This is a genomic window from Polynucleobacter sp. MWH-Svant-W18 (assembly GCF_018687495.1).
In the GTDB taxonomy this organism is placed as follows: domain Bacteria; phylum Pseudomonadota; class Gammaproteobacteria; order Burkholderiales; family Burkholderiaceae; genus Polynucleobacter.
Window position 1 is genome coordinate 1,380,413 of record NZ_CP061293.1, and the last position, 115,343, is coordinate 1,495,755.

At 46.3% G+C, this 115,343-nt stretch carries 99 protein-coding genes (2 of these 99 running past the window's edge); 56 read left to right on the top strand and 43 right to left on the bottom strand.

Annotation, left to right across the window (positions count from 1 at the left end):
- The 4 genes in view from folE2 to xseB are tightly spaced (at most 29 nt apart) and all read right to left on the bottom strand, a layout consistent with a single transcriptional unit that may run on beyond the window.
- On the bottom strand, window positions 1-672 hold the 5' portion of the coding sequence (folE2, locus tag C2757_RS06990) for a GTP cyclohydrolase FolE2 (RefSeq protein ID WP_215373798.1). The gene continues 156 nt to the left of window position 1, outside the view; 672 of the gene's 828 nt are visible here — the first part of the coding sequence; the start codon lies at window positions 670-672; its stop codon lies off the left edge, out of view.
- A gap of 25 nt (window positions 673-697) precedes the next feature.
- Window positions 698-2,599: a 1-deoxy-D-xylulose-5-phosphate synthase gene (gene dxs / locus C2757_RS06995; protein ID WP_215373800.1), complete on the bottom strand. Its 1,902-nt coding sequence runs from the start codon at window positions 2,597-2,599 to the stop codon at window positions 698-700.
- Between the two features lie 29 nt (window positions 2,600-2,628).
- The gene (locus C2757_RS07000; RefSeq protein WP_215373802.1) at window positions 2,629-3,519 is read right to left on the bottom strand and encodes a polyprenyl synthetase family protein; all 891 of its coding nucleotides are present in this window, start codon (window positions 3,517-3,519) and stop codon (window positions 2,629-2,631) included.
- Entirely contained in the window at window positions 3,516-3,752 is a 237-nt protein-coding gene (gene xseB / locus C2757_RS07005) for an exodeoxyribonuclease VII small subunit (protein WP_215373804.1), read from the bottom strand. Before xseB ends, C2757_RS07000 begins: the two co-directional genes overlap by 4 nt.
- Before the next feature lie 161 nt (window positions 3,753-3,913).
- Here xseB and C2757_RS07010 point away from each other — a divergent pair, with 161 nt between their 5' ends.
- Together C2757_RS07010 and C2757_RS07015 are read left to right on the top strand one after the other, a co-directional pair.
- Window positions 3,914-5,020: an SRPBCC family protein gene (locus tag C2757_RS07010; protein WP_215373805.1), complete on the top strand. Its 1,107-nt coding sequence runs from the start codon at window positions 3,914-3,916 to the stop codon at window positions 5,018-5,020.
- Window positions 5,021-5,065: 45 nt separating this feature from the next.
- Window positions 5,066-5,896: a sulfurtransferase gene (locus C2757_RS07015; protein ID WP_215373807.1), complete on the top strand. Its 831-nt coding sequence runs from the start codon at window positions 5,066-5,068 to the stop codon at window positions 5,894-5,896.
- Window positions 5,897-5,902: 6 nt separating this feature from the next.
- Here the strand turns inward: C2757_RS07015 and C2757_RS07020 are convergent, their stop codons facing one another.
- The 3 genes from C2757_RS07020 to polA are packed head-to-tail and all read right to left on the bottom strand — an operon-like array spanning window position 5,903 to window position 10,411.
- On the bottom strand, window positions 5,903-6,676 hold the full coding sequence (locus C2757_RS07020) for a ZIP family metal transporter (protein WP_215373809.1): 774 nt from the start codon (window positions 6,674-6,676) through the stop codon (window positions 5,903-5,905).
- A gap of 6 nt (window positions 6,677-6,682) precedes the next feature.
- Window positions 6,683-7,558 (bottom strand): dienelactone hydrolase family protein, encoded by an 876-nt coding sequence (locus tag C2757_RS07025; protein WP_215373811.1) that lies wholly within the window; start codon window positions 7,556-7,558, stop codon window positions 6,683-6,685.
- Window positions 7,559-7,576: 18 nt separating this feature from the next.
- Complete coding sequence (gene polA / locus C2757_RS07030; RefSeq protein WP_215373813.1) at window positions 7,577-10,411, bottom strand: DNA polymerase I; 2,835 nt, start codon at window positions 10,409-10,411, stop codon at window positions 7,577-7,579.
- 82 nt (window positions 10,412-10,493) lie between these two features.
- On the opposite strand from polA, the gene C2757_RS07035 reads away from it, so the two are divergent.
- The 3 genes from C2757_RS07035 to C2757_RS07045 are packed head-to-tail and all read left to right on the top strand — an operon-like array spanning window position 10,494 to window position 12,676.
- Window positions 10,494-10,907 carry a hypothetical protein gene (locus C2757_RS07035; RefSeq protein ID WP_215373815.1) on the top strand — a complete coding sequence of 138 codons (414 nt, stop codon included), beginning with the start codon at window positions 10,494-10,496 and terminating at the stop codon, window positions 10,905-10,907.
- 15 nt (window positions 10,908-10,922) lie between these two features.
- Window positions 10,923-11,900: a homoserine kinase gene (locus C2757_RS07040; protein ID WP_215373817.1), complete on the top strand. Its 978-nt coding sequence runs from the start codon at window positions 10,923-10,925 to the stop codon at window positions 11,898-11,900.
- Window positions 11,897-12,676, top strand: a complete 780-nt coding sequence (locus C2757_RS07045; RefSeq protein ID WP_215373819.1) for a BPSS1780 family membrane protein — start codon at window positions 11,897-11,899, stop codon at window positions 12,674-12,676. Before C2757_RS07040 ends, C2757_RS07045 begins: the two co-directional genes overlap by 4 nt.
- On the opposite strand, the gene C2757_RS07050 is transcribed toward C2757_RS07045, so the two are convergent.
- On the bottom strand, window positions 12,666-15,026 hold the full coding sequence (locus C2757_RS07050; RefSeq protein WP_215373820.1) for a UvrD-helicase domain-containing protein: 2,361 nt from the start codon (window positions 15,024-15,026) through the stop codon (window positions 12,666-12,668). The genes C2757_RS07045 and C2757_RS07050 overlap by 11 nt on opposite strands.
- Window positions 15,027-15,050: 24 nt before the next feature.
- On the opposite strand from C2757_RS07050, the gene C2757_RS07055 reads away from it, so the two are divergent.
- Complete coding sequence (locus C2757_RS07055; protein ID WP_215373822.1) at window positions 15,051-17,942, top strand: valine--tRNA ligase; 2,892 nt, start codon at window positions 15,051-15,053, stop codon at window positions 17,940-17,942.
- A 33-nt stretch (window positions 17,943-17,975) separates the two neighbouring features.
- Entirely contained in the window at window positions 17,976-18,860 is an 885-nt protein-coding gene (gene galU / locus C2757_RS07060) for a UTP--glucose-1-phosphate uridylyltransferase GalU (protein ID WP_215373824.1), read from the top strand.
- Window positions 18,861-18,863: 3 nt separating this feature from the next.
- Here the strand turns inward: galU and C2757_RS07065 are convergent, their stop codons facing one another.
- Both C2757_RS07065 and alaS read right to left on the bottom strand, forming a co-directional pair.
- Window positions 18,864-19,091, bottom strand: coding sequence for a sulfurtransferase TusA family protein (locus C2757_RS07065; RefSeq protein WP_215377008.1), 228 nt, complete (start codon window positions 19,089-19,091; stop codon window positions 18,864-18,866).
- A gap of 8 nt (window positions 19,092-19,099) precedes the next feature.
- Entirely contained in the window at window positions 19,100-21,724 is a 2,625-nt protein-coding gene (gene alaS, locus C2757_RS07070; RefSeq protein WP_215373826.1) for an alanine--tRNA ligase, read from the bottom strand.
- Window positions 21,725-21,845: 121 nt separating this feature from the next.
- Between alaS and C2757_RS07075 the strand changes: the two genes are divergently transcribed.
- From C2757_RS07075 to C2757_RS07085, 3 genes are all read left to right on the top strand, one after another.
- Window positions 21,846-22,307 carry a tripartite tricarboxylate transporter TctB family protein gene (locus C2757_RS07075; protein ID WP_215373827.1) on the top strand — a complete coding sequence of 154 codons (462 nt, stop codon included), beginning with the start codon at window positions 21,846-21,848 and terminating at the stop codon, window positions 22,305-22,307.
- An 18-nt stretch (window positions 22,308-22,325) separates the two neighbouring features.
- Window positions 22,326-23,828, top strand: a complete 1,503-nt coding sequence (locus C2757_RS07080) for a tripartite tricarboxylate transporter permease (protein ID WP_215373829.1) — start codon at window positions 22,326-22,328, stop codon at window positions 23,826-23,828.
- Window positions 23,829-23,910: 82 nt separating this feature from the next.
- Window positions 23,911-25,683 carry a glutamine--tRNA ligase/YqeY domain fusion protein gene (locus tag C2757_RS07085; RefSeq protein ID WP_215373831.1) on the top strand — a complete coding sequence of 591 codons (1,773 nt, stop codon included), beginning with the start codon at window positions 23,911-23,913 and terminating at the stop codon, window positions 25,681-25,683.
- Here the strand turns inward: C2757_RS07085 and C2757_RS07090 are convergent.
- Window positions 25,664-26,551 (bottom strand): SDR family oxidoreductase, encoded by an 888-nt coding sequence (locus C2757_RS07090; RefSeq protein ID WP_215373833.1) that lies wholly within the window; start codon window positions 26,549-26,551, stop codon window positions 25,664-25,666. The genes C2757_RS07085 and C2757_RS07090 overlap by 20 nt on opposite strands.
- A gap of 36 nt (window positions 26,552-26,587) precedes the next feature.
- On the opposite strand from C2757_RS07090, the gene C2757_RS07095 reads away from it, so the two are divergent.
- Window positions 26,588-27,628, top strand: a complete 1,041-nt coding sequence (locus C2757_RS07095; RefSeq protein ID WP_215373834.1) for a CDP-6-deoxy-delta-3,4-glucoseen reductase — start codon at window positions 26,588-26,590, stop codon at window positions 27,626-27,628.
- A gap of 57 nt (window positions 27,629-27,685) precedes the next feature.
- Window positions 27,686-28,879, top strand: coding sequence for an acetylornithine transaminase (locus C2757_RS07100; protein ID WP_215373836.1), 1,194 nt, complete (start codon window positions 27,686-27,688; stop codon window positions 28,877-28,879).
- Window positions 28,880-28,882: 3 nt separating this feature from the next.
- Here the strand turns inward: C2757_RS07100 and ispH are convergent, their stop codons facing one another.
- A complete protein-coding gene (ispH, locus tag C2757_RS07105; RefSeq protein WP_215373838.1) occupies window positions 28,883-29,824 on the bottom strand; it encodes a 4-hydroxy-3-methylbut-2-enyl diphosphate reductase in 942 nt (313 codons plus the stop codon).
- Window positions 29,825-29,827: 3 nt separating this feature from the next.
- A complete protein-coding gene (locus C2757_RS07110; RefSeq protein ID WP_215373839.1) occupies window positions 29,828-30,274 on the bottom strand; it encodes a peptidylprolyl isomerase in 447 nt (148 codons plus the stop codon).
- 30 nt (window positions 30,275-30,304) lie between these two features.
- Here C2757_RS07110 and radC point away from each other — a divergent pair, with 30 nt between their 5' ends.
- The 3 genes from radC to rpmG all read left to right on the top strand — a co-directional run bounded on the left by radC (window position 30,305) and on the right by rpmG (window position 31,557).
- A complete protein-coding gene (gene radC / locus C2757_RS07115; RefSeq protein ID WP_251366727.1) occupies window positions 30,305-30,997 on the top strand; it encodes a DNA repair protein RadC in 693 nt (230 codons plus the stop codon).
- A 147-nt stretch (window positions 30,998-31,144) separates the two neighbouring features.
- Entirely contained in the window at window positions 31,145-31,378 is a 234-nt protein-coding gene (rpmB, locus tag C2757_RS07120) for a 50S ribosomal protein L28 (RefSeq protein WP_011903570.1), read from the top strand.
- An 11-nt stretch (window positions 31,379-31,389) separates the two neighbouring features.
- Window positions 31,390-31,557 carry a 50S ribosomal protein L33 gene (rpmG, locus tag C2757_RS07125; RefSeq protein ID WP_015421876.1) on the top strand — a complete coding sequence of 56 codons (168 nt, stop codon included), beginning with the start codon at window positions 31,390-31,392 and terminating at the stop codon, window positions 31,555-31,557.
- 77 nt (window positions 31,558-31,634) lie between these two features.
- Here the strand turns inward: rpmG and C2757_RS07130 are convergent, their stop codons facing one another.
- Genes C2757_RS07130 through purN form a run of 3 tightly spaced genes read right to left on the bottom strand, consistent with a single transcriptional unit; the run spans window position 31,635 to window position 35,041 of the window.
- Window positions 31,635-32,828: an acyl-CoA desaturase gene (locus C2757_RS07130; RefSeq protein WP_215373842.1), complete on the bottom strand. Its 1,194-nt coding sequence runs from the start codon at window positions 32,826-32,828 to the stop codon at window positions 31,635-31,637.
- 42 nt (window positions 32,829-32,870) lie between these two features.
- The gene (locus tag C2757_RS07135) at window positions 32,871-34,415 is read right to left on the bottom strand and encodes an RsmB/NOP family class I SAM-dependent RNA methyltransferase (protein WP_215373844.1); all 1,545 of its coding nucleotides are present in this window, start codon (window positions 34,413-34,415) and stop codon (window positions 32,871-32,873) included.
- On the bottom strand, window positions 34,412-35,041 hold the full coding sequence (purN, locus tag C2757_RS07140) for a phosphoribosylglycinamide formyltransferase (protein ID WP_215373846.1): 630 nt from the start codon (window positions 35,039-35,041) through the stop codon (window positions 34,412-34,414). The genes C2757_RS07135 and purN overlap by 4 nt, the downstream gene beginning before the upstream one ends.
- Before the next feature lie 39 nt (window positions 35,042-35,080).
- Here purN and C2757_RS07145 point away from each other — a divergent pair, with 39 nt between their 5' ends.
- Genes C2757_RS07145 through dut form a run of 5 tightly spaced genes read left to right on the top strand, consistent with a single transcriptional unit; the run spans window position 35,081 to window position 41,100 of the window.
- Complete coding sequence (locus tag C2757_RS07145; protein ID WP_215373847.1) at window positions 35,081-36,031, top strand: bifunctional riboflavin kinase/FAD synthetase; 951 nt, start codon at window positions 35,081-35,083, stop codon at window positions 36,029-36,031.
- Entirely contained in the window at window positions 36,006-38,885 is a 2,880-nt protein-coding gene (ileS, locus tag C2757_RS07150; protein WP_371817041.1) for an isoleucine--tRNA ligase, read from the top strand. The genes C2757_RS07145 and ileS overlap by 26 nt, the downstream gene beginning before the upstream one ends.
- 13 nt (window positions 38,886-38,898) lie before the next feature.
- Complete coding sequence (lspA, locus tag C2757_RS07155) at window positions 38,899-39,387, top strand: signal peptidase II (RefSeq protein ID WP_215377011.1); 489 nt, start codon at window positions 38,899-38,901, stop codon at window positions 39,385-39,387.
- A 9-nt stretch (window positions 39,388-39,396) separates the two neighbouring features.
- Window positions 39,397-40,608, top strand: a complete 1,212-nt coding sequence (gene coaBC / locus C2757_RS07160) for a bifunctional phosphopantothenoylcysteine decarboxylase/phosphopantothenate--cysteine ligase CoaBC (RefSeq protein ID WP_215373850.1) — start codon at window positions 39,397-39,399, stop codon at window positions 40,606-40,608.
- 42 nt (window positions 40,609-40,650) lie between these two features.
- Window positions 40,651-41,100 carry a dUTP diphosphatase gene (gene dut / locus C2757_RS07165; protein WP_215373852.1) on the top strand — a complete coding sequence of 150 codons (450 nt, stop codon included), beginning with the start codon at window positions 40,651-40,653 and terminating at the stop codon, window positions 41,098-41,100.
- A gap of 19 nt (window positions 41,101-41,119) precedes the next feature.
- On the opposite strand, the gene C2757_RS07170 is transcribed toward dut, so the two are convergent.
- The 5 genes from C2757_RS07170 to clpS all read right to left on the bottom strand — a co-directional run bounded on the left by C2757_RS07170 (window position 41,120) and on the right by clpS (window position 50,045).
- Window positions 41,120-44,365, bottom strand: a complete 3,246-nt coding sequence (locus C2757_RS07170; RefSeq protein WP_215373854.1) for an EAL domain-containing protein — start codon at window positions 44,363-44,365, stop codon at window positions 41,120-41,122.
- Window positions 44,366-44,429: 64 nt separating this feature from the next.
- Complete coding sequence (locus C2757_RS07175) at window positions 44,430-46,931, bottom strand: GGDEF and EAL domain-containing protein (RefSeq protein WP_215373855.1); 2,502 nt, start codon at window positions 46,929-46,931, stop codon at window positions 44,430-44,432.
- A gap of 190 nt (window positions 46,932-47,121) precedes the next feature.
- Window positions 47,122-47,355, bottom strand: coding sequence for a hypothetical protein (locus C2757_RS07180; protein ID WP_215373857.1), 234 nt, complete (start codon window positions 47,353-47,355; stop codon window positions 47,122-47,124).
- A 30-nt stretch (window positions 47,356-47,385) separates the two neighbouring features.
- Window positions 47,386-49,692, bottom strand: a complete 2,307-nt coding sequence (gene clpA, locus C2757_RS07185) for an ATP-dependent Clp protease ATP-binding subunit ClpA (protein WP_215373858.1) — start codon at window positions 49,690-49,692, stop codon at window positions 47,386-47,388.
- A complete protein-coding gene (gene clpS, locus C2757_RS07190; protein ID WP_216863886.1) occupies window positions 49,689-50,045 on the bottom strand; it encodes an ATP-dependent Clp protease adapter ClpS in 357 nt (118 codons plus the stop codon). The genes clpA and clpS overlap by 4 nt, the downstream gene beginning before the upstream one ends.
- 276 nt (window positions 50,046-50,321) lie before the next feature.
- On the opposite strand from clpS, the gene C2757_RS07195 reads away from it, so the two are divergent.
- Both C2757_RS07195 and C2757_RS07200 read left to right on the top strand, forming a co-directional pair.
- Window positions 50,322-50,525: a cold-shock protein gene (locus C2757_RS07195; RefSeq protein ID WP_011903586.1), complete on the top strand. Its 204-nt coding sequence runs from the start codon at window positions 50,322-50,324 to the stop codon at window positions 50,523-50,525.
- 84 nt (window positions 50,526-50,609) lie between these two features.
- A complete protein-coding gene (locus C2757_RS07200) occupies window positions 50,610-51,062 on the top strand; it encodes a DUF192 domain-containing protein (RefSeq protein WP_215373860.1) in 453 nt (150 codons plus the stop codon).
- 10 nt (window positions 51,063-51,072) lie between these two features.
- On the opposite strand, the gene C2757_RS07205 is transcribed toward C2757_RS07200, so the two are convergent.
- From C2757_RS07205 to argF, 4 genes are all read right to left on the bottom strand, one after another.
- A complete protein-coding gene (locus tag C2757_RS07205) occupies window positions 51,073-51,813 on the bottom strand; it encodes an alpha/beta hydrolase (RefSeq protein ID WP_215373862.1) in 741 nt (246 codons plus the stop codon).
- A gap of 68 nt (window positions 51,814-51,881) precedes the next feature.
- A complete protein-coding gene (locus tag C2757_RS07210; protein WP_071466051.1) occupies window positions 51,882-52,187 on the bottom strand; it encodes a pyrimidine/purine nucleoside phosphorylase in 306 nt (101 codons plus the stop codon).
- Window positions 52,188-52,223: 36 nt separating this feature from the next.
- A complete protein-coding gene (locus C2757_RS07215; RefSeq protein WP_215373863.1) occupies window positions 52,224-53,456 on the bottom strand; it encodes an argininosuccinate synthase in 1,233 nt (410 codons plus the stop codon).
- A gap of 65 nt (window positions 53,457-53,521) precedes the next feature.
- Window positions 53,522-54,469, bottom strand: coding sequence for an ornithine carbamoyltransferase (argF, locus tag C2757_RS07220; RefSeq protein WP_215373864.1), 948 nt, complete (start codon window positions 54,467-54,469; stop codon window positions 53,522-53,524).
- Between the two features lie 152 nt (window positions 54,470-54,621).
- Here argF and C2757_RS07225 point away from each other — a divergent pair, with 152 nt between their 5' ends.
- Window positions 54,622-54,936: a DUF3579 domain-containing protein gene (locus C2757_RS07225; protein ID WP_215373865.1), complete on the top strand. Its 315-nt coding sequence runs from the start codon at window positions 54,622-54,624 to the stop codon at window positions 54,934-54,936.
- A 73-nt stretch (window positions 54,937-55,009) separates the two neighbouring features.
- On the opposite strand, the gene rpsT is transcribed toward C2757_RS07225, so the two are convergent.
- Window positions 55,010-55,276, bottom strand: coding sequence for a 30S ribosomal protein S20 (rpsT, locus tag C2757_RS07230; protein WP_215373866.1), 267 nt, complete (start codon window positions 55,274-55,276; stop codon window positions 55,010-55,012).
- Window positions 55,277-55,426: 150 nt separating this feature from the next.
- Between rpsT and murJ the strand changes: the two genes are divergently transcribed.
- Both murJ and C2757_RS07240 read left to right on the top strand, forming a co-directional pair.
- Entirely contained in the window at window positions 55,427-56,980 is a 1,554-nt protein-coding gene (gene murJ / locus C2757_RS07235; RefSeq protein ID WP_215373868.1) for a murein biosynthesis integral membrane protein MurJ, read from the top strand.
- A gap of 5 nt (window positions 56,981-56,985) precedes the next feature.
- Complete coding sequence (locus tag C2757_RS07240) at window positions 56,986-57,828, top strand: SirB1 family protein (RefSeq protein ID WP_215373870.1); 843 nt, start codon at window positions 56,986-56,988, stop codon at window positions 57,826-57,828.
- Between the two features lie 10 nt (window positions 57,829-57,838).
- Here the strand turns inward: C2757_RS07240 and C2757_RS07245 are convergent, their stop codons facing one another.
- Window positions 57,839-58,483: a VTT domain-containing protein gene (locus C2757_RS07245; protein ID WP_215373872.1), complete on the bottom strand. Its 645-nt coding sequence runs from the start codon at window positions 58,481-58,483 to the stop codon at window positions 57,839-57,841.
- 54 nt (window positions 58,484-58,537) lie between these two features.
- Between C2757_RS07245 and miaA the strand changes: the two genes are divergently transcribed.
- Window positions 58,538-59,542 (top strand): tRNA (adenosine(37)-N6)-dimethylallyltransferase MiaA, encoded by a 1,005-nt coding sequence (gene miaA / locus C2757_RS07250; RefSeq protein ID WP_215373874.1) that lies wholly within the window; start codon window positions 58,538-58,540, stop codon window positions 59,540-59,542.
- Window positions 59,543-59,557: 15 nt separating this feature from the next.
- Here the strand turns inward: miaA and purM are convergent, their stop codons facing one another.
- Window positions 59,558-60,610: a phosphoribosylformylglycinamidine cyclo-ligase gene (gene purM, locus C2757_RS07255; RefSeq protein WP_215373875.1), complete on the bottom strand. Its 1,053-nt coding sequence runs from the start codon at window positions 60,608-60,610 to the stop codon at window positions 59,558-59,560.
- 72 nt (window positions 60,611-60,682) lie between these two features.
- Here purM and C2757_RS07260 point away from each other — a divergent pair, with 72 nt between their 5' ends.
- The 6 genes from C2757_RS07260 to panB are packed head-to-tail and all read left to right on the top strand — an operon-like array spanning window position 60,683 to window position 65,954.
- Window positions 60,683-61,672 carry an AI-2E family transporter gene (locus C2757_RS07260; protein ID WP_215373877.1) on the top strand — a complete coding sequence of 330 codons (990 nt, stop codon included), beginning with the start codon at window positions 60,683-60,685 and terminating at the stop codon, window positions 61,670-61,672.
- 10 nt (window positions 61,673-61,682) lie between these two features.
- Window positions 61,683-62,438 carry a DnaA regulatory inactivator Hda gene (gene hda / locus C2757_RS07265; protein WP_215373879.1) on the top strand — a complete coding sequence of 252 codons (756 nt, stop codon included), beginning with the start codon at window positions 61,683-61,685 and terminating at the stop codon, window positions 62,436-62,438.
- Between the two features lie 19 nt (window positions 62,439-62,457).
- Window positions 62,458-63,138: an HAD family phosphatase gene (locus C2757_RS07270; protein WP_215373881.1), complete on the top strand. Its 681-nt coding sequence runs from the start codon at window positions 62,458-62,460 to the stop codon at window positions 63,136-63,138.
- The gene (pcnB, locus tag C2757_RS07275; RefSeq protein ID WP_215373883.1) at window positions 63,135-64,538 is read left to right on the top strand and encodes a polynucleotide adenylyltransferase PcnB; all 1,404 of its coding nucleotides are present in this window, start codon (window positions 63,135-63,137) and stop codon (window positions 64,536-64,538) included. The genes C2757_RS07270 and pcnB overlap by 4 nt, the downstream gene beginning before the upstream one ends.
- Window positions 64,539-64,590: 52 nt before the next feature.
- Entirely contained in the window at window positions 64,591-65,118 is a 528-nt protein-coding gene (folK, locus tag C2757_RS07280) for a 2-amino-4-hydroxy-6-hydroxymethyldihydropteridine diphosphokinase (RefSeq protein ID WP_215373885.1), read from the top strand.
- A gap of 17 nt (window positions 65,119-65,135) precedes the next feature.
- The gene (panB, locus tag C2757_RS07285) at window positions 65,136-65,954 is read left to right on the top strand and encodes a 3-methyl-2-oxobutanoate hydroxymethyltransferase (RefSeq protein WP_215373887.1); all 819 of its coding nucleotides are present in this window, start codon (window positions 65,136-65,138) and stop codon (window positions 65,952-65,954) included.
- On the opposite strand, the gene dnaJ is transcribed toward panB, so the two are convergent.
- From dnaJ to hrcA, 5 genes are all read right to left on the bottom strand, one after another.
- The gene (gene dnaJ / locus C2757_RS07290) at window positions 65,951-67,087 is read right to left on the bottom strand and encodes a molecular chaperone DnaJ (protein ID WP_215373889.1); all 1,137 of its coding nucleotides are present in this window, start codon (window positions 67,085-67,087) and stop codon (window positions 65,951-65,953) included. The genes panB and dnaJ overlap by 4 nt on opposite strands.
- 100 nt (window positions 67,088-67,187) lie before the next feature.
- Window positions 67,188-69,122, bottom strand: coding sequence for a molecular chaperone DnaK (dnaK, locus tag C2757_RS07295; protein WP_215373891.1), 1,935 nt, complete (start codon window positions 69,120-69,122; stop codon window positions 67,188-67,190).
- Window positions 69,123-69,312: 190 nt separating this feature from the next.
- Entirely contained in the window at window positions 69,313-69,870 is a 558-nt protein-coding gene (gene grpE, locus C2757_RS07300) for a nucleotide exchange factor GrpE (RefSeq protein ID WP_215373893.1), read from the bottom strand.
- Window positions 69,871-69,936: 66 nt separating this feature from the next.
- A complete protein-coding gene (gene hemH / locus C2757_RS07305; protein ID WP_215373894.1) occupies window positions 69,937-71,031 on the bottom strand; it encodes a ferrochelatase in 1,095 nt (364 codons plus the stop codon).
- Between the two features lie 21 nt (window positions 71,032-71,052).
- Window positions 71,053-72,063, bottom strand: coding sequence for a heat-inducible transcriptional repressor HrcA (gene hrcA / locus C2757_RS07310; RefSeq protein ID WP_215373895.1), 1,011 nt, complete (start codon window positions 72,061-72,063; stop codon window positions 71,053-71,055).
- A 37-nt stretch (window positions 72,064-72,100) separates the two neighbouring features.
- On the opposite strand from hrcA, the gene C2757_RS07315 reads away from it, so the two are divergent.
- Window positions 72,101-73,006, top strand: a complete 906-nt coding sequence (locus tag C2757_RS07315) for an NAD kinase (RefSeq protein ID WP_215373897.1) — start codon at window positions 72,101-72,103, stop codon at window positions 73,004-73,006.
- Between the two features lie 26 nt (window positions 73,007-73,032).
- On the top strand, window positions 73,033-74,703 hold the full coding sequence (gene recN / locus C2757_RS07320; protein ID WP_215373899.1) for a DNA repair protein RecN: 1,671 nt from the start codon (window positions 73,033-73,035) through the stop codon (window positions 74,701-74,703).
- A 5-nt stretch (window positions 74,704-74,708) separates the two neighbouring features.
- Here recN and glnE read toward each other — a convergent pair whose 3' ends face one another.
- Window positions 74,709-77,534 carry a bifunctional [glutamate--ammonia ligase]-adenylyl-L-tyrosine phosphorylase/[glutamate--ammonia-ligase] adenylyltransferase gene (gene glnE, locus C2757_RS07325; RefSeq protein WP_215373900.1) on the bottom strand — a complete coding sequence of 942 codons (2,826 nt, stop codon included), beginning with the start codon at window positions 77,532-77,534 and terminating at the stop codon, window positions 74,709-74,711.
- A gap of 65 nt (window positions 77,535-77,599) precedes the next feature.
- On the opposite strand from glnE, the gene C2757_RS07330 reads away from it, so the two are divergent.
- From C2757_RS07330 to C2757_RS07345, 4 genes are read left to right on the top strand one after another with little or no spacing between them, the layout of a single operon-like run.
- Window positions 77,600-81,712 (top strand): YhdP family protein, encoded by a 4,113-nt coding sequence (locus C2757_RS07330; protein WP_215373902.1) that lies wholly within the window; start codon window positions 77,600-77,602, stop codon window positions 81,710-81,712.
- Window positions 81,709-82,542, top strand: a complete 834-nt coding sequence (locus C2757_RS07335) for a carbon-nitrogen hydrolase family protein (RefSeq protein ID WP_215373904.1) — start codon at window positions 81,709-81,711, stop codon at window positions 82,540-82,542. Before C2757_RS07330 ends, C2757_RS07335 begins: the two co-directional genes overlap by 4 nt.
- A 20-nt stretch (window positions 82,543-82,562) precedes the next feature.
- On the top strand, window positions 82,563-84,053 hold the full coding sequence (tldD, locus tag C2757_RS07340; protein ID WP_251366728.1) for a metalloprotease TldD: 1,491 nt from the start codon (window positions 82,563-82,565) through the stop codon (window positions 84,051-84,053).
- A 30-nt stretch (window positions 84,054-84,083) separates the two neighbouring features.
- Window positions 84,084-85,208, top strand: a complete 1,125-nt coding sequence (locus tag C2757_RS07345; RefSeq protein WP_215373906.1) for a 3-deoxy-7-phosphoheptulonate synthase — start codon at window positions 84,084-84,086, stop codon at window positions 85,206-85,208.
- A 39-nt stretch (window positions 85,209-85,247) separates the two neighbouring features.
- Here the strand turns inward: C2757_RS07345 and C2757_RS07350 are convergent, their stop codons facing one another.
- On the bottom strand, window positions 85,248-85,817 hold the full coding sequence (locus C2757_RS07350) for a cob(I)yrinic acid a,c-diamide adenosyltransferase (protein ID WP_215373907.1): 570 nt from the start codon (window positions 85,815-85,817) through the stop codon (window positions 85,248-85,250).
- 27 nt (window positions 85,818-85,844) lie between these two features.
- Here C2757_RS07350 and C2757_RS07355 point away from each other — a divergent pair, with 27 nt between their 5' ends.
- Genes C2757_RS07355 through proC form a run of 5 tightly spaced genes read left to right on the top strand, consistent with a single transcriptional unit; the run spans window position 85,845 to window position 91,366 of the window.
- Window positions 85,845-87,350 carry an FAD-linked oxidase C-terminal domain-containing protein gene (locus C2757_RS07355; RefSeq protein ID WP_251366729.1) on the top strand — a complete coding sequence of 502 codons (1,506 nt, stop codon included), beginning with the start codon at window positions 85,845-85,847 and terminating at the stop codon, window positions 87,348-87,350.
- The gene (gene glcE, locus C2757_RS07360) at window positions 87,350-88,492 is read left to right on the top strand and encodes a glycolate oxidase subunit GlcE (protein ID WP_215373909.1); all 1,143 of its coding nucleotides are present in this window, start codon (window positions 87,350-87,352) and stop codon (window positions 88,490-88,492) included. Before C2757_RS07355 ends, glcE begins: the two co-directional genes overlap by 1 nt.
- Window positions 88,493-88,500: 8 nt before the next feature.
- Complete coding sequence (gene glcF / locus C2757_RS07365) at window positions 88,501-89,778, top strand: glycolate oxidase subunit GlcF (protein WP_215373911.1); 1,278 nt, start codon at window positions 88,501-88,503, stop codon at window positions 89,776-89,778.
- Window positions 89,775-90,500 (top strand): YggS family pyridoxal phosphate-dependent enzyme, encoded by a 726-nt coding sequence (locus C2757_RS07370; protein ID WP_215373913.1) that lies wholly within the window; start codon window positions 89,775-89,777, stop codon window positions 90,498-90,500. The genes glcF and C2757_RS07370 overlap by 4 nt, the downstream gene beginning before the upstream one ends.
- Entirely contained in the window at window positions 90,497-91,366 is an 870-nt protein-coding gene (proC, locus tag C2757_RS07375) for a pyrroline-5-carboxylate reductase (RefSeq protein WP_215373914.1), read from the top strand. Before C2757_RS07370 ends, proC begins: the two co-directional genes overlap by 4 nt.
- Here proC and ubiA read toward each other — a convergent pair.
- On the bottom strand, window positions 91,363-92,226 hold the full coding sequence (gene ubiA, locus C2757_RS07380; RefSeq protein WP_215373916.1) for a 4-hydroxybenzoate octaprenyltransferase: 864 nt from the start codon (window positions 92,224-92,226) through the stop codon (window positions 91,363-91,365). The two genes, proC and ubiA, sit on opposite strands and share 4 nt — an antisense overlap.
- 10 nt (window positions 92,227-92,236) lie before the next feature.
- Complete coding sequence (recG, locus tag C2757_RS07385; RefSeq protein WP_215373918.1) at window positions 92,237-94,303, bottom strand: ATP-dependent DNA helicase RecG; 2,067 nt, start codon at window positions 94,301-94,303, stop codon at window positions 92,237-92,239.
- A gap of 30 nt (window positions 94,304-94,333) precedes the next feature.
- Between recG and queA the strand changes: the two genes are divergently transcribed.
- The 5 genes from queA to secF all read left to right on the top strand — a co-directional run bounded on the left by queA (window position 94,334) and on the right by secF (window position 99,854).
- On the top strand, window positions 94,334-95,380 hold the full coding sequence (gene queA, locus C2757_RS07390; protein ID WP_215373919.1) for a tRNA preQ1(34) S-adenosylmethionine ribosyltransferase-isomerase QueA: 1,047 nt from the start codon (window positions 94,334-94,336) through the stop codon (window positions 95,378-95,380).
- Window positions 95,377-96,534, top strand: coding sequence for a tRNA guanosine(34) transglycosylase Tgt (gene tgt / locus C2757_RS07395; RefSeq protein WP_215373921.1), 1,158 nt, complete (start codon window positions 95,377-95,379; stop codon window positions 96,532-96,534). The genes queA and tgt overlap by 4 nt, the downstream gene beginning before the upstream one ends.
- Window positions 96,535-96,664: 130 nt before the next feature.
- Window positions 96,665-96,991 (top strand): preprotein translocase subunit YajC, encoded by a 327-nt coding sequence (yajC, locus tag C2757_RS07400; RefSeq protein ID WP_215373923.1) that lies wholly within the window; start codon window positions 96,665-96,667, stop codon window positions 96,989-96,991.
- Between the two features lie 25 nt (window positions 96,992-97,016).
- Window positions 97,017-98,876, top strand: coding sequence for a protein translocase subunit SecD (secD, locus tag C2757_RS07405; protein ID WP_215373924.1), 1,860 nt, complete (start codon window positions 97,017-97,019; stop codon window positions 98,874-98,876).
- A 3-nt stretch (window positions 98,877-98,879) separates the two neighbouring features.
- Window positions 98,880-99,854: a protein translocase subunit SecF gene (gene secF, locus C2757_RS07410; protein ID WP_215373926.1), complete on the top strand. Its 975-nt coding sequence runs from the start codon at window positions 98,880-98,882 to the stop codon at window positions 99,852-99,854.
- Between the two features lie 6 nt (window positions 99,855-99,860).
- Here secF and C2757_RS07415 read toward each other — a convergent pair whose 3' ends face one another.
- Together C2757_RS07415 and purB are read right to left on the bottom strand one after the other, a co-directional pair.
- Window positions 99,861-101,222: a 3-deoxy-D-manno-octulosonic acid transferase gene (locus C2757_RS07415; protein ID WP_215373928.1), complete on the bottom strand. Its 1,362-nt coding sequence runs from the start codon at window positions 101,220-101,222 to the stop codon at window positions 99,861-99,863.
- On the bottom strand, window positions 101,219-102,598 hold the full coding sequence (purB, locus tag C2757_RS07420) for an adenylosuccinate lyase (RefSeq protein ID WP_215373929.1): 1,380 nt from the start codon (window positions 102,596-102,598) through the stop codon (window positions 101,219-101,221). The genes C2757_RS07415 and purB overlap by 4 nt, the downstream gene beginning before the upstream one ends.
- Before the next feature lie 94 nt (window positions 102,599-102,692).
- On the opposite strand from purB, the gene C2757_RS07425 reads away from it, so the two are divergent.
- Window positions 102,693-103,307, top strand: coding sequence for a glutathione S-transferase (locus C2757_RS07425; protein ID WP_215373931.1), 615 nt, complete (start codon window positions 102,693-102,695; stop codon window positions 103,305-103,307).
- A gap of 25 nt (window positions 103,308-103,332) precedes the next feature.
- Here the strand turns inward: C2757_RS07425 and mnmA are convergent, their stop codons facing one another.
- On the bottom strand, window positions 103,333-104,403 hold the full coding sequence (gene mnmA / locus C2757_RS07430; RefSeq protein WP_251366730.1) for a tRNA 2-thiouridine(34) synthase MnmA: 1,071 nt from the start codon (window positions 104,401-104,403) through the stop codon (window positions 103,333-103,335).
- 219 nt (window positions 104,404-104,622) lie between these two features.
- Between mnmA and C2757_RS07435 the strand changes: the two genes are divergently transcribed.
- The 3 genes from C2757_RS07435 to C2757_RS07445 are packed head-to-tail and all read left to right on the top strand — an operon-like array spanning window position 104,623 to window position 107,517.
- On the top strand, window positions 104,623-105,753 hold the full coding sequence (locus tag C2757_RS07435; protein WP_215373935.1) for a Re/Si-specific NAD(P)(+) transhydrogenase subunit alpha: 1,131 nt from the start codon (window positions 104,623-104,625) through the stop codon (window positions 105,751-105,753).
- 26 nt (window positions 105,754-105,779) lie between these two features.
- The gene (locus C2757_RS07440) at window positions 105,780-106,121 is read left to right on the top strand and encodes a proton-translocating transhydrogenase family protein (RefSeq protein WP_215373937.1); all 342 of its coding nucleotides are present in this window, start codon (window positions 105,780-105,782) and stop codon (window positions 106,119-106,121) included.
- Window positions 106,122-106,149: 28 nt separating this feature from the next.
- Complete coding sequence (locus tag C2757_RS07445; protein ID WP_215373938.1) at window positions 106,150-107,517, top strand: NAD(P)(+) transhydrogenase (Re/Si-specific) subunit beta; 1,368 nt, start codon at window positions 106,150-106,152, stop codon at window positions 107,515-107,517.
- 69 nt (window positions 107,518-107,586) lie between these two features.
- Here C2757_RS07445 and C2757_RS07450 read toward each other — a convergent pair whose 3' ends face one another.
- The 3 genes from C2757_RS07450 to C2757_RS07460 form a co-directional block, all read right to left on the bottom strand.
- A complete protein-coding gene (locus C2757_RS07450; protein ID WP_215373940.1) occupies window positions 107,587-108,066 on the bottom strand; it encodes a hypothetical protein in 480 nt (159 codons plus the stop codon).
- A gap of 126 nt (window positions 108,067-108,192) precedes the next feature.
- On the bottom strand, window positions 108,193-109,845 hold the full coding sequence (groL, locus tag C2757_RS07455) for a chaperonin GroEL (RefSeq protein ID WP_215373942.1): 1,653 nt from the start codon (window positions 109,843-109,845) through the stop codon (window positions 108,193-108,195).
- A 28-nt stretch (window positions 109,846-109,873) separates the two neighbouring features.
- Window positions 109,874-110,164, bottom strand: coding sequence for a co-chaperone GroES (locus C2757_RS07460; RefSeq protein WP_087909492.1), 291 nt, complete (start codon window positions 110,162-110,164; stop codon window positions 109,874-109,876).
- Window positions 110,165-110,478: 314 nt separating this feature from the next.
- On the opposite strand from C2757_RS07460, the gene C2757_RS07465 reads away from it, so the two are divergent.
- The 4 genes in view from C2757_RS07465 to dacB are tightly spaced (at most 49 nt apart) and all read left to right on the top strand, a layout consistent with a single transcriptional unit that may run on beyond the window.
- Window positions 110,479-111,321, top strand: a complete 843-nt coding sequence (locus tag C2757_RS07465) for a diguanylate phosphodiesterase (protein WP_215373944.1) — start codon at window positions 110,479-110,481, stop codon at window positions 111,319-111,321.
- Complete coding sequence (locus C2757_RS07470) at window positions 111,321-111,944, top strand: response regulator transcription factor (RefSeq protein WP_215373945.1); 624 nt, start codon at window positions 111,321-111,323, stop codon at window positions 111,942-111,944. Before C2757_RS07465 ends, C2757_RS07470 begins: the two co-directional genes overlap by 1 nt.
- Window positions 111,945-111,951: 7 nt before the next feature.
- The gene (locus C2757_RS07475; protein WP_215373947.1) at window positions 111,952-114,387 is read left to right on the top strand and encodes an ATP-binding protein; all 2,436 of its coding nucleotides are present in this window, start codon (window positions 111,952-111,954) and stop codon (window positions 114,385-114,387) included.
- A 49-nt stretch (window positions 114,388-114,436) separates the two neighbouring features.
- Window positions 114,437-115,343, top strand: partial view of a D-alanyl-D-alanine carboxypeptidase/D-alanyl-D-alanine-endopeptidase gene (gene dacB, locus C2757_RS07480; protein WP_215373949.1) — the 5' portion only. 635 nt of this gene lie beyond the right edge of the window; the window shows 907 of its 1,542 coding nt (coding positions 1-907); it begins with the start codon at window positions 114,437-114,439; its stop codon lies beyond the right edge, outside the window.

A 115,343-nucleotide genomic window follows, 5' to 3' on the forward strand; every position in this document is an offset into this window, starting at 1 on the left:
GTGCTCCGTTACCCACTTCTCATCAGGGCGCTTGAGTAAACCCCACAACTCACTAGATGCTTCGCTTTCTGCAGCAGCAACCAAATCTTCAACCGTCATTTTGGTTTGTGAATCTAGGACTACCGTCATCGTGACATGTGAGCGTTGGTTGTGAGCACCAAACTCAGAGATCTCTTTAGAGCAAGGACATAAACTCATCACTGGTACTTGTGCACGTAAACCCAATTCAACATCGGTACTACCAGCTGTATTTTGTTTGGCAGTAGCCATCCAAGTCACTTCATAATCCATCAAGCTTTCAACACCAGATACTGGGGCAGCTTTTTTTACGAAGTGGGTATAAGTAAATTGCACATGACCTTCTTTAGCATCGAGCAAAGGCAACATTTCTTTTACAAGTGCTACAACGGTAGTGCTATCAACAGCATGGTCTTGCTTTTGTAGCAAGGCCATAAAACGCGACATGTGTGTACCTTTGACATGAGCTGGTAATGCCACATCCATCTCAAAAGTACCTACTGAGGGAAAGTTCCCTGTCGCATTCCGAATGGTTAGGGGATGACGTACACCACGAATGCCCACTTGCTCGATTGGCAAGGCGCGCTCATCCAAGGTGGATTGCACATCCGGCATGGCGCTGGCTTTTAAAAATGCGGGATTCATGTCATTCATGGCTCTATTTTCAAGCAAAACGGGCTTATTTGCCTGAAACCACCGAATTTAATGCTGCTATTGCAGGAAAACGACGCCCAATAGCATTCTGAATGCCCTCTGCATCCAAGCCACACTTGCTCATGAGCAAGGCGTAATCGCCATGCTCAATAAATTGATCGGGAAGACCTAATTGCAAAAGGGGTTTGTTAATACCGAGATTCGATAAAGCTTCAAGGCACGCACTACCGGCACCGCCTGCAATCGCCCCGTCTTCAATCGTCACAAAATAATCGTGATCAGCCGCTAAAACTTTAATCAGATCAACATCTAATGGTTTGACAAAACGCATATTGGCAACACTAGCATCAATACTCTCTGCAACTTCTAATGCGGGATACAACAAAGTACCAAACGCCAAGATGGCAACGCGCTGTCCTGCAGTTGCAGTTGATTTACGTCGAATCTCGCCTTTACCCAGTGGCAGGGTGCGCAACTCTTTAGAAGGCATAGCACCGATTCCAGCACCCCTTGGGTAACGAACCGCGCTGGGGTGTGGTTGATGAAATGCAGTGGTCAATAAATCTCGGCACTCTGCCTCATCCGCAGGCGTCATCACCAACATATTTGGAATACAGCGCAAGAAAGGAATGTCATACGCGCCAGCATGGGTTGCACCATCAGCGCCTACGAGACCAGCGCGGTCTAAAGCAAACAATACTGGTAGATCTTGCAATGCCACATCATGAATGAGTTGATCGTAAGCACGCTGCAAGAAGGTGGAATAGATTGCTACGACTGGCTTCATGCCTTCGCAAGCCATACCCGCAGCAAAGGTGACTGCATGCTGCTCAGCAATACCAACGTCGTAGTAACGTTTTGGAAACTTCTGCTCAAACTCTACCAAGCCAGAGCCTTCGCGCATGGCTGGTGTAATTCCGACAAGCAATGGATCGGCATGAGCCATATCGCATAACCACTCACCAAATACTTGCGTAAAGGTTTTCTTGGTGACAGCAGCTTTTTTCACACCTTCTTCAGGGTTAAATTTGCTTGGTCCGTGATACAAGACGGGATCCGCTTCTGCCAACTCATACCCTTGGCCTTTTTTGGTAACAACATGCAAGAACTGTGGGCCACGGCCCTCCAGCGCTAAACGCCGCACGTTTTGCAACATGGGCACCAAAGCATCCAAATCATGACCATCGATTGGACCAAAATAATTAAACCCAAACTCTTGGAAGATCGTCGACGGTGAAACCATGCCTTTGGCATGATCTTCAAGACGTTTTGCAAATTCTCGAAGAGGTGGAGCAATCGAGAGCACGCTATCGATGCCCTTTTTCGTTGCGGAGTAAATATTGCCACTGAGCAATCTGGCTAAGTGACGATTCAGCGCGCCCACGGCTGGCGAGATCGACATATCGTTGTCATTGAGAATCACAACGAGCGGTAAATCATCGTAGACACCTGCGTTGTTCATTGCCTCAAATGCCATGCCACCAGTCATCGCGCTATCGCCAATGACCGCAACGGCCACATGCCGTTCACCTTTGGTTTGGAAGGCCCTAGCCATTCCCATGGCGGCAGAGATACTAGTCGATGAATGGCCAGTACCAAATGCATCAAACTCACTTTCAGCACGATGCGGAAATCCTGATAAGCCTTTGAACTGACGCAGGGTATTCATGCGTTTCCGACGACCAGTCAGAATTTTGTGTGGATAACTTTGATGACCAACATCCCACACAATGCGATCGTCTGGCGTGTCAAAAACATAATGTAATGCAATCGATAACTCTACTGTGCCCAGATTGGAAGAAAGGTGCCCACCAGTCTTCGATACAGAATCCAACACAAACTGGCGCAACTCATCAGCCAGAGCTGGCAGTTCTTCGCGGCTGAGTTTTTTTAAGTCTTGCGGAGAGTTAATGGAATCTAAAGTCATTCGGGGTATTTCATCTATTTTGATTTCGCTCATTTGCCTCTATTGACCACCAGTAGAGCTAAATTTTTTAAGGCCTGTGCCTGATTGCCAAAATGATCTAAGCTCGCAAGCGCAGCGACCTGCAGCTCCTGTGCTTGCTTCTGTGCATAGTCTAAACCCATCAAGGTCACATAGGTGGGCTTTGCGTTAGCAGCGTCTTTACCCGCTGTTTTACCTAAGGTTTGACTATCCGCAGTTGCATCTAAGACATCATCAACAATCTGAAACGCTAAACCTAGCGCTGCTGAATAGTTTTGTAATTGAATCATTTGGGCCTGATTAAGTTGGGCTGCAATTCCACCCAACTCCACAGCACAAGAGAGAAGCGCACCGGTCTTTAATGCATGCATCTGCTTTAAGCCAGCAAGATCGAGTTTTTTACCAACGCTTTCTAAGTCGATGGCTTGACCGCCAGCCATACCACGTGAACCCGATGCAGCTGCTAGCGCAGTAATCATGCGTAATCGGGTACCAGCATCGCAGGGTGCTTGAGCAAGAATCTCAAAAGCACGTGTCTGCAATGCGTCGCCAACGAGTAGTGCTGTTGCTTCATCAAAAGCTTTGTGCACAGTAGGACGACCACGACGTAAATCATCATCGTCCATGCAAGGCAAATCATCATGCACCAATGAATAGGCATGAATACATTCAATGGCTGCTGCTGCAGCGTCCAATACTTCTGCTGGAGCATTCCCAAGCGAACCTGCTGCGTAAACTAATAAGGGTCGAATACGCTTACCACCCCCCTGCGCTGCATAACGCATTGCTTCATGCAAACGACTAGGCGTTGTTTGCGCAGAATCCAGCAGGCTATCTAATGCCGCCTCAGTTCGCGCAGAGTGCGATTGCACCCAATCCTGAAATTGATAATCCGGGCTCATTCAGCCTCAAAAACACGCACTTGTTGTTCAACTTGGGCCAGCACGCCTTGGCAGTGCTTTAGTAGTGCAGCTCCACGTTGATAGGCCAATAAAGTCTCCTCCAAGGAAAACTTACCTGACTCCATGTCCGAAATCAGCTTTTCAAGCTCCTTAACAGCCTGCTCATAGCGCAAATCCGGGTCAATTTGGACCTCAAGACCGGGTTTTTGAGTTTCTGACTTTTTGCTGGGCATAAGCGATTTCCTTGGTGTTTCCTGTACGGATAGCCCTACATATTAAAGCGTTATGCCACTCAGATGGGTATAATCCACCCCTTCCTTTCCAATATCGATCCGTCGATGGTTGGATTGGTTATTCCGCTTAGCTTCGGCTGACGTTTTCGGGGGTGGGGAGAATGACTAATCTGGCTACCGCGCAGAAGCTTGCGCCGTCCAACTTACAACTGCCGGTTTCGGCATATTTTGACGCTGATTTATATCAGCGGGAAATTGAACTGCTATTCAAGCAGGGTCCTGGCTATGTTGGCCACGAACTCATGGTGCCGGAAATTGGTTCCTATCAAACATTAAGCGCAGAGAATGAAGGTCGCATTCTGGTTCGTAATGAATCGGGCGTAGAACTGCTTTCTAATGTTTGCCGTCATCGTCAAGCACGCATGCTCAATGGCAAAGGCAAGGCAGACAATATTGTTTGCCCTCTGCATCGCTGGACTTACGATTTAAATGGCCAGTTATTAGGTGCGCCCCATTTTGAAGACAAGCCTTGTCTCAATTTAGGCAAATCTCCTCTGCAAAATTGGCAAGGACTTTTATTTGAAGGTCCCCGTGATGTACGAAACGATCTTGCCAAACTTGGTGTTGCTGATGACCTGAAATTTGATGGTTACATGCTCGACCATGTTGAGGTACATGACTGCAATTACAACTGGAAAACGTTTATCGAGGTTTACCTTGAGGACTACCATGTAGTGCCGTTTCATCCTGGTCTAGGTAAGTTTGTTTCTTGTGAAGACTTGCATTGGGAATTCGGGGATTGGCACAGCGTACAAACGGTTGGCATTCATAAGGACTTGCAAACCCCAGGCTCGCCAACTTATCGCAATTGGCATGAAGCAGTCTTGCGTCAATTTGATGGTAAAGCCCCGCGTCACGGCGCTATCTGGCTGACCTACTACCCCAATGTGATGGTGGAGTGGTATCCAGGCGTTCTCTGCGTCTCCACTTTGCACCCCATGGGCCCTAACAAGACTCGCAATATTGTTGAGTTCTACTATCCCGAAGAAATCGCGCTATTTGAGCGGGAGTTCGTGGAGTCAGAGCGGGCTGCCTATATGGAAACTTGTATTGAAGATGATGAAATTGGCGAGCGCATGGATCAAGGTCGTGCCGCCCTCTATGCCCGCGGTATTAACGAGGTTGGACCTTATCAAAGCCCAATGGAAGATGGCATGCAACATTTTCATGAATGGTACCGTCGCGTGATGAACTTTCAGGGCGCATAATTCAGTAAGATCTCCATAACGTCTCGCCCACCAATAGGAAGCCACATGACTCCTCTAATTACCGCAAACCAGTTAGAAGAAATCCTCAATAGTGGCGAGAATGTACTGCTCTGTGATTGCCGCTTTGATTTAGTCAATCCAGAAGCCGGCAGAAAAGCTTATGAAGAAAGTCATATTCCCGGGGCGATTTATGTCGATCTCGATCAAGACTTGTCTGGAATCAAATCTGGTAGTAATGGTCGGCACCCGCTACCCTCACCCGAAGCTTGGGCAAAAACCAAAACCCGCTTAGGTATGAGTTCAAACACCTTAGTAGTGGCATACGATAAACAAGGTTCCGTCTATGCAAGCCGCCTTTGGTGGATGCTTAAAGCAACTGGCCACGCCAATGTTCGCGTCTTAGACGGCGGCTTAGATGCCTGGAATGGTCCCATGGGCAGCATTCCTCGCAAAGCTACTCCAAGTCAGCAATCGATCGAGCCGATGCCTTACGTTGGCTTGGTCCTAGTCGATGAAGTTGTCAACAATTTAGAGCCTCAGAAAAATCTGGTGCTTGATGCAAGAGCCAGTGATCGCTTTCATGGTCAGAATGAAACTTTAGATCCGGTCGGTGGACATATTCCTGGCGCTATCAATTACTTCTTTAAAAACAATCTTTCTGCAACCGCATTCAAAGCACCAGAACAACTATTTAAAAACTTTGTAGAAGCACTTGGCACTAGAAAACCTTCTGAAGTGATTCATCAATGCGGCTCAGGCGTTACTGCTTGTCATAATTTGTTAGCAATGGAAATTGCTGGATTAAAAGGTTCTCGACTCTATGCTGGCAGCTGGAGTGAGTGGTGTGCCGATCCGAGTAGACCGGTTGAGCTATAAATAGCCTTAGCGCAGGACAGACAGTAGGATGACAAATCCTACACCGCATGCAATCAAAATAATCTGACGCAAGGACTCTACCCAATGAGGGCGCCGATGCATTTGCGGAATTAAATCGCTTACTGCAATATAGATAAAGCTACTAGAAGCAATCACGAGTAAATAGGGCATTGCTGCATGAGCCTTCTCCAAGAAGAAGTACGCCAACACCCCACCAAGCACCGCTGATAGACCGGAAATTAGGTTGTACAGCAAAGCCCGTGCCCTAGAAAAACCAGCATTTAGCAGCACTATAAAGTCGCCAATCTCTTGGGGAATCTCATGGGCGATGATGGCAATCGCAGTAAAGAAGCCAATATGAAAGTCAGCCATAAATGCCGCGGCAATCAAGATGCCATCAACAAAATTATGAATGCCATCACCTACCAAAATCATCCAGCCGCTACGCCCTGCATTCTCAGCATCATGTCCGTGATGATGATGATGGCCATCGCCTTCATGGTGGTGATCATGACGCAATAGAGCAATTTTTTCGAGCAAGAAAAAACCTAATAAGCCCGCTAGCAAGGTCGCAAATAGAGGCTGAGTTTTTGCACCCTCCATGGTGAACGCTTCTGGTAAGGAGTGGAGCAAAGCAGTGGCTAGCAAAATACCCACCGACAAACTCACCATGTTATTCACCATCTTCGATAACATGGATAAAGAGAAGCTAGCCGCCACTAATACACTAGCAGTGCCTGCTAGTGCGGTAACCAAGAGAATGCTTTGAAGAACAGACATGGTCAATTAAGCTACGCCATTTTTCTTGAACCAAGCCAGACATTTTTCCCAGCCATCTTTTGCCGGCCCCTCACGATAAGAGGCGCGATAGTCAGCATGGAAGGCATGTGGAGCGTCAGGGTAGATCTCGAACTGACAAGCTTTAGCAACTGGATTTTTCGGTGCAGCTTGGGCCAAAGCTGCTTTCATCTGCTCAATACTCTCTAAAGAAATACCAGTATCAGCAGCACCATACAAACCAAGCACTGGTGCCTTTAAATCGGCGGCAATATCCACGGGATGACGAGGATTACCCTCAGTCTTCTCTCCAATCAAGCGACCGTACCAAGCAACACCAGCCCGAACTTGAGGCAATGTTGCCGATAACCAGGTAATCCGACCGCCCCAACAAAATCCCGTTACGCCAACTCTTTTGAGGTCTCCGCCATTCTTTCCTGCCCACACTAAAGCAGCCTGAAGATCATTCAATACCTGTGAATCGGGGGTTTTAGAAATAATGTTGGTAAAGATTTCAGCAATCGTTCCATAAGTATTGGGGTCACCCGCACGAGCAAAAAACTCTGGGGCAATTGCAAGATATCCAAGCTTTGCAAAACGACGTGTGACGTCGGCAATATATTCGTGAACGCCAAAGATTTCACTCACCACAATAATGATGGGCAAAGATCCTTTTGCATTTTGAGGGCGCGATACATAGGCAGGCATCTGAAAGCTGCCCACTGGAATCATTTGCTCGCCCGCTTTAAGGCCATTGAAATCAGTCTCAATGGCAGCCGCTAATACCGGCTCAGATGCTGATACAAACCCAACACCCAGAGCAGTTGCCCCCAGTGCTGAAGTTTTAATGAAGCCTCTGCGACTCTTTTGTATATTTTCCGTCATTCTTGTCTCCTTGCTTTTCTAATGCGCTTCTTCCCAATTATCGCCAATCCCAATGCTCACTAGCAAAGGCACTTTCAGCTGGGCAACATTGCACATCAACCCAGGTAATTTTGATTTCACTAGATCAATTTCATCTACAGGAACATCTAATACCAATTCATCATGAACCTGCAGAAGCAATTTAGTTTTCAACTGTTCTTTTTCTAACCAATCCTCCACCGCAATCATCGCCAGCTTAATCAAATCTGCAGCAGTGCCTTGCATCGGCGCATTAATCGCAGCTCGCTCGGCACCTTGCCGACGTGGGCCGTTGGAACCCTTAATCTCTGGCAACCACAGGCGTCGCCCAAAGACCGTCTCTACGTAACCATTCTCACGAGCCTCTAGACGGGTTCGCTCCATGTATTGAGCTACTCCTGGATAACGATCAAAATATTTGGCAATATAGTTTTGTGCGGCAGAGCGCTCAATGCCTAAATTACCAGCCAAACCAAATGCACTCATGCCATAGATAAGGCCAAAGTTAATCACCTTGGCGTAACGCCGCTGCTCAGAACTGACTTCATCCAATGGAACACCAAAAATCTCTGCTGCAGTGGCTTGGTGAACATCCTTACCATCCCTAAAGGCTGCCAATAAATTTTCATCTTCAGCAATATGCGCCATGATGCGCAATTCAATTTGAGAGTAGTCAGCTGAAAGCAACTTACAACCATCAGCGGGTACAAATGCCTCACGAATACGACGACCCTCTTCAGTACGTACCGGAATGTTCTGTAAATTAGGATCGCTAGATGCGAGGCGCCCTGTAACCGCAGTGGCTTGAGAAAAATTGGTATGGACGCGCCCCGTCTTAGGATCGGCCATTCGCGGCAATTTCTCAATATAAGTAGACATCAACTTGGCTAAGCTGCGATAGTCCAAAATGCGTGCTGGCAATGGATAGTCTTCAGCCAACTTTTGCAGCACCTCTTCGTCAGTTGAAGGTGCGCCCGAAGGGGTTTTTTTAATCACCGGTAATTCGAGCTGACCAAATAGAATTTCGGCGATTTGCTTCGGCGATTGAATATTGAAGGGTTGTCCTGCTAGTTGATGAATCTCTCCCTCGAGCTCTAAAAGGCGTTTGCCCACTTGCTGACCCTGCTGAGCCAGTAAGGCCGAATCAATCCGAATACCATTGCGCTCCATGATGCCCAAGACGCGCATTGCAGGCATTTCAATCTTTTCATAGATGTATAGCAAACCAGGATTTTCCTGAATCTGCGGCCATAGTGCCAAATGTAAGCGCAATGTAATGTCAGCATCCTCAGCCGCATAGTCTGTCGCAATTTTCAGGTCTACTTGATCAAATCCAATTTGATGCACGCCCTTCCCGCAGACCTCTTCATAACGAATAGTCTTCATCCCCAAATGGCGCTCAGCCAAGCTATCCATATTGTGTGGCAGGTGAGACTCCAACACATAAGATTCCAGTAAGGTATCGAATGCAATGCCATTTAAGGTAATGCCATAGTTTGCGAAAATATGGCTGTCGTATTTTAAGTTTTGCCCTACCTTTAAATTCGATTTACTTTCTAACCAAGGCTTCATACGAGCAAGTACCTTAGCACGATCCAATTGCACTTCACCATTACGATGTGCCACGGGAATGTAACAAGCTTCACCGGGCTTCACTGATAAAGAAATTCCCACGAGTTCTGCTGCTAAAGCATCAAGACTGGTTGTTTCTGTATCTACCGCAGTAAGTTCTGCAGATGCAATTTTCTGCATCCACTTTTCTAAACCAGCTTCATCAACAATACATTCATAATGTTTTTCAACAGCGCCTTGTAAATCTCTCACTTCCTGGGAAATTTCTTTTGTTGGTGCACTTGCAATATCTGTAGATCTTTTAGCGGGAATCTTTCCCTCTGTGCCTGCAGCGGCAATCGGCGTGCCTGCTAAATCGAAACTAGGAGCCGGCCTAGAATCCCCATCAGCTGGTCCTGTGAGCTGCTTTTCTACATCGCGTAGCCAAGTTTTAAATGCATAACGCTCAAATAATTCACGCAGCAAAGTCGCATCTTCAGACTTTGCATGAAGATCATCTAGACCTGGTAAATACGGAGATAAATCACAATCCGTTTTCACGGTAATGAGTTGACGTGCTTGTGGTAACCACGTTAAAGAGGCGCGTAGATTTTCCCCCACTACACCTTTGACTTGATCTGCATTGGCCATTAAGTTATCAAGATCGCCAAACTCAGCTAACCACTTGTTTGCAGTCTTTGGTCCAGCCTTTGGAACGCCGGGTACGTTATCTACTGCATCACCAATAATGGAAAGGTAATCCACAATACGCTCAGGTGGGACGCCAAACTTCTCAATGACTCCATTGATGTCCAACTTCTCGTTCGTCATGGTATTAATGAGAGTCACTGATGGATTGACCAATTGCGCTAAGTCTTTATCACCAGTCGAGATGATGGTTTCCCAACCTGCTTCTGTGGCTTGACAGGCCAAAGTGCCAATGACGTCATCGGCCTCTACACCAGACACCATTAAAACTGGCCAACCCAAGGCCTTCACAATCGCATGAATAGGCTCGATTTGTTTGACCAGATCCTCAGGCATTGGAGAGCGATGGGCCTTGTACTCGGAATACATCTCATCCCTAAAAGTCTTGCCTTTGGCATCAAAAACACAGGCAATATGGTCTGCCTTCAGCTCTGATCTGGCGCGCCGCATCATATTGACCATGCCATAGATAGCCCCAGTAGGCTCCCCAGCCCCATTTCTCAGGTCTGGCATGGCGTGAAAGGCACGGTAGAGGTAGCTAGAACCGTCTACCAATAAGAGTCTATGTTTAGTCATACCGCAATCGTACAATCTAGTTGTGAATTGCCTACAGGACTGGTTAGGGAACCGCCCGAGAATAGGCTTAAAAAGGTGAAAAATGATGCATGCTCTTACTAACTTAATTGGCCACGCCCTCAATCAAAACCTTGCTCTGATGAGCTTTTTCATGGTTTTTGCACTTCTAGGAATGACGCCTGCACAAGCTCAGAATAACAGCCAGGCCTTGAGCACCTCGGAACTGAACCGTATCAATAATCAGCCACTGGCACCCACCGTGAGCCCGTCAGGCATTGTTGATGGTCCGCAAAGTCGCCAACCTAGCTATCAGTATAAGAATGACCGTGGCACCGAAGTCACCGAATATAAAGATGCCAACAGCCCAACCCAGGTTCAGGTAAAAACAAAATACACCACCTATGAGATGTCTCCACCTGACTCTGTCATGCCTGGACCGCCATCTGGTGAAGGCTCTCTTTTGAGTGTGCCAAGTATCAGCATTCCAATTCAATAAGAAATCTGTTGCTTCATGGCTGTATTTACTCCGATTGAACTTGCTGAGATCTCACCGTGGATCTCGCAAGAATTCAATATTGGGGAAGCAACAGGAATACGCGGCATCCATGGTGGAATTGAAAACTCCAACTTCTTCCTAGACACTCTCAAGGATGGTGAAAAACAAGAATATGTTCTCACCATTTTTGAAAGACTCACTGCCGAGCAACTCCCTTACTACCTTGAATTCATGCGCCATTTGGCTAACCAGGGCATTCCAGTCCCTAAGCCGATTGAGAACCATCAAGGTCAAATTTTATTTTCACTGAAAGGTAAACCGGCCGCAATTGTTAGCAAGCTGCCAGGATTATCAAGACTTGAGCCAGAAGCAAAACACTGCGCCATGGTTGGTGAGATGTTGGCCAAGATGCATTTAGCTGGAAAAGATTTTCCAAAAACCCAGGAGAATCTACGCAGTCTAGGCTGGTGGCAACAAACCATTCCTTTGGTATTGCCTCATTTAAATGGATCACAAAAAGATTTACTGACACACGAGCTCGCTGCACAAGAAGCATTTTTTAGCTCCGCAGCATATGATGTACTTCCGCAAGGGGCCAGCCACTGCGATCTTTTTCGTGACAACGTGTTATTCGATCCCAAAGGATCCTCAGATACCTCACAAGATCAATTGGGCGGCTTCTTTGATTTCTATTTTGCAGGTACAGACAAGTGGCTATTTGACTTAGCAGTAACCGTGAATGATTGGTGTCTCGCAGACAACAAACAAGATTTAGACCCTGTTCGCTTTGATGCACTGATGAAGGCCTATCAAGCAGTTCGCCCGCTAACCAGAGAAGAACAGGCTAGCTGGACATTGATGGTACGTGCTGCAGCACTGCGCTTTTGGGTATCCCGTCTTTGGGATTTTTATCTTCCAAGAGATGCGCAAATGTTAACGCCTCATGATCCAGCCCACTTTGAACGCATTCTTCTTAGCCGCCGCTCATTATGAAACTCAATTCCGTCACTTCAAGTGAAGGCTATACCTGGATAAAACAGGGTATTTGGCTTTTTAAACAAAATCCCCTCGGCTTTCTCATGCTGGTCTTTATGTATGTGTTTGTTGCGCAGTTAGCACTGATGGTGCCAGTGATTGGTGTATTCGCTGTTTTGCTACTAACGCCCACTTTAGCGGTAGGTTTTATGACAGCATGCCGCCAAGCAATTCAAAAAGAACGTATTAGTCCAGCAGTGTATTTAATTGCCCTTAGGTCTGGCAGCTTAGTGCGTCGACGCATGCTCCAACTGGGCTTAGTCTATGCAGCCCTAATACTACTTCTCAGCTTTGCCTTGAGTCTCTTGGTAGATTTTGAGTTACTGCTACCGCTCATGACGAGTGATCAAGTTATCACCCCAGAAGCTCTTCGCCAGATTTATTGGGTACTTTTTTTTGGGGCTATTCTGTATATTCCTGTGGCCATGTTGATGTGGTTTTCCCCTGTACTCGTAGCATGGGCTGATATGTCGATTGCACAGTCTCTCTTCTCTAGCTTCTTAGCCTGCTGGACGAATAAGGCAGCTTTTTCTATCTATCTGGCGATCTGGGCTGCAGTTCTAGTGGCTATCCCACTGACAGTGGGAATGATTTTTGATGCTATCGATCTGGGGCAAGTTGCATCGTTCATCATTGCGCCAATTTCCATGGCGGGCTTAACAGTCATGCACTGCTCATTCTATGCAACTTGGAAAGCTTGCTTTACCGAAGACCTGGTGACTATCAGTCAATAGCCGCAAGCTTTGCAATACTCAGTTGTAGCCATTTCACGCCATGGCGTTTAAAACTAACTTGAGCGCGCGCATCAGCATCTACTCCTTCTAAACCGGTCACGCGTCCTTCACCAAACTTTGTGTGAAATACATTTTGACCAATCTTAAATGGATAATTACCACGCGGTGGAGATGCTAAACGCTTAACCTCCATTGCAGCAGAGCCCACTCGTTTGACTGGCCTTTGTTCACTACCCGAATCAAAAAAGTCATTTGACTCATACTCCCGCTGTCGCGTGTAACCGTCTTGCCAGGTAGATCCCCCTCTATTACTACCGCCCCAACGGGCGTCTTTTGCTTTTGGGGTGAGCCACTTTAGGGAGTCGGCGGGCAGTTCTTCTAGAAAACGTGATGGCATGTTGTAGCGAACTTGTCCATGCAACATACGTGACTGGGTATGTGAGAGATACAGACGCTCTTTGGCACGTGTGATCGCAACATACATCAGACGCCGCTCTTCCTCTAAACCATTTTGCTCATTCACACTATTTTCATGAGGAAATAATCCCTCCTCAAGCCCGGTAATAAAGACGGATGTGAACTCTAAGCCTTTCGCAGAATGCACAGTCATCAATTGCACTGCATCTTGACCGGCTTGTGCCTGGTTATCACCAGCCTCTAGTGAAGCATGGGACAGAAAGGCGGCTAATGGTGAGACTTCGACGACACCAGGCGCATTCTCACCAGGCAGCATCGCTGCGACCGCATCTTGGCCATAACCCTCTTCCGCAATAAATGCCGTTGCTGCATTGATTAATTCTTGTAAGTTTTCAACACGATCTTGACCCTCGCGCTCAGATAAATAGTGCTGAATTAAGCCGCTATGCTGAATCACAAACTCGACTGTCTCAGGCAAGGTGTTATGTCGGGTGGCTTCTCGCATATGATCCACCAAGCGCACAAAACCGCCAAGCGCAGCTCCTGCCTTACCTTCCAAGGATGAAGCAGCCGTATACAAAGACGATTGCTGACTTCTGGCAGCGTCTTGCAAAGCTTCGATAGATCTTGCGCCGATACCCCGCGTTGGGAAATTCACAACCCGCGAGAATGAGGTGTCATCGTTTGGATTTTCAAGAAGTCGTAGATAAGCAAGAGCATGCTTAATTTCTGCGCGCTCGAAGAATCGCAATCCGCCATACACGCGGTATGGAATAGCAGCTGAAAATAGTGCATGTTCGATGATGCGTGACTGTGCATTGCTACGATATAAGAGGGCGATTTCAGTACGCTTAATTCCACTATTTACCAGTGCTTTAATTTCATCAACTAGCCAAGCTGCTTCGGCATGATCGCTGGGCGCATCAAAAATACGGACTGGTTCACCATGACCTGCATCTGTTCTGAGGTTTTTACCAAGACGTTCTGAGTTGTTGGCAATCAAGTGATTTGCCGTATCTAGAATATGGCCATGCGAGCGATAGTTTTGCTCCAGCTTGACCAACATAGGATGAAATTGTTTTTCATAGAGACGCATATTCTCGACGTCTGCGCCTCGGAAAGCATAAATACTTTGATCATCGTCACCAACCGCGAATACCGAGCTGCTTCCTGCCCCACTCACATTGACACGACTAGCATCATGGCCTGAAAGTAGTTTTAACCAAGCGTACTGCAAAGCATTAGTGTCTTGAAACTCATCAATCAAGATGTGCCGAAAGCGCTCTTGATAATGCGTGCGAATGGCTTCGCTATGTTTGAGGAGTTCATAGCTACGCAAGAGAAGTTCTGCAAAATCTACCACTCCTTCACGCTGACACTTCTCATCATAGGCCGCATACAGTTGCGCCATCTTTGCCTGAAAGTCATCTCCAATCGCTAAATCCTTGGCACGTTGGCCACGCTCTTTAGCGTGAGCAATAAAGTACTGCAGCTGCTTAGCTGGATACTTTTCATCATCAACCTTCAAGCCTTTTAAAAGACGCTTGATTGCCGATAGCTGATCTTGGGTATCCAGAATTTGGAAAGTGGATGGTAAGCCAGCTTCTTTATGGTGAGCCCGCAATAAACGATTACAGAGGCCATGGAAAGTGCCAATCCACATCCCCCTGGTGTTGATAGGCAACATCGCACTTAAGCGCACCATCATCTCTTTAGCGGCCTTATTCGTGAAAGTCACTGCCAAGACCCCTATTGGGGAAACTTGGCCAGTCTGAATCAACCAGGCGATCCGGGTAGTTAGGACGCGGGTCTTGCCACTTCCCGCTCCAGCCAAAATCAAGGCTGACTGGGCCTGGCCATCTTCATTTACGGGAGGAAGGGTCACTGCCTCGCGCTGTTCGGGATTAAGGTTGGCGAGCAAGTCTGAGTACATCGCCCCAATTATAATTTGCCTCTTATGCCAAATGCCTCAAATACCCCTAATTCACCAGCGACCAGCTCAGTAGATGAGCTCGCTAAATCCTATGAACCCGCCCCAATAGAAGCCTACTGGGGTCCAGAGTGGGAAAGCCGGGGAATTGCCAATGCAACGATGCTTGAGGGCAAGGAGAATTTTTCTATTCAGCTCCCGCCGCCAAATGTGACGGGCACCCTCCACATGGGACATGCTTTTAACCAAACCATCATGGATGGTCTAGTTCGACACGCCCGCATGTCTGGCAAAAATACTTTATGGGTTCCTGGAACCGACCATGCAGGTATCGCGACTCAAATTGTGGTTGAGCGTCAGCTCGATGCGCAAAAAGTTTCTCGCCATGACTTGGGTCGTGAAAAGTTTTTAGAAAAAGTTTGGCAGTGGAAAGAAGCTTCCGGCAATACGATCACCCGACAAATTCGTCGCTTAGGCGCTTCGATCGATTGGGGTAAAGAATATTTCACCATGGATAGCAAGATGTCCAAAGCAGTAGTTGAGGTATTTGTGCGCTTGCATGAGCAGGGCTTGATTTATCGCGGCAAACGCTTGGTGAACTGGGATCCTGTGTTGGGTACCGCTGTATCGGACCTAGAAGTGGCCAGCGAAGAAGAAGATGGCTCGATGTGGCATATCCGTTATCCACTGACCGATGGCTCTGGTCATCTAACCGTTGCCACCACTCGCCCGGAGACCCTGCTGGGTGACGTTGCGGTGATGGTGAACCCAGAAGATGAGCGTTATAAGCATCTGATTGGAAAATCAGTCAACTTACCCTTATGCAATCGTCCAATTCCCATCATTGCAGATGATTATGTTGATCTGAACTTTGGTACTGGTGTAGTTAAGGTTACCCCTGCGCATGACTTTAATGACTATGCAGTAGGTCAACGTCATCAATTACCAATGATCAATATTCTGACATTGGACGCCAAGATTAATGAGAATGCACCTGCCGCCTACCAGGGCATGGAGCGTTTTGCTGCTCGCAAACAAGTTGTTGCTGATTTGGATGCCGCTGGTTTATTAGAAAAAGTACAGCCACATAAACTGATGGTACCTCGTGGTGATCGCACCCAAACCATTATTGAGCCCATGCTCACTGATCAGTGGTTTGTGGCAATGTCTAAGCCTAGCCCAGATAACCAATATCAACCTGGTTCATCAATTGCTGGTGCTGCATTAGATGCCGTGACAAAAGGTGACATCAAACTTGTTCCAGAAAATTGGATCAATACCTACACACAGTGGCTAGAAAATATTCAGGACTGGTGCATTTCTCGTCAACTCTGGTGGGGTCACCAAATCCCTGCTTGGTATGGCGATGACGGTCAAATCTTCGTAGCTCGTTCAGAGGAAGAAGCCAAGACAAAGGCTGCAGCTTCAGGCTATACCGGCAAGCTCAACCGCGACCCAGATGTTTTGGATACTTGGTTTAGCTCTGCACTCGTCCCATTTAGCTCATTAGGTTGGCCAGAGGAAACCCCTGCGCTCAATCACTTCTTACCTTCATCAGTGTTGGTAACAGGCTTTGACATCATCTTCTTCTGGGTGGCACGCATGGTGATGATGACTTGCCACTTCACTGGCAAGGTGCCGTTTCATACGGTCTATGTTCATGGTCTTGTGCGTGATGCCGAGGGCCAAAAGATGAGTAAGTCCAAGGGCAATACCTTGGATCCGATTGACTTGATCGACGGTATTCAGATTGATGATTTAGTTAGTAAGCGAACTACAGGCTTGATGAATCCAAAGCAAGCTGAAAGTATTAGTAAAAAAACAAAAAAAGAATTTCCCGAAGGTATTCCGGCATTTGGTACAGATGCGTTGCGCTTCACCTTTGCATCCCTCGCCTCACTCGGTCGCAACATTAATTTTGATCAAAAACGCTGCGAGGGCTATCGCAACTTCTGTAACAAGCTCTGGAATGCAACACGCTTTGTTCTCATGAACTGCCCAGGTAGCGATGAAGACAATGGTTTTGCTCCATGCGATAACCAGTGTGGTCCGGATGGCTACCTGGATTTCTCACCAGCAGACCGCTGGATTGTTTCTCAACTGCAAAGAACTGAAGCCGAAGTAGCCAAAGGTTTTGAAAACTATCGCTTTGACAATATTGCGAGCAGCATCTACCAATTTGTTTGGGATGAGTATTGTGATTGGTACTTAGAGTTAGCAAAGGTACAACTGCAAACTGGAACCCCAGCACAACAACGCGCAACTCGCCGCACCTTGTTGCGTGTGCTTGAAACAATCTTGCGGATGGCGCATCCACTGATTCCATTTATCACTGAAACGCTTTGGCAAACTGTTGGCCCTAAATCTGGAAAAGATTTGGCCAAACAAGAAAAGCAAAGCATCGCACTGCAACCATACCCAGTTGCTCAAGCAGATAAGATCGATGAACAAAGCGAAGCATGGGTGGCACAAATCAAAGCGATTGTCGACGCCTGCAGAAACCTGCGTGGCGAAATGCAGGTCCCCCCAGGTCAAAAAGTACCACTCTGGATTAGTGGGCCAGAAGCCTTCCTACAAAAAGTTACCCCATATTTACTCGCACTAGCTAAATTATCTGAAGTCAAAATCTATCAAGACGAGTCTGCTTTAGAAAAAGATGCGCCAGATGCACCAATGGCGCTCGTGGGTGATCTAAAGCTTCTTCTCAAAATTGAGGTAGACGTAGGCGCTGAACGCGTTCGCCTTGGCAAGGAAATTGAGCGTCTAGCTAATGAAATCACCAAAGCTCGCAGCAAACTGGGTAATGAAAGCTTCGTTGCCAGAGCGCCAGTGGACGTTGTAGCCCAAGAAAAACAGCGTCTTGCTGGTTTTGAACAAAATCATGAGAAGCTTGTTGCACAATTAGAGCGTCTGAAATAAAACCTTAGCAAATCCTGAGCGATTGGAATCCTTATGCCATTGACCACTAAAGCTGTTACTAAAGCAGTCTTCCCTGTTGCGGGTTTAGGCACTCGTTTTTTACCAGCCACTAAAGCAAGCCCTAAAGAGATGCTCAATGTGGTTGATAAGCCGCTTATTCAATATGCGGTAGAAGAAGCGATTGCAGCCGGGATTACTGAAATGATTTTCGTAACCGGTCGCAGCAAACGGGCAATTGAAGATCACTTTGATAAAGCATATGAGCTTGAGGCAGAGTTAGAGGCAAAGAATAAACAGGCCCTTCTAGAAATTGTTCGTAGCGTCAAGCCAAGCCATGTTGATTGCGTTTATGTCCGACAACCTGAGGCCCTTGGTCTTGGTCATGCTGTTTTATGTGCTGAAAAACTCGTGCGTGATGAGCCATTCGCCATCATTCTTGCAGATGACTTATTGGATGGACAGCCGCCTGTTTTAAAACAAATGCTGAAGGTATTTGAAGAGCAAAATGGCTCTGTGATTGCCGTAGAAAAAATTGATCCTGCCAAGAGTGGTTCCTATGGCATCGTCTCAGGCTCCGAGGTCGCCAAAGGCATCTATCGTCTTGATGGCATCGTTGAGAAACCTCAGCCTAAAGACGCTCCCTCGAATTTAGCGGTAGTGGGACGCTATGTACTTTCTTCAGATATTTTTAGTCATATTCGCAATCTCAAACCGGGTGCTGGTGGTGAAATTCAGCTCACAGATGCTATTGCCGCTCTGCTCAAACAAGAACCTGTCTTTGCTTATGAGTATGAGGGTGTGCGTTATGACTGTGGCAGCAAGCTTGGCTACCTTAAGGCATCAGTAGAGTTTGCCCTACGCCACCCAGAAGTGGCAAGCGACTTCGCTGCTTACTTAAAGAGTCGCTCTCTAGTCTAAGCTCTATCTTCGCTTTAAGAAGAACACTAGAACATTACCTTCGGAGGTACTGGCGATCAGTTCATTGCCAGTTTGTTTAGCAAATGCAGGGAAGTCATGGGCAGCACCAGCATCTGTTGCCTTTACTTTCAATACCTCTCCAGACTGCATCGTTGCTAAGGCCTTTTTAGTCCGCAGAATCGGTAATGGACAGTTCATGCCAATGGCATCCACTTCTACATTAAATACAATTGCATCACTCATTTACTAGCTACCCAATCTTTGACAGCATCTAGTGCGGCGCCTAATTTACTAGGATCATTTCCACCGGCCATGGCCATTTCTGGCTTGCCGCCGCCCTTACCGCCAACCTGCTGAGCCACGAAGTTCACCAAATCGCCTGCCTTTACTTTGCCGATTGAGTCTGCAGTGACGCCAGCAATCAAACTAACTTTATCGCCCTGTACTGATGCCAAGACAATCGCTGCTGTTTTCAATTTACTCTTGAGCGCATCCATGGTTTCACGTAAGACACCTGCATCAGCACCATCCAAACGTGCTGCCAATACTTTGATGCCATTGATATGAATCGCTTGACCTGCCAATTCATCACCCTGACTGGCCGCCAACTTAGAATTCACTTTTTCTAATTCACGCTCAGCTTGACGCAAACTCTCTTGTAGTTGTGCAACGCGATTCACCAAGTCGCCCGGATGTGTTTTGAGAATTAAGGCAGCTTCATTAATTCGATCTTCCATGCTCTGCAAGAAATTCAGGGCATTATTTCCAGTTACCGCCTCAACTCGGCGGATGCCAGCAGCAACGCCGCCCTCAGAAACAATCTTCAAGCTGCCAATATCCCCAGTACGAGATACATGGGTGCCGCCACACAACTCCTTCGAAGTACCGATTTCCAATACTCGCACCTCATCGCCATATTTCTCACCAAAGAGCATCATGGCGCCAGTCTTTTGAGCATCCTCTAAAGACATGACCTTGCCTGAAGTGGCGGTGTTCTCCAGAATCTCTTGATTCACGATCTCTTCGATTTTGCGAATTTGCTCAGCAGTGATAGGTGCATTGTGCGTAAAGTCAAAACGGGTTTTACTAGCATCAACCAAGGAGCCCTTTTGCTGCACATGCTCACCCAACACTTCACGCAAGGCTTTGTGCAAGATATGAGTAGCACTGTGATTACGCATGGTATCTGTTCGCTGCTGAATATCAACAAGCGCATTCAAGCCATCCCCGACCTTGAGTTCGCCCTCGAGCACTTCACCCTGATGTCCAAACACATCTGCCTGAATCTTGAAGGTATCTTCTACTGCAAAGCGGATAGATTCATTGCGTAATTCGCCTTTGTCGCCAACCTGGCCACCCGATTCGGCGTAGAAAGGCGTGTTATCCAGCACGATAACTGCTGCATCGCCAGCCTTCACTGAAGTTACAGCAGATCCATCTACATACAGGGCGGTAACCTTGGACCCCTCATGCTTTAGGGTGTCGTAGCCATGAAACTGCGTAGGCTTACCTTTGTAATCGAGGCCCTGAGCAACTTTGAACTTACCAGCTGCACGCGCTTGATCACGCTGCTTTTGCATTGCTACTTCAAACCCTTCTGCATCTACAGTGACGCCACGCTCACGACAGACGTCTGCGGTTAAATCCAAAGGAAATCCGAAAGTATCGTGCAAGCGGAATGCTGTTTCACCATCAACTACTTTGGCGCCACCAGCTAATGCACCATCTAAAATTTCCATGCCATTCGCAATGGTCTGGAAGAAACGCTCTTCTTCTTGCTTGAGAACTTCGCTAACCTTATCTTGTGCTGCACGCAATTCAGGATAGGCATCACCCATCTCTTTTACGAGTGCAGGAACTAGTTGATAAAAGAATGGTTTGCGAGCCCCTAACTTATACCCATGCCGAATTGCGCGACGTGCAATGCGACGCAATACATAACCACGACCAGCATTACCAGGAATTACGCCATCAACAACTATAAAACTACAGGCACGAATATGGTCAGCAATGACCTTGAGTGAGGGACTCTGAGCATCACAATTCTCACCGCCCGCCGTATCTACAGCCTCTTTTGAGGCCTTGATCAGATTGACAAAGAGGTCGATTTCGTAATTTGAGTGCACATGCTGCAAGACAGCTGCAATACGCTCCAGGCCCATACCAGTATCCACGCTTGGCTTAGGCAGTGGATGCATGACGCCAGCCTCATCACGATTGAACTGCATGAAGACGTTGTTCCAGATTTCAATGAAGCGATCGCCATCTTCCTCTGGGCTACCAGGAGGACCTCCCGGAATATGCTCGCCATGGTCATAAAAAATTTCAGTACAAGGTCCACATGGACCAGTGTCACCCATCATCCAAAAATTGTCAGATGCATACCGTGCACCTTTGTTATCTCCAATGCGAATGATCCGATCGGCAGGTACGCCAATTTGGTCTTTCCAAATTGCATAGGCTTCGTCGTCTTCCGCGTAAACGGTGACCAAGAGTTTTTCTTTGGGTAGCTTGAATACTTGAGTCAATAAATCCCAAGCAAATTGAATGGCGTCTTTCTTAAAATAGTCACCAAACGAAAAATTGCCCAGCATCTCAAAAAAAGTATGATGGCGAGCGGTATATCCAACATTATCTAAGTCATTGTGTTTTCCGCCTGCTCGAATACATTTTTGGGCAGTCGTAGCCCGCTGATAGGGGCGTTTGTCAAAACCTAAAAACACATCCTTAAACTGATTCATGCCCGCGTTGGTAAATAACAGGGTAGGGTCATCCCCGGGGACTACGGGGCTAGACGGAACAATTTGATGGCCTTTTTGGGCAAAGAAATCCAGGTAAGCCTGGCGAATTTGGGAGACTTTCATGCCAACAATTATCGCATCGGCACCAGCCTAGGGCAAACGCTAGGCCCCATAGCCTTTTCCTGCCTTACAATCCCTGAACATTAATAAAATCGGCTTATAAGTCGACAACCAGGAGCGCAACTTGAAAATCCGCAACCAAAAAGATTTTGGGGCTGGCCTAATGTACATGGTCATTGGCCTCTTTTTTACCTTTATGGCGACCCAGTATCCAATGGGTACAGCTGCAAAAATGGGGCCTGGATATTTCCCATTTTGGCTTGGCCTAGTCATGACTGCTCTTGGCCTTTTAATCTTGATTAAGTCTCTTGGCGCCAAGGCTGCCATTGAGAAAATCCCCCCATTTAATTGGAAGGTGATTGGCTTGATTACCGGCTCAGTTATTTTGTACGGAATTCTTTTGCCAACTATGGGCTTTATTGTGGCTGTCTTTGCTTTGGTGTTTGTATCTGCAAGCGCTAGTCATGAGTTCCACTGGAAAGGCACTTTAGTCAATGCTACTTTTCTAGTCGTCTTTACTTACTCGGTTTTCGTGTTGGGCCTGAAACTTCAGTTCCCACTTCTACCTATATTCCTACAACAATAATAGACAGGGACTCTAAAAATGGATTTATTTGCTAATTTAGGTCTCGGTTTTGAAACCGCGTTTACCTTACAAAATCTTTTGTATTGCTTGATTGGCTGCGTCTTAGGAACGCTCATTGGCGTTTTGCCTGGTCTTGGTCCAATTGCCACAATTGCCATGCTCTTGCCAGCAACCTATGCACTTCCTCCAATCGCTGCATTAATTATGTTGGCTGGTATTTATTACGGCTCTCAATACGGTGGTTCAACTACTGCAATTCTTCTGAATATCCCGGGGGAGACGTCGTCGGTGGTCACTGCGATCGATGGCTACCAAATGGCACGGAATGGTCGTGCTGGTGTTGCACTCTTTACTGCCGGCATGGGCTCATTCTTTGCTGGTTGCGTAGCAACGCTCGTTTTAGCTGCTTTTGCTGCCCCGCTCTCACAACTCGCCTTTAAGTTTGGCCCTGCCGAGTACTTCTCGCTCATGGTTTTAGGCCTTATCGGTGCGGTGGTATTGGCCTCGGGCTCCTTAGTAAAAGCAATTGGCATGATTGTGCTTGGCTTACTAATGGGCTTGATCGGTACCGACGTAAATTCTGGTGTATCGCGCTACGCTTTTGACATCCCAGAGCTCAGTGATGGCATTGGCTTCGTAGCGGTTGCAATGGGTGTCTTTGGCTTCGCCGAGATCATGAGCAACCTTGAGAAAAAGGATGAGGATGAGGGCTTCTTAAATAAGATGACGACCATGATCCCAACCAAGCAAGATGTGAAGCGCATGATTCCATCTATCTTGCGTGGCACAACGATTGGCTCCATCTTGGGCATCCTACCTGGCGGCGGTGCAGCACTAGCAGCATTTGGCGCCTACTCTGTAGAAAAAAAATCATCCAAGTACAGCCATGAATTTGGTCACGGCGCCATTGAGGGGGTTGCTGGTCCTGAATCAGCCAATAACGCCGCTGCACAAACTTCATTCATTCCTCTGCTCACACTCGGTATTCCACCGAATGCCGTGATGGCCTTGATGGTTGGCGCGATGACTATCCACAACATTCAGCCAGGTCCACAGGTGATGACGAGCAACCCAGCATTGTTCTGGGGCCTGATTGCTTCCATGTGGATTGGCAACGTGATGCTGATTCTCCTGAACCTACCCTTGATCGGGATCTGGGTAAAACTCCTGAAGATTCCATATCGCTTCATGTATCCAGCAATTTTGGTGTTCTGTTGTATCGGCGTTTATACAGTCAATAACACTGTATTCGATGTATACGTCACTGCTGCATTTGGTCTGATTGGTTATCTTTTCTTCAAGCTTGGTTGCGAACCCCCTCCATTGCTGTTGGGCTTCGTACTCGGACCCATGATGGAAGAGAATTTCCGCCGCGCGCTCTTGTTATCTCGTGGCGACTTCTCCACCTTTGTAACCCGTCCACTCTCCCTAGGATTGCTCATTGCAGCAGCCCTTTTGGTTGTGATTGTGGCCCTACCAGCAGTGAAGAAGACTCGCGAAGAAGCATTCGTAGAAGATTGATTCTGACCCTCTGCAGCAACAAGCCCGCAGCAGTTTGCGGGCTTTTTCTTTATGGGACGGGGGTTTTCTCTACAATGTGACTATGTCCCAAGATAGCAAACCTTCTAAAGCTCCAGCAAGTGTCATTGCTGAACCTTCTAACTTCTTACGTCAGATCATTGATCATGACTTAGCAAGTGGAGCATTTGACAAGCGTAGCAATTTAGCTGGTGAAGCCATTCCAGCCATCATCACTCGTTTTCCGCCAGAACCAAACGGCTACTTACATATTGGTCATGCAAAAAGTATTTCCCTTAATTTCGGTCTCGCTGCTGATTACAACAATCTAGCTGGTGGAGCGCGCTGCAATATGCGTCTTGATGATACTAACCCCGTTAAAGAAGATGTTGAGTACGCGGATAGTATTTTGGATGCTGTTAAATGGCTTGGTTTTGATTGGGGTACACACCTCTATCATGCTAGTGACTACTTTGATCGCCTCTACGAGTTTGCAGAAATTCTGATTCAGAATGGTAAAGCTTATGTAGATAGCCAAAGCGCTGATGATATTCACTCTAATCGTGGCAACTTTGGTCAGCCAGGAAAAAATAGTCCTTATCGGGATCGTACTCCTGAAGAAAATTTGTCCTTATTCCGCGAGATGCGCGATGGCAAATTTAAAGATGGTGAACATGTTCTACGCCTGAAAATTGATATGGCCCATCCAAATATTGTGATGCGTGACCCTGTGGTCTACCGCATTCGCCATACCGAGCATCACCGGACTGGTGATAAATGGTGCATCTACCCCCTTTATGACTTCACCCATTGCATCTCTGACGCTCTGGAGAACGTATCTCACTCGATTTGCACGCTTGAATTTGAGAACAATCGTCCGCTATATGACTGGATTGTGAACTCTCTTAAAGAATTAGGCGTCTTTAAAGATCCGGTACCCCATCAATATGAGTTTGCCCGTCTCAACCTGACGTACACCATCACCAGCAAGCGCAAGTTATTGCAGTTGGTCGAAGAAAAGCATGTTGACGGTTGGGATGATCCACGAATGCCAACCATCGTTGGGATTCGTCGTCGCGGTTACACCCCAGAGAGCATCCGCTTATTCTGCGAACGCATTGGCGTTTCAAAAGCAGATAGTTGGATTGATATGAGTACTTTAGATCAAGCCTTGCGCGATGACCTCGAGGCTAGAGCACCGCGTGCGACTGCGGTATTAACGCCGCTCAAACTGGTGGTTGAAAACTTTGATGCTGCGACTCAAGAGTCTTGCTCTGCGCCACGCCATCCTCAACACCCCGAATGGGGCAATCGTGAATTTCATTTCACGCGTGAGCTGTGGATTGAGGCTGATGACTTTATGAAAGAACCTATTAAAGGTTTCTTTAGACTCTATCCACCGATCGGTGACCAACCTGGTAGCCGCGTTCGTTTGCGCCACGGGTTTGTAGTTGAATGTACTGGTTTTGAGACCGATGCCCAAGGTAATGTCACCCAAGTGAATGTGGCCTACTTCCCAGATAGTAAGAGCGGCACCCCCGGCTCAAATAATTACAAGGTTAAGGGCAATATTCATTGGATTAGCGCTGCTGAAGCGATCCCAACTGAAGTCCGCCTCTATGATCACCTCTTTACCGATCCACATCCGGATAGTGGCGATAAAAATTTCTTAGATGCCATTAACGCAAACTCCAAAGAAACTATTGCCGCATATTTGGAACCTTGCATGAAAGATGTCAAAGCCGAAGATCGCCTTCAGTTTGAACGTCATGGCTACTTCGTTGTTGATAAAATAGACTCCAAACCAGGCAAGCCCGTTTTTAATCGGACAGTCGGCCTCAAGGATTCTTGGAAGTAGTCTTCAGAAAATCCGCTACGCTGGGATAACGTAGCGGAGTTTTCAACTCGTGTAATCGAGTATTGGTTACGCGTCTTGATTCCCGCATAAATGACCACAGCATTGGACTCACCAATTTCTGCAGCTCACTAGCTGGCTTGCGGGACGGCCTGTCCAAGCCATATGCATCAGCCACTTCATCGAAGTAATCACCCATTTTAGTTTCACAGCCATCACAAGCATTAATAATTCGTTGTGGTTTGCCGTGATACACAGTCGCACAAATTAATCTGGCGAGATCATCACTATGGATGTGATTAGAATAAGCGTCCTCTTCGGGAAGCAGGGCTGGAGTCTGCGACTGCAGACGCTCAATTGGCAAACGATTAGCTGCGTAAATTCCTGGGACACGCAAAATCGTCAAGGTCACTCCATGTGCTGGCGCCCACAAACGCAACACTCGCTCTGCGTCAACCCTTCTATACGCTCGCTCACTCTCAGGACTCACTGGCGTGGTTTCGCTGACTTTTGCACCCTTGTGGTCACCATAAACACCAGTGGTGCTGATATAGATGAAGCGTCTGACAGCATTAGAGCCTTGGGCTAAAATTCTCAACAGGTTGCGGGTTCGATAATCACGATTCCCTTGATTTTGAGGTGGCGCTAAATGGATTACCGTTTGCGCCAATCCAGACAGTCGCCAAAGTGTCTCTGGCTTATCTAGATCACCCCAAATTGGAATCGCGCCAACATCCCTCAGCTCCTGAAAGCGATTTTTCGAAGACGTTAAAGCAAACACTCGATGACTACGGGACAATTGTTGTGCCACTCGCATGCCAATGTCGCCACAGCCAATAATGAGGATGGAAGGTTTGCTAAAAGATTGCATAGGTAACATCGTAACGATTTATTGAAAGGAATGAGAGTGTCTTTCCAGGTTACGCTCAAAACGAGCGGCAAACAATTTACGGTTAGCCAAGATGAAACACTTTTGGAGGCAGCTCTGCGTCAAGGGATTAACCTGCCCTATGGTTGTAAAAATGGCGCATGTGGCTCTTGCAAAGGGAAGATCGTAGAGGGCCATGTCACTCACGGCCAGCATAGTGAAAGTGCGCTCAGTAAGGCAGATGAAACCACAGGCAGCACCCTATTTTGCTGCGCTCACCCCCACTCCGACCTACTGATTGAAGCCCGAGAAGTTCAGGGCGCAGGTGATATCGCCATTCGAAAAGTACCCTGTCGAGTCAATAGCATTGAGAGGCCCACAAGTGATGTCGCTATTCTCAAGCTACAGTTACCGGCTGCGGAACGCTTCCAGTTCTTAGCGGGGCAGTACCTAGAATTTTTACTGAAAGATGGCCAGCGACGTGCTTACTCCATTGCGAATGCGCCAGCTCAGGAAGGCCCCTTAGAGTTACACCTTCGTCACTTACCTGGCGGCCTCTTTACTGATTTTGTATTTGCTGCAGTTACTCCCGCCTTAAAAGAAAAAGATATTTTGCGCTTTGAAGGCCCCTTGGGCAGCTTCTTCTTGCGCGAGGACTCTCAGAAACCCATCATCTTTGTTGCTGCAGGCACTGGATTTGCGCCAATTAAATCCATCATTGAGCAAATGCAAGCCAAGAAAATTCAACGCCCAATTCATCTCTATTGGGGTGGGCGTCGTCCAAGCGATCTGTATTTGGACGCTTTATGCAAGACCTGGGAAAAGGAAATTGCAGGCTTTAGCTACGTACCCGTGATTTCGGACGCCTTACCCGAAGATGCCTGGCTGGGCCGCAGCGGGTTTGTTCATCAGGCGGTCATGGCTGACCACCCCAATATGAATGACTTTCAGGTATATGCCTGTGGCGCCCCAGTGATGGTGAATGCTGCTCGGGCAGATTTTTCATCCCAGTGTCACCTACCTGAGGAAGAATTCTTTGCTGATTCCTTCACCAATGCTGCGGATTTAGCTACGAACTAAATTGGTTATCGTTAGATAATAGAAACTACTTTTGACAACCCAATTCTTTTAACTCATATGAATAAGCCAGCCCACGATATCGATACCCACTCAGTGATGTTTATTACCCAACGCCCAGAATTGGTAATGGTGGAAGGCAATGGCTCGTGGATGACAGACAACAATGGCAAACGTTATTTAGATTTCTTGCAAGGTTGGGCGGTCAATTGTTTGGGTCACAGTAACGCTGGCATGATTGCAGCGCTAAATGCACAAGCCAAAAAGCTGATGAATCCCAGTCCTGCGTTTTACAACGAGCCGATGATTGGTTTATCCAATCTATTAACAAACAATAGTTGCTTTGATAAAGTTTTCTTTGCTAATAGTGGCGCCGAGGCAAATGAAGGTGCTATTAAGCTTGCTCGCAAGTGGGGCCAGCTTAATAAAAATGGTGCTTTTGAAATCATTACCTTTGATCACAGCTTTCATGGTCGTACCTTAGCCACGATGAGCGCCTCTGGTAAGCCTGGTTGGGATACGATGTTTGCCCCACAAGTTGCCGGCTTCCCAAAAGCAGATTTAAATGATTTAGAGTCCGTTAAAAAGCTGGTAACTGATAAAACAGTTGCAGTCATGCTTGAGCCAGTGCAAGGCGAAGGCGGCGTAATCCCTGCGACTAAAGAATTTATGCAGGAGCTGCGCAAGTTCACCCAAGAAAACAATATTCTCTTAATTGTTGATGAGGTACAAGCTGGTTGTGGTCGTACAGGCAGTCTCTTTGCCTATCAACTGTTTGGTATTGAGCCAGATATTATGACTTTAGGTAAAGGTATCGGCGGAGGTGTGCCACTCTCCGCTCTGCTGGCTACCGATGCAGTAGCTTGCTTTGTACCAGGAGATCAGGGCGGCACCTATAACGGCAACCCACTCATGACTGCAGTGGGCATCAGCGTTATTGAGCAGCTATTGGCCCCAGGATTTTTAGACAGCGTTAAAGCTAAAGGAACATTGCTGCAATCCGAGTTGTTAAAGCTCTGCGCAGAATTTCAGCTTGAAGGTGAACGTGGCGAAGGTTTGTTACGCGCCCTCATGCTGGGCAAAGATGTTGGCCCAAAACTTGTGGAGCTTGCTCGTGAGCGCAACCCTGAGGGCCTCCTCATTAATTCACCAAGACCAAACTTATTACGTTTTATGCCAGCCCTCAATGTGAGCGATGATGAAATTCGCTTAATGTGCAGCATGCTACGCGAACTACTCAAGCAAGTAGACTAAGTCCTACCCAACTAAATTTTTGGGCAGGGAGAAGGTAACGTCTTCCACTACCCCATCAAGCGCCCTTACCTGCCGGGGGCCAAATTCTTGAATACGAGCAACGATGGCTTGTGCCAAGCTTTCGGGCGCTGAAGCGCCTGCTGTTAATCCAATCTGCTTCTTACCGGCGAACCATTCAGGCTTTAGTTGCTCTGGTGCATCCACCATGTAAGAGGGAACACCAAGCTTTTCAGATAACTCCCGCAAACGATTAGAGTTTGAGCTTGTCGCACTACCAACCACAATAACCAGCTCGACTTGGGGTGCCATAAATTTCACAGCATCTTGCCGATTCTGTGTTGCATAACAAATATCTTGCTTACGTGGCTGAACAATATTGGGAAATTTTTTAGTAAGTGCCTCAACAATTTCTTTGGTTTCATCAACTGATAGTGTGGTTTGTGTCACGAAGGCAATTTTTTCACCGCTTGGGAAAGATAGTGAATCAACATCACCAACTTTTTCAATCAGAAATACACCTTCCTTGACTTGCCCCATGGTGCCCTCAACCTCAGGATGACCAGCATGACCAATCATCAGAACCGTAAAGCCTTCTTTGCACATCTTCACTACTTCAAGATGCACCTTGGTAACCAAAGGGCAGGTAGCGTCGTATACCTGCAAGCCACGGTCTTGGGCATCCTTACGAACCTCTTGAGAAACGCCGTGTGCACTAAAGACAACAATGCCGCCTTTAGGAACCTCGTGCAACTCCTCAACAAAAACTGCGCCCTTTTCGCGCAGTTCATTCACCACATAAGCGTTATGTACGATTTCATGACGTACATAGATCGGTGCTCCAAAACGCGTCAGCGCCTCGTTCACGATATTGATTGCGCGATCAACACCCGCACAAAAACCGCGGGGTTGAGCCATCAAAATTTCAGCGTTATCTGAAGTACTCATGATTTACAGAATAGCCACAATTTCTGCTTCGAATGTCACCGGTCTTCCGGCCAAAGGATGATTAAAGTCAAACCATGCCCCCTCTTCATCAATCGATTGCAACACACCTGCATATTGCGCACCGCCCGGAGCATTGAACTCAATGACATCGCCTGGATTAAATTCGATGTCATCATCGCGCCCCTCCTTGAGCGCCTTCAAGGAAACCCATTGCACCAAATCTTCTTTACGCTCGCCAAAACTTTCTTCTGGCGCAAGTAGTGCACTTTTTTTCTCACCAACCTCTAGTCCCAACAACACTTTTTCAAAGCAGGGAGCAAATTGTCCAGAACCCATCAAAACCGTCGCAGGACGGTCAACAAAAGTATTGATGTAATCATCCCCATTAGGCAAAGTGAGCCGGTAGTTGAGGGTCAAGTAGGAATTGGGCAAAACAGTAAGCTTAGTCATAAGGTGATTGTATCTAGGCCCGTGCCTGTAGTGAATTCCCCAATTACAGCTTGGCCAAAAAGTGAGCAGCCCCGCGAAAAGTTGCGCCACCTAGGGGCGGAAGCTCTCTCAGATGCAGAGCTACTGGCAATATTTTTACGGGTGGGAGTTAAGGGGAAAAGTGCTGTAGCCCTAGCCAAAGACTTGCTCCATCACTTTGGCAGCTTGCCACGGCTCCTAGCATGCACCCGTGAAGATTTCACCCGCATCCATGGCATGGGATTATCTAAATGGGCCCAGATTCAAGCTGCATACGAGCTAGTCAAACGCAGTCTTGAGGAGGGCTTGTCGGAGGACGGCATATTTTCCTCACCTAGTCATGTCAGGGAATTCTTGCAGGCTAAGATTGGACGCTTACCTCACGAAGTCTTTCTATGCCTCTACTTAGACTCACGCCTTCATTTAATTGAGTGCCAAGAGCTCTTCAGAGGCTCTATTACCCACACCACGGTCTACCCCCGAGAAATCCTGAAGGAAGCCCTTGCCAGAAATGCCAGCGCCCTCATCGTCGCCCACAACCACCCCAGTGGCAATCCATTGCCGAGCAACTCCGATCAAGAGCTCACCAAAACCCTCATGAATGCTTTGCAATTGGTGGATATTCCTCTTTTAGACCACTGCATCGTCAGTGGTAGTGGATTTTTCTCATTTTCCGACTCTGGCCTGATGAATATTGACAATTAAAGGTAGTAATCACTAACTTATAGAGAACATAGGGGGATTTATGACCGTCTTGAATCCCAAACCCCATCGGCAAAGGCATTTAGGACTAGCCCAAAATAGGCTAGGACTGATACAATCTTCTTTTTTCGCAATTAATGGAGTTATGTCATGGCAAAAGTTTGCCAAGTCACTGGGAAGAAGCCGATGGTTGGCAACAATGTATCCCATGCAAACAATAAAACGAAGCGTCGCTTTTTGCCTAACCTGCAAAACCGTCGTTTCTGGGTTGAATCTGAAAACCGTTGGATTAGCTTGCGCTTAACCAATGCTGGTTTGCGCGTAATCGACAAGAACGGTATTGATGCTGTGTTGTCTGATCTCCGTGCACGCGGCGAAATTTAAGGAGCACAGAAATGGCTAAAGGCGGCAGAGAAAAAATCAAGTTAGAGTCATCAGCTGGTACTGGTCACTTTTACACAACATCAAAAAACAAGCGTACAAAGCCTGAAAAAATGGAGATCATGAAATTCGATCCAACCATTCGCAAGCACGTTGCTTATAAAGAAACAAAGCTGAAGTAATTTACTTCCAGCAAATAAAAAACCCGCTTAGTTGCGGGTTTTTTATTTGCCTTAAATACTTACTGCATTCTGGGCGCTTAAGCGTAGCGACGCAATCTCAATGAGAACTCGCGCAAACTGCTTAAGCCGCTATCTTCAGCACGCTGACACCAAGCGTGTAACTGTGAGAGTAATTGCTCTCTCGTGGCGCTAGAGCGCCCCCAGATTGCCTGTAGATCCCGACGCATCTCAATCATCTTGCGCAGCTGAGCATTGCTTGCCATCAACTCCTCCAGTTTGGATTTCTCTTCCTCACTTAAACGAGACTCATCCTTAGACAACCATGTTCCGGCATCAGTTAAATGCGCTGCGAGAACTTGCATATGTTGCACTTCATTGCTGAAAAAATTGCACAGTGTCTTGCTGTAGCGAGCCATAATTTCATAACGATTGGCAATGATGGCCTCCAATGTATTTTGATCGGCTGGACGCAAATCACTAAGCACCGGTTTAGGCGAAGTCTTTTTCACTGTTGCCAAGCCAACTAGAGCCATCATCTGAATGTAGAGCCAACCAATATCAAACTCATACCATTTATTAGAAAGTTTGGCGCTTGTTGCAAAGGTGTGATGATTGTTGTGCAACTCTTCACCGCCAATCAAAATTCCCCAAGGGAAAATATTGGTTGAGGCATCTTCACAATCAAAGTTACGATATCCCCAATAGTGACCAATGCCATTAATAACACCAGCTGCAGTAATTGGAATCCATAACATCTGCACTGCCCAAACAGTCAGGCCAATGCCCCCAAATAAAAATACATCAATAATGAGCATCAGGGCTACACCCTGCCAAGAAAACTTGGAATAGATATTGCGCTCCACCCAGTCATCCGGAGTGCCATGGCCAAACTTTTCTAATGTCTCCTGGTTTGCAGCTTCATTTTTATAGAGCTCTGCCCCGCGAGAAAGGACTGTGCCAATCCCCAAAATTTGCGGGCTATGTGGATCATCCACAGTTTCACATTTGGCGTGATGCTTGCGATGAATAGAAGCCCACTCCTTGGTAACCATGCCAGTAGTGAGCCAGAGCCAAAAACGGAAGCAATGGGCTGCAAGCGGGTGCAATTCAAGCGCTCGGTGGGCCTGGCAGCGGTGTAAGAAGATGGTTACTGAGGCAATAGTGATATGGGTAGCTATCAAGGTAAACAGAACAATCTGCCACCATGACCAATCTAAGTAGCCATTAGCAAGCCAATGCAGAAACAAATCCAAACCAGAAACTGTATTCAAAAGTAAGTCCTAAAGTAGTATTGGCTCTTATTTTAATGCTTTTTAGGTCTTTTTGACCTTATCTTTCGTTAACTCTTCAGATTTGGGCTTTTCTGACTTTTCAGGTTTAGTACCTTTTTTCTGAAAAACAGCTCCAAAAAAGCCATCTGTGCCATGAATATGTGGCCAAAGTTGCCACCATGGATTATCTGAAGTGCATCCTAAAGGCAATTTATCCTTTGGAAACAATGGCTTAAGAACCTCAGCGGCTGGAACAGCCTCAAATTCAGGATGTTTACTGAGGAAATCTTCTGCAATCGCTTGATTTTCCTGGGGTAAGAGACTGCAGGTGGCATAAACCAAGCGGCCACCAGGCTTTAGTAAGCGAGCAGCTGAGGACAGAATACTCATTTGCTTTTGATTGAGTTCCAAGATGCCTTCGGGGGTTTGACGCCATTTCAGGTCAGGATTGCGGCGTAGGGTACCCATGCCACTGCAAGGGGCATCTACCAAAACCCGATCAATCTTCCCAGCCAAGCGCTTGATCTTGGCATCGTTCTCGCTATCAATCCATACTGGGTGAACGTTAGAAAGGCCGCTACGGGCCTGCCTTGGCTTCAAATTCGCCAAACGACGCTCGGATGTATCAAAGGCATAGAGGCGTCCAGTGGAGCGCATCAAGGCACCAATCGCAAGTGTTTTGCCTCCGGCACCTGCACAAAAGTCAACCACCATCTCGCCACGCTTTGGCGCAAGCAAGTAAGCTAAAAGCTGACTGCCCTCATCTTGCACCTCAAACATGCCGGCTTTAAAGCCAACTGTATTTTGCAAAGCAGGCTTACCCATGATGCGCACACCATCAGGTGCATACGGAGTTGGAATAGCTTGATATCGACCGCCCAATGCGTTCATTTGCGCGAGTAATTCTTCGCGATTGGTTTTCATCGTGTTGGCACGCAAATCTAAGAGCGCAGGATGCATTAATGATTTTGCTAGCTCTTCACGTGTTTCTTCACCAGGATATTTTCCAAATGCATCCCATAGCCACTCTGGCAAATTGTTGCGCACAAGTGGATTCAATGCTGCAGGATCAACCGTAGGAAAACGTTGCAACCATTCATATTCGCCAGATTTCAGTACGTGCGCTAAATCCGCAATCGCACTCTCCGCGCGGTTCGCTGAACCTAAACCGCCTTCAGATAAAGCGGACAGCAAACCCAATAGGGCTAAGCGTCTAGCCTGAGAGCCTTCACCGCTTACCGCAAACTGGGAGAATTCATTTTTACGACGGAGAATGGCAAACGCACTCTCAGCAATTAATGCGCGATCACGATTTCCAAGTTGTGGCTCGGCTCGAAAATAACGACTCACTACACGATCGGCAGGTTGCTCAAAACTAAGTAACTCGGGCAACAATCTCTCTAGATGAATAGCATGTTGAGGAAGAGCCTTGGCATTCGAGAAATTCTTTTGACCTTCAGGTGCAATTAAATTGCCACTAGCATTGCGTCGCTCGGAGCGACGCAGAGGATCTTTAGTTTTCGCTGCGTAACTTTTGTGCGGTGCTAATCTGTTGCCAGATTTACGTGGGGGGCGTTCTGCACTCATAGTTTAAAAAATTGCGACTCGGGGGGTTGTAACTTCACTTGATTACCTTCTATTCGCAATCGTCCATCAAGGAACCATTTTACGGCCCGCGGGTAAATCTGATGCTCCGCACTTAAAACACGCGCGGCCAAAGTATCTGCATCGTCACCTTCTAGAACTGGAACGGCAGCCTGACAAATAATCGGGCCCTCATCTACCCCCTCGGTCACAAAGTGCACTGTAGCCCCATGCTCCTTCACACCAGCCTCCAAAGCTCTCTCGTGGGTATGCAACCCAGGGAAAGCAGGCAAAAGCGCTGGGTGGATATTGATCAAACGACCCTCAAAGTGACGAATAAAGCCTGGAGTCAGAATTCTCATAAAGCCCGCCAAAACCACTAAATCGGCCCCTAACTCATCAATTTTCTGCATTAAGGCAGCATCAAAGGACTCGCGGGTGGCATGCTCCTTGTGCTCGATCACAAAACCCGGAATGCCTTGGGAGCGAGCAAAATCAAGGCCTTTAGCCGCAGAGTGATTCGCAATCACCCCCACAAATTTGACCGGCCATTGCTCTTTTTGAGCCGTTTTGACGATGGCCTCGAAATTGGATCCGCGGCCAGAGATTAAGGTAACGATAGAAAGCATGCCCACAATATAATTGATGGCTACCCTGAAAGCGATTTTGTGAACGTATTCCGCGGCCCGACCGATTTTTCTGCAGTATCTGCTTGTGCTTTAACCATCGGTAATTTCGATGGGGTGCACAGGGGTCATCGCGCCTTGCTCAAGCAGCTGGTTGAGGGCGCTAAAGAGCGAAACCTTGTTAGTTGCGTGATGACCTTTGAGCCTCACCCTAAAGAATTCTTCTTGCCCGAAGAAGCGCCCCCACGAATTTTGAACCTGCGCGATAAATTGGCTGCTTTATCTCAACTTGGAATTGACCGGGTAGTGGTAGAACACTTTAACTCCGCTTTTGCGCGACTTAGTCCTGAAGAATTTGTTTCAGAAATCATTGTCAAACGTCTAAATACGAAATGGATTTTGATTGGCGATGATTTTTGCTATGGTGCAAAACGCGCAGGTAATTTTGAGAGCTTAAAAGCCGCTGGTGAGAAATATGGCTTTGCGGTATCCAGCATCCAAACTATTCTGGAGGATGGTGAGCGTATTTCTAGCTCAGCTTTACGTAGCGCACTTGCTAATGGCGATATGCATCAAGCAGAAAAATTATTAGGTCGCCCTTACGGAATTTCTGGTCATGTCATTCACGGACAACAACTGGGACGCAAACTCGGCTTTCCAACGCTGAATCTTGCGGTGGCAAATCATCTGCATCATCGCAAACCTGCGACTACCGGAATCTTTACAGCTCAGGTCTTAGGGTTGAGTGATCAACCCCTCCCGGCCGTAGCCAGCCTGGGCGTAAGACCCACGGTCGAGGATCAGGGACGCGTGCTGCTAGAGACCCATATTTTTGATTACAGCGCAGACGTCTACGGAAAAATCATTACTGTAGAACTCTTAGAAAAAATTCGTGACGAGGCCAAGTATGATGACCTCGATACTCTTACAAAAGCCATTGCAGCAGATGCAAAGCACGCCAGAAATTATTTCCAGAAAAAAGCATATGTCTGAAAAAGAAAATACCTACCCTGTCAACCTACTAGATACTGCATTTCCGATGCGCGGGGATCTGGCTAAACGTGAACCACAATGGGTTGCTCAGTGGCAGAAAAATAAGCTCTACGAAAAAATTCGTGCAGCACATGCCAATCAAACGAAGTTCATTCTGCATGATGGTCCTCCGTATGCGAATGGTGATATTCATATTGGCCATGCGGTCAATAAGATTTTGAAGGACATGATTGTGAAATCTCGCTGGTTAATGGGATTTGATGCCGTTTATGTTCCTGGTTGGGATTGCCATGGAATGCCGATCGAGATTCAGATTGAAAAAGAATTTGGCAAGAATTTGCCAACAGCTGAAGTGCAAGCCAAAGCCCGTGCCTATGCGCAAGTACAGGTGGATAAGCAGAAAAAAGATTTTGAACGGCTGGGCGTACTGGGAGACTGGAATAACCCCTACCTGACGATGAACTACCGCAATGAGGCAGATGAAATCCGCGCACTCGGCAAGATCTGGGAGAAAGGTTATGTCTTTCGGGGCTTAAAACCCGTGAACTGGTGTTTTGATTGCGGCTCTGCCTTGGCAGAGGCCGAAGTGGAATATCAGGACAAAACTGATCCAACCGTCGATGTTGGCTTTGCCTTTGATGATGCGCAGCGTCCCCTACTTGCTAAGGCCTTTGGCCTGACCGAGTTACCAAATAAGCCTGGTCAAATTGTGATCTGGACCACAACACCTTGGACCATTCCCGCCAATCAGGCAATGAACGTTCATCCTGAACTCACTTATGCATTGGTTGATGTTGGCGACAAGCTCTTAATCCTCGCGAAAGATCGCGTTGAAACCTGTTTACAGGACTATGGCCTAACAGGCAATGTGATTGCTACCTGCCTAGGCGCACAACTCGCAAACATTTCTTTTTGGCATCCGCTCTCCTCATTGCATGAGGGCTATAAACGGCTTTCACCTATTTATCCGGCGGAATACGTGACCTTAGATACGGGCACTGGCATTGTTCACTCTGCGCCCGCTTATGGTGAGGAAGACTTTAAGTCGTGCAAAGCAAATCAGCTGGACGACAAAGATATTCTCAATCCAGTCATGGGCAATGGCGTGTATGCCTCTTGGTTACCGCTTTTTGCTAACGAATATATCTGGAAAGCTAATCCAAAGATTGTTGAAGCAATGCGTGAAGCAGGCAGTCTATTGCGCGACAAAACCTATACCCACTCATACATGCATTGCTGGCGCCATAAGTCCCCCATCATTTATCGCGCTACTTCCCAGTGGTTTGCGAGCATGGATAAAAAGCCATCCGATGGCAAAGCTAGCTTGCGCGAAACTGCCGTAGCGGGCATTGAAAATACCGAGTTCTTCCCTGCTTGGGGAAAACAGCGTTTACACAGCATGATTGCTAATCGCCCTGACTGGACATTGTCACGTCAACGTCAGTGGGGCGTGCCAATGGCCTTCTTTGTTCACAAAGAAACCGGTGAACCGCATCCCCGCACCGTGGAATTGTTAGAAGAGATAGCTAAACGTGTAGAAAAAGATGGTATCGAAGCTTGGCAAAAACTTGAAGTTGCAGAGTTGCTTGGAGATGACGCCACTCAATATGAAAAAAATCGTGATACCTTGGATGTGTGGTTTGACTCCGGCACAACCCACTGGCATGTGATTCGCGGCTCACATCGTGATGAGTTATTAACGGCAGAGACAGAAACCCCTGATGGTCGCCTTGCTGATTTGTATCTCGAAGGCTCTGATCAACATCGCGGCTGGTTTCACTCATCACTGCTTACTGGTGCGATGCTCGATGGCAAGCCTCCCTATAAAGCCCTGCTCACTCATGGCTTTACAGTTGATGGTCAAGGTCGCAAGATGAGCAAGTCAGTAGGAAATGTCATTGCTCCACAACAAGTTGCTGACAAACTTGGTGCAGAAATCATTCGTCTTTGGGTGGCATCAACTGACTACTCTGGTGAGATGACGATCTCAGATGAAATTCTCAAGCGCGTTACTGAAAGCTATCGCCGGATCCGTAACACTTTGCGCTTCCTGTTAGCCAATCTCTCTGATTTTGATCCAGGCAAGCATGCCATGCCCGTTGATCAGTGGCTCGAGATTGATCGTTATGCGGTAGCTCTTGCCAATCAATTGCAGAGCGATGTTGAAGCGCACTACAAGTCATATGAATTCCAGCCAGCAGTTGCGCGCATGTTGAGTTTCTGTTCTGAAGATTTGGGTGGCTTCTACTTAGACATTCTGAAAGATCGTCTCTATACGAGCGCACCCGACTCTCCTGATCGCCGTGCTGCTCAGAACGCTTTATTTCACATCACTCGCAATCTCTTGAAGTGGTTATCGCCATTCCTATCTTTTACTGCAGAAGAAGCCTGGAAAGATTTTCCGCATGGCTTAGGAAGTCATCCTGCAGATTCGATCTTCATGGAAGAGTTTGGTCAGTTCCCACAAATTGCCAACGCAGATGAATTGCTTGCCAAATGGAATCGCATCCGCGAAATTCGCTCAGAAGTCACTAAAGCAATTGAAATCGAACGCGAAGCTGGCAATGTAGGCTCATCCTTGCAAGCTGAGTTGACCATTAAATTGGGGGATGTAGACTTTGCAATCCTTCACTCACTCAATGATGATTTGCGTTTTGTAACCATTACCTCCAGCGCCAATATTGAACTGAGTAATGGTGGCTTAGAAGTTCTAGTGCGCGGTAGTCAATATAAAAAGTGTGGCCGTTGCTGGCATCACACCAAAGATGTTGGCAGCAATGCTGATCACCCTGATCTCTGTAGTCGCTGTATTAGCAACCTCTTTGGTAATGGCGATCATCGCCTCTTTGCATAAAACTGAAAATCATATGAACCCTAGCTTTTTGCGCCATATGACTATTGCCACGCTAACTCTGTTTATCGATCAGATTACAAAGTGGCAGGCTTTAAGTCATTTACAACTGGGTGTACCAGAGCGCGTATTGCCATTCCTTAATTGGCTGCTGCTTTTCAACCCTGGAGCAGCTTTCTCCTTTTTAGCCCAAGGCTCCGGTTGGCAACGCTGGTTCTTTACTATCCTTGGACTGCTTGCTTGCGTCTACATTGTTTGGTTATTGCGCAAAAACCAATGTGACAAGTTACTGTGTTGGGCCCTCAGTCTAATCCTGGGGGGAGCACTAGGAAATGTCTTAGATCGCCTCATGTGTGGTGCCGTAATTGACTTTATCGATATTCATTACGCCAATTGGCATTGGCCGGCCTTTAATATTGCCGATAGCGCTATCTGCATTGGCGCAGTACTCATCATTTTTGGAGAGTTGCGCAAGTCATTTGGCAAATTCTCACAATCCCATTAAGCTGGCGCCATGCAATCACTTTTAAATAAGAAAATCCTTCTTGGTATCTCTGGCGGGATTGCAGCATACAAAACGCCTGAACTCGCACGCCTACTGATTCAAGGAGGCGCTTCTGTTCAAGTGGTCATGACTGAAGCTGCACAACAATTTGTGACGCCAGTGACTATGCAGGCTCTTACTGGCAATCCGGTTTACTTAAGCCAATGGGATAGCACCATTCCGAACAATATGGCTCACATTGAGTTATCGCGCTCGGCAGATGCCATTGTGATTGCACCAGCAAGTGCTGATCTGATGGCCAAAATTTCTTTGGGTTTAGCGGATGACTTGCTGAGCACGCTCTGTCTAGCAAGAGACTGCCCGCTCTTAATTGCCCCAGCGATGAACAAGCAGATGTGGGAGCATGCTGCCACCCAAAGAAGCGCTCAACGGCTAAATGCTAATGGGGTTGCGCTACTTGGACCTGCCAGTGGGTTTCAGGCCTGCGGCGAAGTAGGCATGGGTAGAATGCTTGAGCCCTCAGAAATTGCTGAGCAAGTCATTGCATTCTTTCAGAAAAAATCTTTAATAGGCAAAAAAGTACTCATTACTGCTGGCCCTACTTTTGAGGCCATTGATCCTGTGCGTGGCATTACAAACCACAGCTCAGGCAAGATGGGCTTTGCTATTGCACGTGCCGCTCTGGAAGCAGGTGCACAAGTTCATCTGATTGCGGGGCCCTGCACACTAGAAACTCCATTAGAGGCAAGCGGAAAAATTATTCGTACCAATGTTACAAGTGCAAAGGAAATGCATACTGCCGCCATGAATGCCGCAGATTGTGATGTGTTCTTTGCTGTAGCTGCAGTTGCTGATTGGGGCATCGCAAAACCTTCTAAAGAAAAAATCAAACGACAAGGCAAAGAGGCGCCTAACATCGAATTTAACGCCAATCCCGATATTCTCGTGGATGTTGCTCAAACAGCAAAGACCAAAAATGGTAAGCCCCACCCATATTGTGTGGGCTTTGCAGCAGAATCCACAGATTTGGAAGCCCATGCGAGTGAAAAGCGAAAGCGCAAAGGCATTCCAATGGTTGTTGGCAATATTGGCCCAGATACCTTTGGCAGCGATCTCAATGAGTTACTTGTGGTGGATGACGCTGGCAGCAAGAAAATTGCGAAAGCCGAAAAACTTCAGTTAGCACGTCAGCTCATTCAACTGGTCGCCAAAAAGATTTAACCCAAACCATCTTTATTTACTCTCTACGTTTCAGGACATACCATGCAAGCCCTTCAAGTCAAAATTCTCGATGAACGTATGCGTGATCAACTGCCAAGCTATGGCACTCCTGGAAGTGCTGGATTAGATCTACGTGCATGCATTGATGCAACCATTGAGATTGCTCCTGGTCAGACAGTGCTTGTACCTACGGGTTTAGCAATCTACGTTGAAGATCCACGCTACGCCGCCTTTATTTTGCCGCGTTCTGGGCTAGGTCATAAGCATGGCATCGTACTAGGTAACTTAGTGGGTTTGATTGATTCTGACTACCAAGGCCAATTAATGGTAAGCACCTGGAATCGTGGTTCTACCCCATTCAAGCTAGAGCCTATGGAGCGCTTAGCTCAATTAGTGGTGATGCCTGTGCAACAAGTAGAACTCAAGGTGGTAGAAGAGTTTACCGAGAGTAGTCGTGGTGCAGGCGGCTTTGGTAGCACCGGACGATCATAAGAATCTACTAGGGGTGAGATCACCCCTGTAGTGATGAGGGCAAAGGTCCCGGTCTTCCGCAGTACCAACCTTGAAAATAGTCACAACCTAAGACAAGCAGTACATTAAACTGCTCCTCAGTTTCCACCCCCTCTGCAACCACTTTTAAATTCAGAGTGTGAGCCAAGGCGATGATATTTTCTACTATCGACCCCCCTACAGATGCACCTCTAAGATCATTCACAAATGATTTATCTATTTTTAAGAATTGAATAGGCAATTTTTGCAAATAAGAGAATGAAGAGTAGCCTGTACCAAAATCATCCAAGGCAAATTTAACACCCAATTTGTTTAGAGCTTGCATCATCCTAATAGGTCTTTGCTTATCTTCTAAAAATACGCCTTCAGTAACCTCTAAGTCGATTAAATTCAGAGGAAAATCATAACTCTTGACCATCGTAATGAAGTTATCCGCAAACTCAAGATCAATTAAATGAGCACCACTTATGTTAATCATCAATCTAATAGGCTTTTTACCCTCTTTCAATTGGGCCACTTGTGGAGAGGAGAAAATTTTCTTGAATATGGTGTTTGAAACCAATCGAATTTGGCCATTATTTTCTGCAAAAGGGATAAATTTTCCTGGCATTACTGTGCCAAGATCAGGGTGATGCCATCGAGCCAGTGCCTCAAAGGCTATAACCTCTTTATTGCGATCTAGTACCGGCTGATATTCCACATAGAATTGATCTGCTTCACAAGCCTTTATTAGACCACCAGCCATTTCACTCATTTCCAAAAACTCATCATGCAATGACTGGTCAAAAAAGCGGTATTTTTCTAAAGGGTTAAACTTATTTTTATACATTGCCAGATCGGCAAATTTCAATACTTCATCAAACCCTTTGCTCTTCTGGCTATAAATCACCACACCAATACTCGGAGTAATGGTAATCCCGATGCTACCCCCCAGATCAAAGGGCTCCTCTAGTTCAGTACACAGCCGCTCGAGGACCGTCTCTAGAACGACTCTGCATTCTTCTTCTGAAGAATGGCTCCTCTCAAATAACACCAAAAACTCATCTCCACCAATACGCGCCACCACATCCATTGGCCTAAGTATTTCAATGAGACGTTTTCCAAATTTTTTTAATAAAACATCCCCAATATTATGTCCATGAGTATCATTCACGAGCTTGAAGTTATCCAAATCCAACAACATCAAACCTGAGAAGCTATCCACCCGGGCCGCCTGATGAATTGATCTCTCAATACGATCTTTAACGTAGCGTCGATTCGGTAGATTTGTTACTGGATCAAAAAATACTAATTCTTCAATTTTTGACTGAGATTCTTTTTGGTTGCTAATATCTGCAATAGCACCAACCATTCGCAGAGGATCGCCATTACTTGACCGCTCTACAACCATGCCAACATCGGATACCCATGCCAAGCTTTGATCCCCGCAAATCATGCGATATTCAATAGAATATTTTGTACTTTTTTCTAACGATATATTGATTGCTTCAAGGACTCGTGGGAGATCTTCAGGGTAAATTCTATCTTTAAATCCGTCAATCGAAGAGGTGACGTCACTTGTATGCAGGCGCAGTATATCTAACCAACGCTGATTATGACTAACCTCCCCCGCCAAGATATCCCAATCCCAAATGCCATCACCAGTAGCATCAAGAACATACTTTAACTGCTGTTCATTTTTTAAGAGCAATTTGGTCTGCTCATTCACCTTTTCAATAATTGCCTTTTGAAAATTAGAAACTAGCAATAAAAATGAGTGAATAATGGATAGTAAGAAAGCAGTTAGTCCAGCCATAAAAAATTTATATTTGAGAGGGTTGTGGCTTTTGAAAAATAGCTCAGTAGGACTTGTCCTTATTTGATATGTCCGCCCACCAAATTGAATAGAGTCAGAAATATTAAAGCCAATCTCTTCATAATGTTGTCCAAAAATAATGCTCTTTGCATCAACATCAATCACACTAATATTGGCATCTTTACTCAATTTTTCCGTCGATTGCCCGATAAAATCCTCTAAGCGCAGAACTTCGCTCACCAGCCCTGGACCGTTCTTGGATTCAGGAATAAACTTCATCAACAAAATTCCAGCAGAATTTTTTTGCTCCTGTACCAACTTGATAGGCGGCGAAGCAAAAACTTGATTGCTAAGCATAGCTTTGTTGATAGTTTCAAGACGTGCTGGATTACTAGAGATATCAAATCCTAATGCCTTTTTATTTTCCGTCAAGGGCTCGATAAATGTTACAGGGGTATAAAACGTCTTATTGCTATCAGGTATCTTGCTAGCATCTCCACCTATCAATTTAACTTCATAACCTGGATAGGTTTTTTGTTGCTCACGAGTGAATTGAGCCAATTGATCTGACTTTATATACGAAAGCCACGAGATTCCCTGAACCATCGGATAGCGCATCAACCCATAAGCAACATACTTCCTAAAAAAATCATCTGTTACCGGTTTATGTCTGGTATAAAAAAAGGCTGCCACCCCATCTATATAGACCTCTTGTGCATTGAGTTGCGATTCAATAATGCCACTGATCTCAATGGAAATTTTTTCAAATTCTGCTTTAGATCTTCTTTCTATCTCATCATTTAAAAACCTAAAGAAAATAATAGCTATAGCAAAAACCACCCAAAGTGGAAGTGCCACATTTATCAATTGTATTTTTTGTGATTCGGCATTTCTGGTATTGAGTCCTTCAACTAACGGAAGACTCATCACGAATCCAATATACTGCCCCAAAGTAGCAATTCCAATCAGAATGGCAATATCCGAATTGGAGAACTTTGGAAACAGATTAAGGGAGAAAAACGCAAGTGAAACTCCAATCAAAGAGAGGAAGATGGATATTCCAAACGTCGCTAATGCCGATTTAAGATTTGAATCAAAGTAAAGTGCTCGAATCTTGACGGATGCTTTTGCAACCGAGATAGACAGCAACATAAAAAATATTACCAATATACAAAAATGGTAGATGGCAGCTAAATGTCCAGTTTGAATTTGCTGAAAATTCATCAGAGCTTGGATCGAGGCTGCAACAATAATCAATCCCATGATGGCTCTCTTGCCAAGGATCAAATAGATTGCAGCGCCCAGGCCTACTGCTGGACCAAGGATGGCCAATTTAGAGCCCAAGCCCATTTGAGCTCCTAGCTCAAAGAAAATCAAGCCAACACAAACACCCAACAGGAGCTTTAAAGCTTGCTTCCAATTTGGTATGGCTAGATTGATAGCTTTAGTCATTTGCATATGAACTGATAGAGTCTATTTTTGTAATACGCATAAAATCAGTGATGAAGAAAATCATTTATTGGCTGAACTCATTCATTGAAGCAACAAACTGCTCTAAGGGCATGGATTCTGAAAATAAATGTCCTTGGTAATGATGGCAGCCCATGGCTTGTAAATACTGATACTGCTCTCTTGTTTCAACGCCTTCAGCAACCACCTTCATCTCAAGAGTTTGACCCATCAATATAATAATTCGGATAATGTCGCAACTCGTTTGATTACCAGGTATGTCCGCCACAAAGGATTGGTCAATCTTGATTTCATTAAATGGCAGGCTTTTCAAATAAGACAATGATGAGTAACCAGTACCAAAGTCATCTAATGCAAAGTTAAAACCATAATCTTTCAATGCCTGCATTTTTTTAATCGCTCCAGCCCGATCCCCTAAAAATAACGATTCTGTAAGTTCTAGGGTAAGTAAATTGGGGTTAGCTCCCGTTTTAGTAGCAATCTCAATGAGCTCGGTTACAAAGTTTTCTTGTTGAAACTGCTTGACACTAATATTGACTGATAAGGAGAGATGGGCCATCTTTTTTAAGCTCGACCAAGCGGATAGTTGCTTACAAGCAGTTTTCATCACCCACCAACCAATTGGCACAATCAGATCTGCAGACTCAGCTAAGTGAATAAATTCTGCAGGCGCCATCATGCCAAGCTCAGGATGATTCAGCCGCAAAAGAACTTCCGCAGAATCTATCTGACGATCGCCATTTAACTGTGGCTGATAATGCAGTACAAACCAATCATGCTTAATAGCTTGATGCAATGTGGTTAACAAAGAGGCTCTAGCACTCAGCGTAGCCTGCATACCTTCGTCATAGAATTTAATACAATTACGACCAGCCTCTTTCGCTTGATAAAGCGCTAAATCTGACTGCTTTATCACCTCTTCAATTTCAAGATTTTTTTGACCCATAAATGCTGCAACACCAATGCTGAGTGAACCCATTTTTATACTAAATTTTGCTTTGGGTGATGCATTGAATGATGACAAAATCTTTTCAGCAACTATTCTTGCTGCTGCACCAGCTTCTGCAGCAGTTGATCCCAGGTCTTCCAATAAAACAATAAACTCGTCTCCCCCCATGCGCGCAACCGTATCTCCAGCGCGCACAGAATCCAAAAGACATTGAGCGGTAGCTTGCAATATCAGATCTCCACCACTATGGCCATGCAGATCATTGATCATCTTAAAGTTATCAAGATCAAGGGATAGGAGGGCGCACCATCTTTTGTTACGGGCACTCAGTTTGAATGCTCTCTGCAAGCGATCCGCAAAGAGACGTCTGTTGGGTAAAGTCGTTAAGGAGTCAAAAAAGGCAAGTTCCTCCGCCTTATTTTCAGCCATTTTTTGCTCGGTAATATCCCAGTTTGTCCCAATCATGCGTACTACCGCACCGGCGTCATTCTTGATAGTTCGTGCATGACCCCGGATGTAACGAATGCTGCTATCAGGCCTGATGATTCTGAATTCTAATTTAAATTCGCCATTTTCAATTGCGTCTTTAATGGCTTGCTCCCCCATCTCTCGATCATCAGGATGTAGCCCATTTTGCCAAGCTTCGTATGCACCAACAAATTGATCTGCTTGGACACCATAAAGCGCATACATTTGATCATCCCAAATCAATAAATCGTTGACCACATCCCAGTCCCAAATGCCTACACCACCCGCATGAGTTGCAAGCCTCAGGCGCTGCTGTGATTCCTGTATTGCATCTTGTGCATTTGTAATAATTCTTTCGAATATTTTGCGCTCGGTAATATTTCTTTGTATAGAAACCCAATGCGTAAACCAGCCATCATCATTTGCTACCGGAAAAATATTCAGCTCTTGCCAAAACTCCTTGCCATCTTTGGAGTAATTTAAGACCTCTTCCCGAATGGGTTGCCACTTTGCGAGGGCAAGATGTATTCGATGTGCGGTATCACGGTCAGTGTTGGGTCCATGGAAAATACGCGGTGTTTTACCAATCACCTCCTCTAGCGTATACCCTGTGGTCTTGAGCAATGCCTCATTTGCAAAAACAATTCTAGGTCCAGGCCAGTGATAAGGCTCTGCTTCTGTGATTAAAATTAAATCGCTAGAGTTTTTAATTACTCGATTAGCGAGATCAAGGGATAAAGCGAGAGAATCTGAGGCGCTCGGCATAGCAAGCCGATTATTTGCAAAGCAATAAATTTTTTCTTCGTATGATGAAAAAAATGCGCTAATCTCATAAGAGCATGTCCTTTGATCTTTAGTGCGCTGCTCAATCCAGATTTTTGCATGGCCCGTATCAACAACATCCTGCAGACTATTGTTGATCCGCTCTTGAGCCCCGGCAATTTGAACATCATCAATATTCATTTCAAAGAACTCTGCTTTGCTATAACCCATAAGCAGACAATAAGCCTCGCTTACTTCGATAAAGCGACCGTCAGAATTCAGTGCAAAAAATATATCGCATTCATATTTCGTGCCCACCTCACCAATTAATGGGATAACTTCAAGCTCATCTTGTATTTGATTTGACAATTTCAGAGTCCAGGGGGCTTTAATCAGCTATTTCGATTTCACAATATTACTAACAAATCCTATATTGGATATTAATAGTGGAATAATTTCATTAAATAGTAGTACTTATCTACTAAAAACTCCGTATTGCCGGACAAATAAAAAGCCACCTGATGGTGGCTTTTTATTTCAGCAGGTATTACTTACTTGCTTATTTACGAATATGCACCTTGCGTGCCGCATCTTGCGACATTCCTGCACCAGCACCTTCACGTGACTCTTTTTCAGCAGTAATTTCTTTACGACGCTCTTTGCAAGAGCCAGCAATTTCTTGTAATGCCTTACGAGCCCGAGCAGCTGAGGCCTTGATGCCCTTGCCCTCGAATTTTTCGTGCTCTGCTTTGTAAACTTCAAAAGCATCTAATAATTTATCGTGATGTGACATATTTTCCTTTTATGAATATTGCCTTGTTGATTAGATTTCTTCTGCAGGCGCTACATCCGCTTTCGCGGCTTTACCCGGCAATGCTGGTGCGTCAAAGTCAAGCTGGACTTTACCATCAGCATCAATATCGACAGCGACATGGCCACCCTGCGCCAATTTTCCAAATAGCAACTCATCCGCAAGTGCTTTACGAACAGTATCTTGAATAATCCGCTGCATTGGACGAGCACCCATCAATGGATCAAAGCCATGCTTAGCCAGATGAGAACGTAATGCTGGGCTAAAAGTAGCGTCAACTTTCTTCTCATGCAATTGTTCCTCTAATTGCATTAAGAATTTATCGACCACCCGCATGATGATGGTTTCATCGAGTGCTTTAAAGGAGACGATGGCATCCAGACGATTGCGGAACTCAGGAGTGAAGAACTTCTTAATGTCGGCCATCTCATCACCCGACTCACGTGCATTAGTGAAGCCAATGGTTGACTTCTGCATTGCCTCTGCACCAGCGTTAGTAGTCATGATGATGATGACGTTTCGGAAATCAGTCTTACGACCATTGTTATCAGTTAAGGTGCCATGGTCCATCACCTGCAAGAGAATATTGAAAATATCTGGATGGGCCTTTTCAATTTCATCAAGCAAGAGAACGCAGTGGGGCTTTTTATTCACAGCCTCAGTTAATAAACCACCTTGGTCAAAGCCAACATATCCTGGGGGTGCACCAATCAGACGACTTACTGCATGGCGCTCCATGTACTCTGACATATCAAAACGCAACAACTCAATTCCTAGGATGTAGGCAAGCTGCTTTGCAACCTCTGTTTTACCAACGCCAGTGGGGCCAGAGAACAAGAACGAACCAATTGGACGGTCAATCTTGCCAAGACCAGCGCGGGTCATCTTAATTGCGCTTGCTAAAGCCTCAATTGCGGGATCTTGACCAAATACGACACTCTTGATATCACGATCTAAGGTTTGCAACTTGCTGCGATCATCCACAGTGACGGACTGAGGCGGTATACGAGCAATCTTGGCAACAATCTCTTCAATCTCTGGACGTCCAATGGTTTTCTTTTGCTTGGACTTCGGCAAGATGCGCTGTGCAGCACCTGCCTCATCAATGACATCAATTGCCTTGTCAGGCAAATGGCGATCGTTAATGTAACGTGCCGAGAGCTCTGCTGCTGCCACTAGAGCACCGGCAGCATATTTGACACTATGGTGTTCCTCAAAGCGAGATTTGAGTCCACGTAGAATTTGCACCGTTTGATCAACAGTTGGCTCAACAACATCTACCTTTTGGAAACGACGCGATAAAGCTGCATCTTTTTCAAAGATTCCACGATATTCAGTAAAGGTAGTTGCGCCAATGCATTTGAGTTGGCCATTAGACAAAGCTGGCTTTAGCAAATTACTTGCATCTAAAGTTCCGCCCGATGCAGCACCAGCACCGATCAACGTATGGATCTCATCGATAAATAGAACGCCATGCGCATGATCCTTGAGAGACTTGAGAACGCTCTTGAGGCGTTGCTCAAAATCACCACGGTATTTAGTACCCGCAAGCAAGGCGCCCATATCTAAAGAATAGACAGTAGCATTAGCCAAGATTTCAGGGACGTCCCCCTTGACGATGCGCCATGCAAGACCCTCTGCAATAGCGGTCTTACCAACACCGGCCTCACCCACCAATAGCGGATTATTCTTCCGACGACGGCATAGCACCTGAATCACCCGCTCAACTTCGCCTTCACGCCCAATCAAGGGATCAATCTTGCCTTGACGAGCCAACGCATTGAGATTTTGGGTGTATTGATCTAAGGGGCTTTCTTTGCCAGATGAGGCACCCTCTTCAGCTTCTTGTGCAACATCTGCGGGCTTAACATGCTCAGCTTGATCTTTGCGAACGCCATGGCTGATGAAGTTCACCACATCTAAGCGAGTAACGCCTTGCTGCTGCAAGAAATACACCGCATGCGAATCTTTTTCACCAAAGATAGCAACCAACACATTAGCGCCCGTCACTTCTTTCTTGCCATTGGAAGTGGATTGGACGTGCATGATGGCGCGCTGAATCACCCGCTGAAATCCGAGTGTGGGTTGAGTGTCAACCTCATCATTACCGGGAACAACTGGGGTGTTGTCATTAATAAAATTTTTCAGCTGAGTACGCAACTCTGCGATATTCACAGCGCAGGCTTTGAGCACCTCAACAGCGGTTGCATTGTCTAGCAACGCGGCCAATAAATGTTCGACCGTAATGAACTCATGTCGCGATGCCCTTGCGTCAACAAACGCCATGTGCAAACTTACTTCTAATTCTTGGGCAATCATGCTTCCTCCATAGTGCACTGTAGTGGGTGGCCCGCTTCGCGGGAGAGTTCAATAACTTGATGCACCTTCGTAGCCGCAACATCTCGAGTAAATACCCCGCAGATGCCTTTACCAACTAAATGAACTTGTAACATGATGCGAGTAGCTGTCTCATGATCCTTATTAAAATACTCCTGAATGACCATCACTACAAATTCCATTGGGGTATAATCGTCATTCAATAGCAAAACTTTGTACATCGAGGGAGCTTTAACCTTCTCGGCCTGCTTTTCGAGAAGAATGGTGTCCTCAACATAGGGATTGGCTGGTACGCCAGTAGTGGGATTTTTCGGTGTGCGGCTCATGAGAAACATTCTAAACACAGATATCTAAACTTTAATTTACTAAGGTCTTGTGGTGAAAAACCAGCAAAAACCTCTCTTTAACCCATATTGGGGCATTTTTCTGTAAAAAAAGGGGTGTTTATAGGGGGGTAGACCCATATAACTCCTTGACACCCCTAGAAAAAGGGCAAACAATCGGGGGGTAGGCTTCAAAAGAGGTTCTATTTAGGCGTGTTGTGGAGCGAGACTGATTAAAAAGTATTTACCCTCATCACGGTTGTTTTAAGTTTATGTAATGGAGTTCGCATGGCGACCGGAATTGTTAAGTGGTTCAATGATGCAAAAGGTTTTGGCTTTATCAAACCTGATGATGGTGAAGAAGAGTTGTTCGCGCATTTCAGCGCAATTACTATGCCTGGGTTCAAAACCCTCAAGGAAAACCAAAAGGTAACGTTTGACATTACCCAAGGCCCTAAAGGCAAGCAAGCTACCAATATCCAAGCGGCTTAATAGTCCTTAGATCATTATGGAAAACCCAGGATTCGTTCCTGGGTTTTTTTTCGCCCGCAATTTGCATCACATAAAATCTCATTCATGAATACAAAAAAATATTTAGCTCAAAAGCTTTTTCTAGCCGCCTTATTCATACTCCCAGCAATCGTTCTAGGGCAAGTCAATACAGGATTACCAAGCCTTGAATTAAAAACAGGGATCTATCGCATCCAAGCAGAAATTGCGGATACACCGCAAGCTAGAGAAGTAGGTCTAATGAATCGCACGAGCATGCCAATAAATTCTGGAATGCTTTTTATCTTTGAACAAAAAGCTGGTCATTGCTTTTGGATGAATAACACCAAGATTCCCCTATCGATTGCATTCATTGCAGACGATGGCAAGATTGTGAACATTGAAGAGATGCAAGCCGAGACTACTAACAACCACTGCCCTAAGGCTGCAGTTCGCTACGCCCTAGAGATGAACAAACAGTGGTTCTCAGAAAGAGTGATTGTTCCGGGCAGCGTAATTAGTGGGTTGCCAAGGCGGTAATTACCTTGAACTAGTTCCTCAATATGAACTGGGCAGCGGCTTTAATGAACTCCGGCTCTTTTTGATTGAAGCCGTGGTATGCCCTTGATCCACAAACATCACCTTCACTAATTCCGCCATCAATCTGAATAAATTGTGAGCTTAATTTTTTTGGACGGTTTTCAATAATTCGCTCAGAAGAGGCAAATGGTGTGGATGCGCAACCATCATCTACGTGATGAATTGCTAGAACTGGCACCGTGATATCCGAATCTACTGTTGCAGATCTATATGTGCCAGCAACAATTACCCCGGAAATCAACTTTTCTTTTTCTTTTCCACCATTTACAAATTCAGTAACGCTAACAGTGCCCATGCTGTGGCCAAATATCCAAACGGGTAGATTGAGTTTTTCTTTGTAGTAGTTCACTACATTCAAAATTCTTTGCTGATGGTCTCGAATGGATCTTGAATTTCGCATACCCGCACCAAGATCATAGGGCGTATCTACTAATACAGAGTCAATTCCGTATTGAGCCCAGAGATCTTTAGACCTAACAAAAGTATGACCATTTGTCGTTGAGCCATCATCCTGTAGATTTAAGACGCCGCCTCCACCAGGAAACAACAAGACAACTGCCTTGGCATTTTTAACTGGGGTCAGCAAAGTTCTAGTCGGAGCATCATCCTTATAAGGAACATCAAATACCTGTGAATGCGCGACAGACGATAAAAGTATCCATAGAGCAGCAACAATGTGAGTAATCTTCATTGGTAGATTCTTACATGACATAAAATAAAAAACCACCCGAAGGTGGCTTTATTTAAAAGATCCATTGCTTACTCAAAGTGGCAAACATAGTGCACTGGCTGCTCAGCCCTAATGATGAAGTAACCGCCCTTTTCTACCTCCCAGCTCTGCCCCGCTTTAAATTCTTGTTCTGGTGCACCATTAATGCTGACAAATGCATTGCCATCAACTACTTCCATAACCTCTTTAGTGCTGAGATCAAAACGCAGAGTGCTCGGTAATACGACACCAACAGATTTACGAACACCATTTGGCAAGGTAACCGTGTGTGAAACACACTTGCCATCAAAAAATACATTGGCTTTTTTGCCTACTGAAACTTGATCAAATTGCATCTTGGCTCTTTCTATTGTATTTGGTTCTAGTGTCGATTATTTCTTAGCGCGCTTGCGCTTTGCTATTTCAGCAATCCGCATTCTTAGGGCGTTGAGCTTGATAAACCCGCCGGCATCCGCTTGATTGTATGCACCACCATCATCATCAAATGTAGCGATGTTCTGATCAAACAAAGTATTTTCTGAATCGCGTGAAATCACAGATACAGAACCTTTGTAAAGCTTGAGACGCACAAGACCGTTAACCATCTGCTGCGTATGATCAATCAAGGTTTGCAAAGCAATGCGCTCTGGAGACCACCAAAGTCCGTTGTAAATGAGACTTGCATAACGCGGCATCAGGTCATCCTTGAGGTGGGCGACTTCACGATCGAGAGTAATACTCTCAATGCCACGGTGAGCCTTCAAAAGAATGGTGCCACCGGGAGTCTCATAGCAACCACGGCTCTTCATCCCAACAAAACGGTTTTCTACCAAGTCAAGGCGGCCAATACCATGCTTGCCGCCAACGCGATTGAGTTCAGCCAATAACTCATGGGGCTTATAAGCCTTGCCGTTAATGGCTACTGGATCGCCAGCTTTAAATTCGATTTCAATGATCTCTGGAGCGTCAGGAGCCTTCTCTGGAGAGACCGTCCAACGCCACATGGATTCTTCTGCTTCTGCATTTGGATTCTCAAGGTGGCGCCCTTCATAGCTGATATGCAAGAGATTGGCATCCATAGAATATGGTGAGCCGCCTTGTTTGTGCTTCATCTCAACCGGAATGCCGTGCTTTTCTGCATAGGCCATCAATTTCTCACGTGAGAGAAGATCCCATTCGCGCCATGGAGCAATCACTTTGATTCCTGGCTCAAGGGCATAGTAGCCCAGCTCAAAGCGGACTTGATCATTACCTTTGCCAGTAGCACCATGCGAAACGGCGTCAGCACCGGTCAGACGGGCGATTTCAATTTGACGCTTAGCGATTAGTGGGCGTGCAATCGAGGTGCCCAATAAATACTCACCCTCATAAATCGTGTTGGCACGAAACATTGGGAAAACAAAGTCACGCACAAACTCTTCACGCAAATCATCGATAAAAATATTTTCCGGTTTGATACCGAATTGCAATGCCTTTGCGCGCGCTGGCTCAAGTTCTTCGCCCTGACCAAGATCCGCTGTAAAGGTCACGATTTCACAGCCATAAGTATCTTGAAGCCATTTCAAGATTACGCTAGTGTCAAGGCCACCGGAATACGCTAGCACTGCTTTTTTAATATCGGACATATTTTTATTCAATCAAAATTAACGAAAACAAATTACTTGATATTTTATTGCGGATGTTTTTTTGCTTAGTCTAAGCGACCACAGAGCAAATACTCCATTAAAGCCTTTTGCACATGCAAACGATTTTCTGCTTCTTCCCAGACAATGCTTTGCGGACCATCAATCACTCCAGCAGATACTTCTTCGCCGCGATGCGCTGGTAAGCAGTGCATGAATAAAGCATTAGGTTTGGCTAAAGACATCAACTCCTCATCAACCATCCAAGCTTTGAAGGCATTCATACGCGAACTGTTTTCAGACTCGTAACCCATGCTTGTCCACACATCAGTCGTGACTAAATCTGCGTCTTTACAAGCATCTTTAGGATCAGAACAAATCGTTAAGTGTTTTGCAGCAGCGGCCGTTAGGCGGGAGGCGTCTAACTGATAACCCTCGGGTGCAGAGAAGCGGATTTGAAAATCTAAACAGATAGCCGCCTGTATCCAGGTGTAGGCCATGTTATTAGCATCCCCAACCCACGCCACTATCTTGCCCTGAATTGGGCCGCGAGCCTCTACAAAAGTGAAGATATCTGCCAAGACTTGGCAAGGATGAAATTCATTCGTAAGGCCATTAATTACCGGTACACGTGAGTTCGCAGCAAAGCGTTCGATGATCTCCTGACCAAAGGTGCGAATCATGATGATGTCAGTCATCCGTGAAATAACCTGTGCAGCGTCCTCTACAGGCTCACCACGGCCCAATTGGGTATCGCGGGTGTTCAGGTACACGGCATGTCCACCAAGCTGATGGATGCCCGCCTCGAAGGACAGACGGGTACGTGTGGAATGCTTTTCAAAAATCATCGCCAAAGTACGGTCATGTAGTGGGTGCCAAGTCTCATAGCTCTTAAATTTGGCCTTTAACCACGCGGCTCTTTTAAGCAGATATTCATATTCTTCGCGAGTAAGGTCGGCAAACTGCAGATAGTGCTTGACCTGACCCGGCACTTGAGGCTTTGCCAGAGATGTCATAGTTGAGCTTTCTACTAAAGTTTTGGCTTGCATTTTTTTCTTAAACCATTCGACTGCACGAAAATAGAACCTAAAGTCATCTTACGGCCAACTCAGGCTGTTAAGCTAGAGGGCTTAGTTATACCGATTCCTACCACCTTCTTTACGCGAACTTGAACCACAAAAAGCTTTTCATTCAAGGCATTACAACTTCTGGCAAACCATTTCGACCCAGTGATTGGGCGGAGCGTCTATGCGGAGTGATGGCTACTTTTCGCCCACCCGGAGATTCTGGAGATCCCCGCTTCACCTACTCACCCTACGTGATACCCGTCGTGATTGCTACAGTGAAATGCGTTGTTGTTGATACCAGACTAGGTGAACTTGATCCTAGAGCGCTCGACTTTGTATGCAACTTTGCCAAAGACAACGATCTACCAATCGAAGAAGCTTGTGAGTTTGAACCCAAACCCCAAGCCCAGTCCTAAAAACAAAAACCCGCTCTGATGAGGAGCGGGCTTAGGTCGAATCTACTTCGACCAGCCTAAAACGAATACTGTATTACGCTGCCATCGCCTTGATAGCTGCAGACAAACGTGACTTCTGACGTGCCGCAGTATTTTTATGAGCAATCTTTTTATCAGCAATCTTGTCGATTGTTGACTGAGTTGCTGCGAATACTTTTGCAGCAGCATCTTTGTCACCAGTTTCGATCGCTTTACGAACTGCCTTAATGGAAGTGCGAAGCTTTGAACGCAAACTGGAGTTGTGCTCGTTCTGTTTTACTGCCTGGCGTGCGCGCTTACGCGCTTGTGCTGTATTGGCCATCTTTAAACCTTGCCTCTATAAAATGCAAAATGCGATTAGTTAAAAATCTCGCGGACTTGCCAATTCCTAAGCAAGCTCGCCAAAACCCAAGATTTTACCCGAAAGGGGCAAAAAAGCCCAGTCCACCCATAAATAGGTGAAAATCGGCTCATGAACCTGCTTTCTGCCGCCGCCAAGGTCAGCTCACTCACAATGCTTTCCCGTATTACGGGCCTACTGCGAGAGACCCTCATTGCCCGTAGTTTTGGGGCCTCAGAGTGGACAGACGCCTTTAATGTGGCTTTTAGGCTGCCCAATTTGCTCCGGCGCCTTTTTGCCGAAGGGGCCTTTTCCCAGGCTTTTGTGCCAATTTTGGGGGAAATTGCCACCAATGAGGACCAAAACAAGGCCAAAATCCTCATTAATGCTGTCGCCACGCTCTTATTTTGGGCTTTGCTCCTAACAGTACTCCTTGGTGTCATTGGCGCCCCCTTGCTGATTCTGGTGATTGCTACGGGATTTGTTGGCGGACCCGCCTATGAGGCCAGCGTTGTCATGACTCGCATCATGTTTCCGTATATTGGCTTGATCTCGATGGTCTCGCTCTCAGCCGGAATCCTCAATACCTATCATCGCTTTGCGATTCCAGCCTTCACCCCAGTATTGCTGAATCTCGCCTTAATTGGCAGTGCGATATTTTTAGCACCCCACTTAGAGCAACCCATTTATGCCCTGAGCATTGGTGTTTTACTCGGCGGTATTTTGCAATTGGCCATTCAGGTTCCAGTGCTTGCTCGTCTAGGACTGCTGCCACGAATTGGCTTATTGCCTGGCGCCATTAAAGCAGCGATTACCAATCCTGATGCACGACGCGTATTAAAACTGATGGGGCCTGCAGTCTTTGCGGTATCGGTTGCACAGATCTCACTCATCATCAATACCAATATTGCCTCTCGCCTTCAGGCGGGGAGCGTGTCCTGGCTTTCTTATGCAGATCGCTTGATGGAATTTCCTACAGCCCTACTGGGTGTTGCACTAGGCACTGTTCTACTTCCAAGTCTCAGTAAAGCAAATGCTAAAAATGATTTAGCGCACGCAGGTGAATTATTAATCTGGGGATTACAGCTCACCTTCCTCTTGGCGGCCCCAAGCGCAATTGCACTCTTTATTTTTGGTGAACCCTTGGCGGCAGTGCTTTATCACTATGGCAAATTCAACGCTCTAGATGTACTCATGACACAACGTGCATTGGCTGCTTACGGTGTTGGTCTGATTGGCTTGATCCTGGTAAAAATTTTGGCGCCCGGCTTTTACTCCCGCCAAGATATTCGCACTCCCGTCAAAATCGGCTTGCTTGTCCTCGTTGCCACCCAGTTGGCTAACTTGGTGTTCGTGCCCTGGCTTGGGCATGCTGGGCTGGCACTATCAGTGGGTGCTGGTGCCTGCCTCAATGCGGCCCTTCTGTGGATTGGCCTTCACCAAAGGGGCGCTCTACCCAACGCGTCGTGGGCTAAATACCTTGGCCAACTCTTTCTGGCCCTCATTCCCTTCTCAGCCGTCCTTTTCTATGCTGCGAGCGCTCACAATTGGATCGCACTCCAGGCAGAGCCTTGGGTACGAATCGGCCTGGTGGCCCTCTGGCTTGCCGTTGCTGCCTTAGTTTATTTTGGGGGTCTCGCCTTAGTTGGAATTCGCTGGCAAAAATTCTTGCGTCATGCAAAATAGAAGATATGCCAACACAACAACTCGACTATTTCACCTCCTTAGTTGCTGAAGACGAACACTTCCCACTAACGGAGGCTGCGATCGCAGTTGCGCAACACGCTTATCCGGATTTAGATGTCCAAGGGGTACTCGATCAACTCGATGAGATGGGCAATAAATTAAAAGCTCGGATTACTCCAGATACTTCACCGATACAGCGCCTGCAAATTTTGAAACATTTCTTTTATACCGAATTAGGCTTTGGCCCCAATCCAAATGATTTTTATGCGCCTGAAAATTCTTACCTACACTATGTACTTGAGAATCGCAGAGGCATTCCAATCTCTTTAGCAATTCTGATGATGGAATTAGGTCAACAAATTGGTTTAAAGATCCGAGGCGTTTCATTTCCAAATCACTTCATGATGCGCATCTCTTTGCAACAAGGCGAAGTCATCATGGATCCGCTGACTGGCGAATCTCTCTCCAAAAATCAATTGCAAGAGATGCTTGACCCTTATCTCGATGCCAAAGGCTACCGGGGTGAGTTGAGCCTGCCGCTCAATGTATTCCTGCGCGCCTCAAATGCCCGCGAAATACTCTCCCGCTTCTTGAGAAATCTGAAAATGATCTACTCAGAACATGAGCGTTGGGAGCGCCTACTAGGCATTCAAGAGCGCTTGGTCATTTTGCTACCAGATTCGATTGAAGAGGTTCGTGATCGCGGACTGATTTTTGCCCAGCTTGAATATTTACGTCCCGCCCTAGAAGATATGCACCGCTATCTCAGTGAATTACCAGAAGCAGAAGACGCTGGAGATATTCGCGAGCATATTGCAACGCTCGAGAGTCAAACAAAATTTCACTAGAGCCTAGTGCTCAGCTTTTATTGCGCTTGAAAATTTTGTAGAGTGCAGCCAAGATGACTGGTACTGCAGCAGCGCCCACACCAAGCAAAACAATCACGTTTAAGTTTTGACGAATGATGGGAATATTTCCAAAGAAATAGCCAGCAATGACCAAGCCAAATACCCAAAGTGCAGCCCCAGTAATGTTGAAAAACTGAAAGCGGGAGAAATTCATCTCCGACACGCCTGCAATGAATGGTGCAAATGTACGAATAATGGGTAAGAAGCGTGCCAGGATGATGGTCTTACCGCCATGCCTCTCATAAAAAGCATGGGTCTTTAATAAAGCCCCTTGGTCGATCCAGCGTGATTGACTGCTAAAGACTCTTTTACCAATCCAGCGGCCAATAAAGTAATTTACGGTGTTGCCTGCTACAGCAGCTAGCAATAAGCCACTACACAAAGTCCAGATGTTGAAATGTTCTGTCGCACAGTAAGCGCCAGCAATAAATAACAGCGAGTCGCCAGGCAAAAATGGGGCAACAACTAAACCTGTCTCTGCAAACACAATGGCAAACAAAAAACCATAAGCCCAAGGACCATATTGCGAAATTACTACATCGAGGTGACGATCAATATGCAGCAATAAATCACTAAGCTGTAAAAGGGTATCCACTGGCACTCCAAAGATTGGCTTGATGCGGATATTAACAGGCTCTTATAATCAGGTATGCAAACTGAACCCTACATTCAGCCTATGCATGCTCCAGAGGCCGCTCCAATACTATGTATTGTTGGCCCTACTGGTGCAGGCAAAACCCATCTCGCTATGTCTTTAGCTGAGTACGCCAAATCTATTGGCAGCACTATCGAACTCATTAGCATGGACTCTGCACTTGTCTACAGGGGTCTAGACATTGGTAGTGCAAAACCCACCAAAGCTGAGCAAGTAGGTGTTATTCATCACCTAATTGATATCCTGGATCCAACCGAAGTGTACTCAGCAGCACGCTTTGCAAAAGATGCCAAACGTTTATGTGAAGAAATACACAGTAGGGGAAATATTCCAGTAGTTGTTGGCGGCACCATGTTGTATTGGCGTGCTTGGGCATATGGGCTTTCCTCGCTTCCCCCAGCCAACCCTGAGGTTCGAGCACGACTTGATGAAGAAGGTAAAGTACTGGGTTGGCCTGCAATGCATGAGAAGCTTGCTAAGGTCGATCCAGAAACTGCTGCACGCTTGAAACCTAACGACTCTCAGCGCGTGCAACGTGCGCTTGAAGTTTATGAAATTACTGGCAAACCGATGTCTGCCCTACTGGCTGATGCACCAAGCGAAGACGGTAGAGAAGGCTCGACTATACCGCCATGGATTAGATTGGTATCACTTGAGCCAAGCGATCGCAAACGATTACATCAGAATTTAGAAAAGCGCTTCGACGAAATGCTACTAGCTGGATTTTTAGATGAAGTGAAAACGCTTCGCGCCAATCCAGAATTGCATGCAGATTTACCAGCGATTCGATCCGTTGGTTACCGCCAGGCTTGGGAGTTTCTGAATGGTGAAATTGACGCTGAGCAGATGCGCTACAAAGCGTTGGCTGCAACGAGACAGCTTGGCAAGCGCCAACTTACCTGGCTAAGAGCAATCGCAGGCAGAAATACCTTTGACCCCTTCAACCCAATCGAATTAAAGGCGGCCTTAGATTACTGCAAAAGTAATTTGAAAAAATAGGTTTACAGCGATTGCTTAAATAACAATCGCTTGTGGAGCATCCTTAGGGCGCTCGACTACTTCGCCAACTGTCCACGCTTTTAAGCCTTGAGCAGTTAATGACTTGATGGCAGCATCTGCTTGGCTTGGAGCAACAATTACCACCATGCCGATACCGCAGTTGAAGACGCGGACCATCTCAGCATCAGCTACGCCACCCTTCATCTGCAACCAACGAAAGAGCTCGGGCATTTGCCAGCTACTACGATGCAAAACTGCTTGTGTGTTTTCTGGGAGAACCCGTGGAACGTTATCCACTAAGCCACCACCAGTAATGTGAGCCATACCCTTCACATCAATTTCAGAAATCAGCTTGAGAAGCGGCTTCACGTAAATCTCTGTTGGAGCCATCACAACATCACCCAATGGACGACCACCTAAATCATCGCTTGGCTTGGCGCCAGCGCGCTCGATAATTTTACGAACCAATGAATATCCATTGGAGTGAGCGCCACTAGAGCCGATTGCCAGCACCACATCGCCAGGCACAATCGTATTGCCCGTAATGATTTTTGATTTCTCAACAGCGCCTACTGCAAATCCAGCGAGATCATATTCGCCTGGTGGATACATTCCTGGCATCTCAGCAGTTTCACCACCAATTAATGCGCAGCCAGATAATTCGCAACCTTTCGCAATACCGCCCACGACCGTAGCGGCCGTATCAACAGTTAACTTACCGCAAGCAAAATAATCCAAAAAGAAGAGAGGCTCAGCGCCCTGAACCAAGATGTCATTCACGCTCATGGCTACCAAGTCTTGACCAATAGTGTCGTGGCGATTCCACTCAAAAGCCAATCTCAACTTTGTTCCAACGCCATCAGTCCCAGAAACCAATACTGGCTCTTTATAGCGCTTGGGCACCTCAAAAAGGGCACCAAAACCACCAATTCCGGCTAAAACGCCTTCTCGCATGGTCTTCTTAGCAAGGGGTTTAATCCGATCAACTAAGTCATCTCCAGCGTCAATATCAACGCCAGCATCACGGTAGGAAAGGCCTTTTGTGGAGGAATTGCTTGAAGATGTCATATCAGAGATGGAATATTGGTGAAAAATAGCACTTGGTCAGTAGAATCATTGAATTCTAGAGGATTACTCAACATGGCAGAAATTTTTACCCCTTTTCTCACCGCTTTTATCCTAGCTTATATCCTACGGCCTGCTTTTCTATGGCTCCAAGGACGCCGCTTGCACCCAATCTTGGCTGCTGCACTCACCGTCATATTTGGTTTAGGGGTGGTGTTGGCAATTTTGACTCTTTTCATCACCTTGCTTAAAACAGAGTTGCCTTTGATTAAAGAGCAATTACCCGGCTGGATTCAAAACACCCAAGCATGGCTTGAGCCCCAGTTAGCCCATATGCATATTCATGTGAAATGGGACACCCTCAGAGACACCGCAACTCAAAAAATTACAGAACACCTTAGCGAAAATGCTGAAACCTTAATGGGCAGCACCTTTGAGACGCTCTTATCATCAGGTAGCTCTGTGATCACAGGTTTTGTCAACTCGGTACTCATTTTATTTGTACTGTTTTATTTATTGATTGATTGGAATCAATTCTTTCAATATATGCAACAGCTTGCACCGCGTCGTGCCCAGGCAACTATTCGTCACCTTGCGATGCATACCGATGGTTTGCTATCACAATATTTGCGCGGCATGATCATCGTAATTTCCATCATGTCTGTTTTCTATAGCGTGGGCCTGAGTATTGTTGGCGTCAGGGGGGCGGTTGCCTTGGGTGTATTCACTGCACTCATGATTGTCATACCCTATATTGGTATCGCGCTGGGCTTAAGTCTCTCAGTCATCTCTGCAATTTTGCAATTTGGTCTTGGGCCTGAACTACTTGGTGTTCTGGGTATATACGGATTAGGTCAAATTCTTGAGGGCTTCTTTCTAACGCCCCGCCTGGTTGGTGAGCGCATTGGTCTACATCCAGTTGCAGTCTTGTTTGCGTTACTCCTTTTTGGCAATCTTTTTGGCTTCTTTGGTGTGCTTTTAGCTTTGCCAATTAGCGCAATTGCCCTGGTCTTAGTGCAATACCTGTGGTCTGTTTACACACAAAGTTCTTGGTATCAAAAATAATTTCGCATTAATGAATACCAGCCCACTTCCTAGACAATTTGCCCTAGATATTAGTCACGCCCCTAAAGCCAGTTTAGAAAACTACTTACCAGGCAAAGATCTTGCTTTGGTGTCTGCATTAAGGGCGCTATGTAAAGCTTGGGAGGAAGTGCCTGAAGCGCAATCCAATAATCCGCTGAACCATCGCTGGATATATTGGTGGGGGCCAGCAGGATCGGGGCGCACCCATTTGCTCGAAGCAATGAGAAATACTGCCGAGCATTTAGGGCTTGAATATTTTTCCCTCTACCCCAAAGAGCCGAGCGCCTGGGTTCGTCTTGAAGAAAAAATATCTGGCCTAGGGCAAAGTGCTGCCCCCTCACTCATCACTGTGGACGATGTAGAAAGCCTGGATGAACGCTTAGTCGCCGCATTATTTCGTATTCTCAATGGTGTACAGGCCAGCAAAAACATCTCTATTTTGATGGCTGGTAAATCCGCTCCAGCCAATCTCAATCTGCGTGAAGACCTGCGTACCCGCTTGGCCTGGGGATTGGTCTTTCAGACCCAACTTTTAGGGGATGATGAGAAAATACAGGCATTAGAACAAGCCGCTAAGGCTCGAGGACTAGTCTTATCGCCAGATGTATTGCCCTGGCTATTAAATCGCTTTTATCGAGATATGCCTAACTTAATGGCCTTAATGGATGCTTTGGATGCGTATTCACTGGAAACCAAACGTGCAGTAACCTTGCCTTTGGTACGCGAACTCCTTCAGCCAAAATAATTTATTAAAGATTTCATTTGTGACCCAATTAGCCCTCTTCGACCTAGACCACACTTTATTGCCATGCGATAGCGATTATGAATGGGGTCAATTTTTAGCCCGGATTGGCGTAGTCGATAGCAAATACTATGCAACCCAAAATGAACGCTTCTATCAGGATTACAAAGAAGGCAAGCTCGATATTCATGAGTTTTTGCGCTTTGCCTTAAAACCTCTTTCAGAACATTCGCGCGCCCAACTCAAAGAGTGGCATGACACCTTTATGGAAGAAGTAATTCATGGTCAACTTCGTCAGCAAGCACTGGACCTCGTAAAGCGACATCAAGATCAGGGTGATATTTGCTGCGTGATCACGGCAACAAATAGTTTTGTTACCCGCCCCATTGTGGAGCGCTTTGGTATTGAGCATTTGATTGCTACTGAACCGGCAACAACCAACGACGTTCCCTTAGCCAATTACACTGGTGAAGTGAAGGGTATCCCCAATTTCCGCGAAGGCAAGATTCAAAATCTCCAGAATTGGCTGGCGAGTCAAAATCTTTCCTTAAGCCAATTACCGTATAGCTATTTTTACTCAGACTCAATGAATGACTTGCCCTTGCTAGAACAAGTCAGTCACCCAGTTGCCACCAACCCTGATGATCGCCTACGGCATGAAGCCAAACAACGCGGTTGGCCCGTTCTTGAATTGTTTGCATGATCACTAAATTTATTAAGCGCATCTTGCGTCGTGACCCCATGGTCAGACATACCCAAGTGAATCAGTCTGGCGCACCAAAACGTATTGCCAAGAGAATCCATCGCATTGATCCGCATTTGCTTTCTAAAAATGCAGTCAAAGTTACTCACACACTGCAACAGGCTGGATTCGAAGCATTTATTGTCGGTGGCGCTGTTCGTGATCTGGTTTTAGGAATTGGTCCAAAGGATTTTGACGTTGCTACCAACGCCACCCCCGATCAAGTGCAAAGACTTTTTCGTAAAGCGCGCTTAATTGGTCGTCGCTTTCAGATTGTTCATGTCACCTTTTTTGGTAAAGGCCATCCTGAAATTATTGAAGTCTCCACTTTCAGGGCCCTACTCGATAACGCTGGTGACCATGTTGCGGAAAGCGGTCGTATTCTGCGCGATAACGTTTGGGGCTCACAAGGTGAAGATGCGGCAAGACGCGATTTCACCATCAACGCGATGTACTACGATCCCTCTACAGAAACTGTGCTCGATTACCACGGCGGCATGGCCGATATGGAAAAGAAAACCTTGCGCATGATTGGAGATCCTGCGAAACGCTACCGTGAAGATCCCATCCGCATGCTGAGAGCTATCCGCTTTGCTGCCAAAACTGGATTTCATTTAGATCCGGCGACACGCGCGCCAATCGCTAAGCTAAGCAATCTATTACATGACGTTCCTTCTGCCAGACTTTTTGATGAAATTCTTAAGCTCTTGATGTCGGGATATTCTTGGGCTGCCATTCAAGGTCTGCGTGATGCAGGCTTACATCATGGTCTTTTGCCATTGCTAGATCACATCTTAGATAGTGGTGCTGATTCTAAGGGCGCTAATGATTTCGTGAAATTGGCCCTAGCCAATACGGATCAACGCATTCAATCCGGTAAAAGTGTTTCTGCAGGATTCTTATTTGCCACCCTGCTTTGGCCAGATCTCCTGAAGAATTGGAAGGCCAATATTGCCAAAGGGATATCTAATATCCCGGCTCTACATGATGCGATGGACGACACGATTGCTACGCAAAGCAGTGGGATGACGATTCAAAGACGCTTTGAGAGTGATATGCGCGAGATTTGGGCTATGCAACCCCGTTTCGAAAAACGCGTCGGTCGCTACCCCTATCGCCTGATTGAATCGCCACGGTTTAGGGCTGGTTATGACTTTATGCTCCTGCGTTGTGCGACTGGCGAACAAGATTCTGCCCTAGGGGAGTGGTGGACCAGCTTTATCGCCGCAGACCCAGCAGGTCAAGATGCCTTGATGGCCAGCGCCAAGACTGAGCTAGGGAGCAGCGCCACATCTCCAGCAAAGCGTCGTCGTCGCAGAAAACCTAAAACTACTACGCCTCCAGAAACTTCAGCAAGCTAAGCAGACTTCAAAGAAATTCAGTAAAGTAGTTTCATCTTGGGTTTGGAATCTTATGGCAAGAGCTTTTATTGGATTTGGTGGAAATATCGGCGATACACGTCAGCTCATTACTGACGCAATCGTATGCTTAGCACTGCGCTCTGAATTGCAAATTCTTACAAAAAGCTGCTTTTATCAAAGTGCGCCTGTGGAAGCGACAGGTGGTGACTATATCAACGCCGTCATTGAAATCGAAACTGAACTTAGCCCATACGGCTTATTGCATGTTTGCCAAGCCATTGAACAGCAGTTTGGTAGAGAGCGTCCATACTCAAATGCGCCCCGCACGCTCGATCTCGATATCCTCTCTTTTGAGGGCGTCACTCAAAATGAAACTGAGCTGATGTTGCCCCACCCCAGAATTATCGAGCGCTCTTTTGTTCTCCTTCCCCTCCTGGAAATAGCCCCTGATTTTTTCTTACCCAATTTAGGGGAACTCAAAGCCTATCTCCCTAAAGTAGCCCACCAAAGAATCGAAAAACTCCCCTGCAGGAACTGCAATTGCGGAGAAAAAGACGTTTATAGCCAATCGGCGCATTAATTCATTAAACTCTCGCCATGAGTTACTTACAAGGCGATAAGCCAATTACCATCACCAAACTACTCTCAATGCATGCTGAGGGTGAAAAAATCACCATGCTAACTGCATATGATTCGACCATGTCCGCACTATTAAATCGTTGCGGGGTTGAATCTATCCTGATTGGTGATTCTCTAGGAAATGTGATTCAAGGTTATTCCAGCACCACCCCCGTGACCATTGAACAAATGGCTTATCACACCGAATGTGTGGCACGTGCAAATACTCAAGCATTTTTAATTGCTGATTTGCCGTTTGCTAGTTATGGTGACCCTGTTCAAGCTCTAGACTCTGCTGCCGAGCTCATGCGTGCTGGTGCTGATATGGTTAAGCTTGAAGGTGGCGGAGATTGGCAAGTTGAGATCATTGAGTACTTAGTGGAGCGAAGTGTTCCGGTGTGTGCCCACCTTGGTTTATTACCCCAGTCAGTTCATCTCTTGGGTGGTTACAAGGTCCAAGGTAAATCAAAGGATGCTGCTACGATCATGCTCGAACAAGCAATCGATTGCCAAGATGCAGGTGCACAGATGGTAGTACTTGAAGCAATTCCTTCGACTCTAGGTGAAAAGATTACTGCTGAACTTCATATTCCCACCATCGGAATTGGTGCGGGACCCGATTGCTCAGGTCAGGTATTGGTTCTGCAAGACATGCTGGGTATTAGCCCTGGTAGACCACCCAAGTTTGTCAAAAACTTTATGGATGGCCACCACTCCATTGAAGCCGCTATCAAAGCCTACGTACGCGAAGTCAAGTCCGGCAAGTTTCCCGGACTAGAAAACGCCTTTGCGGGCTAGTGGAAGAAGCTCTTCACACCCTCAAACCAACCTTTTTGCTGCGGATTGTGTTTATCCCCGCCAGACTTGAGGCTTGCATCAAACTTCTGCAGTAATTTCTTCTGCTCTTCATTCAGCTTGACAGGCGTTTCAACCAGTACATGAACAAATAGATCGCCTACTAAAGTCGAGCGCAATCCTTTAATACCTTTATTGCGCAAGCGGAAGGTCTTGCCAGTCTGAGTGCCTTCTGGAATCGGAAACTCCACTCGTCCTGAGAGTGTAGGCACTTCAATTTCAGCACCAATCGTCGCTGTAGCAAATGAGATTGGCATCTGCACATGCAAATCACTACCATCACGCTCAAATACGGGATGGGGTTTGACGCGCACCTCTACATAAAGATCGCCAGATGGGCCGCCGTTGATGCCAGGCTCGCCATTACCGACTGAGCGAACGCGCATGCCATCATCAATGCCGGCTGGGATTTTGATTTCTAGGGTTTTTTGCTCTTTATGCTTACCAGTACCGTGACAAGTCTTGCAAGGCTTTGGAATGTACTCACCAGTGCCGCGACATTTTGGACAGGTTTGCTGCATCGAGAAGAAGCCTTGCTGTACCCGAACTTGACCATGGCCATCACAGGTAGGGCATTTCTCTGCTTTTGTTCCAGGCTCTGCGCCAGTGCCATGACAGGGTTTGCAATTGCTCCAGCTAGGCACCCGAATTTGAGTGGTATACCCTTCAGCAGCCTGCTCAAGAGTAATGTCCATGTTGTAGCGTAAATCAGCGCCTTTATAGACTTGTGGGCCGGATTGACGACCGCCACCTTGACCAAAAATATCCCCGAAGATATCGCCAAACGCATCAGCAAATCCACCGCCGCCGAAGCCACCGCCGCCAAAGCCGCCACCCATCGATGGGTCTACGCCAGCATGGCCATACTGGTCATAAGCAGCACGCTTATTAGGATCGGTTAGCGTTTCATAAGCCTCTTTAGCTTCTTTGAATTGGGCTTCAGCTGTTTTGCTATCGGGATTGCGATCCGGGTGATACTTCATTGCCAACTTACGATAAGCTTTTTTTAGCTCTTCTTCGCTGGCACCTCTTGTTACACCAAGCACTTCATAAAAATCGCGTTTACTTTTAGGCACGGCCTATTCCTCTCAACAACCTGAATGACACAAGTCGGCACGAGGCCGACTTGTTATTTAAGTACATCAAAACTACCTTATAAGATTTCCAATGACTTGATTATTTCTTGTCATCAACCTCTTTAAAGTCAGCATCAACCACATCAGCATCGGGTGCTGCTCCAGGAGCGGCACCACCAGGAGCTGCACCAGCTGCGGCACCTGCTTTAGCCTGTTCAGCAGCCATGACTTTCTCGCCCAGCTTCTGACTCGCTTTACCCAAAGCCTCAGTCTTCGCTTCAATCACTTCTTTATCGCTGCCTTTAATTGCTTCGTCCAACTCCTTGAGAGCGACTTCAATTGCTTCTTTTTCAGAGGTCTCTAATGCAGCGCCATGCTCCTCCAAGGCTTTCTTAGTGGAGTGAGCCAAGGCATCCGCAGTATTGCGTGCCGTTACCAACTCAAGCGCTTTCTTATCTTCAGCTGCATTAGCTTCGGCGTCTTTCACCATGCGCTGAATTTCTTCTTCGGTCAAACCAGAGTTTGCCTTGATGGTGATCTTGTTCTCTTTGCCAGTAGTTTTGTCTTTTGCAGTCACGTGCAAAATACCGTTAGCATCAATATCAAAGGTCACTTCAATTTGTGGCATACCGCGCTGGGCAGGTGCAATCCCTTCCAGGTTAAATTCACCGAGCAACTTGTTTGCAGCAGCCATCTCGCGCTCACCCTGGAAGCACTTAATAGTTACAGCTGGCTGATTGTCTTCCGCAGTGGAGTAAACCTGTGAATGCTTGGTAGGAATGGTTGTGTTCTTAGGAATCATCTTGGTCATTACGCCACCAAGGGTTTCGATACCCAATGACAACGGAGTAACGTCCAAAAGCAATACGTCTTTACGATCGCCAGACAATACAGAACCTTGAATTGCAGCACCAACAGCCACTGCTTCATCTGGGTTTACGTCTTTGCGTGGCTCTTTACCAAAGATTTCTTTTACTTTGTCTTGTACTGCAGGCATACGAGTTTGACCGCCGACCAAAATCACGTCGTCGATATCCGCCACGTTCACGCCAGCATCTTTAATGGCAGTTAAGCAAGGACCAGCAGTACGATTAATCAGCTCTTCAACCAATGACTCCAACTTGGCACGAGTCAACTTCAAGTTCAAATGCTTCGGACCGCTAGCGTCAGCCGTCACGTAAGGCAAGTTAATTTCGGTTTGTTGTGCAGATGACAACTCGATTTTGGCTTTTTCAGCAGCGTCTTTCAAACGTTGCAATGCCAAAACGTCTTTACTCAAATCAACGCCTTGCTCTTTCTTGAACTCAGCAATGATCCAGTCAATGATGCGTTGGTCAAAGTCTTCACCGCCCAAGAAAGTATCGCCGTTAGTGGAGAGCACTTCAAATTGCTTTTCGCCATCTACGTTTGCAATTTCAATGATTGAAACGTCGAATGTACCGCCGCCTAAGTCATATACAGCAATCTTGCGATCCACTTTGTCTTGCTTATCTAAGCCGAACGCTAATGCAGCTGCAGTTGGCTCATTGATGATACGTTTTACATCTAAGCCTGCGATACGACCAGCATCTTTGGTTGCTTGACGTTGGCTATCGTTAAAGTAAGCAGGAACAGTAATCACCGCTTCAGTAACCTCTTCACCGAGATAGTCTTCAGCAGTCTTTTTCATCTTGCGCAAAATTTCTGCAGAAACTTGCTGTGGGGCCATTTTTTTATCGCGCGCTTCAACCCAAGCATCACCATTGTCCGCTTGAACAATTGCGTAAGGCATGAGGCCAATATCTTTTTGTACTTCAGGATCGGTAAATTTACGACCCATCAAGCGCTTCACTGCGTAAATTGTATTTTTAGGGTTTGTCACTGATTGACGCTTTGCTGGCGCGCCAACCAATACTTCGCCATCTTCAACGTAAGCGATGATGGATGGAGTTGTGCGAGCGCCTTCTGCATTCTCGACAACTTTAGGTGCATTGTTTTCTACAACTGAAACGCACGAGTTAGTGGTTCCTAAGTCGATTCCGATAATCTTTCCCATAATGGCTCCAAAAAATTAAATTGCTTTGTTGTACTTCTGGTTGATGTTTGGTAACTCGCTTGAATTACCGAAAATATTTCAATACCCAATAAATGGGGTCTAAAAAGGGGAATTCAAGGGCTGAAATAGGAAAAAGGCAGAAATCTGCCTTTTTCATGTCATTTTTGGGGTTTTACCCCAATGATTGAGCTTATTTAGGGGCGCTGACGGTCACCAAGGCGGGTCTGAGCACACGGTCTGCCACGGTATAGCCCCGCTGAAGGATAGAAACCACGGTATTGGCATCCTGCTCGGAAGGAACTGAGGCAATCGCCTGATGGTGGTGGGGATCAAATTTATCACCTACCGCAGGGTTAATTTCTGTCATCCGCCCTTTTTCGAAGGCAGATAAGAGTTGCTTCAAGGTAATTTCCAGACCTTCCTTGAAGGCCTTAGCATCAGTTGCATCAGTACTTAGCGCAGCATAAAGACTATCCGTTACCGGCACTAAATGTTCCGCAAAACTCTCAATTGCAAATTTGTGGGCCTTCGCAATATCCTCCACAGCACGACGGCGAATGTTTTCACCTTCAGCTTTGGCGCGCAAGAAATTGTCCTGGAGCTCACCAATTTTTTCATTGAGCGCAGCAATCTCTTGCTCAGGTGTTTTTGGAACTGCTTGCGCTGTTGCCTCTGCAGTTGCTTCTACCGCAGGTTCAGCCGCAGCTTGGTCTTGCTCTGGAGAAGGGTTTTGATTTTCTTGTGTCATGGAGATGCATTCACTTTTCGATAATAGGGACGATTACTTTGCTATGTGGGGCTAGTTTATTGAATTTCAAGTCTTGGCTTTTTCAGCTTGCTCAGCTCTTGCGGCACGTTGGGCAAGCTCCTCATTGGACTCAACGCCTAAAGACCATCCTAACAAATGCTGATAAGCAATATCGCTTAAGGCCTCGATCCACTTTGGATTGCTGTTTAAGCAGGGAATATAGCGGTAATCATTGCCGCCATGATCCAGGAAGATTTCTTTAGCCTCCATTGCAATCTCTTCAAGAGTCTCCAAACAATCGGCCGGAAATCCTGGGCAAAAAATATCGAGTCGCTGACAACCTTCTTTTGCTAATTTTTCTACTGTAGGGGCGGTATAAGGCTTTAACCACTCCGCTTTACCAAAACGAGATTGAAAGGTCACGATGTATTGGCCTGGCTCAAGACCCAAAGACTCCCCAAGCAAGCGTCCCGTTTTAAGACATTCACAATGGTAGGGGTCACCCTTCATTAAATTGCGTTTTGGCAAACCGTGAAAGGACATCACAAAACGATCACCTCTTGCAAAATCAGGACGCCCATCTTTATCCCAGTGACTGAGAACTTGATCTCTCAATGCAGAGATATAAGCAGGGTTATCGTGATAATGCTTTACCAAGCGCAACTCTGGTTGATTGCGCCATGTGCCGAGCACCCGAAAGACTTCATCAAAGCTAGATGCCGTCGTTGTGGCTGAATACTGTGGGTATAAGGGTAATAGCAATAAGCGCTCCATACCTTGCGATTGAAGACTTTGAAGGGCTTCCTGGGTCGACGGTTTGCCATAGCGCATCGCCAAATCCACTAAAACAGTATGGCCTTCGTTGGCAAATTTCTCACCAAGTTCTTTGGCTTGTAAGCGCGAGTAATGCATCAGAGGTGAGCCTAACTGAGGTAACCAAATTGATGCATATTTTTTGGCGGAGGCGCTACTGCGAATCGGCAAGATGATTCCATTTAATATGCACCACCAAATAATGCGGGGGATTTCCACTACGCGTGGATCAGAAAGAAATTCTTTTAAATACGCTCTCACCGCTTTAGGTGTTGGCGCAGAAGGCGTTCCTAAATTTAACAACAGCACTGCTGTTTTAGAAGCTCGTAAGTGTGGGTTTGGATTCAAAGCGGTGCCTTTAATAATTGTTTAAGAGCTCAATGCGCCAGATAATAATTTCGATGTAATGTCGACAATTGGAATGACTCTGTCATACGCCATACGGGTTGGGCCAATCACACCCAAAGTACCAACAACTTGGCCATCTACGCTATAGGGCGCGCTGATGACCGCTAAATCCTCATAGGGTAATAGATCACTCTCGCCGCCAATAAAAATTTGGATGCCATCTGCATGACTAGATACATCGAGCAATTGCATCAGTACTGATTTTTGCTCCAACATATCGAACATCCTGCGCAACTTGTCAAGGTTTGAACTCAGTTCACCGACGTTAAGCAAACGACGTTCGCCTGAAAGTACCATCTCGCCACGACTCATATCGTAATCAGCGACACCCGTTTGAAGCGCCAAGGCCATCAAACCTGAAATGTCTGTTCGTAAATTATCTAGATCCGATTTGAGATGCATACGCACTTGCTCAAAACTTTTACCAGCAAACTGAGAGTTGATGTAATTGCCAGCCTCAATCAATTGACTGGGGGTGTAATCCTGAGTGGTCGGCAGAATGCGATTTTGGACATCCCCTTCTGGGGTCACCATAATCAGCAAAATCTTACCTTCGCCTAGACGCAAAAACTCGATATGTTTAAAAACCTGAGCGCGCTTTGGAGTAATAACAACCCCAGCGAAATGGGTCAAATTAGACAAAATCTGCGCAGCAGAGTTCAAGACCCGCTGTGGCGAGTCTGGCAAGAGACCTTTTTCGACCTCACGGGCAGCCATCTCCTCAAGGGGTCGAACGGTCACCATGGTGTCGACAAACAAACGGTAGCCTTGTGGTGTCGGAATTCGGCCTGCAGAGGTATGCGGGCTGGTAACCAAGCCCATTTCCTCTAAATCCGCCATCACATTCCGAATGGTGGCTGCGGATAGGTCTAAACCTGAAAATCTGGATAGGGTTCGGGAACCAATAGGCTGACCCTCCTCGATATAGCGCTCGATGAGGGTTTTGAGTAAGGCGCGGGAACGTTCGTCCATGATGGAAAGGATTTTATGCCTATGGTTTAATCGTTATATGTTAAGCCCATCCCCAAATTCCACCAAGAAGGCATTTAGCCGGGTTGCGCTTGTCGGCAAATTTCAAGCGGACGGCATTGAGGAACGCCTCAATGACATCGCCAAGCTCCTCACTGGATTAGGTTGCGAAGTCTTTATCGAGGCAGATACTGCCAACCATCTGGGATTAAAGGGCTATTCCACCAAAACTGCGCAGGACTTTGCTGGAGCAATTGACCTTGTCGTGGTCTTGGGTGGCGACGGCACGATGCTGGGAATTGCCCGTCAGTTAGCAGGCAGCAATGTGCCACTAGTGGGCATCAATATGGGTCGCCTTGGCTATATGACCGATATTCCCATTCAATCCGTACAAACCACCCTACCCAAAATGATTGCCGGCGAATATGAAGCTGACACCAGAACATTGTTAGACGCGGTTGTGATTCGTGATGGTAAGGAAATTAATCGCGCCTTGGCACTCAATGATGTTGTTGTTAATCGCTCTGGCATCTCTGGGATGGTCGAGCTAGCAGTTCATGTCAATGGCTCCTTCATGTACAACCAACGCTCTGATGGTTTAATAGTCTCCACTCCTACAGGCTCAACTGCTTATGCACTTTCTGCTGGCGGCCCCATCTTGCACCCTCACGTTGCAGGCATTCTGCTGGTACCAATTGCGCCGCACTCACTCTCCAATCGCCCCATCGTTTTACCGAAAGATAGCCTGACAGTGATTGAAGTAGTCAATGGCCTTGAAGTAATTGTCAATTTTGACATGCAGTCTCAAACAGATTTGCAAGCTGGTGACAAAATTGAAGTGCGTCAATCTGATAAAACAATCGCCCTACTTCATCCCAGCAATCACAGCGACTACAAAACTTTGCGCGAGAAGCTGCATTGGAATGAATACCCATCGACATTCTGATGTCGAGTACTTTGCTACGCTAAGCCATGCTTCAAACCATCTCACTTCGTGACTTTGTCATTGTTGATCAGCTTGAACTAGATTTTTCTACTGGCTTTACTGTACTCACTGGCGAAACTGGCGCTGGAAAATCCATTCTCTTAGATGCCTTGAGCCTAGTGCTTGGAGAACGCGCTGACAGCAGCCAAATTCGTGAGGGCTGCAATCGCGCAGAAATCTCTGCCCGCTTTCAAATTGAGGATGACCAAATACAACGCTTCACTCAATGGCTTGATGAGCAAGGCTTTCCAATTGAAGACGAAGGGCATAGTCTTTTACTCAAGAGAACAGTCGAGAGTAATGGAAGAAGTCGCGCATTTATTAATGGCAGCGTGGCAACCTTGGCACAACTGCGCGAAGCTGGCGATCAACTAGTAGATATTCATGGGCAGCACGCGCATCAACTTCTCCTCAAGGGTGGCGCGCAACGGGAATTACTCGATCGACATGCTGGTTTGCTACTGCTAGCTAGTGAAGTCGCTCAAGCATTTAAAACCCTGAATGATTCGCGCCGAAAATTAGAGCAGGCTGAGAATGCCGGACAAGATATCGAGAGAGAACGGGAACGTCTGGAATGGCAACTTGAAGAGCTCACGGCTTTATCTCCACTCGAAGGTGAGTGGTCAAGCATTCAAGGTGAGCATGTTCGCCTAGCCAATGGTGCCAAACTCATTGGCGGCTGCCAAGAGGCAATTGAAGTATTGAGTGATTCTGATAACGCAATTGAATCCAGCCTTTCTAAAGTCTGTAGCAATATCAGCACCTTAGCGGAGCATGATCCCGCCTTAAATAGTATCAGCGACTCCTTGCAAAGCGCACAAATTCAACTGGATGAAGCCATTCATAGCCTGAATCGCTACGTACAGAAACTGGATCTTGATCCCGATCGTCTTGTGCAAGTGGAAGAACGCATGCAAGCACTCCATGGGGCTGCTCGAAAATATCGTACCGATACCGATGAGCTTCCAAAGCTACTACTAGAAACTAGTGAGCGACTCGATGCATTAACGGCTTCACAAAATATTGATGCCCTTCGTGAAAAAGTCCAACAAGAAGAAGTTGCTTATCTCAAGCTGGCCAAACAACTATCCCAAAAACGGAAAGCAGCTGCAACTGATCTTGGCACATTGGTTACCAACGCTATGCAAGACCTGTCGATGGCAGGTGGACGCCTAGAAATCGCCCTCATACCGCTTGCCGAAGGTGGCTCCTATGGATTGGAGCAGATTGAGTTTCTTGTAGCCGGTCATGCTGGCAGCACACCGCGCGCCCTTGCCAAGGTTGCGTCTGGGGGAGAGCTTGCCAGAATTAGCTTGGCCATTAGCGTCATCACCAGCAAAGCCTCATTCACACCTACCTTAATCTTTGATGAGGTTGATGCCGGTATTGGTGGAGCAGTTGCTGAAACTGTTGGCAAACTCCTGCATCAACTAGGTCAATCCCATCAAATTCTCTGTGTCACCCATTTACCGCAGGTTGCTGCTCAAGGAAATCATCATTTCAAAGTCAGCAAAGCGCAAAGTGGTGAGAAAACCATTTCTCAAGTTCAACCCTTGAGCAGAGTGGAACGTGTTGAAGAAGTGGCCCGAATGTTAGGTGGTGCAACGATTACAGATACTACACGTCGCCACGCCCGCGAATTGCTAGAACAAAGCTAAGTTGTTTAATTCGCTGAAGGTGCTTTAAAAATCTTTAGCCATAGCGCCATCACAGCATCTTTAGCAGCAATCAACTCAGGTTCATCTTCAATGTTGATGCGTGTTTTTTCTGCACCGTCTAAGCGCAAGCGGTGCTGGCGAGACCGTAATAAGCGGTAAGCATTCCCGACCAATAAAGCAGCCTCGCGATCTATTAGACCGGCTTCGCCAGCAATCCGCAGCAGTGCAATATTGCCTAGGTTATGAATGAGCTGCTCGTGTTGGTGGGAATATGCCAGCACCAGATACTGAACAATAAATTCAATATCGACCATACCGCCAGAATCATGCTTGAGATCAAATAGACCGCTTACATTGGGGTGTCCGGCGTGCACTTTTCGGCGCATCTCTAGAATTTCAGTCCGAAGATGGTCAATATCCCGCTTTTGGCTCAGCACCTCTGCTCTCACCTGATCAAAATCAGCTCCGACTGCAACATTACCTGCTGAGCAACGCGCCCGCGTGAGGGCTTGGTGCTCCCATACCCAGGCAGCGTTATTGCCTTCGCGCATTTGGTATTTCTTAAACGCATTAGCATTTGTCACCAAAAATCCTGCCGAGCCATTGGGCCGCAAACGGGTATCAATCTCAAATAAACTACCAGTCGCCGTAAAAGCAGTTAGCCAGTTGATCATTCGTTTTGCTAAGAGTGCATAAATTTCTTGAGCTGAAAAATCAGATTCATCGGATTGGTAGAGGAAGACTAAATCTAGATCGGAGGCATATCCCAATTCTTTGCCGCCCAACTTCCCGTAAGAGATGATCGCAAATGGTGGGGCTGTTTTAACCGCTTCCTGAGCTAGACCAAATTTTTGTGCAACCTCAGGCCACACACGCTCAAAAGTGATCTGCAAAATCAAGTCTGCTAAAGCTGATAAATGATCGCTCACTTTTTCCACCGGCAGCGCCTGCTCAACCCCAATACCTAAATCAGCTAAAAGGGTAATGAATGTTTCTGTATGGTGGGTGACTCGCAAAATATCCATAGCTTGCTCAGAACCATCAGCATCGGACATCACGTCATCAAGACGAATGTTCAAATTGGCTTTGACTTCATGCCAATACTCTTCAGGATGCTCGATCAAAGCTTGTTCAGTGCGAGAGTTCAGTAAGTGATCCAACAAATGGGGGTGTCGAGTCAGGTACTGCGCGCCCCAATGAGAAGCTTTTAATAAGTCCAATACATTTAGCAATGCTCTGGGGTACTCAGCCAAAATAGAGAGATAAGCACTGCGCCTCGCGATAGCCTCTAACAAATCAAAAAAACGTAATAAGGTTTGATCAGCATGAGTTCGATCAACGCCATCCTCACTCAAAATCTGAGCAGCTGTCCGCATTAAATTAACAAAAATTAAGCGACTCTTCTCGGGCAACTGTCTTTGCTTGGGGCTCTCAACCCAAGCCTGCCAGCGCAGCAATGACTGTGGAAAAACTTGGGACGGCGGCTCCCAAGCAAGATCGATTGGCGCAAGATCCAAGCGAAGACTGTCATCCAGTAAAAATGCCTTCTCAAAAAGAGCGGCAACATTATTTTGATGGCGATCTAACTCAGCCATAAAGCCATCGACATCCAGGCTCTGATCTTTATCAGCCATGGCAGCTGCTAAACGTTCACGAGCAGAAAGATCATCGGGGAGGTAATGCGTTTGCTGATCATCCCAAACCTGCAGGCGATGTTCTAGGCGCCTCAGAAATCTGTATGCTGCCTGCAAGGACTCAACCTCTTCAGTTGGCAAGGCGCCCTTTTGTCCAACCCAATTGAGCACTTCTAGGGTGGGGCGCACTCTAAAGCGGGGATCAGTACCACCCCGCATCAGCTGGAACATTTGCGCAAGAAACTCAATTTCCCGAATACCGCCTCGACCTAATTTAATGTCCCGCGAACGACCTTGATGATGAGAGGATCTTTTATCTGCTTCATGTTGAATCTGAGCATGAAGATCTCGTATGGAAGCGATTACCCCATAATCCAAATGCCGGCGGTATACAAACGGCCGAATGAGCTGCTCCAACTCTTTTGCGCAATGTTCATAATTTGCCGTTCCAGGCGAAGGAGCAATCAGGCGCCCCTTAATCCAGGCATAACGCTCCCACTCCCTGCCTTGCACGATCAGGTACTCTTCGAGCATGTCCAAACTACAAACCAATGGGCCAGAGTCGCCATTGGGTCTTAGGCGCATGTCCACCCGAAATACAAAGCCATTCTCGTCAAGCTCGGCCAGCAACTTCATGAGTCGTTTGCCCATGCGAGAAAACCATTCTTGATTCGATAGGCTTTGAGGGCCCCCTAGGGTTTCACCCTCGTGCTCGTACAAGAAAATTAAATCAATATCAGACGATAGATTGAGCTCAAGGCCGCCAAGCTTGCCCATACCAACCACCATCAATGGCATTTCTGAATGACTGGTCATGCTCCAGGGCAAACCAAAGCGACTCTGGAGATCTTGCCGAATATACGCAATGGATTTTGCGATTGCTAACTCGGCAAACTGACTAAGACTATGGGTGACCTCATCCAAATCAGCCATTCCATTGAGATCCCGAAAAGCAATCCACAGCATGAGGCGCTGTCTAGCCAGGCGTAAATTGGCCATAAACTGGGACTCGTCTTGGGATGCAGCTGCACTCTCCATTTCACAAGCGGCTAACAAATCGGCAATTCCCTGCAAATTCAGCTTTTTTGACCCCTGGATACGAAGCCAATCAACCCACTCAGGGCGAGCATTGAGCCAGCGACGCGCATAAGTCGAATGCTGCTCTAAAAATGCGATTTGCCGAGAAAATTCATCCATTCCCCCATCTTAATCTGTCGCCAGAAGCTTGGCGACCCAGTAAAGGCTGACGGATAATAGAGCTCATGCTGCAAAAGTTCATTCCGCCTCGCCTCAAGAGCGTGCTTGCAAAACGTCCTCAAGGTTCTGGTGGACTTTGGCGTAAACGCGCGCTCATTCTTTGCGGATTGATTTTGCTACTCATGGTGCTTGGCCACCTCGGCATTCGTTTTATTGTTTGGCCTCAAATTGAAAAATCCAAAGCATCAGTAGAGCGACTCCTTAGCGCTCGGATTGGCACCAATGTCACCATGGACGAATTGAAAGTCTCCTGGACTGGCATCCGACCCAATTTTGAAATTGAAGGTTTGCGTTTTAATAGCCCAGACAAGACGAAACCCTTATTACAAATTTCAAAAATTAGCGGGGAGCTTAGCTGGAATTCTTTCTATCACCTAGCGCCTTACTTTCATGAGCTCAATTTCAAAGGCGCTGAAATTTATGCTCAAAGAAATGCTAAAGGGATCATCACCATTGCGGGAATTCCGATACACAGCAATTCAGGAGATCATGGTTTTGAAGACTGGCTATTTTCTCAAGACGATATTTTGGTGAGTGACGTCAAACTCTATTGGACTGATCAGCAGGATAACAAGGCGCCTACTACCATTGAGATTCAAAATTTATCGCTCAGCAATGGCATTCGAAGTCACAAAGCGCTTCTCACCACTCGCACACCATGGACTACTGGGCCACTGGAGATCAAGGCTGACTTTGTTCACCACCTAGGCGGTCAAGCGGGCGATTGGCGTGATTGGATTGGCACTGTTTCCTGGAATCTCAATGATCTGAATCTCACTCAAATTTCTAAGGAGTTTTCTGTTCCCCTCAATACTCTAGAGGGCAAGTTGAGCTCCAGAGGAAAACTAAAACTGGATAACGGAAAACCAGATGGCGGCGAAGCCTATATTGCCGCTGACAATCTCACTATCCAGCTAGCAAAAAATGAGGATGCTATTGCCCTTGGTCGACTAGAGACAAATGTGGTTCAAGAAAATGAAAGTGGGCTCATTTCTATCACTACCAAAACATTTGCATGGCGAGATGCCGAGAGCCCGAATACAGCACCACTCGAAAATTTAAGCCCCATGACTTTTCGCTGGAAGCCACCGGGTGCTGATGGTGAGATTAAAGAATTTGGATTTTCTTCACCAAAAATCCTGGTGGAAGACATTGCCTTATTTGCGCTGAACCTACCCCTATCGAAAAAAGTACATCAATGGATTAAAGTTTCTGAAGCCGACGGAGAGCTCCAAGATCTTGACATTCACTGGTCAGAAAGTAAGTCTCCATTATCAGCACTCAATATTCCAGGCGGCTGGTTTAAATCGAATAAGCTTGATTTTTCAGTCAGTGCCAAACTGATTAACCTGAGCTTCGTAGGCATCAACAAATCGATGCCATCTGTTACTAATCTCTCGGGCTTTATCTCCGGCGATCAAAATCAGGGTAGCCTCACTTTAAATTCCAAAAATCTGGGGCTTGAGATCAATGACTTTTTGGCCGACCCCAAAATTCAATTAGATCAAGCAAGCGGACAGATTTCCTGGTCTAAGAAAAGAGGAAATTGGCTAATTAATGCCAAACAACTCTCACTCAGTAATCCTGAAATTAATACGACCCTGAATCTGAGTTATCTCATCGGTGACCCTAAAAAACCCGATTTGATGACCTTGGGTATGAACTTTGCCAAAGCAAACTTAACTTCTGCCTATCGCTATTTACCTCTTGGCATGGGCAAAGATGCCAGACTCTATTTAAGTAAGGCTTTTTCTGCGGGAACTATTCAGAACGGTAAGCTCCATATCAATGGCGACCCCAATGACGTTCCATTTCCCCGTGGTAACCCAGGCGACTTTACTTTAAGCCTGCCAATCGTTGGGGCAACATTCAGCCCAGCCCCACTGATACCAAGCAACCAGGGAGTGTGGTCTGCGTTCAGCAATATTGATGGCCTAATGACCATGCAAAACGCTGCGCTATCCATTGATATTGATCAGGCCAATTACAAACAAGTTGCACTGAAAAACTTTCATGCTGAAATTCCTAATGTCAGCGCAAATCATCTGACACTCTCCGCCAACGGTAATGCGCAAGGCGATGCTCCGCAAATGTTGGAGTATTTATTTGCATCTCCATTCGCTAAGAAACAAAATAAGCTTGAAAAGAATTTGCAAGTTAACGGCCCTATAAACCTTGCTCTTGGACTAAAACTGCCGCTGTCTGGTGATGCCGATAGCAATATTGATATCAAACTAGACCTCAGTGGCAATAGGGTGCAATGGGCTAAATTGCCTCCACTTGAAAATCTCAAAGGAAAAATTCGGATTACCGAAATCCACCCAGAATTTGAAGACCTCACTGCCAATTTTTTAGGTGGGTCCTTAAGGATCGATAGTGCTCAGTCTGCATCAGGTCAGAGCTTCAATATTGCAGGTGATTTTTCTGCGGATTTCATTAAGAGTTATTTTGCGAATACGCTTAGGACAGATTCATCACCCATCCTCGATGGAATGAGTGGTCGAGCCAAGTATGAAGGCACTCTGAACTTCAATAAAGCAGGTAGTGAAACTAATCTCAAATTTGATCTGCGCGACTGGGCCAGCGCCTCACCCATCCCAGCCAGAAAACTGATGGGTGCGCCGATGCAAGGTCAACTTACTTTTAAAACTTTCCCAAATTCACAATCGGGTAATGACCGCTTTAGTTGGTCTGGCAAGTTTGGCGAACTCTATTCAGTTCAAGGAGAGGGTAATGGGGATGATGAATTGCGTTATGCACTAGGAATTGGTGCTCCTGCAATGCTCCCCCAAGATGGCTTCCACTTAAATTTGGCTAGTAATGAATTAAATCTTGATTCCTGGATTGAGTTTTTTGGACAACAAAAGAAAAAGGGCTCTGCAACTGAATTGAATGATCCCAAAGCAAGCCCTATTCAGGTAACAGCCGAAATTAGAAAGCTCGCCCTGCAAGATCGCATCTGGCAGGACCTCAATTTATCCGCTGTCAGTAAAAATTCTGTATGGAAGCTACGCCTTAACTCACCTCAAGTGGCTGGCCAACTTCAATATCAAGAATCGAATCCAAGTTTTTACAGTGGATTAATTAGTGGGCGCCTCAGTCGACTCACTATTCCAGACGAAGCTACGAAAGTAGAGCAGAAAAAAACAGTCAGCAAATCTAAATTGGATCCTGGAACGATCCCTAGTCTTGATGTATCAATCGATGAGTTCAATTGGTCTAAAGCTCAGCTTGGTCAAATCAAAATTAAAACCAAAAGCACTGCTAACTTACTCACCCTTGAGTCCCTGCAAGTAAATAATCCTCAAGGGAGCTCAATGGTTTCTGGGCAGTGGATGGGCGCAGCTCTGAATCAGACAGAGCACAGTAAGCTCAATATCGATATGGAGATCAAGGATGCAGGTCATATCATTGCCCACTGGAGTTCACAAAAATCTATTGAGGGCGGAAAAGGCAAACTCAATGCAAATGCAGAGTGGGATGGCTCTCCATTTACACCTCAATATGACTCTCTTGCGGGCAAGGTCAATCTTAACCTTGAAAAAGGACGCCTACTTGAAGTCAATACCAGTGGCGCCCAAATTCTGGATGTTTTAAGTTTGCAAAGTTTATTTAGATTTGCAACGTTTGATCTGCAAGGCAGCCTAGGCAATATTGTCACCAAAGGCACTCCTTTTAATAGCATCAACGCAAATTTTGAAGTGAGTAGTGGAATTGCACAAACCAAACAATTTTCTATGGGCTTAGATCAAGCTAGGGTGGCTATGACGGGACAAATCAATATTCCCAAACAAACTCAAGACCTACGCGTTACTATCTTCCCCACAATTGATGCAACCGCTGGATCATTAGCTGCTTTCGCAATTAATCCGATTGTTGGCCTGGGAGCATTGGTTGGCCAATACCTCATTACTAATCAAATCAATCGCAATTTTCAATCGGACTATTTAATCCAGGGCTCCTGGGAAAATCCCGAAGTCATTGCGCTAGATCAAAAGGGTCAGCCGATTGATGTAAAAACTTTAGAAACGATCCGCAATAAAGAACTTCTAAAAGAACAAACGAAACCCAGCAACAATACGACTCCAAATCCAGTACCGCAGCCTCAACCCCAATGATTACATCCACCAATCCCCTTGAGCTACAGGTTGCCTCTATTCAGATGGTCTCCACTCCCAGTGTGGATGAAAACATGGAGGCTGCTAACAACTTCATTCACGCTGCAGCTTCACAAGGCGCTCAATTAGTCGTGCTACCAGAATACTTTTGCTTAATGGGCCTTAAAGATACAGATAAGATCCGAGCAAGAGAAGCGATTGGTCAAGGCCCTATTCAAGATCGACTATCAGCTATTGCAAAAGAACATCAGGTGTACTTGGTTGCAGGAACCATTCCCCTTGTAGCTAAAGATCCGAATAAGGTTCTCAATACGACACTGGTGTTTGACCCAGCAGGCCAGCAAATCTCTCGCTACGACAAGATTCACCTATTTGGATTTCAAACAAATACAGAACGCTATCAGGAATCCGAAACGATTGAAGCTGGTGAACATCCCGGCATTCTGAAAATCTCTGTGGATGGTCAAGATTGGGCTTTTGGTCTTAGCATTTGCTACGACTTAAGATTCCCTGAGCTTTATCGCGCCCTAGGTCAGGTCGATTGCCACATTATTCCTGCTGCATTTACCTACACCACCGGCAAAGATCACTGGGAGATTCTTCTGCGAGCACGCGCAATTGAAAATCAATGTTACGTCTTAGCTTCAGCGCAAGGTGGCACCCACCCAAATCGTCGTAGAACCTGGGGCAATACTATGTTGATTGACCCTTGGGGCGAGGTATTAAGCAATCTCCCTGAAGGGCAGGGATTCATTTCAGGGGTATTGAGCAAAGATCGCTTAAACGAGGTACGCTCTAAGCTACCCGCACTTGCACACCGCAAGCTTTAAAGAAAGTTCTGCCGAATCACATGAATGCACCAGAAGCACTATTTCCCGCCAAGTGGGCCAAAGCCAAAAAGCAGGCAGATTTACTGAAACTGGCTAAATCCATTTTGCTTGAACCAACAGGATTATCAGAACAAGATTTGCATCAGACTTTTGGCAATATGTTTACCCACCGTCTTGACGATGCTGATCTATATTTTCAACATACTCGTAGCGAGAGCTGGAGTCTTGAAGAAGGGATTGTGAAATCCGGCAGCTTCAATATTGATCAAGGTGTTGGTGTCCGGGCCATATACGGCGACAAAACGGCTTTTGCCTATTCCGATGAAATCAATTTGGAAGCGCTTCACAAAGCGGCCAAAGCCACTCGGGTCATTGGTCCGCAAGGCGGGAAACAAGTGGTGGCTAGTAAATTATTTCATCCTGCATCTAATAAACTGTATTCCGACCTCAATCCACTGGACTCACTGCAACCCAAAGAAAAGATTGCTCTTCTAGAAAGCATTGAGCGTCGTGCAAAAGCTCGTGATCCTCGCATCATTCAAGTGATGGCAAGTCTTGCGGGTGAGTTTGATGTGGTGTTAGTGGTGCGAGCTGATGGCTTGCTAGCAGCTGATGTGCGGCCCTTGGTGCGCGTGTCGGTACATGTGATTGCCGAGCAAAATGGTCGACGTGAATCCGGCTCCTCTGGTGGCGGCGCGCGCCATGACTATCATTATTTTGATACGGCACTAATCAACCAGTATGTAGATGAGGCTGTTGATGGTGCTTTAGTCAATCTAGATTCACGCCCGGCACCTGCTGGCCCAATGACTGTTGTGATGGGACCAGGTTGGCCTGGAGTGCTATTGCATGAAGCTGTTGGGCATGGGCTTGAAGGTGACTTTAATCGCAAGGGCTCTTCAGCTTTTGCGGGTCGCATCGGTCAACGCGTGGCCGCAAAAGGGGTTACTGTAGTAGATGATGGCACGCTTACTGGCCGCCGAGGCTCATTGAATATTGACGATGAAGGCACACCCACTCAGTGCACTACCTTGATTGAGGATGGGATTCTGAAAGGCTATATTCAAGACAGTCTGAATGCCCGTCTCATGAAAATGCCTCTGACCGGTAATGGTCGCCGCGAAAGTTTTGCTTCACTTCCGATGCCGCGCATGACAAACACATATATGTTGGCCGGCAAGGATGATCCCCAAGAAATTGTGGCCAGCATTAAACGTGGACTTTATGCCGTCAATTTTGGTGGCGGCCAAGTGGATATCACCAGTGGTAAATTTGTGTTCTCGGCTTCTGAAGCGTATTGGGTAGAAAACGGCAAAATCCAATACCCTGTAAAAGGAGCAACCATTATTGGCAGCGGCCCAGAGTCCTTGAAGCAGGTCTCCATGATCGGCAACGACCTTAAATTAGATGGTGGTATCGGGGTGTGCGGCAAGGAAGGTCAAAGCGTTCCTGTCGGGGTTGGGCAGCCAACTTTGAGGATAGATAGCCTCACCGTGGGCGGAACCGCCTAAGATTGCCAAATTACGGCTTAAAATAGCCGGATGAGCCAACAAAACACCAACCCAAATAATTGGTACTCCGTCGTTGATAAAACGTCGGACACCGACGACCAACGCATTAGCAACATTTCTGTTCTGCCTCCACCAGAGCATCTGATTCGCTTTTTTCCGATCTCTGGAACCCCAACCGAAGCATTGATCAGCAAAACCCGCAAAAAGATTCGCGACATCATTCATGGTAACGATGATCGCTTGCTCGTCATCATTGGGCCATGCTCTATTCATGATCCCAAAGCAGCATTGGAATACTGCCAACGCCTTTTAGCTGAACGTGAACGTTTCGCTGGTGAGCTGGAAATTGTGATGCGCGTCTACTTTGAAAAACCGCGTACTACTGTTGGCTGGAAAGGTTTGATTAACGACCCTTACCTTGATGAAAGCTATCGCATTGAAGAAGGTCTTCGACTTGCTCGCCAGGTTCTGATGGAAATCAATCGTCTTGGCATGCCTGCAGGTAGCGAATTCCTTGACGTCATTTCTCCGCAATACATTGCCGACTTAATTTCTTGGGGCGCTATTGGTGCGCGCACTACTGAAAGTCAGGTTCACCGTGAACTTGCCTCTGGTTTGTCTGCGCCTATTGGCTTTAAGAATGGCACTGATGGCAACATCAAAATTGCAACCGATGCAATTCAAGCGGCTGGACGCCCGCATCACTTTTTATCTGTTCACAAAAATGGGCAAGTCTCCGTTGTCGAAACCAAGGGTAATAAGGATTGTCATGTCATCTTGCGTGGCGGTAAAGAGCCCAACTACGAAGCCAAACATGTTCAAGCAGCTTGCGCTGAGCTCGCTGCCGCCAAGCTTCCAGCGAGTTTAATGGTGGATCTATCCCATGCAAACTCCAGTAAGAAACATGAGCGTCAAATCATTGTTGCGGATGATATTGCCCAGCAAATTGAAACTGGATCAAACGAGATTTTTGGCGTCATGGTTGAAAGCCATCTTAATGATGGTGCTCAGAAATTTACACCTGGCAAGGATGATCCAAGCAAACTGGAATACGGCAAGAGCATTACGGATGCCTGTATTAATTGGGATGATTCTGTGAAAGTGCTTGAGCGTTTGGCAACTGCTGTGAAAAAACGCAGAAGCAAGAAAAAGTAATACGCCCTGTAACTACTGCAAAGCTAAAAAGAGACTAATTTACTTAGTCTCTTTTTTTTCATGCTTCCAGAGTATGTCAGTACCACCGGCAGCACGGTTCAAAATGCGTGAGAGCACAAACAATAAATCTGATAAACGATTAACGTATTGACGGGGTGAGTCGTACAAAGGCTCTGCCCAACCTAAGCGCACAATTGAACGCTCTGCTCTTCTGCAAACAGTTCGACAAACATGCGCTTGAGCAGCAGCACGCGTGCCGCCCGGCAAAATAAATTCTGTTAAGGGCGGTAACTGCTGGTTATATTTTTCCAGCCAAACATCCAACTGAGCAACATGCTCAGGATTGAGTAACTTGTAATTGGGGATACAGAGTTCGCCCCCTAAATCAAACAAGTCATGTTGCACCTGCAAAAAGAGTGCTTTTAATTCTGGGGCTATAGATTCCGGGATCTCTTCAGTCATCAAAACACCGATTTCTGAGTTCAGTTCGTCCACATCGCCCATGGCGCAAATCCGCAAATGATCCTTTTCTACGCGACTTCCGTCGCCAAGGCCAGTCATCCCGGCGTCGCCCGTTCTAGTGGCGATTTTTGATAATCGATTTCCCATGAGCCTAATTATAGGTATATGGCTAAAATGATTCTTATGAATATGGTGACCCCACCCCCCGATTTAGCAGCGATTAGCGCGCTTCAGTCCAAACTGGTCTCAGCCCTTCGCCCTATCCTCCCCGAATATGCATTGCTTTGGGAGCCTGAAGACACGATTCCTTATGAATGCGATGGCTTGGCTGCCTATAGACGTATGCCTTTGGCGGTTGCCCTCCCAGAAACCGAAGAGCAAGTTGCTCAGATTCTCAAAATTTGCTTTGCCATGCAAATTCCAGTTGTCCCACGGGGATCTGGTACTGGCTTGTCTGGCGGGGCAATGCCAATTTCGCAAGGCTTGGTTTTATCGCTAGCTAAGTTAAAGAAAATCTTGAGTATTGATCCGTTCACCAGAACGGCCGTGGTGCAACCGGGTGTGCGCAATCTTGCCATCTCCGAAGCAGTTGCACATTTAGGCCTCTATTACGCTCCCGATCCTTCATCACAAATTGCTTGCTCCATTGGCGGCAACGTGAATGAAAACTCCGGTGGCGTACATTGTCTTAAATATGGTTTGACCCTACACAATGTCTTACGTGTTCGTGGTGTGTTGATGAATGGTGAGATTGTTGAGTTTGGTAGCTTAGCGCCTGACTCCCCAGGTTTAGATTTACTTGCGATCTTGATGGGTAGTGAAGGCATGCTAGCAGTAGTGACTGAAGTTACTGTGAAGTTAGTAGCAAAGCCAAAGTTGGCACGAGTCATCATGGCGAGCTTTGACGATATTGAAAAGGGTGGTAATGCCGTGGCTGCAATCATTGCGGCAGGCATCATTCCTGCTGGCCTAGAAATGATGGATAAAGCCACTACGCGTGCAGTAGAAGAATTTGTTCACGCAGGTTATGACTTAGATGCGGCTGCAATCTTGCTCTGTGAATCAGACGGTACCCCAGAAGAGGTTGCCGAAGAAATCGAGCGCATGACTAAGGTCCTTGAGCAAGCAGGTGCCAGCGGTATTCAAATCTCAAAAGATGAAGGTGAGCGACTAAAATTTTGGAGTGGCCGCAAAAATGCCTTTCCTGCGGCAGGCCGTTTAGCGCCAGACTATTACTGCATGGATGGCACTATCCCAAGAAGACATATTGCAACTTTGCTAAAGCGCATTGCTGGCATGGAAGAGAAATACGGTCTGGGTTGTTTAAATGTGTTTCATGCTGGTGATGGCAATATGCATCCACTCATTTTGTTTAATGGCGCGGATCAAGAAGAATGGCATCGCGCTGAAGAGTTTGGTACAGAAATTTTAGAAGCCTGTGTTGAACTCGGTGGCACCATCACCGGTGAACATGGAGTAGGTATCGAAAAGATCAACTCAATGTGCGTACAGTTTGGAGAGGGTGAGCGCGAAACTTTTTGGGGCGTGAAGGGTGCTTTTGATCCAGAAAAGCTACTCAACCCTGATAAGGCGATTCCCACACTCACTCGTTGTGCTGAGTACGGCCGGATGCGCATCAGCGGAGGCAAACTGCCACATCCTGAGTTGGAGCGCTTCTAATGACTGCCTCTAACCCAACGATTAATGCATTTCGGGAGCAAATTCTCGATGCGGCCAAAAATAATACCGTTCTCTCAATTCAGGGTGGCGGTACAAAATCTTGGTACGGTAATCCGAACACCTATAACAAGCTAGATACCCGCAGCTACTCTGGTATTTTGGAATACCAACCAGAGGAGCTGGTGATTACCGCTTGTGCTGGCACTCCATTGCGGGAAATTGAAGCCGCACTCGCAGAAAAAAATCAGGTGCTTGCTTTTGAGCCACCACACTTTGGTGAGCACGCTACTTTTGGCGGTGCAATTGCAGCAGGCTTGGCGGGCCCAGGTCGAATCAGTGTCGGAAATTTTCGTGACTTCGTATTGGGTGCTCGAATTCTGGATGGCAAAGGTCAAGATCTTTCTTTTGGCGGCAAGGTTATGAAAAACGTTGCCGGCTATGATGTGTCGCGCTTACTGCCAGGCTCCATGGGCACACTCTCTCTACTTTTAGAGGCATCAGTTAAGGTTCTGCCTAAGCCAGCAGCTATCGCAACCCTGCAATGCGCCATTTCCCAAAAAAATGCATTGAAGGTATTAAACGAGTGGGCTGGCCAACCTCTGCCGATATCTGCAAGCTGTTGGATTGGTAATGCCAATGATGAAGGTCAATTGATGATTCGCTTAGCTGGAGCTGCGGCCGCAGTCAAAGCCGCAATTCCGCTAATGAGCTCCCTCGTCATCGCCACCGAAGTGGATCCGAATGTTGCAACCACTTTTTGGAATGACTTACGCGAGCACAAACTGTCTTATTTTGCAGGCCTTTCTCCAGATCAAACTCTATATCGCTTAGCACTTCCTGCTGCATGTGGAACGCTAACGATTCCAGATGCAAGTAAAGATGTGCTACTTGAGTGGCATGGCCAACAACGCTGGATCAAAGCTCCCGGCGATGAAAAGACATTTGCCGCTATCAAACAACTCGCTACAAATCATGGTGGACATGCCACTCGCTTTAGGCAAGGCGCAAACGTTGACCCAAGCTTTCAACGCTTTACATTATTGAGCGAGCAAGCCCATTCCAATGCCCTAGTCACAGTGCAAGAACGCTTAAGATCCGCTTTTGATCCGGCTGGTGTCTTTGCCACTAAACGTCTTCCTTAAGTATTTTTATGCAAACTCAACTCGCCCCGCAATTCGCTAATACCCCCGAAGGGATTGAAGCTGCTCGCATCCTTGGTAAATGTGTTCACTGTGGCTTTTGTACTGCCACCTGCCCTACCTACCAACTCTTAGGCGATGAACTAGATGGCCCGCGTGGTCGCATCTACCTGATCAAGCAGATGGCTGAAGGCCAAGCACCTACAGAAAAAACTCGCCAGCATTTAGACCGTTGCCTTACCTGCCGAAATTGTGAGAGCACTTGTCCCAGTGGCGTTCAATACGGCAACCTAGTAGATATCGGACGCAAATGGGCTGAAGAAAATACGCCAGCTCGCCCTATCGGGGAGCGCTTAACGCGTTGGGCCTTAATTGAAGGCTTATCTAAGCCTGCTTTGTTTAACTCAGCAATGACACTTGGTCGTCTTGTACGCCCTTTAATGCCCAGCAGTATTCAGCGCAAAATTCCTGAAGCTAAAAATAAAGCCTTGAGCAAATCAACAGATCCTTACGCTAGGCCAAGTACTGTACATGCTCGCAAGATGCTCATCCTGGAGGGTTGCGTTCAACCTGGCATGCTGCCGAATATCAATTCAGCAACTGCACGTGTTTTAGATGCGTTAAAGATTCAACTCATCAGCGCACCTAATGCGACTTGTTGCGGAGCATTGCGTTACCACCTAAATGATCAAGCAGGCGGACTAGAAAATGCCAAGCAAAATATTGATGCTTGGTGGCCTTTAGTAGAAAGCGGCGTTGAAGCAATCATCATGACGGCATCTGGCTGCGGCGTAATGGTCAAAGATTACGGCCACCTGTTTGCCAACGATCCTGCTTATAGCTTAAAGGCTAAGAAGATTTCGGGACTTACCAAAGATATCTCTGAAATCCTGCCAACCCTCCAGGAAGAACTCATTGAGCTCATTGGAACCGATCAGAAACCGGGGGTTGTCTATCACCCGCCCTGCACTTTGCAACATGGACAGCAAGTCCGTGGCAAGGTTGAGGGCTTGTTAACGAGCATTGGTATTGGCGTCCGCCTATGTGCAGACAGCCACCTATGCTGTGGATCAGCAGGCACTTATTCTGTAACCCAACCAGAACTCTCTGAGCAACTTCGCAAAAATAAGCTTCATCACCTGAATACCGCTTGCGAAGAATCTGATGCTCAATTTATCGTCTCTGGAAATATTGGCTGCATCACCCATTTACAACAAGAAGATACCCCGGTACTTCATTGGATTGAACTTGTCGATCAACTCATCAGCAAATCTCCCAAGACCCGATGAATTCGATAGTTGTTAATCTCATGCAAGTCAAGCAACGCATTGAACTTGCAGCCCTATCAGCAAAGCGAGAACCTGAAGATATTGAGCTTCTCGCAGTCAGCAAAACTTTTCCAGCAGCTGCAATTGAAGAGGCAATGCATGCAGGACAATCGGCCTTTGGTGAAAACTATGTGCAGGAAGCTGTTGAAAAGATTACTCAACTTGCTAAATTGCGTCCGTGGTTGGTATGGCACTTCATTGGACCACTCCAGAGCAATAAAACGAGAGAAGTAGCTGAGCATTTTGATTGGGTGCACAGCGTTGACCGTCTGAAAATTGCCGAACGCTTATCAACGCAACGCGGTGAGTTTCCAGCGCTAGCCGAACTGCAGGTCTGCGTGCAGGTCAATGTCAGTCAAGAGGATAGTAAAAGTGGAGTGCCTCTTGATCAAGTGGAATCTCTTTGCGATGCGATTGCCAAATTACCCAATATCGTGCTTCGCGGGCTCATGGCTATTCCCGCACCAAATCCTGATCCAAATCAACAGCGCGCAGCATTTTCTCAGGTACGTGCCTGCTTTAAGCATATTCAAGCCAGCAGATTTACCGATCCCCGCTTTCAATTCTTTGACACCCTATCTATGGGGATGTCAGATGATTTAGAGGCTGCCATTGCAGAAGGCAGCACCATGGTTCGAATAGGAACTGCTATTTTTGGGAAGCGCGATAAGATTAACAAATGAGTACAAGTCAAAACACCCAAAACCTGAGCCAAGTTCACATCACCTTTATTGGTGGTGGCAATATGGGACGAGCCCTCATTAGCGGTCTCATCTCCAACGAATTTCATGCAAACCAGATCTCCGTAGTGGAAGCCAATCCAGCTACTGCTTTAAAGCTCAATGAAGATTTCGGCGTACAAAGTATCAGCGCTTTAGAACACCTTGCTTTTGACTTCTCTAAGAACAATGTCGTAGTAATGGCAATCAAGCCTCAAGACTTTAACGTTGTTGCAAAAAGTCTCGCTGACAAACTAAAGCATGCCTCTGCTCCGAGTCCCCTTATTCTCAGTATTGCCGCAGGAATTCGTGTACAAGACATGAGTCGCTGGCTTGACCACACGCGATGTGTCCGCGCTATGCCTAACACCCCTGCACTCATTGGTAAAGGTATCACTGGCTTATTTGCGGATGCTGTAGTGAATCTATCTGATCGTACTTTGGCACAGACTATCTGCAATGCAGTTGGTCAAAGTATTTGGGTAGATGAAGAAAATCTGATGGATGCAGTCACTGCCATATCCGGTAGTGGTCCTGCTTATGTATTTGCTTTTTTAGAAGCGCTGCAGTCTGCTGGAGAAAAACTCGGCTTAGATGCTGAAAGTGCCCGCAAACTTGCGTATGCAACCCTTGAAGGTGCAACCCAACTTGCACATAACTCCGATGAGCATGCTGGGGTGTTGCGTGAGCGGGTGACCTCTAAAGGCGGCACTACTGCAGCAGCGCTAGAAGTGATGAAGCAGCAAGGCTGGCATGGGATTTTAGAAAAAGCCATTGATGCGGCAAGCGAACGAAGCAAAGCAATGGGTGATGAATTAGGTAGAAGCTAATTCAGCGCTAAACCCAACACGATCCCTAGAAACAAAAACCCACCAAGCCAGCTGTTATGGCGAAAAGCCCGAAAGCATTCATCTCTTTGACGTGTAGAGATGAGTTTGAGGTGATAAACAGCGCAAGCTAAAGCTGCAAACCAGCCAATCAAGAAATAATTATTAAGATTAGCTAGTTGCGCCACCCAGATTTGACTGATGAATAAGGCGGCATAGCAAATTGCAATCGCCATCACATCATGCTTACCAAATGTAATTGCCGATGTGCGTAAACCCAGACGTAAATCATCCTCTCGATCCACCATCGCATATGCGGTGTCATAGGCTATCGCCCAAAAAATATTCCCAACAAACAAAATCCATGCTTCAAACGGAATCGAATTCTGAATAGCGGCATAAGCCATGGGAATACCGAAACCAAATGCAATACCCAGCACGGCTTGAGGCATGGCAAAGAATCGCTTCGTAAAGGGATAAATAAAAGCAACAGCTAATGCCAAAAAAGAGAGTTTCTTGGTATACGCATTGAGTGGCTGAATGAGCAAAAACGCAATCGCTGCCAATACAACAGCAACCAGTACCGCTTCTTTTCCAGAAACTTTTCCACTGGTTACGGGGCGTCCCTGTGTTCTTTGCACATGACGATCGAAATCACGATCAGCGTAATCATTGATTGCACACCCAGCACTTCGCATTAAAAAAGTACCCACTACAAAAATCGATAGGATCTTGGTATCCGGGAACCCACCACTTGCCAGCCAAAGCGCCCATAATGTGGGCCAAAGAAGCAATAGCGTACCAATTGGCTTGTCTAAGCGAATTAGGTAAGCATACGAGGTAAGTCGGTCTTTGAATCTCATAAGCTCATTATCAGGCCTTCAGAAATTCAGCACGTGATCCAAGCCATCGCTCCAGATGGCGTTCAACTAAATCTGCATGCTCAGCGAGTAAGCGATCAGCAGCCTTCTGAGCCAATTCAATCAACCAGGCATCCCGTTGTAGATCTACAAAACGCAACATCGCATCACCAGATTGTTTTGCCCCGAGTAATTCACCTGGACCCCGAAGCGAAAGATCTCGCTCAGCAATCACAAAACCATCCGAGACCTCACGCAAGGTTTGCAGACGTTCTTTGGCAGCCATGGATAAGGGCTCTGCATACATCAAAAGACATACTGAATCAGCCGATCCACGCCCTACGCGCCCTCTCAACTGGTGAATTTGAGCATAACCAAAACGCTCAGCATGCTCAATCACCATCAGCGCAGCATTGGGCACGTCTACCCCGACCTCAATAACGGTGGTTGCCACTAAGAGTTGAATTTCATTGGCCTTAAATGCAGCCATCACCGCTGCTTTTTCTTCTGCTTTTAAACGACCGTGAACTAAGCCGACCTTAAAGCCAGGTAAAGCTTGTGTAAGCTGCTCAAAACTTTCGACTGCTGTTTGCAACTGGAGTGCTTCAGACTCTTCAATCAATGGACAAACCCAATATGCTTGCAATCCTTTAGCTAGCCAACTTTGTAAACCGCCAATGACCTCGTCACGGCGGCTGGATTTAATCACCTTGGTAGCGATGGGCTTTCTTCCGGGAGGTAGTTCATCAATCACAGAAACATCAAGATCGGCGTAATACGTCATAGCTAAAGTCCGCGGAATCGGTGTTGCAGACATCATGAGTTGATGGCAATAAAACAATTCAGATCCGAGTCGTTGCTGAATCTCTAAACGCTGCCTCACTCCAAAACGATGTTGCTCATCAATTACCGCTAATCCTAGCTTCGCAAAACTCACGCTTTCTTGGATGAGTGCATGGGTGCCTACGATGAGTTGTGCAGTACCGCTCTCAATCATTTCTTGAGCCAATTTTTTATCTTTAGCCTTAAGACTTCCAGACAGCCAAGCGATCTGCACACCTAATGGCGCAAACCATTCCTTCATCTTGAGGTAGTGTTGTTCGGCTAAGATCTCCGTCGGCGCCATAACAGCTGCTTGATAGCCATGATCCATAACGCGTGCAGCGGCTAAAGCGGCCACCACAGTCTTACCACTACCTACATCGCCCTGTAAGAGACGATTCATCGGAAAGGATTGTTCTAGATCTTTCCCGATCTCTGACCAAACGCGATCTTGTGCAGCAGTCAATTTAAAGGGAAGCACTTTCAGTAGGCTTGCCTCTAGGCTTTTATCGTTACGAGGCTTTGTAAAGCTCGGGGCATGACGCTCTCTTCGAATCGCATGTGCGCGCTTTAATGAAATTTGCTGCGCGAGCAATTCTTCAAACTGAACACGCCGCCAGGCTGGATGAGTTCTTTCTAGTAGAGCCTGAGTATTTGCATCGGAAGGGGGTTGATGCAGATACTGAATGGCAGCTTGCAAACTAGGCCAATCATTGCTTGGAAGCAATTCTTGCATCAAGGCAGCAGGAAGAAACTCTGCCAAACTGTCTCGTAAACTTGGGTCACGCAATGCTTGTGCAACTGCCTTACGAATCACTGTCTGTGAAATACCAGCGCTCGCTGGATAAACCGGGGTTAAGCTCGTTGGCAGTGGCGCATCAACTGCAACAGCTTTCACTGTAGGATGAACCATTTCTGGGCCTTGAAATCCTTCGCGCACTTCGCCGCGAACCCGAATATGGGTGCCAACTGCCATTTGCTTTTGCTGACTTGGATAGAAGTTCAGGAAGCGGAGCTGCAAAGTGCCGGTGTCATCCTCAATTGTGACCAACATCTGTCGCCTGGGTCTAAATAAAACCTGATTACGAATGACGACACCTTGGGTTTGGGCTGAACTGAACCGGCCCTGGTTTAATGCCTCTTCGATGGTGAATAACTCTGTCTCATCCTCATATCGAGAAGGAAGATGCAAGGCAAGGGCCATTGGGCTGTCTAAACCCATCTTTTGGAGTGTGCTTGGCGTTGGTTTGGTAGTCATCGTTAAAATCCAATACCTGATGGTAATGCTATGCAACTCTCCGACTTCAATTACGAACTTCCTGCCGATCTAATTGCCCAGCACCCACTGGCCAATCGAACTGATAGCCGCCTTTTAGAGGTCAAGGCTGACGGGCCTGGTCACGCGGTATTACTTGATCGCCAGTTTAAGGACATCCTTGGCCTTATCAAACCTGGGGATTTACTAGTCTTTAATGACACTAAGGTTATTCCGGCACGACTCCATGGCAATAAAGAGACTGGGGGTAATGTTGAGTTACTGATCGAGCGCATTAGCGGAGATAAACAAGCCTGGGTCCAAATTAGAGCGTCAAAGGTTCCTAAAACAGGTTCCATTGTTCACATTCACAATCCAGCAGGAGAGTCTTTTCCAGTAGAAATGATTGGCTACGATGGGCGTTTTTACGAAGTTCGCTTTCCAGAAAATGTATTTGCCTTGCTGGAAAGATTTGGTGAACTGCCACTTCCACCCTATATCGAACACCGCCCTGATGGTGAGGATGCGCAACGCTATCAAACGGTAGTAGCTAAAAATCCTGGGGCGGTCGCAGCACCCACTGCAGGACTTCATTTTGATCAATCCATTCTGCAGGAATTAAAGAATCTAGGAGTCCAGCAGGCTACAGTTACGCTTCATGTGGGTGCTGGCACCTTTACCCCAGTCCGCGAGGAAGATCTCTCTAAGCATAAGATGCACTATGAGTGGTTCTCCATTCCAGAAGCAACCTTGCAAGCAATTAAAGAAACGAAAAGCCGGGGTGGACGAGTGATTGCCGTGGGTACAACTAGCCTCAGAGCCCTAGAGAGCCAGGCTATCAGCCAACAAAGTAGCGGGGAGACCAACCTCTTTATTACCCCTGGCTTTCAGTTTAAAACTGTGGATTGTTTGCTCACAAACTTTCATCTGCCAAAATCTACTCTGTTAATGCTGGTAAGCGCCTTTGCGGGGATGCACAATATCCGCGCTGCCTATCAACACGCCATTGCTCAAAAGTATCGTTTCTTTAGCTACGGAGATGCGATGTTTTTATCCCGACTTGAGAATACAAAGCCATGACCAAACCTGTCCACTTTAATATTTTGGCCCGCGACTCACAAAGCCCTGCTCGCCTTGGTCAACTTGATCTTCCACATGGCAGCGTGCAAACACCGATTTTTATGCCCGTCGGAACCTATGGCACTGTGAAGGCAATGACTCCACGTGATCTGCATGAAGCCAAGGCGCAAATTATTTTAGGGAATACGTTCCATCTGTGGTTGCGCCCAGGTTTAGACGTGATTCAAAAGCATGGTGGTCTGCATCGTTTTATGGGATGGGATAAGCCAATCCTAACTGACTCTGGAGGCTTTCAAGTTTTTAGCCTGGGAGCACTACGAAAGATTTCAGAAGAGGGTGTGACTTTTGCTTCCCCGATTAATGGTGACAAACTTTTTATGTCTCCAGAGGTCTCAATGGAAATTCAAGCGGTATTAAATAGTGATATCGCTATGCAGTTTGATGAATGCACCCCATATGAAATGAAGGGACAACCCACCTCAGAGAAAACTGCACGTGCCTCTTTGGAGATGTCTTTGCGTTGGGGTGATCGCTCCCTGAAACGCTTTCGGGAACTCAATACCGGCAATGGTCTCTTTGGTATCGTCCAGGGCGGCATGTTTGAAAATCTCCGTGAATTTTCTTTAGATGCTGTTAGCCAGCAGGGTTTTGATGGAATTGCAATTGGCGGTCTTTCCGTTGGAGAACCCAAGCCTGAATTTGAACGTATTTTGAACTTCACAGCCCCTAAGCTACCTGAACATATGCCCCATTACCTGATGGGGGTGGGAACCCCCGAGGACTTGATTTTGGGGGTGAGTTTGGGGATAGATATGTTTGATTGCGTGATGCCTACCCGCAATGCGCGCAATGGTTGGCTCTTCACACGCTTTGGCGATCTGAAGCTTCGTAATTCTGGCTATAAGGACGATGATCGCCCTGTTGACCCGACCTGTGCTTGCTATACCTGTCAAAACTTCACTAGGTCCTATTTAAACCACCTACAAAAGGCCAATGAGATCCTAGGATCACAACTCAATACCATCCACAACCTGTCTTACTACCTTCAATTAATGACCGAGGTGAGGGAAGCCTTGAGCAAAGATCGTTTTAGCGCGTATCGAGAAGAATTTCATACCAATCGCCAACGTGGGGTTGAGCCTGGGCAGGATTAATAGCCCCATAAGGGGATAGAGCCTGAAAACCGCTCCGTAGCCCCATACAGTTTAGAATTGCGGGTTTAGGGCTTTACTTAAAAGCCTAAAACTAAAGCAGTTTCCAAATAGTCTTTAACGGAGGTTTTATATGTGGATTAGTAACGCTTTTGCCCAAGCTCCAGCTGCGGGCGCAGATTCTGGTGGCCTGATGAGCTTTCTCCCATTAATTTTGATGTTTGCAGTTTTGTACTTCATCATGATTCGCCCACAAATGAAGCGTCAAAAAGAAGCTAAAGCGATGCTAGAAGCATTAGCTGTTGGCGATGAAGTAGTCACCGTTGGCGGCATCATGGGCAAAGTATCTGCATTAAAAGATCAAGTAGTTACTGTTGAAATTGCAGCTGGTACTGAAGTGCAATTGCAAAAGGGTGCAATTACTACTGTGTTGCCAAAAGGCACTCTGAAGTCTGCTTAATCTCTTTGCTTAAAAGTTACTGCATATGAATCGCTACCCACTCTGGAAATATATAGTTATTGCCATTGCTTTATTAATTGGCGGACTATATTCATTACCCAATTTCTATGGTGAGGCACCAGCAGTTCAAATCTCGTCCGCCAAACCAACCATCAAGGTTGATTTGGCGACGCAAGCTCGTGTAGAAAAGATTTTGGCCGAGGCTGACATCAGCAACACCGGCGTTTTCTTTGAGAACGCCGCCAATGTAGGCTCTATCAAAATTCGTTTTAGTAATACAGACACCCAGCTCCGCGCCCGTGATCTGCTGCAACAAAAAATCAATACCGATCAAAATGATCCAAACTTTACCGTTGCATTAAATCTCTTATCAAACACTCCAGACTGGTTGCATGCGATCAATGCCCTACCGATGCCTTTGGGTCTTGATCTGCGCGGCGGGGTGTACTTCTTATTACAAGTAGATATGAAGGGTGCCGTCCAGAAGAAAGTGACGTCCCTCGCAGCTGATATTCGCGCCCAATTGCGCGATAAAAATATCCGCCATCAAGGTATTGAGCGCGGCGCAGACAATATCACCATTAATTTTGGTAATACTTCGGATGCAGATGCTGCTCGCGCTGTATTAATGACCTCTCAACCTGAACTCATTTGGCAAGTTAAACCTACCGGCTTATCACCTAAATTGGTTGGCGAATTTAAACCTACGGCTTTGAAAGAAATTCAGGATAACGCGGTTAAACAAAATATCATTACCTTAAACAAGCGGGTAAATGAGTTAGCAGTTAAAGAACCGGTCATTCAACAACAAGGTGCCGAACGTATCGTGGTGCAATTGCCTGGTGTTCAAGATACCGCTCGCGCGAAAGACATTATTGGACGAACAGCAACTCTAGAGTCCCGCCTCGCAGATCCTATCGTTTCGACCATTAATGTTGGTGAAACTCCTCCACCCGGCATGGACACCTTCCGCTTCGGAGAAAACCGTTTAGGGGTTTTCAAAAAATCAGTCATCTTTAGTGGCGAAAGCATTACTGATGCGAGTGCTGGCTTTGATCAAAATCAACGCCCTGCTGTGAATATCTCACTTGATGCTGCTGGCGGAAGAGTCATGCAAGAAGTCACACGCGAGAATATTGGCAAGCCCATGGGTATGATTTTGTTTGAAAAAGGCAAAGGCGAAGTTTTGACAATTGCCACCATTCAAGGTGAGTTCGGCTCCAAGTTCCAAATTACTGGCCAACCAACTACTGCTAGTGCGAATGACTTAGCACTCTTACTCCGTGCAGGCTCATTAGCAGCCCCGATGGAAATCATTGAAGAGCGCACTATTGGCCCAAGTTTAGGTGCTGAGAATATTGAAAAAGGCTTTAAGTCTCTTTTAATCGGCTTTGCAGCCATTGCTATTTTTATGATTGCCTACTATTTGCTGTTTGGCACTTTCTCGGTAGTCGCTCTTGCCGTCAACCTACTACTACTGATCTCCGTACTATCGATGTTGCAGGCAACTCTGACCTTGCCTGGAATTGCTGCGATGGCTTTAGCGCTCGGTATGGCGATTGACTCAAACGTTTTAATTAATGAGCGTATACGTGAAGAACTACGCAATGGAGCATCGCCTCAAACTGCTATCGCCGTTGGCTTTGATAAGGCTTGGGCAACTATTTTGGATTCCAACGTCACTACCTTAATTGCCGGCCTTGCCTTATTGGCTTTTGGTTCGGGCCCAATCAAAGGATTTGCGGTTGTGCATTGCCTGGGTATTTTGACTTCGATGTTCTCGGCTGTCTTCTTCTCGCGTGGCCTTGTTAACCTTTGGTACGGCAGACACAAGAAGATTCAAAAACTCGCTATTGGCCAAGTTTGGCGCCCCCAGGAGAAATAAGCTATGGAATTTTTCCGCATCAAAAAAGATATTCCTTTCATGCGCCATGCGTTGGTGCTCAATGCGATTTCTTTCATTACTTTTTTAGCTGCAGTATTTTTCCTATGGCACAACGGCTTACATCTCTCCATCGAATTTACTGGCGGTACAGTGATGGAGGTCAGCTACCCCCAAACTGCGCCACTAGATTCGATCCGTGCTAAGGTCGAGAAACTGGGTTATGCAGATACCCAAATCCAAAACTTTGGTAGCTCACGTGATGTCATGATTCGCCTGCCATTGCAAAAAGATGCTGCAGGCAAAATGATCTCCTCTGCGGATCAAAGCGCAGCAGTAATGCAGGCCCTTGAACCAGCAAGCTCAGGCGCAAAACTTCAACGAGTTGAGTTTGTGGGACCGCAAGTTGGTCAAGAACTCGCCATGGATGGCCTAAAAGCACTGATATTTGTGATTATTGGCATTGTTGTTTACCTTTCCTTCCGCTTTGAGTGGAAGTTTGCAGTAGCCGGCATCATTGCGAACTTGCATGACGTGGTAATCATCCTTGGTTTCTTTGCTTTTTTCCAGTGGGAGTTCTCACTCTCCGTCCTGGCTGCAGTGCTTGCTGTCTTGGGATACTCTGTAAATGAATCTGTGGTGATCTTTGACCGAATTCGCGAGAACTTCCGCAAGTACCACAAGATGAATACTCGCGAGATTATCGATAACGCAATTACCAGCACCATTAGCCGTACAGTAATTACTCACGGCAGTACTGAAATGATGGTGTTAGCCATGTTGATATTTGGCGGTCCAACTCTCTTCTACTTCGCCCTAGCACTAACAATTGGTATTTTGTTTGGTATCTATTCTTCAGTATTCGTTGCAGCAGCCTTGGCAATGTGGCTAGGTGTAACGCGTGAGGACTTGGTGAAGGGTGATAAAAAGCCTGACGACAACGCTCGTAATGATGACCCCAACTACGGGGCAAGGGTTTGAAACACCCTAACTGAGAGAGAAATTCTGTTGCTCAAGGTCAACTAAGATTCTTTTAGTTGCACCTTGATGTTCGATTGAATAGGCCTTAGCAGCCGCACTCATCTTGCCAAGCTCAGCGGTATTTAAAAGCAAGTTTTTCAGAGCCTCCATCAAAGCAATTGAGTCACCTAGTAATAAGTCGCCCTGAATCCGCTTTGCAGCACCTGCTGTCAGGGCATCTAAAGCGGCCTGTTGAAAGTTATAGGTGTGCTCCCCTAGAAGAACGGGGCAGCCTGCAGCACAAGCCTCAATAAGATTCTGTCCACCAAAAGGCAGGAGACTGCCGCCCATTAAAACCAAATCAGCCGCGCTGTAGTACATGGGCATCTCGCCCATTGAATCGCCTAGGATGACATCCACACTGCTGCAATCTTTTGGAACCCCAGTCCACTCGCTACGACGGCGAAATGCTAAGCCTGCATCCTGAATCTGGTCAGCAACCTCAGTAAATCTTTCTGGGTGACGTGGCACGATGCAAAGTAATGGCGCAAGTTCAAATGTATTACTCGATAACAAATCTTTCCAAGCCTTGAGGATGATGGCCTCTTCTCCATCACGGGTACTAGCAGCGCACACCATCATTCGATTGCTTGCATGTAAATCTTGTTGCCATAATTGTCCTTGGGCAACTAACTGAGGATCAAGCGGCACGTCAAATTTGAGATTGCCAACAATGCTGACATTGCGCACACCAAGACTGCGATATCGCTGCGCATCAAAATCGGTTTGCGCCAAAATTCCTTTAAACGCCTGAAATAATGCGCGACCTGCCTTACCAAAACGATTTACACGCCGTGCACTACGTTCAGAAAGGCGCGCGTTTACTAGAAACAAAGGCAATCTAAGATCCGCACAACGAAAGACTACCGTTGGCCATGCTTCAGTTTCCATAAAGAGGCCAAGCTTAGGTTTAAAAGACTTCAGAAAATTCTCTACAGACCAACACAAGTCGTAAGGCAAATACACCTGATGGATTTGACCCGCAGCAATTTCTTTACCAAACAACTGCCTTCCGGTGCGGCGACCATTTAAAGTCATATGTGTCAATAAAATGGTTTCGCCACTGGCAAGATAGGCTTCAATTAATGGTTGAGCCGCCCTAGTCTCACCAACAGATACCGCATGAATCCAAATAGACCCCTGCTGAATTGGTTTGTCATAGCCAAAGCCAAGTCGCTCTGGAATGTGGTGCATGTATGCAAAAGAATGGCGAGCGCGCCAAGCCAAGCGGATAAATGCTAATGGCAATAATAGATGCCACAGCAGTTGATAAGCAGTAAACCAGATTAGAGGTCGTGCCCCGTAATCTGAGTCAGTGCGTACACTCACTTTTTAAGGCGCTCTGTCAGTTCAACTGCCTTGCCTAGATAGGAAGACGGCGTCATCTCCAGCAAGCGTGCTTTTGCATCTTCTGGAATCTTGAGCCCTCGAATAAAAGTTTGTAGATCTGCTTGGTTAATTCCTTTACCGCGAGTCAATTCTTTTAGCTGCTCATAGGGATTTTCAATGCCATAACGACGCATCACTGTTTGTACTGGTTCTGCTAATACTTCCCAGCACGCATCCAAGTCTGCAGCAATCGCGGCATGATTGACCTCCAACTTACCAAGACCACGAAGAGCGCTGTCATAAGCTAATACGCTATGGCCAAATGCAGGACCTAAATTCCGTAATACTGTGGAATCCGTGAGATCACGCTGCCAGCGAGAGATTGGTAATTTTTCCGCAAGGTGGCGTAACAATGCGTTAGCAATGCCCAAGTTACCTTCAGAGTTTTCAAAGTCAATCGGATTTACTTTGTGAGGCATAGTAGACGAACCAATCTCACCGGCTTTAGTGCGTTGCTTGAAGTATCCAATAGAAATATAAGCCCAAAAATCTCGGTCCATATCTAAGAGAATGGTATTTGCACGGGCAATAGCATCGAATAACTGAGCCATGCCATCGTGTGGCTCAATTTGAATCGTATAAGGATTAAATGTTAAGCCTAGACGTTTCTCAACGACATTCTTAGAAAAGCTCTCCCAATCAAAATCTGGGTATGCAGATAAGTGCGCATTGTAGTTACCCACTGCACCATTCATCTTTCCCAATAAAGGAACAGCAGCAATAGATTCAATTGCGTGCTCAAGACGTTTTGCAATATTGGCGATTTCTTTACCGAGAGTGCTTGGAGAAGCAGGTTGGCCATGCGTACGAGAGAGCAAAGGTACTTTGGCGTTCTCAAGAGCCAGCTCAGTTAAGACTGAAAGCACTTTGTTTAGTTGAGGTAAAAGCACTTCATCCCGCGCGCCGCGCAACATCAAACCATGTGAAGTGTTATTGATATCTTCAGAGGTGCAAGCAAAATGAATGAACTCACTTGCTTTTAACAAATCAGGACGCCCTGCTACTTTTTCTTTTAAGAAATATTCAACCGCTTTGACATCGTGATTTGTGACAGCTTCAATATCTTTAATGCGCTGCGCATCCACATCTGAAAAGTTTTCTGGAAGCGCGAGCAAGAAAGCTTCATCAGCAGCATTAATTTTCGGCACATCAGGAAGGCCGGCAGCGGCTAAGGCTAATAGCCAATGAATCTCTACAAACACTCGCTGGCGCATAAAAGCTGCCTCAGAAAGCCAAGGGCGCAGGGCATCAAGTTTGCCGGCATAGCGGCCATCTAAAGGGGAGAGGGCATTGAGGGTGGAAAGCGGCTGACTCACGAATATTGCCTTTGCATTGAATATGTCAATAAAACCCAATTTTAATGCGTTCCCGGATCGAGCAAACCCCCTTTAGGATGGCTATACTGTGCCCATGAAACTCATCGGATCCCTTACCAGCCCCTATGTACGCAAAGTACGCATTGTTTTTTCAGAGAAAAAGGTCGATGTTGACCTGGAACTCGAGAATGTATGGGCAGCTGACAGCAAAATCACCAATTCCAACCCCCTAGGGAAGGTTCCTTGCCTCATTTTGGAGGATGGGGAAGCTATTTATGATTCCCGGGTCATTGCCGAATATGCAGATGCCTTAAGCCCTGTTAGTAAGCTCATTCCTGGCGATAACCGTGAACGGGCTTCAGTCAAAACCTGGGAAACATTGGCTGACGGCATCATGGACGCCGGCATTTTGGCTCGTCTTGAGCGCACTTGGCGTCCAGCTGAGCAACAAAGCTCGGCTTGGGTTGATCGTCAAATGGGCAAAATTGATGATGCGCTAGAAGAAATGTCTGAAAAGCTTGCTGAAAATACTTGGTGTCACGGCAATCAAATCACCTTAGCAGATATTGCAACAGGTTGTGCGCTGGGATATTTATTATTCCGCTTTCCAGATGTGAAATGGCAAGCTAAACACCTGAACTTAGATCGTCTTTATCAAAAGTTGCTGCAAAGACCTTCATTTATTGAAACTGAACCACCTGCGGCATAAATTAGTTTTCAAACTACTGATGGGATTAGGCGGAAATAATTCCGCCGCCTAAACAAATATCACCATCGTAGAGAACCGCTGACTGTCCTGGAGTGACTGCCCATTGAGCCTCTGGAAAACTTAATCCAAATTGCAAAGGGGCATCCGCTAAGTTGAATGTGCAAGCGGAATCCGCTTGGCGATAACGTGTCTTTGCAGAGTAACTTCCGGAATCTGGTGCTACGCCTGCAATCCAACTTGCGTCCATCGCCTCTAACCTATTAGCCAGCAACCATGGGTGTTCATGACCTTGAGCCACATATAAAGTGTTATTGGCCATGTCCTTACGCGCCACATACCAAGCATCCCCATTCCCATCTTGACTGCCACCCAAGCCAATACCTTTGCGTTGACCTAAGGTAAAAAATGCTAAGCCCATATGTTCACCCACAGTCTTGCCTTCAGGTGTTTTAATCGGACCAGGTGTGCGTGGTAAATATCGGTTTAGGAATTCTCTGAACGGGCGCTCCCCAATAAAACAAATACCGGTGCTATCTTTTTTGCGCGCATTGTGTAAACCAATTTTTTCAGCAATCTTACGCACTTCTGTTTTCGGAATCTCTCCCAAAGGAAACATCACATTAGCCAACTGTTGCTGCGTTAGACGGTGTAAAAAATAGCTTTGATCTTTAGTTGCGTCTATTGCTTTCAATAATTGTGCCTTGCCATCTTCATGGCGTACTCTTGCATAGTGCCCAGTAGCAATCGCATCAGCACCTAAACTCATTGCGTGATCTAAGAAGGCCTTGAATTTAATTTCTGCATTACACAAGACATCCGGATTTGGAGTTCGCCCTGCAGCGTACTCGCGTAAAAAGTCCGCAAAGACGCGTTCGCGATACTCAGCAGCAAAATTGACTGCCTCAACATCAATCCCAATTAAATCGGCCACTGAGACAACATCCAGCCAATCTTGGCGTGCGGAGCAATATTCATCGTTATCGTCATCTTCCCAATTTTTCATGAAAAGGCCTACTACCTCATAGCCCTGCTCCTTGAGCATCCAGGCTGCTACCGACGAATCAACCCCTCCAGACATGCCAATAACGACTTTCATGGGGTTTGTAGGTGGTATTGAGGAAGAATTGAGCTGGATCATCAAAAAATGCGAAAATTCACTATAAGCTAACAGTCCATATTGTAAAAGTCTTAGCCTGATTTAGCTGGTAATTAGCCAAAAACTCTGCAAGTGGACATGAAGGTCAGTAAATGGGTGCAACTAAGCCCATTTAACTAAAATAGATTTTTTGAAAAATTTTGCTTTTGGAGACATGCCATGCGCATAGGAGTGCCACTGGAAACTAGGCCCGGGGAAACTCGAGTTGCTGCCACACCAGAAACCGTTAAAAAACTGATTGGCCAAGGCCACACTGTTGTCATCCAAAAAGATGCTGGCGTACAAGCAAGTCAGCCCGACTCTGCTTATGCAGCTGTTGGTGCCACAATTGGCACTGCAGCGGATGCCTTTGGTGCTGAAATTGTTCTGAAGGTCCGTGCGCCAGAGGCCGCTGAGCTGAAACAAATTCAATCTGGTAGCGTGCTGATTGGCATGCTCGATCCATTTGATAATGACAACATCGCAGCAATGGCGGCCCAAGGTATTACTGCGTTCTCACTAGAAGCTGCACCTCGCACCACTCGTGCACAAAGTATGGACGTCTTGTCATCACAAGCAAACATTGCTGGTTACAAAGCAGTGATGATTGCGGCTAATGAATATCAACGCTTTATGCCGATGCTCATGACTGCAGCCGGTACAGTTAAAGCTGCGCGCGTCTTGATTCTGGGAGCAGGTGTAGCGGGTTTGCAAGCGATTGCTACCGCTAAGCGTCTTGGCGCTGTGATTGAAGCATCTGATGTCCGTCCGGCTGCGAAAGAACAAATTGAGTCTCTTGGCGCTAAGTTTGTTGATGTTCCTTACGAAACTGATGAAGAGCGTGAGATTGCTCAAGGTGTTGGTGGCTATGCCCGCCCTATGCCAGAGGCCTGGATGAAACGTCAAGCCACCTTGGTTGCCGAGCGCGCACAGCAAGCAGATATCGTCATTACCACCGCCTTGATTCCTGGTCGTAAACCGCCAGTTCTTTTACACAGCGACACCGTAGCCAATATGAAACCTGGCTCTATAGTGATTGATATTGCCGCTGGTCGTGGTGACAATGGTTCTGGTAACTGCCCTTTGACTCAAGCAGACAAAGTTGTGGACATCAATGGCGTGAAAATTGTGGGCTACACCAATTTAGCTAGCATGGTTGCCGCTGATGCATCCGCACTTTATGCACGGAACTTAATCGATTTCATGAAATTGATTATTGATAAAGAAGCGAAGTTAGTCATTCCAACTGATGACGACATTGTTACTGCCTGCTTAATGTGCCGTGATGGCCAAGCCGTCCGTAAAAACTAATAGAACATTCATAAGAAGGAAACATCATGGATCTCGCTGCTTTTCAAAGCATCCTTACCGTCCAAAACATCACTGTGTTTGTACTCGCCATCTTTGTTGGCTATCACGTTGTTTGGAACGTCACTCCTGCCCTGCACACCCCTCTAATGGCAGTGACTAATGCTATTTCTGGAATCATTATTGTGGGTGCACTTTTACAAACCGAGGTAATAGGTGGCGATGAAATCACCCTCACCAGCATTATTGGCGCTGTTGCCGTTTTCCTCGCATCTATCAATATTTTTGGTGGCTTTATGGTCACGCGGCGCATGCTAGAAATGTTTAAGAAAAAAGCACCGAAGGCAAATGCGGCTGATGTAGCCAAATAAATAGAACAAGATCTATAGAGACCCAATCATGTCAAACATAACTGCTATTTCCTATCTCATTTCATCAGTGCTATTTATCCTCGCACTACGTGGCCTGTCATCACCAACCACTTCACGCCAAGGTAATACCTTTGGCATGATTGGCATGCTTTTGGCTGTCATTACCACTTTCTTTATTCCTGATTTCAAGCCAGCGGTCTCGTTAATTGCTGCTGCGGTTGTAGGCGGAGCAATCATTGGAACCATTGCAGCCAAACGTGTACAAATGACCAAGATGCCAGAGCTAGTTGCTTTGATGCACTCTTTTGTGGGTTTATCAGCAGTCTTAATTGCTATTGCAGCGGTATTTAATCCTACGCATGACCATACTGGCGCGCAGAAAATTGAATTATTCATTGGTGCATTTATTGGCGCGATTACATTTACCGCCTCAGTAATTGCTTTTGGAAAACTCTCTGGCAAAGTCAGCGGTAAGCCAGTCAGCTTCTCAGGCCAACACTTACTGAACTTGATATTGGCAGTCGCCATGGTGGGCGGGGGCATTGCCTACTTTATGACTGATAGTCATGCTGCTTTCTTGGCCATGTGTGCAATTGCATTGGTTCTGGGTGTAACTTTAATCATCCCAATTGGTGGCGCAGATATGCCCGTGGTTGTTTCTATGTTGAACAGTTACTCCGGTTGGGCGGCCGCAGGAATTGGCTTTACCTTAAACAACCCTGTTTTGATTATTGCAGGTGCTTGCGTAGGATCTTCTGGCGCAATTTTGTCCTACATTATGTGTAAAGCGATGAACCGCTCTATTTTGGCAGTCTTGCTTGGTGGATTTGGTGCAGAAGCTGCTACAGGCGGTAGCGATGATGGTAGCCCCAAGAATTACAAAACCGGTTCACCAGAAGATGCCGCCTTCCTGATGGAAAACGCAGATACAGTCATCATTGTCCCAGGCTATGGTTTAGCAGTTGCTCGTGCGCAGCATGCCCTTAAGGAGCTGACAGAGAAATTGACTCATCATGGTGTGACTGTGAAGTACGCAATTCATCCAGTGGCAGGCCGTATGCCTGGGCACATGAACGTACTCTTAGCTGAAGCAGAAGTTCCATACGATCAAGTATTTGAAATGGAAGATATCAATAGCGACTTTGGACAAGCTGATGTAGTGCTGATTCTTGGTGCAAATGACGTTGTTAACCCGGCTGCACGTACCCCTGGTAGTCCAATCTTTGGTATGCCAATCTTGGAAGCATTTAAAGCCAAGACGATTATTGTGAACAAACGATCAATGGCAGCAGGTTATGCTGGACTAGACAACGAACTCTTCTATATGGATAAAACCATGATGGTCTTCGGTGATGCGAAGAAAGTTGTTGAGGATATGGTCAAGGCGGTTGAATAAGTCGTTTACTTAGGACGATAAAAAAGCTGCCGTTGGCAGCTTTTTTATTTTATTGAATATCAGCAAATACTACTGGGCTTGAGTAGCGGTACTTGAGTCTCGTGTCGATGGGTTGCTAGGCTGTGTAGGAATGTTAGTATTTATCGCATTGGCTGAAGGCGTTAATATGGTGACTTGATCAACGCAATCATTGCTATCGTATGTCACTTCATAGACTTGTAGATCACCATCATTAATAGCTTCAACTGGAGTACTAATGACCTCAGTAACCCCCAAAGTAAAGACGTCTGCCGTTCCCTCTACAAGAGCGCGCGCAGTTTTTGCTCCCTGGCTGTAACCTTGTTTAAATCGATAAATTTCATATTTTTTTCCATTCCTAACCCCGCTGGTCACTGGAACTCCAAACTCCGCAATTAAAGCGTCTCTAGATGTGCCTACTTTAAAAAGAGCAATATTTTTTTCAGTTGGCTGATGTGCCGCCATATAAACGGAACAGCCCCCCAATAAAAAGACCGCAGCAGCCATGACAGCTAATTTCTCAAACTTCATTACATACCTCGCATTGATTTTTCTGGAGTTAGTTTATTCGATAGTCAAAAGCATATAAAAAAACGCCTGGTCTTATGAACCAGGCGTTTTGATTTTCCACGGCTAAACAGCCGAAGGAATGGGCTATTACATCATGCCGCCCATACCACCCATACCACCCATACCGCCCATATCAGGCATTCCGCCGCCAGCAGACTCATCCTTTGGCGCTTCAGAAATTGCACAGTCAGTAGTGAGCAACAAGCCAGCAACAGAAGCTGCATTTACCAATGCAGTTTTAGTTACTTTAGTTGGATCAATCACACCTTGGGCAACGAGATCACCATATTCACCAGTAGCCGCGTTGTAACCGTTATTGCCTTTGCTTTCCTGCACGGCGTTCACAACTACACCAGCATCTTCACCGGCATTGCTAACGATCGTACGCAATGGCTCTTGCATAGCGCGTAATACGATGCTGATACCAGCATCTTGATCAGGATTGTCGCCCTTCAGGCCTTTGATGCCTTGCATTGCACGAATCAATGCTACGCCACCGCCAGGAACAATGCCCTCTTCAACCGCTGCACGAGTTGCATGCAATGCATCGTCGACGCGAGCTTTCTTTTCCTTCATTTCAACTTCAGTAGCAGCGCCAACACGAATCACGGCAACACCACCAGCTAATTTAGCTACACGTTCTTGCAATTTTTCTTTGTCATAGTCGCTAGTAGCTTCTTCGATCTGAACACGAATATTCTTCACGCGAGCTTCAATTGCTTTAGCATCGCCAGCACCGTCAATGATGATGGTGTTTTCTTTGCCAACTTCGATACGTTTTGCTTGACCCAAGTGCTCAAGAGTGGTTTTCTCGAGTGTGAGGCCAATTTCTTCAGCAATCACAGTACCGCCAGTCAAAATTGCAATGTCTTCCAACATGGCTTTACGACGATCTCCAAAGCCTGGAGCCTTAACAGCACAAGTTTTAATGATTCCGCGGATATTGTTCACAACTAAAGTTGCCAAGGCCTCACCTTCAACATCTTCTGCAATGATCAACAATGGACGACCAGACTTGGCAACTTGCTCGAGTACTGGGAGTAAATCACGGATGTTAGCAATCTTCTTGTCAAACAAAAGTACGTATGGGCTTTCCAATACGGCAACTTGTTTCTCTGGTTGGTTAATGAAGTAAGGAGAGAGATAGCCACGATCAAACTGCATTCCTTCTACCACTTCTAGCTCATCTTCTAAAGACTTGCCATCTTCAACAGTGATAACACCTTCTTTGCCTACTTTTTCCATTGCTTCTGCAATGCGCTGACCAATACTGTGATCGCTGTTTGCAGAAATCGAACCTACTTGAGCAATTTCTTTTGTAGTGGTGCAAGGCTTGCTAATTTTTGCGAGCTCTTCGACCGCAGCCGTAACAGCTTTATCGATACCGCGTTTCAAGTCCATTGGGTTATGGCCTGCAACTACGTATTTCATACCTTCACGTACGATAGACTGAGCCAACACAGTAGCAGTAGTAGTACCGTCACCAGCGATGTCAGCGGTTTTGGAAGCAACTTCCTTTACCATTTGCGCGCCCATGTTCTGGAGCTTGTCTTTTAATTCAATTTCTTTTGCTACTGATACACCATCTTTAGTGATGGTAGGGCCGCCGAATGAACGCTCAATAACAACGTTTCGACCTTTTGGTCCGAGAGTTGTTTTTACTGCGTTCGCAAGAATATTTACGCCTTCGACCATCTTGGTACGAGCGTTATCTCCAAATACAACGTCTTTTGCTGCCATGATTGAATTCCTCTCTTAAATACCGAAATTACTTCTGTACAACAGCCATGATGTCTTCTTCGCGCATTACGAGAAGCTCATCGCCATCGACCTTAACTGTTTGACCTGCATATTTACCAAACAAGACGCGATCGCCTACTTTGACGTCAGGTGCATTTAATTTGCCGCTGTCATCACGCTTGCCTGGACCCACTGCCAAAACTTCACCTTGATCAGGCTTTTCTGCAGCTGCGTCAGGAATGATGATTCCGGAAGCGGTTTTTGATTCTTGATCCAAACGCTTGATGATTACGCGATCATGTAAAGGACGCAAATTCATCTCTTCTCCTATGTTAGTAAGTGTTAACTAATTAAAAATCTATATAAATCAATTGATTACATCCTCATTACACGGAATATCGGTGAAATTTACGAAGAAATTTCGCTTTTAGCACTCGCGTGTAGAGAGTGCTGATTATATAGGTCTGATTACAAGAATTTCAAGGGTAGATCCCTCCAAATTCTTGTGGATTTGACCAATCTTTATAATTGGGACAGGTTAGTAGGTCTTTTCCTACAAATAAATCAGCCTTAAGCCCTTACCCCTCCAATCCGTCCTGCCTAGACTGGACAGTCACCGATTGGAGAATGCTGATGAGCCCGAAATCCCGGCTGTACACGCTTGTAAAGGCATGGAAGAACAAACCCTTCCAAGAAGTCCGCGACGCCTCTGGCGCGCCCTGGCTTGGTATTAGTAACCAAGCTCTCGAAGAACACCAATCCTGGTCTAAGCGACAAGCGATTAGCCATGAACCCATCTTTAACTGCAAGGGAACAAAACTGACCGGATCTTTATTTAGACCATTATTAGAAGCCTCTGACATGCAATTACTACGCATGTTCATGGAAGGCCTAGATACGATCTCTTACTGGTATCGGAGCGGTCGCTTCATACCCGGCATTTTGCCGGTGCCATCCCATGCAATTATTTCCAGCGACTATATCGATGCATTGAGTGATCTCATTTTGAACTCTCGTCTACCCGTCGGACTGGTTGGCTTGGGAATTTCTACAGTTCCCAATCCAGAGAATGCTGATGCATACAAAGAGGCTTTACAGCGAATGAGACGACTAGGCGTATTACTCCATTTCATGAACTTCTCTGGAAGAGAGGATGAATTGCATTGGATAAGTCAAATGCAAATGGAAGGGATTCACATCGATATGCGTCAGTGCCGAGAAAAGATGATTTCTGCTGCAATGGTTTCCCATTTACGACTGTCGCCTTATTCATCAACCAAAATTTACGCGAGCCATGTGGGGCTAGTGAAAGATCTAGAAAACGCATCTCTAATACAAGTTGATCATTGCTATGGGGGCTTGATGATGTCACCACTCAGTCGGCATCAGATGCTGCAAATCAATGACAGCCGTATCGCTAAAGCTATTTATTCGCTGCACCCTCATCCACAACCAAACCAAAACGGAGACAAGTAATGAGAAAACGCGTGATGTTGGTAGATGACCATCCGGCTATGCTGATGGCTCTTAAAAGTATGTTGCAAGACCAGTTGCTATTTGAAATAGTTGGGCAAGCCCAAAATGGCGAGGAATGCCTTAGATCTATGAAGGAAATAAATCCCAATATGGTGATTCTTGATCTGGACATGCCTAAGACTGACGGCTTTGATGTGATTCGTCGAATCGGACTGATGCACCCAGACGTTCGTATGCTCGTTTTATCAAGTATGGATGAAGCTGTATATGGCGGCAGAGTTCGTTCGTTGGGCGGCCACGGATTTGTGAATAAAACAGCTGGGGCAGATGTCATCTTAGCAGCCTGTGTTGCCATCTCACAAGGCTATAACTTTTTTACACACGGAAAAAATGGTAATAGCTCATTAAGTGATAACGAAAAGTTAGCCCTTATCTCCGATCGTGAATTGCAAGTCATGAAATATCTTGGTAAAGGCAATACCAATCAGCAGATCTCCGACATGCTTCACATTAGCAATAAAACAGTTGCAACCTATAAAACTAGAGTCTTTGACAAATTAGGTATCAATAATATTGCCGATCTGATCTTATTTTGTCGCATGAACAAGATTATCGAAAGCTAAAAGACATATGCATCGATTGATCGCTTTCGGCTCTCTTCTGATTTACTCTGTGATTAATGGAGTAAGTGGGGAGGCGTTTGCGAGCCCCATGGGTCAAGAAGAACAGCGATGGATCGATGCCCATCCGAAAGTTCACTATAGTATTCATGAAAAATATACGTCTTACTTGCAAGCTGGTGATGACCACAATGAGCCTGGAGTCTTTCATCTTTTCTTGAAAAAACTGGGCCAAACCACTGGACAGGACTTCATTCCCAGGTGGAGAGCAACAGATCAGGAAGGCCTGGAGCAATTAGCGAATGGTGAAGTTGACTTCATTATTGATCCACCTATCTTTGATGGCGAATATCTCAAATATGCATCACTATCAGAGACTCTCTTCTGGGGCCAAGATGTCATCCTCAAAAAAGCACTTAAGAAGGAAAAGGTGATTGATGTAAGCAATATTGCGTACTTTGATCGTGGCTATGAAAATCCACCTCAACCTATTCATCCTCAGGCAAGCATCTCTAAGAGTGCGGAAGGACTGGCATTAGATCTTCTCAAAAATGATATCGAGGCCTTAGTTCTTCCTATTCGACTGGCCAAACAACTCATAAAGCAATTTAATTCGACCGATCTTCAAATTGAGGGGCCATATAGCCATGAACCTTTTGAGTATCGGTGGCTCATTTCCAATGAAGATCGAGCATTGCATGGAATCTTAAGTCACTTTCTAGGCAATCTAGACCCCATAGAATCTGGTCAACTCTTTTCAATTGGCAATAGCAGCATTCAATCCACAACGCATAGCCGCATCCATTCTCTGTCCTGGCTATCAACCATAGTAGTGCTTTTTATTGGCAGCCTCTTACTTTGGCGCATGTACAAAAGACAAAGTATTCAGAAGCAAGAGGTGGCAGCTCTCATTTCCTCGAAAGAGCATGCGGAGAAGGCTAATGCTGCTAAGTCTGAATTCCTAGCAACGATGAGCCATGAAATTCGCACACCAATGAATGCGATCTTGGGTGTTCAAGAACTTCTACTCGCCAGTAGAAAATTTTCTGATAATGAAAAATCATTGCTGAAGAGTGCCCATGCTTCAGCCGAGTCCTTGTTGGGAATCTTAAATCAAGTCCTCGATCTTTCAAAAATTGAAGCGGGAAAACTGACCTTGAATTTAGAGCCTTGCTGCCTCAATACCCTAATTGATGAGCTGGATTCTGCATTCTCAACACTAGCCAGAAAACAAAAATTGGTTTTGCATACCTCAAAAGATCCCCGTATTGCTCCAGTGCTAATGTTAGACGCCCTACGATTACGTCAAATTTTGCAAAATCTACTGAGCAACGCCATCAAATTCACGAATCATGGCGAGATCTATTTTTCAATTAGCGTGTTAGCAGATGATCATGCAGGCCAATTAATTGAATTTAGAGTGATCGATACTGGTATTGGAATGGGTAGCGAAGAAATTGAACTGGCCTTACAAGCCTTTGAACAAATTCCGGGACAGAGCGAGCAAAACGGGACTGGCCTGGGCTTAACCATTACCAATCATTTGGTTACATCTATGGATAGCCAACTGTATTTTGAAAGCGCGCCTGGTTTTGGGAGCAATATTCATTTTTGCATAGCGCTTCCCCGCACCAGTATTGCCGCATCTAAAAGGCCGTTTATTGACAATGCATCTCCATCTAGAAAATTGGTATCTCAAAAACCAGGGTTAAAAAATAGCGCACTGCAAGCTTTGGTAGTCGAGGATCATCCGGCCAGTCGCCAAATTATTTCGCTTCAGCTTCAGGCCCTAGGGTTTGTAGTAACAGTATGCGAGAGTGCCAGTGCGGCCTTGCAATTTATTTCAGAAAAATCCTATGATCTTCTGTTGACTGACCAATCCATCCCGGGAATGCAAGGATCTGATTTAGCGAAAACTATTCGTGCCTTGGGCTATCGTGAGCTCATTATTATTGCGATCACAGCAGATATTTATGCTCTTGACTCTCGTCACCAGTTTTTGGCTGCTGGCATGAATGGTGTTCTGATTAAGCCGCTAAGCTTAATGACGCTTGAAAATGAATTAAGCCGTTTTTTCACAAGTCAATGTAGCTTGGATGCTGACGAAGGCTCTGCCCTAACGGAAGAGTATTCATTTAATGCATTTGCCAATCTCTTAAAACAAAACCCAGACCATATCGTCGTGATCTTAGATGAAATTCGGAAAGTCCATGATGAAGCTCTAGATGCACTCAAGAATGAATCCATTGATGAGTCCGATTTGGCTAGCATGCTCCATAAAATCAAAGGTGGAGCCCAACTGCTTGCTGCAAAGAACTTTGTGGAACGTTGTGAGTGTTTAGAAAAAATGGGGCCTTTACCAGAAAAAATTGCTTCTTTCATCACGTTATTAGAAGAACAAAACCAAATCATTACAAGATACCAAGCAAAATATGCTGGCCCTTAGATAAGTAGATTGATTTACCTACTAGCGCTGTAGGTTTATCCTATGGGCAATGAAATCATTTTTTCAGCGCCTCTTATCTATTGCTGCCTCAGCAATTTGGCTAGGGATTTGTCTCTTTGCGCGGAATGTAAACGCTGAAGAACTCAATTCTCCCCAAATCCCCCAAGCTGTAATGACTAGTCTAGAGCGTAGTCAAATCCCCAAAGAGGCTGTAAGTATTTCTGTAGTTGAAATTGAACCTAGTCGCACAGGAAAGTTTCTAGCGAAGAATGTATTAGATTGGCGCTCAGATGTTGCCATGAATCCAGCTTCAACAATGAAGCTCTTAACTACCTTAAGTGGCTTGGATATTTTGGGGCCCCAATATCGTTGGCGTACCAATGTCTACACTGACGGAGTTATTCGTCAAGGCGCACTAAAGGGAAATTTGTATCTTCAGGGAACGGGAGACCCCAAACTCATCCCCGAGGAGCTTGTCAAGATGATGAAATCTTTGCAAGGGCTTGGCATACAAAAAATAGATGGTAATTTATTCTTTGACCGAAGCGCATATGCTTCCAGCGTAATGGAGCACAATGCCATTGACGGCGAATCTCTGAGGGCCTACAACGTTCCGCCAGATCCTTTGCTCTATGCCTTTAGAACACTCGCTTTCCAGCTAGGAAAATCTCGAACTGCTGACTTTATTGATATCTCTTATACCCCAGCACTCTCACAACTAAAGATCGACAATCAACTCCAACTAATCGATCGATCCTGTGATAACTGGAAAAACAATATTCGCTTTAACCTTAGCCCAGATAGCGAGGGCAATACGAATCAACCCCTCATTGCACAATTTTCTGGCGCCCTTCCAAGTACTTGTCGGGGGGTGAACTACAACGTAGTTGCGCTAGATGCCAACACTTTCTTAACCCAGGGATTTGCTGCTGCCTGGGAATTATCTGGCGGTTCCT

Coding starts and splice junctions, on each gene's coding strand:
- dxs (WP_215373800.1), bottom strand. CDS start 2,599: ATGACTTTAGATTCCATTAACTCTCCGCAAGACTTAAAAAAACTCAGC.
- C2757_RS07000 (WP_215373802.1), bottom strand. CDS start 3,519: ATGAGCCCGGATTATCAATTTCAGGATTGGGTGCAATCGCACTCTGCG.
- xseB (WP_215373804.1), bottom strand. CDS start 3,752: ATGCCCAGCAAAAAGTCAGAAACTCAAAAACCCGGTCTTGAGGTCCAA.
- C2757_RS07010 (WP_215373805.1), top strand. CDS start 3,914: ATGACTAATCTGGCTACCGCGCAGAAGCTTGCGCCGTCCAACTTACAA.
- C2757_RS07015 (WP_215373807.1), top strand. CDS start 5,066: ATGACTCCTCTAATTACCGCAAACCAGTTAGAAGAAATCCTCAATAGT.
- C2757_RS07020 (WP_215373809.1), bottom strand. CDS start 6,676: ATGTCTGTTCTTCAAAGCATTCTCTTGGTTACCGCACTAGCAGGCACT.
- C2757_RS07025 (WP_215373811.1), bottom strand. CDS start 7,558: ATGACGGAAAATATACAAAAGAGTCGCAGAGGCTTCATTAAAACTTCA.
- polA (WP_215373813.1), bottom strand. CDS start 10,411: ATGACTAAACATAGACTCTTATTGGTAGACGGTTCTAGCTACCTCTAC.
- C2757_RS07035 (WP_215373815.1), top strand. CDS start 10,494: ATGATGCATGCTCTTACTAACTTAATTGGCCACGCCCTCAATCAAAAC.
- C2757_RS07040 (WP_215373817.1), top strand. CDS start 10,923: ATGGCTGTATTTACTCCGATTGAACTTGCTGAGATCTCACCGTGGATC.
- C2757_RS07045 (WP_215373819.1), top strand. CDS start 11,897: ATGAAACTCAATTCCGTCACTTCAAGTGAAGGCTATACCTGGATAAAA.
- C2757_RS07050 (WP_215373820.1), bottom strand. CDS start 15,026: ATGTACTCAGACTTGCTCGCCAACCTTAATCCCGAACAGCGCGAGGCA.
- C2757_RS07055 (WP_215373822.1), top strand. CDS start 15,051: ATGCCAAATGCCTCAAATACCCCTAATTCACCAGCGACCAGCTCAGTA.
- galU (WP_215373824.1), top strand. CDS start 17,976: ATGCCATTGACCACTAAAGCTGTTACTAAAGCAGTCTTCCCTGTTGCG.
- alaS (WP_215373826.1), bottom strand. CDS start 21,724: ATGAAAGTCTCCCAAATTCGCCAGGCTTACCTGGATTTCTTTGCCCAA.
- C2757_RS07080 (WP_215373829.1), top strand. CDS start 22,326: ATGGATTTATTTGCTAATTTAGGTCTCGGTTTTGAAACCGCGTTTACC.
- C2757_RS07085 (WP_215373831.1), top strand. CDS start 23,911: ATGTCCCAAGATAGCAAACCTTCTAAAGCTCCAGCAAGTGTCATTGCT.
- C2757_RS07090 (WP_215373833.1), bottom strand. CDS start 26,551: ATGCAATCTTTTAGCAAACCTTCCATCCTCATTATTGGCTGTGGCGAC.
- C2757_RS07100 (WP_215373836.1), top strand. CDS start 27,686: ATGAATAAGCCAGCCCACGATATCGATACCCACTCAGTGATGTTTATT.
- ispH (WP_215373838.1), bottom strand. CDS start 29,824: ATGAGTACTTCAGATAACGCTGAAATTTTGATGGCTCAACCCCGCGGT.
- C2757_RS07110 (WP_215373839.1), bottom strand. CDS start 30,274: ATGACTAAGCTTACTGTTTTGCCCAATTCCTACTTGACCCTCAACTAC.
- rpmB (WP_011903570.1), top strand. CDS start 31,145: ATGGCAAAAGTTTGCCAAGTCACTGGGAAGAAGCCGATGGTTGGCAAC.
- rpmG (WP_015421876.1), top strand. CDS start 31,390: ATGGCTAAAGGCGGCAGAGAAAAAATCAAGTTAGAGTCATCAGCTGGT.
- C2757_RS07135 (WP_215373844.1), bottom strand. CDS start 34,415: ATGAGTGCAGAACGCCCCCCACGTAAATCTGGCAACAGATTAGCACCG.
- purN (WP_215373846.1), bottom strand. CDS start 35,041: ATGCTTTCTATCGTTACCTTAATCTCTGGCCGCGGATCCAATTTCGAG.
- lspA (WP_215377011.1), top strand. CDS start 38,899: ATGAACCCTAGCTTTTTGCGCCATATGACTATTGCCACGCTAACTCTG.
- coaBC (WP_215373850.1), top strand. CDS start 39,397: ATGCAATCACTTTTAAATAAGAAAATCCTTCTTGGTATCTCTGGCGGG.
- dut (WP_215373852.1), top strand. CDS start 40,651: ATGCAAGCCCTTCAAGTCAAAATTCTCGATGAACGTATGCGTGATCAA.
- C2757_RS07170 (WP_215373854.1), bottom strand. CDS start 44,365: ATGACTAAAGCTATCAATCTAGCCATACCAAATTGGAAGCAAGCTTTA.
- C2757_RS07180 (WP_215373857.1), bottom strand. CDS start 47,355: ATGTCACATCACGATAAATTATTAGATGCTTTTGAAGTTTACAAAGCA.
- clpA (WP_215373858.1), bottom strand. CDS start 49,692: ATGATTGCCCAAGAATTAGAAGTAAGTTTGCACATGGCGTTTGTTGAC.
- clpS (WP_216863886.1), bottom strand. CDS start 50,045: ATGTTTCTCATGAGCCGCACACCGAAAAATCCCACTACTGGCGTACCA.
- C2757_RS07195 (WP_011903586.1), top strand. CDS start 50,322: ATGGCGACCGGAATTGTTAAGTGGTTCAATGATGCAAAAGGTTTTGGC.
- C2757_RS07200 (WP_215373860.1), top strand. CDS start 50,610: ATGAATACAAAAAAATATTTAGCTCAAAAGCTTTTTCTAGCCGCCTTA.
- C2757_RS07205 (WP_215373862.1), bottom strand. CDS start 51,813: ATGAAGATTACTCACATTGTTGCTGCTCTATGGATACTTTTATCGTCT.
- C2757_RS07210 (WP_071466051.1), bottom strand. CDS start 52,187: ATGCAATTTGATCAAGTTTCAGTAGGCAAAAAAGCCAATGTATTTTTT.
- C2757_RS07215 (WP_215373863.1), bottom strand. CDS start 53,456: ATGTCCGATATTAAAAAAGCAGTGCTAGCGTATTCCGGTGGCCTTGAC.
- argF (WP_215373864.1), bottom strand. CDS start 54,469: ATGACATCTCTGGCAAAGCCTCAAGTGCCGGGTCAGGTCAAGCACTAT.
- rpsT (WP_215373866.1), bottom strand. CDS start 55,276: ATGGCCAATACAGCACAAGCGCGTAAGCGCGCACGCCAGGCAGTAAAA.
- murJ (WP_215373868.1), top strand. CDS start 55,427: ATGAACCTGCTTTCTGCCGCCGCCAAGGTCAGCTCACTCACAATGCTT.
- C2757_RS07240 (WP_215373870.1), top strand. CDS start 56,986: ATGCCAACACAACAACTCGACTATTTCACCTCCTTAGTTGCTGAAGAC.
- miaA (WP_215373874.1), top strand. CDS start 58,538: ATGCAAACTGAACCCTACATTCAGCCTATGCATGCTCCAGAGGCCGCT.
- purM (WP_215373875.1), bottom strand. CDS start 60,610: ATGACATCTTCAAGCAATTCCTCCACAAAAGGCCTTTCCTACCGTGAT.
- C2757_RS07260 (WP_215373877.1), top strand. CDS start 60,683: ATGGCAGAAATTTTTACCCCTTTTCTCACCGCTTTTATCCTAGCTTAT.
- hda (WP_215373879.1), top strand. CDS start 61,683: ATGAATACCAGCCCACTTCCTAGACAATTTGCCCTAGATATTAGTCAC.
- pcnB (WP_215373883.1), top strand. CDS start 63,135: ATGATCACTAAATTTATTAAGCGCATCTTGCGTCGTGACCCCATGGTC.
- folK (WP_215373885.1), top strand. CDS start 64,591: ATGGCAAGAGCTTTTATTGGATTTGGTGGAAATATCGGCGATACACGT.
- panB (WP_215373887.1), top strand. CDS start 65,136: ATGAGTTACTTACAAGGCGATAAGCCAATTACCATCACCAAACTACTC.
- dnaK (WP_215373891.1), bottom strand. CDS start 69,122: ATGGGAAAGATTATCGGAATCGACTTAGGAACCACTAACTCGTGCGTT.
- grpE (WP_215373893.1), bottom strand. CDS start 69,870: ATGACACAAGAAAATCAAAACCCTTCTCCAGAGCAAGACCAAGCTGCG.
- hrcA (WP_215373895.1), bottom strand. CDS start 72,063: ATGGACGAACGTTCCCGCGCCTTACTCAAAACCCTCATCGAGCGCTAT.
- C2757_RS07315 (WP_215373897.1), top strand. CDS start 72,101: ATGTTAAGCCCATCCCCAAATTCCACCAAGAAGGCATTTAGCCGGGTT.
- recN (WP_215373899.1), top strand. CDS start 73,033: ATGCTTCAAACCATCTCACTTCGTGACTTTGTCATTGTTGATCAGCTT.
- glnE (WP_215373900.1), bottom strand. CDS start 77,534: ATGGATGAATTTTCTCGGCAAATCGCATTTTTAGAGCAGCATTCGACT.
- C2757_RS07330 (WP_215373902.1), top strand. CDS start 77,600: ATGCTGCAAAAGTTCATTCCGCCTCGCCTCAAGAGCGTGCTTGCAAAA.
- C2757_RS07335 (WP_215373904.1), top strand. CDS start 81,709: ATGATTACATCCACCAATCCCCTTGAGCTACAGGTTGCCTCTATTCAG.
- tldD (WP_251366728.1), top strand. CDS start 82,563: ATGAATGCACCAGAAGCACTATTTCCCGCCAAGTGGGCCAAAGCCAAA.
- C2757_RS07345 (WP_215373906.1), top strand. CDS start 84,084: ATGAGCCAACAAAACACCAACCCAAATAATTGGTACTCCGTCGTTGAT.
- C2757_RS07350 (WP_215373907.1), bottom strand. CDS start 85,817: ATGGGAAATCGATTATCAAAAATCGCCACTAGAACGGGCGACGCCGGG.
- C2757_RS07355 (WP_251366729.1), top strand. CDS start 85,845: ATGATTCTTATGAATATGGTGACCCCACCCCCCGATTTAGCAGCGATT.
- glcE (WP_215373909.1), top strand. CDS start 87,350: ATGACTGCCTCTAACCCAACGATTAATGCATTTCGGGAGCAAATTCTC.
- glcF (WP_215373911.1), top strand. CDS start 88,501: ATGCAAACTCAACTCGCCCCGCAATTCGCTAATACCCCCGAAGGGATT.
- C2757_RS07370 (WP_215373913.1), top strand. CDS start 89,775: ATGAATTCGATAGTTGTTAATCTCATGCAAGTCAAGCAACGCATTGAA.
- proC (WP_215373914.1), top strand. CDS start 90,497: ATGAGTACAAGTCAAAACACCCAAAACCTGAGCCAAGTTCACATCACC.
- ubiA (WP_215373916.1), bottom strand. CDS start 92,226: ATGAGATTCAAAGACCGACTTACCTCGTATGCTTACCTAATTCGCTTA.
- recG (WP_215373918.1), bottom strand. CDS start 94,303: ATGACTACCAAACCAACGCCAAGCACACTCCAAAAGATGGGTTTAGAC.
- queA (WP_215373919.1), top strand. CDS start 94,334: ATGCAACTCTCCGACTTCAATTACGAACTTCCTGCCGATCTAATTGCC.
- tgt (WP_215373921.1), top strand. CDS start 95,377: ATGACCAAACCTGTCCACTTTAATATTTTGGCCCGCGACTCACAAAGC.
- yajC (WP_215373923.1), top strand. CDS start 96,665: ATGTGGATTAGTAACGCTTTTGCCCAAGCTCCAGCTGCGGGCGCAGAT.
- secD (WP_215373924.1), top strand. CDS start 97,017: ATGAATCGCTACCCACTCTGGAAATATATAGTTATTGCCATTGCTTTA.
- secF (WP_215373926.1), top strand. CDS start 98,880: ATGGAATTTTTCCGCATCAAAAAAGATATTCCTTTCATGCGCCATGCG.
- C2757_RS07425 (WP_215373931.1), top strand. CDS start 102,693: ATGAAACTCATCGGATCCCTTACCAGCCCCTATGTACGCAAAGTACGC.
- mnmA (WP_251366730.1), bottom strand. CDS start 104,403: ATGAAAGTCGTTATTGGCATGTCTGGAGGGGTTGATTCGTCGGTAGCA.
- C2757_RS07435 (WP_215373935.1), top strand. CDS start 104,623: ATGCGCATAGGAGTGCCACTGGAAACTAGGCCCGGGGAAACTCGAGTT.
- C2757_RS07440 (WP_215373937.1), top strand. CDS start 105,780: ATGGATCTCGCTGCTTTTCAAAGCATCCTTACCGTCCAAAACATCACT.
- C2757_RS07445 (WP_215373938.1), top strand. CDS start 106,150: ATGTCAAACATAACTGCTATTTCCTATCTCATTTCATCAGTGCTATTT.
- C2757_RS07450 (WP_215373940.1), bottom strand. CDS start 108,066: ATGAAGTTTGAGAAATTAGCTGTCATGGCTGCTGCGGTCTTTTTATTG.
- groL (WP_215373942.1), bottom strand. CDS start 109,845: ATGGCAGCAAAAGACGTTGTATTTGGAGATAACGCTCGTACCAAGATG.
- C2757_RS07460 (WP_087909492.1), bottom strand. CDS start 110,164: ATGAATTTGCGTCCTTTACATGATCGCGTAATCATCAAGCGTTTGGAT.
- C2757_RS07465 (WP_215373944.1), top strand. CDS start 110,479: ATGAGCCCGAAATCCCGGCTGTACACGCTTGTAAAGGCATGGAAGAAC.
- C2757_RS07470 (WP_215373945.1), top strand. CDS start 111,321: ATGAGAAAACGCGTGATGTTGGTAGATGACCATCCGGCTATGCTGATG.
- C2757_RS07475 (WP_215373947.1), top strand. CDS start 111,952: ATGCATCGATTGATCGCTTTCGGCTCTCTTCTGATTTACTCTGTGATT.